We start from the raw sequence: 91938 nt of genomic DNA, 5'->3' as shown, positions 1-91938 counted from the left end.
GGCTCGCTCCCACAGTTTGATCTTCATTGGACACAGATTTTGTGTGTAACGGACATCCACTGTGGGAGCGAGCCTGCTCGCGATTGCGTTTTCAGCAACCCGACAACTGGCCGGGTCGCCCCCGATTCCGTAACATCCGCACCCTCTCTCCCTGTCGTGTTCGATCCTCCATGAAACCAAAACGTCTGCGCGCCGATGTCCTGGCCGGACTCACCACTTCTTTCGCCCTGCTCCCCGAATGCATTGCCTTCGCGTTGGTGGCCCACCTCAATCCGCTGATGGGGCTTTACGGCGCGTTCATCATTTGCACCCTGACCGCGCTTTTCGGCGGGCGGCCGGGGATGGTGTCCGGTGCGGCGGGTTCGATGGCGGTGGTGATCGTCGCGCTGGTGGTGCAACACGGCGTGCAGTATCTGCTCGCGACCGTGTTGCTCGGCGGCCTGATCATGCTGGCGTTCGGGCTGCTGAGGCTTGGCAAACTGGTGCGCATGGTGCCGCACCCGGTGATGCTTGGGTTCGTCAACGGCTTGGCGATCATCATTGCGCTGGCGCAACTCGAACACTTCAAGGATGGCGAAACCTGGCTCAGTGGCACGCCGTTGTACCTGATGACCGGGTTGGTGGTGTTGACGATGGCGATCGTTTACCTGCTGCCGCGCCTGACGCGTGCCGTGCCGCCGGCGCTGGTGGCGATCCTGAGTGTCGGGCTGGCGGTGTATCTGCTCGGCCTGCCGACGCGCACCTTGGGCGACATGGCGCACATCGCCGGCGGCTTGCCGACGTTCGCGCTGCCAGACATTCCCTGGAGCCTGGACACCCTGCGCATCATCGCCCCCTACGCGATCTTGATGGCGCTGGTCGGCCTGCTGGAAACCCTGCTGACCCTGAACCTCACCGATGAGATCACCGAAAGCCGTGGCTTCCCTGATCGCGAGTGCGTGGCGTTGGGCGCGGCCAATATGGTTTCGGGGGTTTTTGGCGGCATGGGTGGCTGCGCGATGATCGGTCAGACCGTCATCAACCTCAGTTCCGGTGGTCGTGGCCGGCTGTCCGGGGTGGTGGCCGGGGTGCTGATTCTGCTGTTCATTCTGTTTCTGTCGCCGCTGATCGAGCGCATCCCATTGGCCGCGCTGGTCGGCGTGATGTTTGTGGTGTCGCAGCAAACGTTCGCTTGGGCGTCGTTGCGGGTAGTGAACAAAGTGCCGCTGAACGATGTGTTGGTGATTGTGGCGGTCACGGTCATCACCGTGTTCACCGACCTGGCCACTGCCGTGTTGTGCGGGATCATCATCGCGGCGCTCAATTTTGCCTGGCAGCAGGCGCGCGAGCTGTATGCCGATGCTCATATCGAGAGCGATGGCAGCAAGTTGTACCACCTGCATGGCACGTTGTTCTTTGCCTCGACTACGCCGTTTCTCAATCAGTTCGACCCCGCCAACGATCCGCCTGTCGTGACCATCGACTGCCGCCACCTGAGTTTTGTCGACTATTCGGCCATCGCCGCGCTGAAGACTTTGCGTGAACGCTACGCCAAGGCCGGCAAGCATCTGCGGGTGCTGCATTTGTCCGAGCGCTGCAAGAAGCTGCTCAAACGTGCCCGCGTGAATCACGACTGAAATCAACGCAGGCGCGATGTAAATCCGCCTGCCTGATTTTCATATCCACCGACCTGGCATACCTCTGCGCGACATCCCTTACCTCTGCACGAAAATAACTTTCACCTCGTTTGAATGTCACGCCTCGAAATGATTTAAGAGTTTCACAACCCATTCGACGTGACCCTTTCGAGGAGTACCGCATGACCCTGTCCTTCGGCTATTGGCTGCTGGTGTATGCCGCCATCGCCATCATTGCCCTGATCGTTCTGATCGCCCGCTACCGACTCAATCCGTTCATCGTCATCACCTTGGTCTCCATCGGCCTCGCGCTGATGGCCGGCATGCCGGCGTCCGGGGTGGTCGGGGCCTACGAGGCCGGGGTCGGCAAGACCCTGGGGCACATTGCACTGGTGGTGGCGCTGGGCACGATGCTCGGCAAGATGATGGCCGAGTCGGGCGGCGCGGAGCAGGTGGCGCGGACCTTGATCGACCGTTTTGGCGAGAAGAACGCGCACTGGGCGATGGTCTGCATCGCCTTTCTGGTCGGGCTGCCGCTGTTCTTCGAGGTCGGTTTTGTATTGCTGGTGCCGATTGCCTTTACCGTGGCGCGGCGGGTTGGCGTGTCGATCTTGATGGTCGGTTTGCCGATGGTCGCTGGCTTGTCGGTGGTGCATGCGCTGGTGCCGCCGCACCCGGCGGCAATGCTGGCGGTGCAGGTGTATGGGGCGTCGGTCGGACAGACCTTGATGTACGCGATTCTGATCGGTATTCCGACCGCAATCATCGCCGGTCCCTTGTACGCCAAGTTCATCGTGCCGCGCATTCAACTGCCGGCGGAAAACCCGCTGGAACGCCAGTTCCTCGACCGTGAACCGCGCGACAGCCTGCCGGGGTTCGGCATCACCATGGCGACCATTCTGCTGCCGGTGGTGCTGATGCTGATCGGTGGCTGGGCCAACCTGATTTCCACGCCGGGCAGCGGTTTCAACCAGTTCCTGCTGTTCATCGGCAACTCGGTGATCGCGCTGCTGCTGGCGACGTTGCTGAGCTTCTGGACCCTCGGCATCGCCCAGGGCTTCAGCCGCGAATCGATCCTCAAGTTCACCAACGAATGCCTGGCGCCGACCGCCAGCATCACCTTGCTGGTCGGCGCCGGCGGTGGCTTGAACCGGATCCTGGTGGACGCCGGAGTCACCGATCAGATCGTCAGCCTGGCCGACGAATTTCACCTGTCGCCGCTGATCATGGGATGGCTGTTTGCGGCGTTGATGAGGATCGCCACCGGTTCCGCCACGGTGGCGATGACCACCGCCTCGGGCATCGTCGCGCCGGTGGCCATCGGTCTGGGGTATCCGCACCCCGAGTTGCTGGTGCTGGCAACCGGCGCCGGGTCGGTGATTTTTTCCCACGTCAACGACGGCGGCTTCTGGTTGATCAAGGAATACTTCAACATGACCGTTGCCCAGACCTTCAAGACCTGGACGGTGCTTGAAACCATTATTTCGGTGGTGGCTTTCGCGCTGACCGTGGGTCTTTCTTACCTGATCTAACCGGAGCCGCCTGCCATGGACATCCTCTACCAGATCCGCGCCCGCCAGGATTCCTTCAGCGCCGGTGAAGGACGCATCGCGCGGCTGATGCTCAACGACGTCGGCTTTGCCTCCGCCGCCAGCCTCGATGAGCTGGCGCAGAGGGCAGAGGTCAGCACCGCCACGCTGTCGCGGTTTGCCCGCACGGTGGGCTGTCGCGACCTGCGTGATCTGCGCCTGCAACTGGCCCAGGCCAGCGGCGTCGGCAGCCGCTTCCTTGACCCGGCGGGGACGCCGGATCAGTCGGCGTTCTATGGGCAGATCGTCGGCGATATCGAGTCGACCCTGCGTCAGCATCTGTCGGCGTTCGACGAGTCGCGGTTCGCCGATGCCGTGAAACTGCTGGGCAAGGCGCGAATGATTCATGCGTTCGGCCTGGGCGGTTGTTCAACCTTGTGCAGCGATGAGCTGCAAGTGCGGCTGGTGCGATTTGGCTACCCGATTGCGGCGTGCCACGACCCGGTGATGATGCGCGTCACCGCCGCCAGCCTTGATGCCGAACGCGCGGTCATTGCCTGCTCGCTGACCGGCATCACCCCCGAACTCATCGACGCCGTCGAACTGGCCCGTAACTACGGTGCACGGATTATCGCCATCACCCGGGCCGACTCGCCGCTGGCGCAATTGGCCGATGTGCTGCTGCCGCTGCAAGGCGTCGAAACCTCGTTTATCTACAAACCGACGGCGGCGCGCTACGGCATGCTGCTGGCCATCGACGTGCTTGCCACCGAGCTCGCGCTGGCCAACCCTGAAGACAATCAAGAACGTCTGCGGCGGATCAAACTCGCCCTGGACGATTACCGCGGCGGCGACGATCGTTTGCCGCTGGGAGACTGACATGATGTACGACACGCTGATCCGCAACGCTTTGGTCATCGATGGCAGCAACAGCCCCGGTTACCCCGCCGATGTGGCGATTCAGAACGGCCGAATCGCGCGCATCGGCGACTTGCATGAGGCGACCGCCCGCGAGGAAATCGACGCTGCCGGCCGCGTGCTGGCGCCGGGTTTTATCGACGTGCACACCCATGACGACACGGTGGTGATCCGCCAGCCGCAGATGCTGCCCAAGCTCAGCCAGGGCGTGACCACGGTGATTGTCGGCAACTGCGGGATCAGCGCGTCACCGGTGAGCCTGCGTGGCGATCCGCCCGATCCGATGAACCTGCTCGGCACCTCGGCAGCCTTCGTTTATCCGACGTTCAGCGCTTACCGCGCAGCGGTCGAAGCGGCGAACACCACGCTGAACGTCGCCGCATTGGTGGGCCACACCGCGTTGCGCAGCAACCATCTCGACGACCTGTTTCGCACCGCCACGCCTGATGAAATCAGCGCGATGCGCGAGCAGTTGCGTGAAAGTCTTGAGGCGGGCGCCTTGGGGTTATCCACCGGTCTGGCCTACGCCAGCGCGTTCTCGGCGTCCACCGACGAAGTGATGCAACTGACTGAAGAGCTGACGGCGTTCGGCGCCGTGTACACCACCCATTTGCGCAGTGAATTCGAACCGGTGCTGGAGGCGATGGACGAGGCGTTCCAGATCGGCCGGCATGCGAAATCCCCGGTGATCATTTCCCACCTCAAATGCGCGGGGGCCGGTAACTGGGGGCGCAGTCCGCAATTGCTGGCCTCGCTTGAGGAAGCGGCGAAAACTCACCCGGTGGGCTGCGATTGTTATCCCTACGCGGCGAGTTCTTCGACCCTGGACCTCAAGCAAGTTACCGACGCCCATCGCATCACCATCACCTGGTCCACGCCGCACCCGGAATTGGGCGGCCGCGACTTGATGGACATCGCCGCCGAATGGAACGTGCCGTTGCTTGACGCTGCACGCCGTCTGCAACCGGCCGGTGCGGTGTACTACGGCATGGACGAGGCCGATGTGCGAAGAATCCTCGCCCATCCCTTGTCGATGGTGGGGTCCGACGGATTGCCGGAAGATCCGTTCCCGCATCCGCGCTTGTGGGGCGCTTTCCCACGTGTGCTCGGACATTTCAGTCGCGACGTCGGCCTGTTTCCGCTGCATACCGCCGTACACAAAATGACCGGATTGTCGGCGGCGCGTTTCGGCTTGAAGCAAAGGGGTGAGATTCGTGAAGGGCATTGGGCGGACCTGGTGTTGTTCGATCCGCTGAGCATTCGCGACGTGGCGGACTTCAGTGACCCGCAACAGGCGGCCGAGGGGATTGAAGGTGTATGGGTCAACGGCGTGTTGAGTTACAGCGATGGCCAGGCGAACGGGAAACGGGAAGGGCGGTTTCTGGCGCGGGAAGGGGATTTGCGTGACGGGTTTCAGTAGTTATTCCGAGAAATACGTCACAGTGATGGCACATCGCGATTAAAGAATGTCAGCGCCAAGCCGAAGCGCTGACATCCAGCCCAACTTCAACGGGTGTCTTTTCAGTCAGGGAGCAACCCAATGAGCTTCGGCAAAACCACCTCGATCCTGCGGATTTTCGACGAGGCCAAGGCATTGGAATTCTACGTCGACTTTCTGGGGTTCACGGTCGACTGGCAGCATCGCTTCGAGCCGAATTCCCCGCTGTACCTGCAAGTCTCCCGTGGCGAATGCGTGCTGCACCTGTCCGAGCACCATGGCGACGGCACGCCGGGTTCGGCCCTGCGCATCGAGACCGATGAGCTCGAGGCCTTCCAGCAGCAACTGCTGGCGAAGGCGTATCCGTTTTCGCACCCGCAGATCCAGGCCATGCCCTGGGGAAGCCAGGACATGACCATCAGTGATCCGTTCGGCAACCGGTTGGTGTTTACCAACGCGATCTGCCTGTAAAAAGCTTCATCAGTTCCTCCAAATCAGCCGTGAGCGTTACGGACGGATAAATGCTCCGTAAAAATGACGAAGCCCTTTATTTAAAGGGCTTCTGCGGGGCTGGAGAGCGGTGGTGCTTTAAACCCTGAAGTGACTGACCATCATCTGCAACTGATTCCCCAACCGCGCCAGCTCAACACTGGACTTGGCCGTTTCATCGCTGGCGGCGGCAGTCTGTTCCGACACGTCGCGCACGTTGATGATGCTGCGGCTGATTTCTTCGGCCACGGCACTTTGTTGCTCGGCGGCGGCAGCGATCTGCTGGTTCATCGACTGGATGTTGGACACCGTGCGGGTGATGTTTTCCAGCGACGTGCCAGCCTTGCGGGTCAGGGCCACGCTGCTGTCGGTCAGGGCGCGGCTGTTGTTCATCACGGTCGACACTTGTTGGGTGCCATTCTGCAGACCGGCCACCAGGCCTTCGATTTCTTCGGTGGACTTCTGTGTGCGCTGGGCCAGGCCACGGACTTCGTCGGCCACCACCGCAAAACCACGACCGGCTTCACCGGCGCGCGCGGCTTCAATGGCGGCGTTGAGAGCCAGCAGGTTGGTCTGTTCGGCGACGGCCTTGATCACGTCCATGACGCTGCCGATCTTGTCGCTTTCCTGTTGCAGCACACTCATGGCTTCGGTGGAGCGCGCCACTTCAGTGGCCAGGCGTTCGATCTGGGCGATGGCTTCGTTGACCACTTTATCGCCTTCGCGGGCTTCACCATCAGCGGCGGCTGCGGCCAGGGAGGCTTCTTCGGCGTTGCGCGCGACTTCCTGCACGGTGGCCGTCATCTCGTGCATGGCGGTGGCCACTTGATCGGTTTCGATCTTCTGGCTGTTGACGCCGGCACTGGTTTGCTCGGTGACGGCGGACAGTTCTTCCGCGGCGCTCGCGATCTGGGTCACACCGTCGCGGATGCCGCTGATCAAGTCACGCAGGGTCACGCCCATGCGTGCGATGCCTTGCTGCAACACGCCGAGTTCATCGCGGCGCGTCACTTTGACGTCCTGGGACAGGTCGCCGCTGGCGATGCGTTCGACCACGGCCAGGGTGTCGCGTAGCGGGCCGGTGATCTGACGGGTGATGATCACGGCTGCAATGATGCCCACCAGCAATGCCAGCAATGTGCTGATCAACTGCAGTGTGCGCGCCTGGGCGCTTTCGGCGTCGCGACGGTCGAGCTGGATCTGATACAGCTGCTCGCTCAGGGTCACGATGGCGGCGCCCTGGTCGGTCATTTCCTTGCGCGCCTGCACGGCATCGCTGTTGGCGGCTTTATAGGCGATCAACGCGCTACGGTAATTGCCCAGTGCGGTTTCCAGCTGACGCAGGGCATCTTGCTGGGTCTCGGCGAAATGCACGTTCAGCGGTTTCAGGCTGGCAATTGCTGAATCCAGTTGGGTGACGGCTTTTTGCTCGGTCTCGGCATTGGTGGTGGCGGTGTAGCCGCGCACTTCGTAGCGGGCCAGGATGAACGCTTCCTTGGCGGTGGTGACGGCCTGGAATTGTTCGAAACGCTGGTCACTCAGGGGCATTTGCTGCACGCGGGTGCTGATGGCGTCGATTAGCGTGCTGGCTGTTTCAGCATTGGCGGCCATGGTGTCGCGGGCGCTGTTGCCGGTGCGGTAGGCGCTGCGCATCTTGTTCAGCGACGTCTTGTACGCGTCGATGTAAGTGCCTTGCTCTTTGAGCAGCTTGAGGTTTTCCGGGCTCTTGAACTTCGACAACAGCGATTGTTGCTGAGCGGAAAAGGCGTCAAGGGTGGTCTGTACGTTCTGAGCGGCGGTTTCGTCGCCGTTGGTCAGCATGTATTGCAGGCGAACCACACGAAGCTTGGTCAAGCCGGAGTTGAGCTGGGTGATGTCGCTCATCCAGTTGCTGCGGTCAATCAACCCGCCCAGGCTCGTCCAGCCGGTCAGGGCCAGTACGCAGGTCAGTGCCAGGACCAGGCCGAACCCCAGGCCCAGTTTCATGTTCACGCTGATGTTGCCGAACCAGCTATTCATCAAATTCCTCCAGGAACGTTGCGCTTTCGATCGTCAGTTGGCTGGAAGATTGTTGTTTTTTTAGGTGCCAGCAAGGGTGTGTAGCAGGCCTGTATCGGCAGCAATCGCGAGAGCTGAAAGGTTTTTGTCGGACTGATTCTGTAACAAGGTTTTTGTGAGCGGCTTAAGCTTTTTTTCACATGGCTTTCACCGGCTGCCGACGCGCGCCTCTCTACCCTCGCGGCATCGAATAACAATGGTGCATGCCGGCGAGGCGGCTTGATGTGGAATTGAGACTGAGTCTGTTCGGGATAAAACGCTCAATTAACCTGAGCTGTTTGACCCGCCATCGAAACACCGTAGTGGTGCTGGCCTCGGCGCTGCTGGTCATTCCATTGATCGTATGGCTGTTGCAGCCGGCCGCTGTGCCTGACCTGGCCCATGGCAATGTGGCGGGCGCACGAACGTTGGCCACCGAATGGGCCAAAGGCGACGTCATCGTGCTGGTCCGCCATGTCGAGCGCTGCGATCACTCGAAAGCCGCGTGCCTGAGTGGCAACGATGGCATTACCGATCGCTCGCGCAGCGTCGCGGTCAGTGTCGGTGCGCGGTTCGAACAGTTGGGGTTGGACAAGACCGATATCTACAACAGCCCGATGATGCGCACGTCACAGACGGCCGGCTACATGTTCAACAAGGTCGGTGTGGGCGAGGACTGGCTGGTGAGCTGCAAGGGCACGATGCTGCGCGACGCCCTGGCGCACAAAGTGGCGGGTCGCAATTTGATCCTGGTGACCCACAGCGAATGCATGGCGCAACTTGAAAAAGACCTCAAGGTGTCGACCTCCACGCTCGGTTATGGCGCTTCATTGTTTATTTCCGCCAGAAAACCTCTGACACCGAAAATGCTCGGCTTCATTGAAGCCTCTGACTGGCGTTCGGTGACCACCGAATGAATTTTTCCTCTGTATCAGGACACACGATGCTGACGTCTTCCCGCAACCACTTTTATTGGATGAACTTCGGTATCCCGTTGGCCTGCGCGGCCTTGGTTTTCCTGATGTTCGACATGACCCGGATCGACATCGCCTTCAGTAATCTTCTGTTTGATCCGGTCGCTCAGATCTTCCCGCTCGACAAGGTTCACTTCTTCGAAAAGCTCACCCACAAGTGGGCGCGCATCATTCCGAACTGGACCGCCGAGATTGCCTTGATCGGTGCGATGCTGTCGTTTGTCTGGCCGCTGATCAACACTTCAAAGCATCCTCGCCTTGGTGGTTTTCTGGAACGGAGCAAGGCGGCATCGGTGTTGCGATTTGCCAACGAACATCGTCGGGATTTTCTGTTCGTCGTCTTCGCATTTGCCATCTGCACCGGCGTGATCCATTTCCTCAAGGCGCACACCAGCGTGTACTGCCCGATCGAAACAACCCTCTACGGTGGGAAATTGCCCCACGTGGAGTGGTACAACAACTTCCAGCTGTTCAGGGAGGCCGGTGATGGCCGTTGCTGGCCGGGTGGCCATGCTTCCGGCGGTTTTACCATGCTCGCGCTGTACTTCGTGGCTCGCCGCTACCGCTGGCGCTACTCCAAGGCGCTGATGTACGGAGCGTTGCTGCTCGGTTTCGTCTATGGCACGACACGTGTCCTGCAAGGCTGGCACTACATGTCCCACACCTTTTGGGCCGGGATCTTCGTGTGGCTGGCCTGTTTGCTGACGGCGTTGCCATTTTACGGACGAGCGCTGCTGGAGATGCCGGTGCTGCAAAAGGCTGAAGCGCCGCACGCCGAGCCGCTTATTGGTTCACAAAGTAGTAAGCCTGACGCCCCACCTTCATGCTCTTGAGCACTTTCAACGGCGCGGCCGGTTCGATTTCACCAGACATGACCGCCACGTTGCTGGGTGAGGCCGCCAGAAACTCATGCAGTTGCGCCTCGGTGTTCAGGCCCTTGAGCACTTGTCGGGTGTAGAACACGCTGGCACCGCCCACCCGTTCGTTGGCCTGGAACAGGGCGATGTGTTGCCCGTTGGCCTGCATCGTCTGGATCTGTGCAGTCAACGGCAGGAAGGACAGTTTGCGGTCCGCATGGGGCAGCGCCCATTGAGCGGCGGCCAGGTAGCTGCCGATCACCAACGCGATCACGCCAATGGCTGCGCCGCGTCGATGCCGTGCGATGTGCCCCAAAAGGTTCGAGGCCCCTTCGCGCATCTTCAGCCGCTCGAACAGAACGCCCGCATACTCCGCCGCAATCACCGCCGCCGCAGGCGTCATCGACATGAGATACACCGTGCGCTTGCTCGACGCCAATGTCAGCATCACAAACTGCGCCACGATCCACAGGGTGAAAAACAGCAAGTAACGATTGGCCATCAGGCGTTTGCGAAAATGCCACAGCCCCAGGTACACCAGAATATTCCACGGCAGAAACGCCTGGGGCAGCTTGGCCAGGTAGTAGTAGTACGGTTCGTAATGCCCGGCCTCGACAAAGGATCCACTGAAGCGCCCGACACTGTTGGTCAGCAGCACTTCCCCCACGGCCTGCGCGCCACCACGCTGGTACAGCACGGCGAGCCAAATCATCAGCGGGATCAATCCAGCCAGTGTCAGTAAACCGGGACGCAACCAGTCGTGGATTTTCAGGCGCCTGTCCATCAAGGTCTCGGCCAGCAGATAGGCGAAAATCACCACGCCCGGCATCGCCAGGCCGAGGACGCCTTTGCTCAGTGTGGCGATAGCGATTCCCAAGGCGAACAGCAGCGCGTTGCCGGGCGTCGATTGACGTTGCCCCTGAAAGAACGCCAGCAACGCCAGGGTCACGCCGAGGGCGAGCAACGCGTCTTCACCGACGCCGCGCACGTTGCTCCAATAACTGGCCATGGTTGCCAGAAAGATTCCCGCCGTCCAGGCAATCGCCTTGGGCCGGCCGAACCGCCGCAGCATCGCGTACAACAGCATCACGCTGAACAGCCCGGCGAACGCCGAGGCCAGTCGCACCGCCCACGGCGTGCCGCCAAATGCACGGATGGCCCCGGCATCGAGCCACAAGCTCAAAGGTGGTTTTTCCAGAAACGGTTCGCCGAACAAACGGGGCGTTACCCAGTCGTTGTCCAGGTGCATCTGCATGGCGATTCCGGCCACCCGGGCCTCGGTGGACCCTTGCAGTTGATGATTGCCCAAGGCAAAGAAAAACAGCAGGGCGGCCAGCAGGAACAGTGAAGTGGCGGGACGCGACATAGGCTTCTGGCTACCGAGCAGGTGGACCGGGAAGCCCGAGCATACGGTGCGAATCCTTAATGAATTGTGAACGGCCGCGAAATATTACGAGAGGCGCCTGGACCAGCGCTGTTCCGGGGTTTCAAAGCGATCATTGATCAACGCGGTCAACACGTGATCCTGCCAGCGCCCGGCGATACTCAGGTAGGCCTTGGCGTAGCCTTCACGTTCAAATCCCAGACGCTCCAGCAGCCGCGCGCTGCGTTCGTTGCCGGGGATGTAATTGGCCATGATCCGGTGCAGTTTCTGCTCATCGAACATGTAGCCGATGCCTGCTTCCAGTGCTTCCTGCATCAAACCGTTGCCCTGACGGGATTCGTCGATGTGGTAACCGAGATAACACGCCTGAAACGCTCCGCGAGTGATGCCGCTGAAATTGCAGGCGCCGATCATCTGGCCGTTGTCCGGGTCCAGCAGCGCGAAATGCACCGCCAGGCCAGCCTCGAACGCACTGGCTTGGACCTCAAGGCGCGGACGAATGTTTTCAGGGCTGTGGTAGTCGGAAGGGCGAATCGGCGACCACCGGGCAAGGTGCCTTTGGTTGCGCCGGTAGAAATCGCTTTCCAGCGCCGCCTGTTCGGGGGCGAGCACCGCCAGTGTCAAGCGTTTGCAGGGCAGGGACAACAACGGCATAGGGCGCTCCGGTTCGGGGGGATCGTCGCGCAAGCATTACGCGACCAACGGAAAAACTCAAACCGCCAGGGGCAATGTCACGATAAAGGTGCTGCCTTTGCCGTCGCCGTCACTGCTGCCGATCACCGTTCCGCCATGGGCTTCCACCAGCTCGCGCACCACCGTCAGGCCAATGCCCAGGCCTGCACCGTTGAAGCCGATGGCGTGCACGTCTTGCACGAACGGCTCGAAGATAAACGGCAAGGCTTGAGCGGAAATACCGATGCCGTCATCGCGAATGCTCATCTCCAGCACATTGTCCCGGGCGGTGACCGCCAGCGTGACATGGCCCCCCGAGGGCGTGTACTTGGCCGCATTACCCAGCAGGTTGCCGAGGATTTGCGCCAGCCGCACCGGGTCGCCGTCCACCGACAGCGCGCAGGTGGGCAGTTCGACGGTGAAATGCAGTTGTCGGGTGTTCATCACCGGGCGGCACACTTCGATGGCCTCGTGGATAATCGGCACCACGTCGACGATCCGGCATTCGAGGCGCAGCTTGCCGGTGCTGGCGCGGGACACGTCAAGCAAGTCATCCACCAGCCGCGACATGTGCTGCACCTGGCCCTCGATCAACGCCTGCATGCGCGGCAATTCTTCACTGGGCACCCGCACCAGTCGGCCGGCGATCATGCTGATGGGCGTCAGCGGGTTGCGCAGTTCATGGGCGACCAGCGTGAGGATGTTGCGTTGCTGCGCCAGCGTATGTTCCGCCGAGGCTTGCAGGTTCTGCGCGCTGAGGGCGGCGATCACCAATTGCGCGTTGGCCTCGCGCATCTCCAGAAACAGCCGTTGCTCTTCTTGCGAGCGATGGGGTTTTTCCGCATCCGATTGCGCCAGCAGAATGGCCAACACCAGTTGCTGATTGGCTTCGACCAATTGTTCGATTTGCTGGGCATCCACCAGCCGGTTGTTGGTATCGCTCAATTCCTTTTTCAGCGCCGCCAGCATCGCACGTGCTTCCACGGTTTTCTGGCCGAGCAGGAACAACTCACGAGCGGCGGTGGCCATCGTTTGTGCGTTCGTGCCATTGGCCTCGGTCATGGTCCTGGTTTACACCTCGTCCTTGCTGAGCTGCCGGGTGGGCCGGCCCCCGAGTAAGCCTTCCTGATCCGGCAACATTTCGCCGATCTGCAGGCCGTTATCATCGATGCTGTACAGGCGCAATTCGTCGGAGTGGGCGCTGGCCCGAACCTTGACCACCGCCATGATGCGCAACAAGCGGCTCTGCACCTCGATGTAGCGCTGGACAATGATTGCATCGGTGAGAAACGCCGTGCCGTAAGGGCTGAAACGCAGGTCGGTGTAGCGGTCTTCCAGTTCCGAGGTCAGCAACACACTGACACCGATGCTCGTCAGTGCGGTGACCATGCGCGACAGCGATTCGCGAAAGTCTTCGCGGAAGGTCGGCGCCAGCGCCAGTTCGAAACCGGACAGCGAATCGATTACCACACGGGTGGCTTTCAGTCGGCTGATCTCGCTGAGCAGCAATTGCACGATTTCGTCGATGGACAGGTCCGGCGCACGGCTGTCCACCAGACCGACCTGACCGCTCTGAATCAGTTCCGCCAGGGTGGAGTTCTGGGAGTGATTCGGCCGTTGTTCAAACACCGCGATCACGCCGGTTTCGCCATTGCGCGCGCCTTCGGCCAGGAAGGTCGCCGCCAGAATGCTTTTGCCCGACCCCGACGGCCCCGCCACCAGCAACGAATAACCACGGGGCAGGCCGCCACCAAGCATCTTATCGAGCTGCGGTACGCCCATTTTCAGGCGCTTGATCGGCAATTCCAGTGGGGCTTCAATCAGGTTGACGGCGGCGGGTGCAAACACCTTGATCCCCGACGTAGCAATTCGGAAAGTATGCAGGCCTGGCAACGTCGGCTGCCCGCGCATCTTCATGATTTCCATCTTGCGCACCATGGAGTTGCGCTGGACGCTCTGGCGCAACCAGATCAGGCCATCGGCCACGGTGAAAATCGGGTTGGTGTCGGTTTCGGTGAAATACTCGCCAATCAGGAAGGTGGTTGCCTGCCAAGTGGTCATCAACATGCCCAGTTGCTGAACGAACTGCGGCAGATTGTTGTTGGGGTTGTCCTGGGTCTGGCTGGCCAGCACCACGGAGCGGAACGAATCGACGAACACCAGCGCCGGTGAGTGAGCCTCCACCTCGCTGACAATGCGCCGCAGCACCTCGTCCAGATTCCCCGCCAACGTGTCGGCGGCCAGGTTGATATAGCGAATCGAATGGTTGATCGCTTCGCTGTCGAAAAAATCGAATTGCTGCTGATAGCGCAGCATCTTCAGCGGCGGCTCTCCCAACACGGTAAAAAACAGCGCCGGGCGTTGAGGCGTCGCCAGGGCGAACATCATCTGATGCGCGAGGGTAGTTTTGCCGCAGCCGGGCGGACCTGCGATCAGGTTGAACGAAAACTCCGGCAAACCTCCGCCCAGCACCTCGTCCAGTCCTGGCACGCCGGTAGCCAGTCGGTTGATAGTCACTTTGGTGCTCATGGCGAATTTTCCTGCGAAGGGGTGTCGCTCAAAGAAGGTTCCCACATGCCACGAAGCAAACGTGCGGTGAGCGAGGGCCCGATCAGCGTGGTGAGTAGCTCGTAAAAGGTGGTCAGCAACACTTCACCGAAAAACAGCGCATCGACGTCGCTTTGCTCAACAATTACGGACTTGAGGGCTGTCAGGTCCATGCCGGCCGGCACTTTGTCGCGGGTGCTGGCTAAACGCGGATGATTAGAGGCGCACAGGTGAAGGCTGCGGCGATAAAGCGCGGCAACCCCTTGCTGGCCGATGATGGGCGTGAGGGCTACTTCCATATCCCGCAAGGTTGAAATGATCGCTTGGGCGATCCTTGCGATGTCAGCGTCGGGGCCAACACGGTGCGCCAGAGAAGCAACGATCTGACGGCTCTCTTCGCTTTGCGTGGACATGGCTAACTGATATCTGATGGACAGACATCGAGGGTACACCCAATTAGGTGGTTGGACGTGATTTGCGACAGTTCCAAAGAAAACACTGGGTGACACCGACCGCCGCTGGTCGATCAAAAGGCAAAAAAAAGCCCGCGGGAGGGCGGGCAAACCGTAGTTTCTTGAATGAGCGGGAGCACTGTACCGGTTGGGGGTAGGTGGTGGGGTGAAGAAAAGTTCATGTGTGGATGGACCGCGTTACCCGCTCAGGGCAAATGATCTGCCGCAAAGTCTGCCTCGGAGCGAGCTTGTAACCGGCCCTTGCGGCAGGCCTGCTGGAATCGCTCAAAGTCTTGCTCATTCTGCGTTGCATAACTTTTCGCATACTTGAACAGCGCGTCGGCCAGCGCATTGCTCTTGCCGATGTAACCGCTGATCTGCGCGGCCTGCCCGGACGATTTGGCATGCGCGCGAGCGAGGGCGCGACCACAGACGCGACCATACGCGGCGAAGGTGTCCGCATCGAACGTCTCGAGTTCGGCCGAGATTTTCATGTCGCGCAATTGCCGCACGTAGAAGTGTCGACCGCTGGGGCCGGTGGTCCAACCGAGAAACAGGTCACTGGCCGATTGCATCAATCGTTGACCCTCAACCACCCGCTGACCGTTATGCCGCACTGTTGATTTCGTCTTCACGTAATCGGCCAGCACCGAGCGCCGTGCTTCCTTGAATTGCAGGAACAGCGGGAATTCCTGATCGTCGGTCAGCAAGACCACCAGACAACGGGTGCCAACACTGCCGACACCCACCACTTTGAACGCCATGTCCTGGGCGTGAAAACGTGAAAGCAACGCCCGTCGGTCAGCCTGCAGCGTGCCGGGATACTCGCGCATGAAGGCGTCGTAGATTGGCCGCCAATCCGAGTGGCGTAGCCAGTCATCATCGGCATCCAGCAATGTGGTGTTTTTGTGCAAGTGGAAAATTTCCGGCAGGTCATCGCGAATGATCAGACGACCATGGGCGTCACGTTCGCTGATTTTCGGCATTAGCTCGGCGTGGGATCGGCCCTCGGCCTTTTCGATGGCACGCTCGATATGCTCCAGCGTTTTTTTGTTCGCCTGCTTGCGCAAGTCGTCGTAACGGATGGACTCGTACCAGGTTTCCAGCGAGCTTTGTTCGGCGCACTCGAGCATGGTTTCCTGATAAGCGCTGACCACTTCGCGGCAGACCGTCTCTTCGATCGTTTCGCCATGACGCAGATCGCGGGCGGCCACTACGATACTCGCCACCAGCCGTTTAACGTCCCACTCCCAAGGGCCGGGATGGACCTCGTCGAAGTCGTGGACGCCGAACAACAGATTGCGTTCGGGCGTGGCGAACCCGCCGAAATTCATCAGGTGGCAATCGCCGCAGATCGGTGAGGTCAGGCCCATGTTCGGCGTGGAAGCCAGGTCGTGAGCCTGCAAAAGCGCGGTGCCGCGATAAAAGCTGAAGGGGGAGACGAGCATGCGGCCGTAGCGGAGTTCGATCAGGGACTTGATTCGGCCTTCGCTTGAGGCTTTGATCAGTGGGAGCGGGTCGCGGTTAGTTTTTCCCGTGGACGCATGGGAATTGCGGGGGCAATTCTTGCGGGCGTCCTTGCCTTGCTTCAAGCGGTCTTTGAGGGTGGTCATGGGGGCTCGCTGTAGGCGGTGTGCGGATTGAGTGTAGAAGGCCATACAGAGCGCGAAATATTCGATGAAATAAAAAGCCCGATTATTAGTCGGGCTCTAAATTTTTATCTGATCAAATTTCCCGTGTGAAGGAAATTTCCACGGGACGCGGAATGCTGCGCCGCCTCTGATCAAGTTTGCTTGAGTTGTAATGGCGGGCCACCAACGCACCAAATTATGGGCCTTGTTCCAATAGGATTCGTTTCCCCAGTGTTTAGCCAAGCAAAACACGGGTAGGCCACATTCGCGAAACGCCCGTTTTTCAATATCGCCTTTTGTAAATTTATCTTGAGAGATAACGGCCCAGCCGCCTTCGTCGCTCAGTACTGAAATCCAATCAACGTCCGTGGTGTTCTGCGGAAATTTATCCTTCAGTGGCAATACCGAATGTCCGTCTGCTTTGGTCAGCTCATTTAATGCGCGGGCAAGGGCGGGGGGAAGATTGTTGTCCAGTAAGAAATTCAAGCAGCATTCCTTTGCTCAAAATTGACCGCCGCTTCAACTGCTGCAGCAGGAATCTCAAAGAGAAGTGCCACACGTTTGGTGTTTTCCCCTTCTGTCTTGTAGGCGCTAAAAATTGCCGCCGTATCGATTCCCGTGTTTGCAAGAACTGGTTTCCCAAAGTTCCGGGAGGGATCCAGAACGATCGCTTTACTGCGTTTTACCGGATACCAGCGCTGAGCGGCTTCTGATCCCGTGTAATCAATGCCTTCATACAACGAAGGTTTGATGACTTGCTCAAACGCGTACTGTCGTTTGATCAGGTCGAGAAGGGATTCATCCCCTGTTTCGCTCATGACCGTGGCGAAAATACGCCGACCATCGGTTTGAAAACGTTTGCAGGTAAATGGATAGGCTTGATTGAACATCTCTTTTGCTTGCTGCGAGGCATTGCGGATGGCTTGCAGGCTTACACCGTGCTGGCGGAAGGCATGGACGAAACGAATTTCCAGGAGGTCATGAAAGCCTAGTACGCACTCATCCAGGTCGGCCAGTTCCGAGCTCCAAAGCCCCGAATGCTGAACACCATGCGCGGTATATCCGAAAAGCCAACGGCGGATATCGGCAGCTGGAATCCCCGTGTAAAGGGAGGCTTCCGCCGGTGTGTATAAGCCAATACCGACAAGGCGGCTAGGCAGTTTGATGTTTTGCATGTTGGCCTCCTTGTCATCAGGTGATTCGGCGAGGGGATTCTGGTCGTAAGGATGAACTCAAGCAACCAGTCGGGGACGAACAGCCGTTTTGTTTGTTCAGCGTAGATTTAAAGCGTGATCATCACAATCAGCTCAGAGCCGATATGGCTTGCAGGAAATTTCCGAAGAACTTGTCCTGCAATTCGCTCTTGCGACGGATCGAGGGGCCGGGAGTCAATTGAGTCGACAGAAAGTTACAGTTTATGAAACCTTCTGTTGAGTCAAAGCCCAAAAAAGGCACCTGCGATTCTCGTCAGGTGCCTTTTTTGTTACATCGACGAAACCTGCGCCTGCAATCTTCGCCCAACGACATCCATCAAATCGCAGCCATCGCGCAGCGAAGTCACCAACACCCGCGCCAGTTCACTGTGAACCCCCTCGTTCACAGCAAAACTCTCCAGCAATTGAGTTGCCGTGCGGATGCGGTAAGCCGCAGTTTCGTGCAATACGTCCAGCGGTGCTTCGGTGTCGATCAGCAGCGACGCGATGGTGCAGTCGATGCCGGTGACAGGCATGTATCGATCCATGACAAAACCTCCATTTGGTAAAAGAGCACGACCACTCAGTGGTGGCTGGCGGACGAAACTTCCGACACGCCATTGGGTGGATCGAGGTTGTCCAGCGCTCGGTTTACCAACAGTTCGCCCAGCACCGCCAACTGCTGAATCGCCAGTGCCACGTTACGGCGCGAGCCTTCGAGGTCGCAGGCCAGGTCGGTGGTCATGACGTTGAGTGAGGCGAGGGTTTCGCAGGCGTGAGCGAGCAGGGTTGGCGTGTCGACGGCGGGGAGGAGGGTAAAGACGTGACTGATGGGATCGGGGTGGTTCGGGTTGCGCAGGCGTGCGCTGATGATGCGTTCTGTGGTTTCGGAGAGTTGGCTTAAATCGGGTGCGTCTGCTTCTGAAAGTGCGGCAGATTCGGGCGGATTTGGGGTGATCTTTTTCATGATGGAGCTCCTTGCGTTGGTGGGAGCTGCCAGTCCCCTGCTGTCAAACAGGATTGGGTGGCGGCTGTACGCGGGTTGACAGACCGGAAACGCAAGCATCCAGTGCACCCGAAGATGCCCCACGCACAGCCACCAGAACGGAACTGCACACGTGAAAGGATGCCGTTTTATCCGGAGGAGTGAAAGCTTGCGGTTCTTCAGCCTGTCAAAGCCGATCGCTGATTTGCAGCGATACCTGAAGGCTATCGATGCAGAACCGCTTCCGCCAGTTCATGAAAGCCGATACGAGTTGCGGGAAGTTTCCTAGGACGAGGACTACGTTCTTACAATAAAAGTCATTGATCAGATTTTACTGAAGCTAACGCTCCGAAATTCTCCTCTCATAGCCAACCTACGGCTGATAGAGGTAATTCCTACGCAATCTGGCGGTTGACGGTAAGGAAGGTGACGAGTCAAAGTTTGCCCATCAGCTCAGTACCGCGTGCAGTCAATTGTTAGATCTGCCCTGCAGTCCTGGGCTTTTTTTCGCCCAGAGAAAAGAGAAAAGGACGGATCTGTTTTCGGTGATCTACCCGAGCCTATTTTTTCTCAATGCTCCGTAACCCCATCCCCCCGCAAAACCCACCCAGCCTCCCCAGCCATCAACCGATACCGAACCTCGCGCATCTTCCCCGTCCTCCCGGCCCCGGCGTCCGCACTCTCATAAACCGGAAAGCGCCGCACCAGCACATTTTCCACCACCGCAAACTCATCCTCTCCCTGATAGCCCTCGGCTGCCTCGACGTCCTCACTGACCGGCGGAAGATAAATCTCGCTGAGCGATTTTTTGCGATTCGCTGAATAGGCGACGAGTTCACCCGGCAATCCGCGTCCCGGTGATCGGGCAAAGACGTAAAGCTCTGGCGAGCCATCCCGATCAAGGTCCGCCACCTCGGCCCGGACGACGTTTCCCGTCAATGGCCGTGTGAAGTCTGAATTATCGGTTTCCAGCCCTTGAGGTGAAATACGCAGCACACGGTGGTCATCGATCCCCTCCGTCGTCACATGAAACCGGATGCCCTGTAATTCAAGCGTCTGGTCAAACGGCCGAGTGCTGTCCGAGGCATCAGCGGGGCTGAGGTTCAATGAAAGGTTGTAGTTCGCCACCTCATTGCGCCGTGCGGCGTTGCGCATGAGGTACACCTGAACCGTGTACTCACCATCGGCGGGTAACGGACCCATGAAATGGTTGCCCATGATCGAGCCGTTAAACAGCGCGTAGTCCGCGCCTTTGGCGGTGATGTTGAAGTAGGCAGAGGTATTGGAAGGCTTGAGGTCGACGGTCAGTATTTGGCCCGCCTTTGCACTCACTCGGTATTGCGCGGTGAGCGGGCCCTGGATGGACTGGTTGAACTGGACAGCGTCGGCGCCTTTTTCGAAAGTGACTCGTTCGACTCGTGGCGTAACTTTAGTGGCCGCTTGTGCAGACAGGGAAACAATGGCCGCAAGCGCGGCGGCAAGCCAGATGTTCATGTTTGATTTCCTGCAAGCGCGACAACGCTCAATAGCCCGACCCAAATTGATTACAGCTCATCTGATCATATCGTGTGCTTGAAATGATGCTCCCAAGGCTTCACGCCAGCGCGCCGGTCTGATTCGCGAAGCTGAGCTGAAGCGTCGATGATGAGGAGGGCTTGAAGCCTGGCGTGAGTTCCGGCGCAGACGGAGTTTGCGGGTCAGAAGTGGCAATTGTATGACGGCCTGTAACTGATAACTGCCGTCAAATAAGTGACGATTTTAGGGGCGAATTACCGCTCGGCGATAAATTAGACAAAGTATTGACAGTGCCAATCTGATCTCCCATTATCGGCCGCGTTTTGATGGCCTTGCGCCACAAAGTTGGCGGACTTCAACCACTCGTATCCGCTCTAATGTTCAGGGAGAGATTTCATGTTTGTTGAGCGAATACTGGTGACTGGCGGTGCCGGTTTTATTGGGTCGCACCTCGTAGAAGCCTTGCTGGGCAAGGGCTACAAGGTTCGCGTGCTGGATAATTTGTCGACTGGAAAAGTCAGCAATCTGCCGATGGACAATGCCAATCTGAACCTGGTCATCGGTGATGTCGCGGACGGCGCCGTAGTGGCACAAGCCATGCGCGATTGCGGTGCTGTCGTTCACCTGGCCGCAGTGGCCTCGGTGCAAGCGTCGGTGGATGATCCGGTCAGCACCCATCAAAGCAACTTCGTCGGCACCCTCAACGTGTGCGAAAGCATGGTGAAGGCCGGGATCAAGCGCGTGGTATTCGCGTCCAGCGCCGCTATCTACGGCAACAACGGCGAAGGCACGGCGATTCACGAAGACACGCCAAAATCCCCGCTCACGCCGTATGCCAGCGACAAACTGGCCAGCGAGCAATACCTCGATTTCTATCGCCGCGAACATGGTCTGGAGCCGATGATCTTTCGGTTCTTCAACATCTTCGGCCCACGCCAGGATCCGTCATCGCCGTACTCCGGCGTGATCAGCATCTTTACCAAGCTGGCCCTGGCCGAGCAGTCGGTGGCGATTTTCGGCGACGGTTCGCAGACCCGCGACTTCGTCTATGTCCAGGACCTGGTGAGCATTCTCGTGCAGTCCCTGGAAGTCAGTGAACCGAGCCCCGGCGCGGTGAACGTTGGCCTGAGTCGTTCCACCAGCCTCAACGATCTGATCGCCGAATTGGGCACCGTCACCGGCAGCCCGTTGAAGGTGATTCATCACGCGCCACGTCAAGGCGACATTCGCCATTCGCGCGCCAACAACAGTCGCCTGCTGGAGCGTTTCAAGCTCCCGGAACCGACCGCCATCGGCAAGGGGCTGTCGCAGCTTATTCGCAGCCTGTAACCCGGCCGGTTCCACTGTCCGACATCCAAGCAGTATCGGTTCAGTCCATTCAAGAGTGAGTTATGGAAATCGTTTTTCGCAGGACGCGTGTCCGCGCGGCCGCTAAACGGCTGCTCGCCGCTTTAGCGTTGTTCGTGAGTGGGCCCGCTGTTCAGGCCGCAGCATTGCCGCAACCCGCCAGCGTGGTTTTCTGGTACGCCGATCAACCACCCATTTCCGAGTTGGCTCAGTTCGACTGGTCAGTGGTCGAGCCGGGGCATATGACCGCGGGCGACGTCAAAACCCTGCGCAAGTTGGGCAGCCAACCATTCGCCTACCTGTCGGTGGGCGAGTTTCATGGTGGCAAGGCCGAGCTCGACAAAGCCTCTCTCACCGGGGCGGTCAGCCCGGTGCGCAATGGTGCGTGGGACAGCCAGGTCATGGACCTCGCGGCACCTGCCTGGCGTGAACATTTGTTCGGCCGAGCCAAGGCGTTGCAGGCCGAAGGCTACGCCGGGTTGTTCCTCGATACCCTCGACAGCTTCCAGTTGCTGCCGGAGTCGGCACGAGAAACACAGCGTGTGGCACTCGCCGGTTTCCTGCGGGAATTGCACCAGCGCCAACCGAACCTGAAGCTGTTTTTCAACCGTGGCTTCGAAGTGCTGCCCGACCTCGATGGCGTGGCCGCCGCCGTGGCAATCGAATCGATTCATGCCGGTTGGGATGCTTCCGCCAAGCGTTATCGCCCGGTACCGGAAGCCGACCGCGAATGGCTGGAAACCCAGATCCAGCCGTTGCGCGCCAAAGGTATTCCGCTGGTAGCGATTGACTATCTGCCGCCGGAGCGCCGCGATGAAGCGCGCAAACTGGCCAAGCGTCTGCGCGATGAGGGCTTCATTCCCTATATCGGCACGCCAGAGCTGGACTCGATGGGCATCAGCAGCATCGAAATCCAGCCGCGCCGAATCGCGCTGCTTTACGACCCGCGCGAAGGCGATCTGGTGCGCAACGCCGGGCACACCTTGCTCGGCGGTTTGCTCGAATACCTCGGCTACCGGGTCGATTACCTGCCGGTCGACGGCTCGCTGCCGGAGCACCGTTTCAGCGGTTTGTACGCCGGGATCGTGACCTGGATGACCAGCGGCCCGCCGCAGGACGCATCGGCTTTCAATAGCTGGATCGGCAAACGTCTGGACGAACAGGTGCCAGTGGTGTTCTTTTCCGGCCTGCCGATTCAAGACCCGCTGCTGCTCAAGCGCCTGGGTCTGAACCGCTCGGCGCCGATCGGTACTCAGGCCTTGACCATCAGCTATCAGGACAAGGCGCTGATCGGCGCTTTCGAAGCCCCGGTGCAGCCCCGGTCCCGTGACCTGACCGCAATCTCCCTGCTGCCCAAAGGCCCGAAAGCCGCGTTGCTGCTGACCGCTGCCGACGGCCAGACATTTGCCCCGGTGGCGACGGCCGAGTGGGGCGGTGTTGCCCTTGCGCCATACATTCTCGAAACGAATAACGAGCGCAGCCGCTGGATTCTCGATCCGTTCGCTTTCCTCCAGGCCAGCTTGCGCCTGCCGGTTCAGCCACGCCCCGACACCACCACCGAAAACGGCCGCCGCATCGCCACCGTGCACATCGACGGCGATGGTTTTCCGTCGCGCGCTGAAGTGCGCGGCACGCCGTATGCCGGCAAGCAGGTGCTCGACGATTTCATCCGGCCCAACCCGTTCCTGACTTCGGTGTCGATCGTCGAAGGCGAGATTTCACCGCGCGGCATGTTCCCGTTCCTGGCGCGCGAACTGGAACCCATTGCCCGTGAGTTGTTTGCCAACCCGAAAGTCGAAGTCGCCACCCACACCTTCAGCCATCCGTTTTTCATGCAGCCGGAAGTGGCGCAGAAACGTGAGAACTTCAACCCGGAATACGGCTTGAAGATGGCCATTCCGGGCTACGACAAAATCGATTTCCGCCGCGAGATTTTTGGCTCGCGCGACTACATCAACCAGCAGCTCACCACCCCGGAAAAACCGGTGAAGCTGGTCTTCTGGCCGGGCGATGCCTTGCCCTCGGCAGCGACCTTGAAGCTGGCCTACGACGCGGGCCTGAAAAACGTCAACGGCGCCGAGACCATGCTGACCAAGGCCAACCCGTCGCTGACCGGTCTCAATCCTTTGCTGCGTCCCACCGAAGGCGGCCTGCAGTACTACGCGCCGATCATCAACGAGAACCTCTACACCAACCTGTGGAAGGGGCCGTATTACGGTTTCCGCGATGTGATCGACACCTTCGAACTCACCGACAGCCCACGGCGCTTGCGCGGCCTGCACCTGTATTACCACTTCTATTCGAGCACCAAGCAGGCCTCGATCAAGGCGATGAACGAGATCTACGGCTACATGAAGGACCAGCAACCGATGTCGCTGTGGATGAGCGACTACCTCGATCGTGTGCACGGTTTGTATCAGGCCAGTCTGGCGCGCACCGCCGAGGGTGACTGGCAGGTTCGCGGCATGGACGCGCTGCGCACCCTTCGACTCGACCCGCAAATGGGCTGGCCGGACCTGCTGCGTTCGCAAGGCGTTGCCGGTGTTCGTGACTTGCCGCAAGGCCGGTATGTGGCGTTGAGCAGCGACCAGGCGTTGCTGGTGTTGCGTCCCGACCGGGATGAACGGCCGGCGCTGGAGGAGGCCAACCTGCCGTTGGTGGACTGGAAATATGTGGATGAAAAACACGTGAGCTTTTCGTTTGCCGGTCAAGTGGACCTGAGCTTCTCCGTGCGCTCGGCGAGCAGTTGCCGGGTGGAAGTGGACGGGCAAACTTTTGCAGGCAAGGCATCCGCCGGTCTGTGGACTTTTCAATTACCAATGAAGCAGGTGAGTCATGGTCAGCTCTACTGCATCTAACGCCTCAGCAACTAAAAGCCGCCGCCTGCTCAATCCCTGGGCATTGGCGGTGGTGGCGGTGGCCGTGGGCGGCCTGTTGTGGCTGACGTTCCAGCGCGAAGAAGTGTTCCAGCCGGACGGCCGTGAGCCCGATGCGGTCTCGGCCAATTACGCCGAATTGCTGCTGGCCGCGCACCCGGATGACGATCACCTGCGCTTGCAGCTGGTCGATCTGCTGATCCGTCTCGGCGACTACCCGAAAGCGCGCCTGCACCTTGAGAACTGGCCGAAACCGGTCGTTGAGTTGCAGGCCTATTACCGGCTGGAACTCGATGCATTGGAAGCGGCGAAAGCCGATGATCCGATCGCGCAGAAAGCCTTGATCGAACGCCTGCAAAGCTTCGATCACCGCCTGTTGCCGCTGCCGCAATTGCACAACCTGGCCAAGCTGGCGTTGACCTTACAGGCGCCAGCTTTCGCTGCCAGCGTCTACGAAGAAATCGCCGATCGCGACCCGGCCCAGCGCATCGCTTCGCTCAAGTCCGCCGCGCAGTGGTACCTGGCCGGTGAGCAACCTGGTCGCGCCGCCGACATTTATCTGCTGCTCAAACAGGACAGCCAACAAGCGTCCGAGCGTCGCGAATACGCGCAACTGGCATTCAACAGTCTGTTGGCCGCCGGTCGCGGTGAACAGGCTGCGCGCGTACTGGCCGATGAACTGGATCAGCTCAAGGATCCGCAAACCGATTCGCCGTGGCTGGAGCAGGGCGTCGACGTTGCCGTTGGCAGCAAACGCTTTGATCTGGCGCAGCGCTTTCTGGATCAGTGGCGCGTGTTGCAGCCGGACAACCCACAAATCCTGCGCAAGGAATTCAGCATGCGCCTGGCCCTCGGCGATTTGGCCGGTGCGTGGGACAGTGGTCAGCAGCTGGTGGCTGAGCACCCGGATGACTTGGCATTGCTCGAGCAAATGGGGCATCTGGGCGAATGGCGTGGCGACAGTCAGGCCGCCCTCGGCTACTGGATTCGCCTGCTCAAGCTGCACGAAGACCCGCAAACCCGTGAACACGCCTGGCGTCTGGCGAGTCAGCAGTTCGACTTTGACCATGCGATTCCCTTGCTCGCCGAGATCATGGAGCAACGTGCGCTGACCGACGTCGAACTCGATGCGCTGATCTACGCTCACGAATCGCGCGGCACACCGGCCCAGGCCGAAGCCTGGTTGCACGCCTACTTGCGCAAGTACCCGGCGCATCGCCTGGCCTGGACGCGCCTGCTGCAGAACCTGGAAAACACCGGGCAGTTCGCACAGAAAACCGAGGTCTATCAGCGCTACTCGAAACGCTTCGCGCTGACGACGACCGAGCGCATCGACTGGGCCAGTACCGACCTTAAGCTGTTTGATAATCAGGCGGCGTGGGAGGTATTGCAGGTTGATAACCGCAAGATCACCGATGAGGGTTACTGGCGCTTGCGTGCTGCGCTGGCATGGGATCTGGAGCTCGATGACGAGCTGCAGTTTTCCCTGGAGAAACTCCTCGCGCTCAAGGGTTCGCTGAACAGTGGCGACGAGAGTCAGCTGATCACGATGTACCGCACCAGCGATCCGAAGCGGGCGCTGACCATGATGGTCGGCAGCTGGAAGCGCACCCGGGATCCGCAGCGTCTGGTTGAATCCTTGCAGCAAGCCCAGGAATTGCAGGATTGGCCGCAAGTGGTCGCGCTGCTCAAAGACGCCGAGCAATACCCGGAAGCCAACGAGCAAGCACAAGTGCTGGCGATTCGCGGTGCCTTGGCGGTGCAGCAGGGAAATATCGACGAGGCGCAGCGTTTGTACCTGTTGGGCCTGTCGCGTTTCCCGGATGACAACCTGTTCCGCGAGCGCCTGATGTGGCTGTACGTTGATCAAGGCAACACCGCCGCGCTCAAGCCTTTGCTGACGGAATGGAAACCCCAGGCGCGTCAGGACCGAATCCTCTGGCTGCCGTTCGCCAGTGCCAGCCAGATGCTCGGTCGCGATACCGAAGCGTTGGCCTGGTATCGGATGTACCTCAAGACCAGTCCGCAGGATTGGCTGGTGCGTGCGGCCTACGCCGATGCCCTGGAAAGCGCCGGTTATCAGGACGCGGCCCAACGGTTGCGCCTGAAGCTGCTGCGCAGCCCCGAAGGCGAAAACATTCAGCCATCGTCCCAGCGTTATGCGATCTGGTTGCGCTTGATGGCCAGCAGTTATTCGCCGGCCAAGGCACAGCAGGAGGTGGCGAAGTGGAAAGACGGCTCGCCGGCCATGCTGCAATTGTGGTTCGAGCGGTTGCTGGCACGTCTCGACGCGACGAACCAGGAATCGCAGAAAGACCAGTGGCTGGAGTGGGCGCGCAGCCAAGGCTTGAAGGTTCAGCGTTACGAAGAAATCCAGCAGGCGCTGCGCAGCCGCAACAAGGCGCAAGTCGAAACGCTGTTGGCCAGTAGCGACCTCAACCCGGCGCAACGCGCCCAGGCCTTGAGTCGTCTCGGCCGCTTCGACGAAGCCCTCGACCTCAGCCAGTCCGCGCTGGGTGACGATCAACCGGCTGCCGTGCGCGAGCAGTTGCGCCGTCAGGCTGCCGAGTTGCAGGAGTTGACGCCGCAGGGCGCGCAGCTGTCCTGGCATCAACAGGATTTCGGTGGCCTGGAATTCAACACCCCGCGCCTGCAAATCGCGCACAACCTTGGCGCTCAGTGGTACGCCAATCTTGAGTTGGAGAATGGCACCTACAACAGCGATCAGCTGATCGAATCGCGCATGGGCGATGAGCGCAACGCTGCGCTGACCCTGCAACGTTCGGTGGAAGACGGCGGCTACAAACTGTTCGCCGACACCAGCCAGCGCAAGGACGACGACCGCACTGGCCTGGGCCTGTCCCGGACTTGGCAGTTGAGCGCCAGTGACCAGATCGAGACCGGTCTGGACTGGCATCGCAAAAGCGAAGACAGCGGCCTGATGCGCGCTTTCGGCCAGCACGACAGTGTGTGGGTCGGCGGTCGTCACGGGTTCTCGGCGCGGGATCAGATCAGCTGGGAAGTGGCGCAGAAATCGTTCTCGACTCGTGCGGGCGATTCCTTGGGCAACGGCCAGGCGCTGAAGATGGAATACAACCACACGCTGGAATTCGCCGGACCTAACTGGACCGTGCGCAGCGGTGTCGATTATCAGCACAACAACGTCAAGGACCGCACGCTGGAGTACCTGTCCAGCGCCAACGACGGTCCGGTGAAAAGCGTTGATGACTCGGACGATCCCGCGATCGTGACGGCCAACGATCTGCTGCAAAGCCGTTACGGCCAACTGTATGTCGGTAGCTCATGGCGTCGCGGCTTGCCGGGCGCCCTGGTGCGTACTCGCCCGCAATACACCTGGCTGGTGGACGTGACGGCGGGCTGGCAATGGCTGGATCAAACCTTTAACTACGGCATCAACACCGGGATCGGCGTCGAAGTGCTGGGCGGTGACGAATTGGCCCTCACCGTTGGCTACCAATCCGCGCCACAAGGCGGGGACGGTCAGGCGGGCGGAACACTGGGTGTGAGCTACGGCGTGCGATTCGGACGCTGATCATGAAATGTTTACGGGAGAAAAACTGATGCAAGCAATTCGTAATCTGAGCCTGGCTCTGGCAGTCCTGTTCGTCGCCGGTTGCGCCAGCTTCACCGGCGACACCAGCCCGAACTTTGCGCGTACTGCGAAGTGGGGCACCGTGCCGATGATCAACTACTCGCAAACCCCGCAAGCCGGCGAGCGTGCCGAGCAGATCCTGCTCAGCGTGCTCAGCAGCCACGGTCTGCAACCACGGGTTTACCCGGTCAGTACTCAGGGCGAACAAGCGCTGATGGACGACAACGAACGTTTGGCCGGCGCCCTCGATTGGGCACGTGATCAGAAGCTTGATTACGTGGTCGCTGGCAGCGTTGAAGAGTGGCAGTACAAGAACGGTCTGGACGGCGAACCGGCAGTGGGCATCAGCCTGCGCGTGCTCGAAGCCAGCAGCGGTCGTGTGCTCTGGAGCAAAAGCGGCGCGCGTGCGGGCTGGTCCCGTGAAAGCCTCGCCGGCACCGCGCAAACGGTGCTCGACACACTTGTTGGCGCCCTTCGGTTCGAGTGAATGCAATGAATTCTCCTCACATGGATTACAGCCTCGCGCCGCGTGCCAGCGGCCCGGTGTCTTGGCTGGAAACGCTGTTGGTCACCGGCGCGGCGATTGGCCTGGGCTTATGGCTGACCCCGCAAGACCCGTTGCAAATGCACGCTGGTTTTCCCTGGCCGGTGCTGGCGCCGCTGCTGTTGGGTGTGCGCTACGGTTTCGTGCGCGGCTTGCTCAGCGCCAGTCTGCTGGTGATGGCGTTGTTCGCCCTGCGCTACAGTGGGCATGAAGCGTACGCCCAGCTTGATCCGTCATTCATTGTCGGCGTGCTGGTCAGCGGCATGCTGGTGGGCGAGGTTCGCGATCTGTGGGAACGGCGCTTGCAGCGTCTGCAGATGGCCAACGATTACCGCCAGTATCGACTCGACGAATTCACCCGCGCGCACCAGATTTTGCGGGTCTCCCACGACCTGCTGGAGCAGCGCGTGGCGGGCAGCGATCAAAGCTTGCGCAGTTCGTTGCTGGGCTTGCGCGACAAACTGCGGGTGATGCCGGACGAAGGCGATGCACTGGCCGCGCTGGCCGACCCGATCGTGGCCATGCTCGGTCAGTACGGTGCGCTACGCGTGGCCGGGCTGTATCGCGTCGATGAACGCGAAGAGAACGTGTTGCCCGAAGCCTTGGCGACCATCGGCGTCATGGGGCCGTTGGGCACCGAAGACGGTCTGGTCAAGCTGTGCCTGGAACGCGGTGAGCTGGTCAGCGTGCGTCAGGAACTGATTGATGCCGGCAGCTCGGCGCAATTCTCGTCATTGCAGGCCTGCATTCCGCTGATCGATGCCGAAGGTCGTTTGCTGGCGATTCTGGCGGTGCGGCAGATGCCGTTCTTCGCCTTCCAGGATCGCACGCTGAGCCTGTTGGCGTTGCTCGCCGGGCACATCGCCGACCTGCTGCGCCGCGACCCGCAAGTGCTGCAACTGGCCGACGCCGATGCGCAGCAGTTCACGCTGCAACTCAAGCGTTCGCTGGTGGATGTCGAGCAGCACAAACTGGCGGCCGGCCTTTTTGCCTTCGAATTGACCCGCCCCAACGATGAGCTGTCGCGTCTGTTCGAGCGCAGCCAGCGTGGCCTCGACCTGCAATTGCCGCTGCGTAATAACCGCGATCATCAGCTGTTGCTGGTGCTGCTGCCGTTGACCAGTCCGCAAGGCACCGAAGGTTATCTGGCGCGGATGAACCTGATGCTGCACGAGCACTTTGGCATTGAAAGCAGCCTCGACAGCCTCGGCGTGCGCGTGTTGCCGTTCAACCTGGAGCCTGGCTGTGAACGCAACGGGCTGCGTAATTTCCTGTTCAACGAGTGTGGCCTGAATGATCAGCAAGTGGCTGTTTAGCGGAGCCTTGTTGTTAGAGGCGGGCAGTTGGGCCAGCTTGTGGCTCACCGCGCCCGAGTTGCAACAATTGCTGGTGTTCACCCTCAGCCACGGCCTGGCGTGCGTGATGTTGTGCGCGGCCGTGTGGCTGTTGCTGCCGGCGCGCTACCGTTCGCCGCTGCCGTGGAGCCCGCTGTTTATCTTCAGCCTGGCGTTCTTCGTGCCGGTGCTCGGCGCGGTCGGCGTAGTGGCGGCGATCTTCCCGGCGCTGTACCTGCCGCGCAAACGCGACAAGCAAGCGTGGCAAGCGGTGGGCATCCCGAAACTGCCGTTCCGCGCGCAATTGCAACTGCACTCGCCGATCTTTGCCGATGGCGGTTTGCAGGACGTGTTGCGCCATGCCCCGGATCCGGATCAGCGTCTGGCCGCCCTCTTGGCGACTCGGCGCATGCCCGGCAAAGAAGCGGTGCCGATCCTCAAACTGGCCCTCGGTGACCCGAGTGACGATGTGCGGCTGCTGGCGTATTCGATGCTCGACAAGCAGGAAAGCGACATCAACCTGCACATCCAGATCGCGCTCGGCGAACTGGTCAACGCCAAAACGGCGGGTGCGCTGCACGGCCGGCTGGCGCGCTGGTATTGGGAGCTGGCGTATCTGGGCCTGGCGCAAGGCAGCGTGCTTGATCACGTGCTGACCCAGGCCAGCGAACATGCCGAGCAAGGCTTGAAAGCGGGCGAGGGCGGTGAGCTGTTCCTGCTGGCCGGGCGCATCGCGCTGGAGCGTGGCGATGTCGAGCGTGCCGAGGTGCTGCTGAGTCAGGCTCAAGAGAACGGCATGGGCGCGGCGCAAGTGCTGCCGTTTCGCGCCGAGCTGGCGTTCGAGGCCGGTCGTTACCACGAAATTCCCGGTTTGCTCGCCCGTCTTCCCGAGGAAACCCGTCAGCGGCCGCCGTTCGCCGCATTGGTCAGGAGCTGGACATGAGTCACAAGGAACAGGCACCGGTTGCCGACATCTGTCTGCTGCTCGAAGGCACCTGGCCTTACGTGCGTGGCGGCGTTTCCAGCTGGATTCACCAGATGATCCTCGGCCTGCCGGAACTGACCTTTTCGGTGATGTTCATCGGCGGCCAGCGTCAGGCCTATCCGACCCGGCGCTACGAAATACCGGCCAACGTGCTGCACATCGAAGAAGTGTTCCTCGAAGATGCGACCCATCCGACCAACACGCACGTAGAGCCGCGCGAGGCTGACCCGCAGCAGTTGCAGGATTTGTATCGCTTCCTGCATCACCCGGATGCGCCAGACCCGGCCCTGGGCGAACGCTTGCTCGACTGCATCGCCCAGGGCCACATGACCCTCGACGACGTGCTGCGCAGCCGTGCCAGTTGGGAGTCGCTGAGCGAAGGCTATCGCCAGCATTGCGCCGATCCGTCCTTCGTCAATTATTTCTGGACCTTGCGCGCGATGCAGTCGCCGTTGCTGATGCTCGCCGAAGCCGCGCAACGGATGCCGAAGGCGCGGGTGCTGCATTCGATTTCCACCGGGTACGCGGGCTTTCTGGGTTGCATCCTCAAGCAGCGTTGGAATTGCACCTACTTGCTCAGCGAGCACGGGATCTACACCAAGGAACGCAAGATCGACCTGGCCCAGGCCAGCTGGATCGCCGAGAGTTCCGGCCAGGCGCTGAACCGCAGCCTCGATGCCGGCTCGGGTTACATCCGAACCTTGTGGGTGCGTTTCTTCGAGCGCATTGGCCAACTGACCTACAACAGCGCCGACAACATCATCGCGCTCTACGACGGCAACCGTCAGCGCCAGATCAAGGACGGCGCCCTCGCGACCCGCACCCAGGTCATTCCGAATGGCATCGACCTGCCGATGTGGACCGCAGCGCTGGAATCCCGCGCCCACGGCATTGCGCCTGTGGTCGGTTTGATCGGCCGTGTGGTGCCGATCAAGGACGTGAAAACCTATCTGCGGGCGATGCGCGGCGTGATCAGCGCGATGCCGCAAGCCGAGGGCTGGATTGTCGGCCCGGAAGAGGAAGATCCGGAATACGTCAGCGAATGCCGCAGCCTGATGGCCAGTCTGGGCCTGGAAGGCAAGGTGCATTTCCTCGGCTTCCAGCGCATTCAGGACATCCTGCCCAAACTCGGCCTGATGGTGCTGACCTCGATCAGTGAAGCGCAGCCGCTGGTGATCCTCGAAGCCTGGGCCGCCGGTACGCCGGTGGTCAGCAGCGACGTGGGTTCGTGCCGCGAGTTGATCGAAGGCGGCAGTGCCGAAGACCGTGACCTCGGACACGCCGGCAAAGTGGTGGCGATTGCCGACCCACAAGCCACGTGCGCCGCGATCCTTGAACTGTTGCGCAGCCCGCGACGCTGGCAGGCCGCCCAGGCCAGCGGCTTGTTGCGGGTCAATCGTTATTACACCGAAGCCTTGATGCTGCAGCGTTACCGCGACCTGTATCAAGCCGCCATGGAGAACAGCTAAATGGCCGGTATTGGCTTTGAACTGCGAAAAATCCTTTCGCGTGATTCCTACACGGCGACCTTGCACGCCTACGTCTACGCCGGGCTGATCAGCTCCGGGCCGTGGGTGTTGTCGATCATCAGTGTCATGCTGGTGGGCATCATCAGCATCGGCCTGTTGCTGCCGAACATGCTGGTCGGGCAGTTCCTGGTGACGGTGACGTACCTGATGGCCACTTCGTTGATCCTGACGGGCGGCTTGCAGCTGTTCTTCACGCGCTTCGTCTCCGACCGTTTGTTCGAGCACAAGTACGATCAGATCCTGCCCAACCTCTTGGGGGTGTTGTTGCTGGTCACCCTAGGCGCCGGGTTGTTGGGGATCGTCGTGTTGGGCTTGTTGTTCGATGAACCGCTGATTTACCGCGTACTGGTGTTGGCGAACTTCGTGGTGCTGTGCAACTTGTGGCTGGTGATCATCTTCCTCTCGGGGATGAAGGCCTATAACCGCATTCTGCTGGTGATGCTGGTGGGTTACACGCTGATGGTCGCGAGCGCCTACCTGTTGAGCTTTTTGCAGATGCCGGGCTTGCTGCTGGCGCTGTTGATCGGGCACAGCACGCTGCTGTTCCTGTTCCTCTACGACATCCTGCGCGAGTACCGCGCCGAGAAACTGATCGCCTTCGATTTCCTCGATCGTCGCAACGTGTTCCTCAGCTTGCTGGCCACCGGTTTCTTCTACAACCTGGGGATCTGGATCGACAAATTCCTGTTCTGGTTCAACCCCGGCACCTCCAACGAAATCGTCGGCCCGCTGCGCGCTTCGATCCTCTACGACTTGCCGATCTTCCTCGCGTACCTGGCGATCATCCCCGGCATGGCGGTGTTTCTGGTGCGCATCGAGACCGACTTTGCCGAGTGGTACGACCGTCTGTTCCGGGCGATCCGCGAAGGTGAAACCCTGCAACACATCGGGCAACTGAAAACCGAGATGACCTTGTCGATCCGCCAGGGCCTGCTGGAAATCTGCAAGGTGCAGGGGCTGACGGCGGTGCTGTTGTTCCTGTTCGCGCCGCGCCTGCTGGAATGGCTGGGTATCTCCAGTTATTACCTGCCGCTGTTCTACATCGACCTGATCGGCGTGAGCATCCAGGTGGTGTTCATGGCGTTGCTCAACGTGTTCTTCTACCTCGACAAGCGCACCGTGGTGCTGGAGCTGTGCGTGCTGTTTGCGGTGTTGAACGCGATGCTGACGTTGTTCAGCATGTACCTGGGGCCAAGCTTCTTCGGGTATGGGTTTACGCTGTCGTTGCTGATTTGTGTATTGCTGGGTTTGCACAGGCTTTCGACGGCGCTGGAAGATCTGGAGTACGACACTTTCATGCTGTCTCGCTGACGTTACGGTTCAGGCAAAAAAGGCACTGGCGATCATCGCCAGTGCCTTTTTTTTGTCCGACTGACGTCACTTGTCAGCCGGAGTTGCGCTGCTAGGCTTGTTCAGCCGGACCTTTCCGGCATGCCCATTATCTGCTTCAGACTGTAGAACGTTGTTCGCGGGGACCACATGTTTTTCAACTGGAGGTTTTCCCATGAGACTGCAGCTATTCAATGCCGCGATCATTGTCGCCAGCATGGCGGCCACCGACCCGTCTCTCGCCGGTGAAGCATCGACCGCATCCGCTTCACAACCCGACAAGACCCCGTCCACCCACGCAGCAAAACAGGAGATCAAGCTCACCCGCCTCACCCCCGAGTATTGGCGCGTCACCTTCCACAACCCGCCGTACAACATCTACGGCCCCGAGACCATGCCGCAACTGAATGAGGTCGTCACGGCCATCGAGACCGATCCGAAAGTGGTGGTTGTGGTCTTCGACAGTGACGTTCCAGACTTCTTCCTCACCCACTACGACTTCGTCCCGCCGCTGACCGACACCACCAGCCTGCCCAACGGCCCCACCGGCCTGCCACCGCTGCCCGATATGCTGGTTCGCTTGAGCAAGGCGCCCGTGGTCTCGATAGTGTCCATTCGCGGTCGCGCCACCGGCGTCGGCAGCGAACTGGCCCTGGCCAGCGACATGCGTTTCGCCAGCCGCGAAAAAGCCATCCTCTCGCAATGGGAAATCGGCGCCGCCCTGGTGCCCGGCGGCGGTCCGATGGCGCGCCTGCCACGGTTGATGGGCCGTGGGCGCGCACTGGAAGTGCTGCTCACCGGCAATGACATCAATGGCGAGCTCGCCGAACGCTACGGCTACGTCAACCGTGCGCTGCCCGATGCCGAACTCGATGCATTCGTCGACACCATGGCCCGGCGCATCGCCCGGTTCGACAAACAGTCGATCGCCGACATCAAGCGCCTGGTCGACGCTGCCAGCCTGCCACCCAACGAAGCCATCGCCGCCGAATGGGACGGTTTCATCGGCTCGGTCAAACGCCCGGCGGCGCAGCAACGCATCACCCAACTGATGGAGCTTGGCCTGCAGAAAAAAGCCGACGTCGAAAAACGCCTGGCGCACTACACCGGCACCCTGGGCGAGGCCTCGAAATGAGCTCGCCGTCGTTCAATCCTGATCAGGAGTCACTGTCATGAGTGCTGCACTGGAAACCGTTCTCTACACCGCAAAAACCCACACAGTCGGCGGCCGCACCGGCACCGGCAAATCAAGCGACGGCGAGCTGGACGTCAAATTCAGCTCGCCCGGCTCGGGCAAGCCGGGCACCAATCCGGAGCAACTGTTTGCGCTGGGGTATTCCGCCTGCTTCATCGGCGCGATACAGGTGGCGGCGGGCAAGATGAAGATCAAATTGCCGGAAGACACGTCTGTGGATGCCGAAGTGGATCTGGGCAAAACCGGCGCTGGGGATTTTCAATTGGCGGTCAGGTTGAACGTCAACTTTCCCGGGTTGGAAGAGAGGGTGAAACGGGAACTGGCTGAGGCTGCGCACGAGATGTGCCCATATTCGCGGATGACGCGGGGGCATGTGTCGGTGGATTTGAAGGTGCTTTGAATCCCAGCGGTCCAATGGACTGCTTTTGTGGGAGTGAGCCTGCTCGCGATAGCGATTGTTCATTCAACATGGATGTCGACTGACACACCGCCATCGCGAGCAGGCTCGCTCCTACAAGGGGATTAGCTGCGTGGCGAAGATCTTGGCATTTCAACCGCGACAATCAGTAATTTGTATTTCATGGCGGCGTCCTTGCACGTAGACCGCCAGCATAGGCCCGGTTGTGTTTAACCACAGATCACCAACCCCCAGATGCAACAAAACCCGCACTTGGCGGGTTATGTCTTGCTTCATACGCCACGTCGCCTCATGAGCGCCTCGCATCCGGGTTGTCTACAGCAGGATTAGCAAAAAGGTGCTCCGCAGCAAAGTCCACGAATACGCGGATTTTCGGTGAAAGATGACGACTGGACGGCCACAACGCCCAGAACTGTCCTTGGTCTTCGGTGTGACCGTCGAGCACCGTTTCCAGGCGCCCTTGGGCGATTGCTTCGCGGGCCAGGAAGTCCGGGACAAATGCGATGCCGTGCCCGTCCACCACGGCCATCAGCATGGCTTCCATGTTGTTCAATGTCAGGGCGGTTGGCAGGCGCAACTGCGTGATCTGGGGGGATGAAGACATACTCCATTCCATTATTTTGCCCGTCGTGACAAATCGATAACGCAAGCACTCGTGATGCTCAAGGTCACTGAGCGTGACAGGCCGTCCCTTACGCTGCAAATAATCAGGCGATGCGCACAGGACAAACTTGAAGGGCCCCAGCTTGCGGGCCATCAGCTTGGAGTCGGCCTGCCCGCCGCTGCGAATGACCACGTCAAAGCCTTCATCGATCACATCCACCAGTTGGTCGTTGAAGTCCAGTTCCAGCTCGATCTCCGGGTAGGCTTTGCGGAACCGCGCCATGTGGGGCAAGAGAAAGCGATAGCCGATGGTGGGCAAGCTGACGCGTAACTTTCCGCGGGGTTCCTGTGTGGCGTGGGAAAGCATCGCCCGGGCATCTTGAAGATCGTCAAGGATCTTGCGGCAGCGCTCATAGAACAACTGCCCCTCCGCGGTCAGGCTGACTTTGCGGGTGCTGCGGTGCAATAACCGCACGTTTAGCGAAGCTTCAAGCTTGGCGACGTTTTTGCCCACGGCCGAGGCAGAAATCCCCAACGTCCTGGCGGCGCTGATGAAACTGAGCGCCTCGGCGGTTTTTACGAATGAGATCACCCTACTAAGACTGTCCATGCCTCGATTACATCCTTTCGGTTCATTATAAGTGGAATAAAAGCCCGTTTATCTTCGATTGTATCCTAACTAGAGTGGGTGAACGATCGCGTGCCTCGGCCTGGACAGCACGGATACTTCACAGATATGCAGGGATTGATTTGATGAACTCAGTGACCGAATCGCTGCCGACCCATGGTCGGCACTCCATTTTGGCTGCCATTTGCCTGGCAGCCCTGGTGTTACCCATGAGTTTTACCGGCGGGGCAGTGGCTACGCCGTTCATTGGTCAAACGTTTGATGCCCAGCCCACGGAACTGGCCTGGATCACCAATGCCTTCATGCTCAGCTTCGGCAGCTTGCTGATGGCCGCCGGTACCCTTGCTGACCTCTATGGGCGCAAGCGTCTGTTCATGTGTGGCATGGCGTTGTTTGCACTGGTGTCGACCCTGTTGGCGGTGGTGCCCGATATTCTCTGGCTGGACCTGTTGCGCGGCGTGCAGGGTATTGCCGCGGCGGCAGCCCTGTCGAGCGGGTCGGCGGCATTGGCTCAGGAGTTTGACGGGCATGCCAGGACGCGGGCGTTCAGCCTTCTGGGCACCACGTTCGGGGTTGGCCTGGCCTTCGGTCCGTTGTTGTCGGGGTTGCTGATCGAGTACATGGGGTGGCGCGCCATTTTTCTTTGCACCGCCCTGATTGCCATCCTTTCTTTGATCTTTGCCCTGCCGAAAATGCGCGAAAGCCGCGACCCGCAAGCACAACGTCTGGATACGCCTGGCGTGCTGACGTTTTCCGGCCTGTTGATCTCGTTCACCACGGCGGTGATTCTGGCGCCCGAGCAAGGCTGGGGCTCGCCGGTGATCCTCGCGCTGCTTGGAGCATCGGCGGTCTTTTTGTTGCTGTTTGTCGTAGTTGAAAATCGGGCGAAACATCCGATGCTGGAACTGGGGCTATTTCTGTTTCCTCGCTTTGTTGGTGTGCAGATCCTGCCGATCGGTACCTGCTACTGCTACATCGTCTTGATCGTATTGCTGCCGTTTCGGTTTATCGGCGTGGAAGGGGCCAGTGCCTTTGAAGCGGGGCTGATGATGCTGGCACTTTCTGCCCCGATGCTGATTGTTCCGATCATTGCTGCGTCGCTGACGCGCTGGTTGTCGGCGGGCGTACTCTGCGCCATCGGCTTCGTTATTGCAGCGACCGGGCTCTACTGGCTGAGTGCGATCCCGGTCGGCGCGCACGCGCAGATCATCGCGGCCATGCTGCTGACCGGTATCGGTACAGGTCTGCCCTGGGGCTTGATGGATGGTTTGTCGATAAGCGTGATCCCCAAGGAGCGGGCGGGGATGGCCGCCGGAATTTTCAACACAACGCGGGTGGCCAGCGAAGGTGCCGCCCTGGCCATCACGGTTGCGGTGCTGACGGCCCTGGTCGCGCACCATTTGAGCCTCAGTACCTCGGTCCAACTGTTCGCCGGTGACTATTCAACGATCGCGCAACGCCTGGTAATGGGTGACATCCAGCACGCGAGCGCCGACGCCAGTCAAATCCCGCTGACGGTACTGCGCTCGGCTTATACCGCGGGGTTCAACACCTTGTTGCAACTGCTGGCGATGTTCACGCTGTTCACTGCCGCCGTGGTCTTTCTGTTTCTTGGGCGCCAAAGCGAAGTCGGCACTCAATCCGCATCCGATGTCGTGCGTCTCTCATCGGACACCTGAAAGCCGCTTTGGAGCCATGCCTGATGTCGCCCAACACACACTTCACGCCGCTGGTTCTGGCGGGCATTGCCTTACTCTGCGGCTTGTCGGTGGCCAATGTTTACTTTAACCAGGCACTGCTGCCGGTCTTCGCCGATACCCTGCACTCCGGTGCCGGGCAAACCAGCTGGATCGCCACTGCATCGCAGATGGGCTATGCCTTGGGGATGTTGCTGATCGTTCCGCTGGGCGACAGAGTGTCGCCCTTGCGACTCTGTCGCGTACTGCTGGCGTGGACTTGCGTGCTGTTATTACTGGCAAGCCAAGCCACCCATCTTTCATTCCTGGCAGGCGCCAGCTTCTTGCTCTGCATGGGCACATGCATCCCGCAGGTGTTGCTCCCCTACCTGGCCGGGCTGGCCACGGCTGGCGAACGCAGCCGCGTCATTGCCTGGGTACAAACGGGGCTGGTCACCGGGATCCTGCTGTCCCGGGCCATTGCCGGATGGTTGGCCGATCACCTCGGCTGGCAGTCGGTCTATTGGGTGGCGGCTTCTGCCATGGTGCTGTGTGCACTGGCGCTGCCGAGCGTTCTGCCACGGCGCGATACGCCTGCGGTGTCCGTTGCCTATGGCAGATTATTGAGCTCGATGCTGCACCTGTTCTGGCACGAGCCGCTGCTGCGCCTGTCATGCGCCCTGGGTGCAGCGGTCTTCGCAGCGTTCAGTGCGTTCTGGTCGGTTATCGCGTTCAAACTGATGGCGCCGCCCTACAGCATGAACGCCGCTGATGTCGGGTTGTTCAGCTTGTGGGGCGCCCTCGCCACCCTGCTGACTCCTGCCGCCGGCAAGGTGTGTGAGCGCTATGGCACAGTCGCCATCAGCCTCGTCTCTATCTTGCTCTGCGGCCTGAGCTTCGCCTTGACCATCGCCTGGTCCAATAACTTTATTGTGTTGCTGGTGTGCGCCAATCTGCTCAGCTTCGCCCTGCAACTGGGCCAAGTTGCCAACCAGACGCGTATTTTTTCTCTGAGACCGGAAAGTCGCAGCCGCTTGAACACGGTGTACATGGTCTGCAATTTTTGTGGTGGCGCGTTCGGCAGTGCCATGGGAGGGTACCTTTGGCAGCGTTTCGGCTGGACCGGGTGCGTCTTGTTGGGATTGCTATGTGCTGTATTGGCGATGGTTGCCTTGCTGGCTATTCTCAGACCGCGTCAAAAACAACTTTCCGCCATTTAATCATTGAATGACTGAGCGGCCACGCTTGTAACTTGCTATTCCCATCCTGCACTGACTAGTTGTATTGCTTAGCCACGCCAATGCAACTACCTTCGCCTTCTGATTTCTTCCTGCGTTCAAATCCTCGACTCGTGCCCAATCCACTCATTGGTCTTTCGCTCAATGATGTATTTAGCGTTGCTGGACCTTGGACTTATAGTTCAGACAGTTCAGCCTAAAACGCTCAACCGCTTTGAAATACCCTGAAATACAATTGGCCGCAGCAAACAGATTTTTCGAAAAAAGCAGACAGACTCCAACTTGGCAGAAAGGTCAGGGTGTTCGTTAGTTCCCTGGTTTTAATTTGATCTCTCAAAAAAGGAGTCTTCGATGACTGTCATCGACTCTGAAAAAGTGTGTGTTTTCATACCCTTCGCCGGGGGCAGTGGCTTGTCCTTTGAAGCACTGCGGCGTGCCGTAGGCGATTACATGCCCGTGATTGGCGTCACTTACAATGGGCGCTATCAGAAGAATGTGACGCCGGCACCAGGCACGGTCGAAGCAATGGCGAATGAGGTCATTGCACTTATCGATAATCTGGCGGCGCGTGAGGTCATTGTTTTTGGTTATAGCCTGGGTGCCATCGTTGCTTACGAAGTTGCTCGACGCAAACATGAGTTTGGCACGCGACTGATCAGTCTGGTGGTCGCTGCCTGTCGTGCCCCACATCTTTTTAATTGCGCGCAGGTGACACTCGACGAATCTGAAGAAGTATTTGTTCAAACTGTTTCCAGGTTTGGTGCCATCCCGGATTTCATGCTTAAACACTCGGCGGCGAAGGCACGCATGCTGCCTTCGCTTATCAAGGATTTCCATGCTGCGGCCAAGTATCGCCACATTCCTGGTGAGCCTCTGGACGTTCCCATGATGGTTTTGGGTGGAAAAGAGGATCCGTTTGCACCGATTCAGGATGTTATTGCCTGGAAGGAGCATAGCCACAATTTTGTTCGTCTGGAGTTTTTTGAAGGAAGCCATTTTTTCCTCACTCAGCATATTCCTGCCATCACCCAACTGATTACCGAGTTTGTTAGCCCGGCAGCACCGCTGCCAGTTTCATCCCAATATCTGGATACATCTGCACGCATATAAAGGTGAAAAAATGGAAGAACTCAGAGTTTCAAATAGCGCTTCTTCGTGCCCGTTTTCTGGGCTTTCCTCGTTCTGCGAAACTCAGCAGGAATCGCCCAGGCATTACATTGTGGTGGGCGATCGAATCAAAAGTCAGTGCAGTGACAATATGTTCATTTCGGTGACGGCAGCAGAAGAAATAGTGACCCAGCTAGATAGAGACGAAAAGTTAACTTTGCATGTTGGTCAAGGTATTACCGATGAGCAACTCAATATTCTGTATGGCTTCAAGGAGGTTTTGTCGCCTGCCTTGAATATTGTTCCAGTTGATCGCCGTCTTCGTGCCTCCTCAACAGCTACTCATAAATTGAAGAGTCATAACATTGCCATCTCTATGCCGAGTGAAAATGGCAACGGTACTTACTCTGCCTCGCTGATGATCGATGATGCCAATGCCGAACTAAGCGATCATCTGACGGGGCAACACGTTTCCGGAATGATGGTGATCGAAGCTGCCCGGCAAATGACCATCGCCGTGGCAGAAGCCTATTACGTGACACCGGCTGCCAAAGGAAAAGTTAACTTTGTCACTAACAAGATGGACGTCACTTACATGGACTTCCTGTTGCCGATACACACGGAAATCCTCTGCGTTCCTATTGAATTACGCCGCTCTGGTGCCTCGAATTTTCGTTTTGGCTGCCGCCTTGAATTCAAGCAACAAGGCCAGTGTCTGGCGGCGCTCGGCTTTGAACTATCGGTCATCGACTCGCGCTATTTCCAACTCAAGGAAGCGCAACTTATTCACCAATTCGTCAAGCGTCTCGCCTGATCTCACGTTGAGAGGAACCCCTATGAAAGAGCAAATTCTCGGCATCATTTACAACGCTATCGAAAATGAAAACCGCAGTCTCGTCCAACCCATCAGCCTGGAAAAAGGTGAAGACACCGCCCTCTACGGTGCCGGAGGCGTCCTCGACTCGATGAGTCTGGTGTCCATCGTGATTGATGTTGAGCAGATGATCGAGGAGCAACTGGGGGTCAAAATGACGCTGGTCAACGACAGCGCCATGTCTCCCAAACGCAGCCCGTTCCAGTCGGTAAAGACCTTCGCCAACTACATTCTCGAATTGAATGCACAGGTGTCCCATGCCCGATAACACGCCTGTCACGCTGATTACGGGGACACGCAAGGGCATCGGCAGACATCTTGCCGAGTACTACCTTGCCCAAGGCCATCGTGTGATCGGCTGCAGTCGCTCATCCAGCGATCTGAGCCATCCGGGCTATGACCACTTTATTGCCGATGTGGCCGATGAACAGGCCATCAGTGAACTGATGAGGCACGTGCGCGGCACCTGCGGTCGGCTCGATCACCTGATCAACAATGCCGGGATCGCCAGCATGAACCACTCACTGCTGACGCCCTACAAAACCGCGCAAAATATTATGCAAACCAATGTTCTGGGCACATTCCTGCTCAGCCGTGAGGCAGCAAAGCTCATGCGAGCCGGGCGCCAGGGGCGCATCGTGAATTTTTCCACAGTGGCCAAGCCGTTGAAGCTGGAAGGCGAGGCACTGTACGCCGCGTCAAAAGCCGCCGTGGAAACCCTGACCTGTGTGATGGCCAAGGAGCTCGCCAGTTTTGGTATCACCGTCAATGCCGTGGGTCCTACACCGATCGATACCGATCTGACGCGGGTCATCCCCGCACAAAAGATGAAAGACCTGCTGGCGCAACAATCGCTGCAGCGCTTTGGCACTTTCGACGACGTGACCAATGTGACGGATTTTTTCCTTTCATCGCGTAGCAATTTCATTACCGGCCAAGTCGTGTATCTCGGCGGGCTCTAACTCTCGTTCTCTTGCAAAAGGATCTCACCATGAACCTGGACGCCATCAAGAAAGAACTGGCAGAATTTCTGGAACTGCGCGAATCGGAACTTCAAGTCGATGTATTGCTGCACCCCCTGAGCAATTGGGATTCATTGACCAAGGTCACGCTGCTGGGGGTGTTGAATGACCAGTTCGGTTTCGCCTTGAGCCCTTCCGTGCTCGACGAGGTTGAAACCATGGGTGAGCTGTTCGATGCCATCCAGGCCGATGCGGCTGGCGCTCGCGTCAGTGAGCCTTCATGAGCGCGTCTATCGATGGGGTGTCGATCCGCGCGCTGTCGGCCGCAGTACCCCAGGACGTGATGACCCTGGCCGATTTCGCCACGTTGTTTGGTGAAAAAGAAGTGCAGCGGATCGCCAAGAGTACCGGTATCCATCAAGTGCGGGTGGCCAACCGGCTGTCGACGGTGGATCTGTGTGCCGCGGCTGCCCGGTCGTTGTTCAACGCCGCGGATATCGATCCCGCCAGCATCGATGGCCTGGTGGTCGTCACACAAACGCCCGACAGCCTGATGCCAGCCAGCAGTGCAATCCTGGCGGATCGCCTGGGGTTGAAGAAAGGACTGGCTGCCTTCGACCTCAACTTCGGCTGTTCCGGCTACATCTATGGCCTGTTTCAGGCAGCCATGCTGATCAAGGCCGGTGGCTGCCGTCGAGTCCTGGTATGTACTGGCGATGTGATCAGCAAACTGCTCAACCCTGAAGACCGGCACGTGCGGCTGGTCTTCGGCGATGCCGCGACCTGCACCCTGTTGGAATGCGGCGATCAGACGCTCGGGTTTGCGTTCGATACCGATGGCGCCGGTGCGCAATACCTCAACACTGCGCTGGATTACACGCCCGGCAGCACCAGCCGGGTACAGGCGGCCGGATTGCATATGGACGGCGGCCAAGTGATGAACTTTGCTTTGGAAAAAGTGCCGTCGGCGATCAACGCCTTCCTGCGGGACAAAGGCATCGACCCCGACCGTGTGCCGTTCTTCCTGCTGCACCAGGCCAACAAATTCATGCTCGATTACCTGGCCAAAAAGCTCGGCGTTTCGCCGGCCAGGGTCCCCATCGAAGTCGCTGATGTGGGCAACACCGGCCCCTCGTCGATTCCGCTGATGATCTGCAAGCGGCACGACCGCGAAGACTTGCGGCAAGACAACCTGATTGCCTGTGGTTTTGGCGTCGGATTGTCGATCGGCGTGGCCCATTTGTCGCTGCGCGATGCGCTCATCGTTGACCCCGTAGAAGTACCTGCCCTCCCTAACTGATCTGACAATCAAGGAAAGATGACGATGACTATCCAAGCAATCTGGTTCGACTTCGGCGGCGTACTGTCGCCATCCATCGACGAGCTGTACCGCGTCTACCAGGAAAATACCGGCATCAGCCGCACCCAGATGGAAGCCGCCATGCATGCCGTGGCCAAGCCGCTGAACGTGCAGTTCCAGGCACCCATCGAGCTGGCAATGATGACTCAGATCGAATGGGGGCAGGGCATGAGGAAGGCATTGTCCGAGCTGTATCCGGGCATTGATTTGAGCCGCTGCGACTTTGATCATCATGGCGAGCAGTGGTTTTCCCCGCACAACGTCAACGAACACATGTTCGAGCTCTTCCATGAAGTGAAAGCGGCCGGTCTGAAGTCATGCATCCTCACCAACAACGTGGTGGAGTGGGAAACGCCTTGGCGGCGCATGGTTGGCCTGGATGATGTCGCTGACAGCATCGTCGATTCCTGCAAAGTGAAACTGCGCAAACCAGACCCGAAAATCTTTGCGCTGGCGGCCGACCAGATCGGCGTACCTGCCGACGGCTGTGTGCTGATCGATGACGTCGAAGAAAACTGCGAAGCCGCGCGAGCTGCCGGTTGGCACGCCATTCTGTTCGTGGACAGCCTCGAGACTCAGCAGGCCGTACGCGCCCTCATCGACGCTGCCCGACCTCGTGCGCAGGCAGGTGCCCGATGAACATGCGCGTCCATCCCTGCGTGCTGGATATTCCCAACCTTGATGCGGTGCCCTACTACCAAACCGTGGGTTGGGAAGGTCAACTGCCGCAAATCCGGTTGCCCAGCGGCCACGTCGCCACTCACCTGACTGGATACGCCGATTGCAAGGCGTTCCTGGCCGACCCAAGTATCAGTCGAACCCTGTGTAACGTCGAAAACGGCCCGACCTTTCTTCCCGGACCGACCCAGCCGGAGCTGTTGCTCAATCTGGATAACCCGGCCCACATGCGCTCCCGCGCGACCGTCGCGCGTGCTTTCAGCAAGCGCGGCCTGGAAAGCGTGCGCCAGCACGTGACCACGGTGACCGTCGACAGCATCGAGCTGATGCGCAAAGGCGAGACGCCGGCGGACCTGTTTGCCTCGGTGCTGGAGCGCCTGACTTCATCGACGGTGTGCCACATCCTCGGTATCCCGGAAGAGGACCGGCTGCTGTTCAGGCCCTGGAGCCAAATGATTCAATCGGCGCCGCCGGACGATATCGCCGGTATCGAAGCGGCGGTCAACGCCAGTTTCGATTACATGATGGACTTCGTGCAGGGCCGCAGGGTGGCGCATCCAGACGGTTTTATTCGCCAGTATGTCGACCAGCGCCACACCCTGGAAGACCCGCTGAACGACCGGGAGTTTGTCGGCGTGCTGCTGGGTATTCTGCTGGGGGGCGACCATAACGCCCTGAGCGTGATGACTAAAAGTCTCTATACCTTGCTGTGCGCGCCATCGCTCTGGCAGTACGTCCGGGAGAACCCCGATCGTTCGCCACAATTGATCGAGGAGCTCATTCGGCTGATTCCCATCGGCAAGTTATCGGCGTTCCCCCGAATCACCACCCAAGCCCTGCAAACTAGCCGCGGGCTGATTGCGGCGAACACTACGGTTTACGCCAACGTGTTCCTCGCCAACCGTGACCCCAGCGTGTTCAGCGCACCGCTGCTGATCAATCCCGACCGCCAGGACAAGGCCGCGCATATGCAATTCGGCCATGGCATCCACAGCTGCATGGGGCCGGCGCTGGCGCGTCTGGAAATAGCCACCGTGCTGTCGACCCTGGTACAGGCATTGCCCGATCTGGAGCTGGCGTGTGACCCGGCGTCGATCCGTTGGATCAACGGCACGGTACTGCGCCGCCCCGACGAACTGCCTGTGCGTTTCTGATGCCATTTCAATCAAGGGAACAAGCCATGATCTTTAAACCGCTGATAAACGGATTTTCGCAGTTTTCGAACCAGATCTTTCTGAATGACCCTGAACACTCCTACACCTACGCCCAGTTGAGCGATGAGATCAGGGTTCAACTGGAGTGGCTGGCCGCCAATGACGTGCCCAGGCAAGCGGTCATATTCATGAGCGGTGACTTTTCGTTCGCGGGCATCGCGCTATTCCTGGCGCTGTACCAGAACGGCCACATCATCGCCCTCAACACCGCTGAAAACCCGGCTGAAATTCAAAACAAGCAGGCGGCGGCAAACCCTGAGTTTGTGATCGATATCGAAACCCGCCAGATCCTGCCGTGCGTATGTGCCCAAGCCCCGGAAAACCTGATGATCGGCGAGCTGAAAAAACAGGGGCATGCCGGCCTGATTCTGTTCAGCAGCGGCACTACCGGCACACCCAAGGCGATGTTGCATGACCTGGACCGACTAGTGGGTGAGTTCTCCGAAAAACGATCTCGTCGCCTCGATATCTTTCTGTTTTTGCTGTTTGATCATATCGGCGGCATCAACACGCTGTTGAACATACTTTCCATCGGAGGAACAGCAACGATCGCGGCCAGCAAAACGCCGGACACCGTTGCCCGCCTGATTGAAAAACACCGCATTACCGTGTTGCCGACCTCGCCAACATTCTTGAACCTGATGTTGATCAACGAGGTGTTCGATACCTGTAACCTCAGCTGTTTGCGCATGATTACCTACGGCACGGAGCCGATGCCGGAGAGTTTGTTGCTCAAACTGCGAGAGCGTCTGCCACGGGTAAAATTCCTGCAGACCTTCGGCACCAGCGAGACGGGCATTATCACCACCAGCTCGTTGTCTTCAGACAGCCTGTATATGCGGTTCCAGGAAGGTTCGAGTGAACACAAAGTCGTCGACGGTGAGCTCTGGCTGCGCAGTGCGACACAAGTCATGGGCTACCTGAACCACTCGATGGACAGCTTCACCGACGATGGCTGGTTCAAGACCGGCGACCTGGTGGAGGTCAATGCCGACGGTTACCTGAAAATCCTCGGTCGCAGCAAAGAGATCATTAACGTCGGTGGCGAGAAGGTCTACCCCGCGGAAGTCGAATCCGTGCTGCTTCGCCATCCGCAGGTGCGTGATTGCAAGGCGTATGGCGAGGCCAATGGTTTGACCGGGCAATTCGTCGCTGCGCACATCGTCCTGGATAGCGACTATGGGGACTCGACTGCGACGGTGCTGCGCGATATCCGGCAATTTGCCCGGCGGCTGATGGATGCCTATAAGGTGCCGGTACGCTTGAAATCGGTGGAGGCTATCCAGTATTCGACGCGTTTCAAAAAGCTGCTGATCGACTGAATGTGTGGCATGCCCTGAAGGAGCGATCAACCACCTTCAGGGCTGCTCATCAGTTGCGCTTCACCGAGAAAATCAATGAATGCGCGGGTCTTGGGTGACAGCAAGCGGCTTGGCGACCAGACAATCCAAAAATCCCCCTCCAGGCTTAATTCGGGCAACACCCTGATCAATTCGTGGTTGGCCAGGTATTCCTGAATGACAAAGTCAGGCAGGTAGGCCAGGCCCATACCATTACGGCACGCCGCCAGGACCGCCTCCACGCTGTTCATGATCACCGTGGTTTCCAGGTTGATCTTGACGGTGTCGCCATGGACCTTCAGCCACCAGGGCTGGAGTTTGCCGTTCGAGGGGAACTTATAGGCGATGCCTTTGTAGTGCTGGAGATCCTCCACGCTCGTTGCTGTGCCGTAGCGTTGCAGGTAGTCGGGCGCTGCACACAAGACGAACCTGAATGTGCAGATTCTTTTCGCCGCGAGGCTGGAATCGGGCAGTTCGCCGCTTCGGATCACGGCGTCAAAGGCTTCATCGACCACATCGACCAGTCGGTCGCTGAAGTCCAGGTCCAGTTCGATGTCCGGATAGCGATGGTAAAACTCGCGCAAGATACCTGATATCAGACGGTAGCCCACTGCCGGCAAACTGATTCGCAGACGTCCTTTCGGGCGCGTCTTGGAATGGGAAAGCGCAGCCTCGGCATCCTGCAATTGCTGGAGCAAGGTCCGGCAACGACCAAAAAAATCCAGGCCTTCGCTGGTCAGGCTGATTTGCCGGGTACTGCGGTGGAACAAGCGCACGCCAATCCGCTCTTCAAGACGGCTGACACTTTTTCCTACTGCAGAAGACGAGATGCCCAGCGCTCTGCCCGCCAGGGTAAAACTTTGATTCTCCGCTGCCCGCACAAAGGCAATCAACCCGCTCAGATTATCCATATTCCGTGTCCGCCCACTTATCCATTTTGTCGGCAGCCGCAACGACAGGACGCCGTGGTGACTTGCGAAAAACCAGTAACGACAAACCTGCTACAACCCCTGCGGAGATTGACTGGATTTCAGGCACAAAAAAAGACGTCCGTGGACGTCTTTTTTCGTTGAATTGGTGGAGCCGGGGGGATTTGAACCCCCGTCCGCCAGTACTCCGCTGTCGGTACTACATGCGTAGCCGTTTCTATTAAGTTAACCCTCAGCGACCCGAAGGGCAGGGTGCTTTGGGCGAGTTGTGTAAGTTTTAGCCGCTTCGTCCACAACGTACTGCACGGCGATTCTGTTCTATATGACAATCACTTTGGGTTTACAGACATCCCCTGATGATTGCTGGACCCGAAGGTACCAGGAGGGAAGGGCTAAGGCTGCTTACGCAGCGAGAGCGTATTCCCCGTAGGTTTCGTCATTGGCAACTATAGAAAGTTGCAACAGTGGATTTACGAGTTCTGTTACCAACTCGGCATGCACCTAAAGTTTCGCAACCGGCGTCGAATCCTAAACGGCCCCGAGCCTGTTGCTCGGTGAATCAAAGTGAGCAACAAGCCTGCGCATTGTACGCCAACACGCGTGAGAAGGCCAACCCGAAGGTTGGCCGCGAGTGGTTATGGGTTGGGTTCGCTGCTCAGTTTGTCAGCGCCAATGCCTGGATGGCCTCGGTGGCGCATTTTTTGTCGTCCCCGGCGGCTTTTGAAGTTTTGGCGCTGGCCAGCAGTCTTTTGATCTCCGGTGCGTTGGTGGAGGTCGCTGGTAGCGCATTCACTTTGGCTTCGAGTTCCTGCAGTTTGCTCGTGCAAAGGTCGTTGTCCGCTGCAAATACGGGAGAGGCCAACACTGCAGCAGACATGAACAAACCCGCGAGTGCGGTACGTTTCATGGATATCTCCTTGTACTGATGGTCTCGGTGCTGCCGTATGAGCGGGCGGCTCGGGCGAGTCCGAAAAATAAGCCACGATTGATTAGGGCCTACCTAAAAGACTACGACACCGCGCAGAAATTCGGTTTTTTCAGAATGGCTATGAAAAAACTGTTTGATAGTCGATGGGGGCAGTGGCACTAAAAATGGGGGCTATTGCCTCTGTATCGCGGGTGGGGTTGTTAAGTTTTAGCTGCTTGAACCGGCGTCAAATCCTGAACGGCCCCGAGCCTGTTGCTCTGTGATTCAAAGTGAACAACACGCCCGCGCCGTGCGCGCCACCGCGGTGGATAAGGCCAACCCGAAGGTTGGCCTGGTCACACGGGATTACTTGTTGGTTGGGTTGCGCAGTTGAATTTTCTCCATCAAACCACTTGTTATTCCAATGCACCCCTTGTCGTCCCCTGCGGCTTGGGCTGCTTTTGCTTTGTCCAAGCCGGCTTGTACGTTGTCCTCGGCGTTCTCTGATACGGCGGGATCAGAATCCAGAGCCTGCTGAATAAGATTTATGTTTTGTTTGCAAAGGTCTTTATCTGCCGCAAACACCGGCGAGGCCAACAGTGCGGCGGTGATGAACAATCCAGCAATAGCAGAGTGCTTCATGGGTATCTCCTTGCGCATGAGGGCTCGGTGCTGCCGGTGAAGTAGGCTGCTGGCCGAGGTGGTTATAAGCCCGTTCACAGGGCCTAGCTAAATGACTATAGCCGCATGCTGGAGTTCGGTTTTTTTTTGAAGGAGTGTCGAGAAGATTGGCGCAACAGCAGTGCATGGAACAGGGGCGAAATCGCCCCGTTTTCACCAAAGCACCCTCAAGCCGGCCGCACTTGCGTCACACGATCCACCAAGTAAACCAGACCGTGATAGTCGATCCCGCCATGTTGGCTCAGGCCGATTTCGCAGGTGCGGCTGGTGGAAATGCCTTCTGCGCAGAACTGCACGGCGTCTTTCAAGCTGCGCAGTGAGTGAGCGTTCAGTTCGGGGGTGGTGAAGCCCTTGTCCCCTGCAAAACCACAGCAGTGAATGCCCTCTGGAATGACCACGTTTTTGCTGCATTTTCGCGCCAGATCAATCAGCGCCTGACTCTCGCCAAGGTGCTGGGTGCTGCAAGTGACGTGCACCGCGATCGGCGCTTCCTGCGGTGTGAACTCCAGGCGATCCATCAAATGCGTACGGATGAATCGCACCGGGTCGTAAAGGTCGAGTCGGACTTCGCCCAAATCCTGAACCAGCCGTAACGTGCACGGGCTGGTGTCGCAATAGATCGGATCGAGCCCGCCACGACTGGCGTGCAGCAATGCGCCGATCAGTTCCTGACGTTTGTGCTCGGCCTGTTCCGCATAACCTTTGGAGGCAAATGGCTGACCGCAGCAGAGGCTGTCCTGATTGTCGGGAAAGACGACCTGGTAACCGGCTTTTTCCAGCAGCCCACGGGTTTTGTCGTACAGCGACATCTGCTCTTTATCACCCGCCGCCGGGCCCATGACCCGCGAGACGCACGCCGCCAGATACACCACACGAGGGCGTTGGTCCGATACGACCGGGCTGAAACGAATGGCTTTTTCTGGCTGCGGCATAGCGTTGGTCCATTGCGGGACCTGACCTTTGGACAACTTGGTCAACGTCGCCGACAGCTTCGCCAGGCGCGGTGCGCCCAGCAGCATCCGCGCACCGTTAGCGACATGCAGGGTGAAACGCGCGCCTTGCAGTGCCGTGGCGAAATTGCCTTCAAGCCAGTTGGCGGTTTTCGTATGCGTCGCCTTGCGGCCGCGAAGCTTTTTCACCAGCTCGCCGGTGTTGATGCCTACAGGGCAACGTTGCGCACACAAACCGGTGGCGGCGCAGGTGTCGATGCCTTGGTATTCGTAGGCGGCTTCAAGTTCGGCGGTGTCGACGCCTGCGCGTTTCTTCGCCTGAATATCGCGCCAGATCACGATGCGCTGGCGCGGGCTCAGGGTCAGTCCTTTCGACGGGCAGACCGGTTCGCAGAAACCGCACTCGATGCACTTATCCACAATCTCGTCGGCGGCCGGCAGCGGTTTCAGGTGCTTGAGGTGGATCTGCGGATCTTCGCTGAGCACCACGTCCGGGTTGAGGATGCCATTAGGGTCGAGCAGCCGTTTGAGTTGCCACATCAGTTGATAGGCATCGCTGCCCCATTCCAGCTCGACAAAGGGCGCCATGTTGCGGCCGGTGCCGTGCTCGGCCTTCAACGATCCGCCAAACTCCACCGCCACCAACTGCGCCACGTCGTCCATGAATGCCTGGTAGCGTGCGACTTCTTCCGGGTTGTTGAAGCCTTGGGTGAAGACGAAGTGCAGATTGCCTTCCAGGGCATGGCCGAAGAGGATCGCCTCGTCGTAGTGGTGTTTGTCGAACAGCTCGATCAGGCGGTTAACGCCAATGGCCAGCTGTTCCACCGGAAACGTCACGTCTTCGATGATCACTGTGGTGCCGGTTTTGCGCACCGCACCGACGGCAGGGAAGGTGTCTTTGCGGATCGCCCAGAGTCGAGCGTTTTCCACGGGGTCCTCGGTGAAGTCGACTTGTTTTTCCACCGGGAAAGAAGTCAACGACGCCATGATCTGCGCCAGTTGTTCCTGTAGCAAAGTGGACGATGCGGCGCGGGATTCGATCAGCAAGGCGCAGGCATTGTTCGACAGCTGTTGTACGAAAGCGGGCATGCCGGGTTTGTCCTGCACCGAGCGCAGGCTGCGACGGTCCAGCAGTTCCACGGCGGACACCGGCTGGCTTTTCAGCACGGTGACGGCGTTGCAGCAGGTCTCCACATCCGGAAACACGATCAGCGCCGAAGCCTTGTTCGGGTGGTCGATGACCGTGTCGTAGGTCACCGCGCTGATGAAGCCGAGCGTGCCTTCGGAGCCCACCAGCAAATGGCTCAAGATATCCACAGGCTCGTCAAAATCCACCAGCGCATTGAGTGACAGGCCGGTGGTATTTTTCAGGCGGTACTTGTGGCGGATTCTCGCAGCCAGTTCGGCATTGGCGCGGGTTTCGCGGCCCAATGTCGCCAGACGTTCAAGCAGCGCGGCGTGGCTCTGGTGAAACGCGGTAACGCTCGCCGGATCTTCGGTATCGAGACGGCTGCCGTCGGCCAGGACCAGACGAATACCGGCCAGCGTGTGGTAGGTGTTCTGCGCGGTGCCGCAGCACATGCCGCTGGCGTTGTTGGCTACGATACCGCCAATTTTGCAGGCGTTGATCGAGGCCGGATCTGGACCAATCTTGCGCCCGAACGGTGCCAGCCAGGCGTTGGCCTGCGCGCCGATCACGCCCGGTTGCAGGCGGATTTGCGTGCCTTGGCCACGGATCTCGCGACCGTTCCAGTTATCCCCAAGCACGATCAGCACCGAATCGCTGATGGCCTGGCCGGATAGGCTGGTACCAGCCGCACGGAAGGTCACCGGGACCTGGTCACGTTGCGCCAGTTTCAGCAGCGCCACCACTTCGTCTTCGGACTCGACACGGATCACTAGTTTCGGAATCAGTCGATAAAAACTGGCGTCGGTGCCGAAGGCCAATGTCGACAATGGGTCGTCGAAGCGTCGCTCTTGGGGGACCAGTTGCTGCGCATCTCGCAGGAAAGCCGCCGGTAGAGTCATTGGTCCTCCAGAATCAAAACCACCAGGTCTTTCGGACCGTGCGCACCGTAGGCCAGGACTTGCTCGATGTCGGCCGTTTTCGACGGGCCGGACACCAGCAGCGCGTTGGTCGGCATGCCTTGCGCCCAGTTGAATTCCTGTTGGACCTGATAGAAGTTGTCGCGAATTTCACTGGCCTTCAGCAGGGCAAAATGCACGGGCGGAACCAGGCTCATCAAGCGCGGTTCCTCCCGTGTTGGCCAGAGAATCAGACTTCCGGTGGCGGCAATTGCGCCGAGGGTGGTGGTCAGGCTGGCCGGGGTGTCGTTGAACAGCTCGGCTTTCCACTCTTCAACCGGACGGTCGTAGGACTTGAGTGTAGGCAGATCAGGATTGTTCGCCCAGTGTTGAGTGACGCGTTGCCCATGAGGCGTAGTCGGCGCGATCAACAAGCTCGGCAACTGACGGTCTCGCAACAACTGTGCGAGCAGCGCCGGCCAACCTTCGCCGGACGTGAGGTGGATCTCGGTGTGCACCGCTTCCATCAGTTTGCGCAATTGCGGGATGCGTTGCTCGGCGGTGTAGGTGTAAGGCGCAGTCACCAGCTCGACGTCGAATTCGTCGGGCACGGGCGTGGTGCCTGTCAGACTTTTCCGTAGCTTGGCGAGGATGTTTTGCTTGGCGCTCATCAACGATCTCCCTGTTTGGCCAGATGCTCACGGGCCATGTCATGCAGTGAGCGGGCAGCGGGTTTCGGTGCGCTGTGGTTTTGCGTCCACGGGCCAACATTGTTCGGTGCCAGGGCACGCAGACGTGTGGCGACAAAGCCGAACAGACGATACAGCGTCGGCGAGCTGTTGAGTCTGGCCCAGGCGTTCCAGATAAAACGTTCCTTGCGCGAATATTTGCTGCCCTGACCGCGCATGACTTGATGCGCACTGTCCGGGGCTTTGACGTTCTCTTCCCGCAGGCGACGCAGCAGTGCCGGGATCGGAATTTTTACCGGGCAAACTTCACCGCAAGCACCGCAGAGCGACGATGCGCTCGGATGGTCCGGGACGTTCGCCAGGCCGACCATGTGCGGGGTGATGATTTTTCCGATTGGCCCAGGGTAAACCTCCCCATAGGCGTGACCGCCAATTCGGGTGTACACCGGGCAATGATTCATACAAGCACCGCAGCGGATGCAGTTCAGGGTCTGGCGCAATTCGCTGTCGGCGAAGGCCTGGCTGCGACCGTTGTCGAGCAGGACCAGATGCACTTCCTGCGGACCGTCGAGTTCATGTTCCTTGCGCGGGCCGGAGATCATGTTGACGTAGGTGGTGATCGGCTGGCCGAGGGCCGAGCGGGTCAACAGCGACAGCAGCGGGACCACGTCGCGCAGGTTTTCCACGACTTTTTCGATGCCGGTCACCGCGATGTGCACTGGCGGCACCGTGGTGGTCATGCGGCCGTTGCCTTCGTTTTCCACCAGCAGCAAGGTGCCGGTTTCGGCCACGGCGAAGTTGACGCCAGAAACGCCAATGTCCGCTTCGAAGAATTTCTGTCGCAAGACTTTGCGACCGATCTGAATGAGTTGGTCAACGTCCTTGGTGTATTCCACGCCAAGTTTGTCGTGGAACAAGGACGCGACCTGACCGGCATTCTTGTGGATCGCCGGCATAATAATGTGTGAAGGCTTTTCGTGATCGAGCTGGACGATGTACTCCCCCATGTCCGACTCCAGGCATTCAATGCCTTGAGCTTCGAGGACATGGTTCATCTCCATCTCTTCGCTGACCATCGATTTGCCCTTGATCACTTGCCGCCCCTCGTGAGCGCGGATGATCGAGAGGACGATGCCATTGGCCTCGTCCACCGTTTCCGCCCAGTGCACTGTCACACCGTTGCGGGTCAGGTTCTGTTCCAGCTGCTCGAGCAGGTCGGGCAACTTGGATAACGCACGGGCACGGACAGCATTGCCCAGCGCTCGTAAATGTTCTCTTTCATGGGCATCGCTGAAGGACGCTGCCCGTTTTGTCATCAGAGAATCCATCGCAGTACGAAAGTTGTTTCGCAGCTGCTTGTCACCCAATGCCTTGTGAGCCCGGGTGCGAAAGTCTTCTTCCACGGCAACCGTAGGAATAATCGCGGAAGCGTTCATAGAACACCTCCGGTTCGCTGCCAAAGGAAACTGGCCAGGTGTTGGCCGCGCAACGCTTCCTTCTGTTTCTCCAGCGAGCCGTTGATGTTCATCAGGCAACCACAATCGGCACTGAGGACCTTGTGTGCGCCGGATTCCTTCAACGACCTTGTCTTGTCAGCCACCATCGCGCCGGAAATATCTGGCATACGGACGCTGAACGTTCCACCAAAGCCACAGCATTCACTTTCGTGGCTGTGGTCGACTCGCTCCACATTGCTCAGTTGCGACAACAACTCGCGACCGTGCAAGTGGGTGTTCATTTCACGCCGTGCCGAACACGAGGTGTGCAACGCCACTTTTACCGGCTCGCCGCCGTCCTTGAGCTGCACCTTGCAGACAAACAGCAGGAACTCGGCCAGTTCGTAAGTCCGGGCCGCCAGCGCCTGAACCTGCTTCAGCGTCTGCGGCTCGTCCTTGAACAAGTCGGCGTAGTGTTCGCGCAACATCCCGGCACAGGATCCCGACGGCACCACCACCGGGTAATCCCCGGCGAACAGCGCCAGTTGCGAGCGCGCCACGGTCCTTGCCTGCTCGGTGTAACCCGAGGTGTAGGCCGGTTGTCCGCAGCAGCTCTGCCCTTGCGGGTACTCGACACGGATACCTTCGCGTTCCAGCAAGTGAATCGCGTCCATCCCGGCCTCGGGGTAGAACAAGTCCACCACGCAGGTCCCGAACAGGTAGACCCGTGACGGTTTCTCGCTGGGGTATTGCCGAGGCTCGGGCAGTGGCGGGGCGACGCGGGTCGCATTCGGCACGGCGTTGTAAAAAAGCTCGCTCATCAGGCGTGTCTCCGGGTGGACCCGGTTATCCGTCTGCTGAGGCTGCTGAATATAGAGAGGGAAACTTTCAGCAGCCTTACAGACCGGGTTGTGAATAGCTGACGCCGGAATCGTGGTCCGGCGTCGGTTTTTTCGATGTGGCTTGTAGTCCCTAGTGCACCAACATGCCAGTGAGCCAGTAGGCCTGAATGTAGGTGATCAGGCCGACGATGGTTGCAAAGAACAGGCTGTGCTTGAGGGTGAAGCGGAACAGGTCCGATTCCTTGCCCACCAGACCGGTGGCGGCGCAGGCCACGGCGATCGATTGCGGCGAGATCATCTTGCCGGTCACGCCGCCGCTGGTGTTTGCCGCCACCAACAGCACATCGCTCACGCCGATCTGGTGCGCGGTGGTTGCTTGCAACGAACTGAACAGCGCGTTGGACGAGGTATCGGACCCGGTCAGGAACACGCCCAACCAGCCGAGGAATGGCGAGAAGAACGGGAATGCCGCGCCAGTGCCTGCCAATACCAGTGCCATGGTCGAAGACATGCCCGAGTAGTTGGTGACGAAGGCGAACGCCAACACCATGCCGATCGACAGAATCGGCCAGCGCAGCTCGTAGAAGGTCTCTTTCAAAGTGGTAAGACCAGTTTTGATGTTGATCTTCAGCACCAGCATCGAGATCAGCGCGGAGAAGAAAATCGCCGTGCCGGTCGCGGAAATCGGATCGAGTTTGAACACCGCTGTAATGGCAGTCGGCGCAGTCACGATCGGTGCGACCTTGATCACCATCTGATCCAGGTGCGGGATGGCGAAGTTGAACACCCAGCTGTACATCGAACCGCCGGCGGCGAACATGGCCTTGAACGGTTTCAGGGTCCAGATGGTGACCAGCACGGTGAGGATCAGGAACGGCGACCAGGCTTTGACGATTTCGAACAGGCTGTAAGGCGACGCCACGCTGGTGCGCGGCTGGCCGAAACCACCGGCGCTGGCGGTCACAACGGAGGCCGAGACGGCACCGGCGATGTGTTGGCCGGCGGCGCGTTTTGGCTGCCAGACTTTCAGGAACAGCGTCAGGGAAATCAGGCTGGCCAGGGCCGAGGTGATGTCCGGCAACTCAGGGCCGATGAAGTTCGACGTGAAGTATTGGGTGATGGCAAAGCTCAAGCCGGCCACCAGCGCAGCAGGCCAGGTTTCCCGAACGCCGCGCAGGCCGTCCATCATGAACACCAGCCAGAACGGCACGAACAGCGACAGCAACGGCAGTTGGCGGCCGGTCATGGCGCCGATCTTGAACGCGTCAATGCCGGTCACTTGCCCGGCCACGATGATCGGAATCCCCAGGGCACCGAAAGCCACTGGCGCGGTGTTGGCGATCAGGCACAGGCCAGCGGCGTACAGTGGGTTGAAGCCCAGTCCTACAAGCAGCGCGGCGGTAATCGCTACCGGTGCACCGAAACCTGCGGCACCTTCCAGGAACGCGCCGAAGCAGAAACCGATCAGCAGCACCTGCAAACGCTGGTCGTCGGTGATCGACAATACCGAGCTGCGGATCACTTCGAACTGACCACTCTTGACCGTCAGTTTGTAGAGGAACACGGCCGCGACAATGATCCAGGCAATCGGCCACAGACCGTAGGCAAAGCCATAGCCTGCGGCGGCGAAGGCCATATCGACCGGCATCTGGAAGGCAAAGATCGCAACGGCGATGGACAACGCCAGGGTGATGCTGCCGGCCACATGGCCTTTGAGGCGGAACACCGCCAACGCCAGGAAGAAAAACACGATGGGAATAACGGCCGCGAGCGCGGAAACGCCAAGGCTGCCGAGCGGGGTATAGAGCTGTTGCCAGGTTTGCATATGGGGTGGCCCCTAATTGTTGTTGGTCAGGCACTGGTCAGCGTTCTTGGATAATTGGTAATACCAATTTACAATCGCTGTTGGCTAGGGTAAAAGCCTTGTATGCGGTGTGTCAATTTGTCGCCCTAAAACTTTTGTCGAATAAGTGCTGAATAGTGGGCGTGATCCGCTTTAACAAATGCCGTCTGGTAGGTGCTGGCACAGCGCCGATAGGCCAGAATAGAGGGCCCGGCGAGCCGTCGGGACCGTGGAGAATTGAGTTATGGGGTTTGATCAGATTCGTCAGCGCCGTTTGTCTGACGATATTGTCGAGCAACTCGAGGGGATGATCCTCGAAGGCACGTTGAAGTCTGGCGAGCGCTTGCCGGCCGAGCGCGCGTTGGCCGAGCAGTTCGGCGTGTCACGCCCCTCGTTGCGCGAGGCGATTCAGAAACTGGCGGCCAAAGGCTTGTTGGTCAGTCGCCAGGGCGGCGGCAATTATGTGGTGGAGTCGCTGGGTTCGACCTTCAGCGATCCGCTGTTGCATCTGCTGGAAAGCAACCCGGAAGCCCAGCGCGATCTGCTGGAGTTTCGCCATACGCTGGAGGCGTCCTGCGCCTATTACGCGGCACTGCGCGCCACGGATGTCGATCGCGAGCGGCTGACGGCGGCATTCAATGAATTGCAGGACTGCTACACGCGTCACGATGAGGTGAGCCGGGCGGAAGAGGGCGCGGCGGATGCGAAATTTCACTTGGCGATTGCCGAAGCCAGTCACAACGCTGTGTTGCTGCACACCATTCGCGGGCTGTTCGATCTGCTCAAGCGCAACGTGGTGACCAACATTGGCGGCATGTACAAGCAGCGCACGGAAACCCGCGACATGCTGATCACGCAACATCGGGAGCTGTACCTGGCGATTATCGAAGGGCGGGCGGAACAGGCGCGGGAAGTCTCCAGCCGACATATTTTGTATGTGCAGGAAGTGCTGGAAGAAGTGCGTCAGGAAGTGCAGCGCATGGCCCGGGCGGAGCGGCGCAAGGGGATGTAGCCATGATCGTCCCCACGCTCCGCGTGGGAACGATCATCAGACCGAAAGATTAATCTTCCTTGCCCTTGTTGCGCACCGCACGCTGCAACTCGCGACCGGCGTCGCGTTCGCGTTCGGTATCACGCTTGTCGTATTCCTTCTTGCCCTTGCCCAGAGCGATCTCGCACTTGACCATGTGCTTGCTCCAGTACCAGGACAGGCACACGCAGGCATAGCCTTTTTGCTGCACGGCGGCGGCCAGCTTTTCAAGCTCGCGGCGGTTGAGCAACAATTTGCGGGTGCGGGTCGGATCAGCGATGACGTGGGTGCTGGCGGTCATCAGCGGCGTAATGTGGCTGCCGAGCAGCCAGGCTTCGCCATCCTTGAGCAGCACGTAACTGTCAACCAGTTGCAGCTTGCTTGCCCGCAGACTTTTTACTTCCCAGCCGGCCAGGACCAGACCAGCCTCGAACTTATGCTCGATGAAGTAATCGTGTCGCGCCTTTTTGTTTTGCGCGATGGTCCCTTTTGGGTGTTTCTTCTGTTTAGCCATAGGGGCGGCATTATAGGGAGTTGCACGCGAGTCGGCTACGGTATCGCTACGTGCTTGAGCAGGTTGATTGAATCCCGGACAATGCGGCCTCTTTTTTGAACGCTTGGGCGTGATAACGATGTCGACAGACAAGGTTTCTGTCCACGGCAGTTGGGCTAGCCGCTGGGTCTTCATACTCGCCGCGACCGGTTCGGCCGTGGGCCTGGGTAGTATCTGGAAATTCCCGTACATGGTCGGCGTCTACGGCGGCGGCGCCTTCGTGCTGATGTTCCTGGCCTGTATCGCGCTGATCGGCGTGCCGGTCATGCTGGCCGAAACCCTGATCGGCCGCCGCGCGCGGCAGAGCCCGGCCAACGCCTTGAAGGTGCTGGCGGTGGAAGCAGGGCATTCGGGCAAGTGGTCCTGGGGCGCATTCGCCGGGATGATCACGGCGTTGCTGATCCTGTCTTTCTATAGTGTGGTCGGCGGCTGGTCGCTGGATTACATCATCGACATGGGCCGTGGCGACTTCCAGGGAGCAACGCCCGATCAGGTCGGCGCGTACTTTGGCAATGTGATCGCCGATCCGTGGCGCCTGACACTTTGGCACACGATTTTCATGCTGCTGTCTGCCGTCGTCATCGCCAAAGGCGTGGTCGCCGGGCTTGAACGCAGCCTGCGGATCATGATGCCGCTGCTTTTCGTGATGATTCTGGTGCTGCTGGGCTACAGCATGACCACCGGTCATTTCATGGAAGGCGTGCACTTCATGTTCGACTTCCACCCGGAAAAAGTCCTCGACGGCTTGTTGCCGGCCATGGGGCACGCGTTCTTCTCCCTGAGTGTGGGCGTTGGTTCGATCATGATTTACGGCGCTTACATGCCCAAGCATTCGTCGATCTCCGGCACCGTGGTCGGCGTGGCGCTGCTCGACACCTTCGTTTCCCTGGTGGCTGGTCTGGCATTGTTTCCGATTGTGTTCGCTGCGGGCTTGAACCCGAGCGAAGGCCCGGGCCTGATGTTTGTCAGCCTGCCGTTCGCCTTCGGTAACGTAGCGTTCGGCCAGTTGATGGGCGTAGTGTTCTTCGTACTGGTCGCGGTGGCTGCCTGGAGCTCGGCGATTTCCCTGCTCGAGCCGATGGTGGCTTACCTGGTCGAGCGTACGAAAGTCAGTCGCGCCTGGGTGACTTTCTGGCTGGCGTTTATCTGCTGGTTCGTGGGGTTGGGCACGGTGTTTTCCTTCAATATCTGGAAGGAAGCCAAATTTTTCGTGAACGAAGGCGGGATGTTCCATCTCTATCAATGGGGTGCGGCAGGTGGCCTGGACTTCTTTGGCGTGATCGATTTCTTCACGTCGCGGATCATGTTGCCACTCGGTGGTTTGTGTTTCGTGGTGTTTGCGGGCTGGGTGATGGGGCGTGAAGCGGTGCGCGACGAGTTGTCGGTCCGCAACCCTGCGCTGTTCGCCCTGTCCTTGTTCTTGATGCGCTATGTGGCGCCCATCGGCATTCTCGTAGTGTTTGCCGCACAGCTGTGGAAGTGACGCTGACATGACGACACACATTCAACGTTCGGCTCTGCTGCCTTACCCGGCGCAAGCACTGTATGACCTGGTCAACGACGTGGCGCGTTACCCGGAATTTCTGCCGTGGTGTTCCACCGCTGAAGTGCTGGAAAGCACTCCCGAGCACATGCGTGCCAGCGTGGGCGTGGCCAAGGGTGGGTTGAGTCAGCATTTTGTTACCAGAAACACTTTAGTGCCCGGCCATTCGATCGAGATGAACCTCGAGGAAGGACCTTTCACCCAGTTGCATGGCATTTGGGTGTTCAAGCCGTTGGGCGAAAAGGCCTGCAAGATCAGTCTGGACCTGTCCTTCGATTACGCCGGGCCGATTGTTCGCGCAACCTTGGGGCCGCTGTTCAATCAGGCCGCAAACACGTTGGTGGACGCGTTTTGCCAGCGCGCCAAACAAATGCATGGTTGAGTCGAAGGTTGACGTCGAGGTGGTCTACGCCGCAGTTGATCGTCAGGTGCTTCTCGCAGTGTCGGTGCCAGCAGGAACGACGGTGCGCGCGGCTTTGCTGGCGTCAGGCGTTGGCGAGACCTTCGCGGAGCTGGATCTGACCCATTGCCCGGTGGGGATCTTCGGTAAAGTAATTACGGATGCGGACACTCGTCCTGTCCAGGCGGGTGATCGCATCGAGATTTACCGGCCATTGCTGGCAGATCCGAAAGAGGTTCGTCGGCTGCGTGCCGCCAAGGCTGCTGAGGCCAAGGCCCGGAATCAGTAAGCCGCCCAAGCGCCAGACAATAAAAAACCCGGACATGCCGGGTTTTTTATTGCGTCGCAAATTATTGCGGCGACGTTTCCAGCGGTTCTGGCGTCGGGACCGGAACGGTTTCTACACCGTCTACGTCCTTCTGGATCTGGTCCAGCAACGAGCCTGGCTTGACCGGTTTTTCCGGTTTCGGCTTCTCGGCGTTTTCTGCTGGTGCAGTGACTGTTGTGCCACTGTCCTTGCCGAGAATGGCTTCGTCGCGGCTCACGCCTGGCATGAAATCACCAGAGAGGCTGACAAGTTGGTCATTTGGGTTGAAGATAACGCTAATGCGTTCCTGTTGGCGTTCACCGCCACCCGGTTGCAGGCTGTACAGATAATCCCAGCGATCGGCATGGAACGTGTCGGTCAGCAGAGGGTTGCCCATGATAAACCGTACTTGCTTACGGGTCATTCCCGGGCGTAACTGGTTTATCATGTCCTGCGTGACGACATTGCCCTGCTGGATGTCGATTTTGTAAACCCCGGGGAATGAACAACCGGCGAGTGCGAGCAGTCCCACAAAGGTGAAACTGGTTAGCAAGAGCTTGGTGTTTTGCATCGGTGGGCGACTTCCACTATCTTGGCTGGGACAACGTAAACGCCGATCATACCCGCATTAAGAGAAGCTGCGAAGCAGCATCGCGAGAAAGCTGACCATGGTTGAAAATAGCGAACTACGCAAAGCCGGCCTCAAAGTGACCCTTCCACGGGTCAAAATTCTGCAAATGCTCGATTCCGCCGAGCAACGCCACATGAGTGCCGAGGATGTTTACAAGGCGCTGATGGAGGCTGGTGAGGACGTCGGTCTGGCCACGGTTTACCGTGTACTGACTCAGTTCGAGGCAGCTGGCCTTGTGGTGCGGCACAACTTCGACGGAGGCCATGCGGTCTTCGAGCTGGATGACGGCAAGCATCACGACCATATGGTCAACGTCGAAACCAGCGAAGTGATCGAATTCTTCGACGAAGAAATCGAGCGTCTGCAGAAAGCCATCGTCGATAAGTACGGCTTCGAGATGGTTGATCACAATCTGGTGCTGTACGTGCGCAAGAAAAAGTAAGCATGTCGCGCGAATTTTACATTCGCGAAACGAGCGAAGGCGACCCAAGGGTCGCCTTCGTGCTTTCTGCCGTCCTTAAATTTTTGCGGTGACGACCATTTTTTTCGCGTGAGCCAGGGATTCCTTGGTCAGATCGATGCCACCCAGCATCCGCGCTACTTCTTCGACGCGATCATTCTTGCTCAGTTTGGAAACAGCCGTGTGGGTCGCCTCTTCGCCGCGCACCTTGTGCACGAATAGATGTTGATGGCCCTGGGCGGCCACTTGCGGCAAGTGGGTCACCGTCAGCACCTGCCCGCGTTCACCGAGGCGACGTAGCAGTTGGCCAACGATTTCGGCGGTGGGGCCTCCGATGCCCACGTCCACTTCATCGAATACAAGTGTCGGCACACGTGAGGTCTGTGCGGTGATCACCTGAATAGCCAGGCTGATCCGTGACAGTTCGCCACCCGAGGCCACTTTGGCCAAGGCTTTTAATGGCTGACCCGGGTTGGCGCTGACCAGCAGCTCGACCTGCTCCAGTCCATTAGGCAGCAGTTCGTCGCTGCTGTTAGGACGTAATTCGATAGTGAAGCGCCCGCCGGGCATGCCCAGTCGCTGGATTTCCTGTTCCACGGCGCTGGCCAGGCTGTTCGAGGCTCGATGGCGCAGGTCGCTTAGTTCTCGAGCCTTCTCCTGATAATGACGGGCATAAGAAGCCAGCTCATCGCTCAGTCGCTCGATGGATTCATCGTTGGCGTTCAGGGTTTCGATTTCATCCAGCAAGCGCTGCTGCATCTCGGCGACTTCGGTCGGCTGGATGCGGTGCTTGCGCGCCATGGTGTAGATCGCATCCAGGCGTTCTTCCAGGTATTGAAGGCGTGCCGGGTCGGCGTCGAAGTTGTCGAGAAAGCGGTTGAGCTCGCCCACGGCTTCTTCGACCTGTATCTGTGCGCTGGTCAGCAGGCTGCTGGCTTCACCCAGTGCGCCGATCGAGTTATTGACGCTCGATAGACGATTGAGGCTGGCGGTCAGCGCGTTCAGGACATTCCCGGAATCACTTTCGCTGCATTGCTCGACCACTTGCCGACAGATACCCAGCAGGGTTTCTGCGTTGGTGAGGTTCTTGTGCTCCTGTTCCAGGTGTTCCAGCTCGTTTTCGCCGAGGCCGAGGTTTTCCAGCTCTTCGAGCTGATAGCTGAGCAATTGATGGCGAGCGCGCTGCTCGTCGCCGGAATTGGAGAGGCGCTCCAGCTCCTGGCGAGTCTGGCGCCAGCGTTGGGCGGCCAGATGTACCTGGCGGGCAAGATCAGTGGCGCCGGCGTATTCGTCGAGCAAGCGGCGGTGAGTGTCGGTCTTGAGCAGGGATTGGTGTTCGTGCTGGCTGTGGATATCGATCAGCAGTTCGCCGAGGGCTTTGAGGTCGCCGAGCGGGCAGGGCGTGCCGTTGATATAGCCACGAGAGCGTCCTTCGGCGGTGATGACCCGTCGCAAGATGCACGGGCCGTCGCTTTCCAGGTCGCGCTCTGCCAGCCAGGCGCTGGCTTCCGGGATGTCGACCAGGTCGAAGGTTGCAAGGATGTCGGCCTTGTCGGCGCCGGGACGGACCACGCCGCTGTCGGCACGGTCGCCCAGGGTCAGGCCGAGGGCGTCGAGCATGATCGACTTGCCGGCACCGGTTTCCCCGGTTATCACGCTCATCCCGCGATCGAGCTCGAGATCGAGATGTTCAACGATGGCGTAGTTATGTACGGACAGGTGCACCAGCATAAAGGCCGCTCCCAGGCTTTAGGTCTGGTTATTTATACAGTGTTTTATTTGCGGCTGACAATGCCCCTGAAGTGCTCGATCGCCTCGGTCTGACGAAATGCCTGGTCGTCGAGTAATCACAATGCAGCGTTTTTTGTAGGGTTAATCGCAACCCGCCCCTTGAAGCTGATTTTTGCGGCCCCATATACCGGGACAGAAGCGCGAGTTGAGCTCGCGGACGTTATTGAAAGGAGAATTCTATGGCTGACGAACAGACAGTGGATACGCAAAATCTAGACGCCGATCAGGCTGCCCCGGATTCGGGTGATGAACTGGCGGCTCGCGTACAAGTGCTCGAGGAGCAATTGGCTGGCGCTCATGATCAAGCTTTGCGTGTAGCGGCTGATCTGCAGAACGTCCGCCGTCGAGCCGAGCAGGACGTAGAAAAAGCGCACAAATTCGCCCTGGAAAAATTTGCTGGCGATTTGTTGCCGATCATCGACAGCCTGGAGCGTGGCCTGGAGTTGTCCAACCCGGATGACGAAAGCATCCGCCCAATGCGCGAAGGCATCGAGCTGACCCTGAAAATGTTCCAGGACACCCTGAAGCGTTATCAGTTGGAAGTGATCGATCCGCATGGCGAGCCGTTCAATGCCGTTCAGCACCAGGCAATGGCCATGCAGGAAAGCGCCGACGTTGAGCCGAACAGCGTGCTCAAGGTGTTCCAGAAAGGGTATCAGCTCAACGGTCGTCTGCTGCGCCCGGCCATGGTTGTGGTGAGCAAGGCCCCTGCGCCAGTTTCGCCTTCTATTGATGAGCAGGCTTGAAATTAGCCACAAGGCCCCCATTTAGAAGTCAAGCGTTTAAGTGCTACCGCAGTTAGCCACCACTGCTGCGGCAACCAAATCCAAAAGTTTCGGGAGAATAAACATGGGCAAAATTATCGGTATCGACCTGGGGACTACCAACTCCTGCGTCTCCGTGCTTGAAAACGGCGTAGCCAAAGTTATCGAAAACGCTGAAGGCGCGCGTACCACGCCGTCGATCATCGCTTACGCCAACGACGGCGAAATCCTGGTTGGTCAGTCCGCCAAGCGTCAAGCTGTGACCAATCCGCATAACACCCTGTACGCGGTGAAGCGTCTGATCGGTCGTAAGTTTGACGAAGAAGTCGTACAGAAAGACATCAAGATGGTCCCGTACAAAATCGCCAAGGCTGACAACGGCGACGCATGGGTAGAAGTGAACGGCCAGAAAATGTCGCCGCCACAGATCTCGGCTGAAATTCTGAAGAAAATGAAGAAGACCGCCGAAGACTACCTCGGCGAGCCAGTGACCGAAGCGGTCATCACCGTTCCGGCTTACTTCAACGACAGCCAGCGTCAAGCCACCAAAGACGCCGGCCGTATTGCTGGCCTGGACGTAAAACGTATCATCAACGAACCAACCGCGGCCGCTCTGGCCTACGGTATGGACAAGGCGAAGGGCGATCACACCGTGATCGTTTACGACTTGGGCGGTGGTACCTTCGACGTTTCCGTGATCGAAATCGCTGAAGTCGATGGCGAGCACCAGTTCGAAGTATTGGCCACCAACGGTGACACTTTCCTGGGCGGTGAAGACTTTGACATTCGTCTGATCGACTACCTCGTCGACGAATTCAAGAAAGAAAGCGGCATGAACCTCAAAGGTGACCCGCTGGCCATGCAGCGCCTGAAAGAAGCCGCTGAAAAAGCCAAGATCGAACTGTCCTCGAGCATGTCGACTGATGTGAACCTGCCGTACATCACTGCAGACGCCACCGGTCCTAAGCACTTGAACGTGAAAATCTCCCGCGCCAAGCTCGAAGCGCTGGTAGAAGACCTGGTTCAGCGCACCATCGAACCTTGCCGCATCGCGCTGAAAGACTCCGGTATCGACGTTGGCGCCATCAACGACGTGATCCTGGTGGGCGGTCAGACCCGTATGCCACTGGTTCAGAAGTTGGTGACCGAGTTCTTCGGTAAAGAAGCACGTAAAGACGTGAACCCGGACGAAGCCGTTGCCATGGGTGCTGCTATCCAGGGTGCCGTACTGGCCGGTGACGTGAAAGACGTTCTGCTGCTCGACGTCAGCCCGCTGACCCTGGGTATCGAAACCATGGGTGGCGTGATGACCGCGCTGATCGAGAAAAACACCACGATTCCTACCAAGAAATCGCAAGTGTTTTCGACTGCCGACGACAACCAGGGCGCCGTGACCATTCACGTGCTGCAAGGTGAGCGTAAGCAAGCGGCACAGAACAAGTCCCTGGGCAAGTTCGACCTGGCCGAGATTCCACCAGCACCACGTGGCGTGCCACAAATTGAAGTGACCTTCGACATCGACGCCAACGGCATCCTGCACGTAGGCGCCAAAGACAAGGCCACCGGCAAGACTCAGTCGATCGTGATCAAGGCCAACTCCGGTCTGTCCGAGGAAGAGATTCAGCAGATGATTCGCGATGCTGAAGCCAACGCCGAAGAAGACAGCAAGTTCGAAGCGCTGGCCGCAGCCCGCAACCAGGGCGATGCACTGGTTCACTCGACTCGCAAAATGGTCGCTGACGCCGGCGATAAAGTGACGGCTGAAGAGAAGACTGCAATCGAAGCCGCTGTTGTTGCTCTGGAAGCCGCTGTCAAAGGCGACGACAAGGCTGCAATCGAAGCCAAGGTTGAAGAGTTGTCCAAAGTCTCCGCACCAGTGGCGCAGAAGATGTACGCCGAACAGGCCCAGCCTGCCGAAGGCGCGGCACCTAACGACGAAAAAGCCGAAAAAGCCGACGACGTTGTTGATGCTGAGTTCGAAGAAGTCAAAGACCACAAGTAAGTTGTTGGTCGCCCGGTTGACTGCCTTCTGGCGGTGACTGGTAGGATGTCGCCGCGCGGGAGCTTGCTCCCGCGTTGGCGTGTCTGGAGTTAGCGAATTTTTACAGCATGCGACAACGCTCGAATGCTGGCGGTATGGCCGGGAATGCTCCTGCTTCTCGAGCTGAAAGTACCGCATTGAATCAAAGACCAGGATCGTTGAATTGACGTGAGTTGGGTCCGGGCCTGTATTGGGGCTCAACGAGTTTGGCGAGGCTCAGGAGGGGTTTGCCGGACGTCCTTAAGAGTGCAAAGACTTATGGCAAAGCGTGACTATTACGAAATATTGGGTGTTGAGCGTGGTTCAAGCGAAGCAGACCTGAAAAAGGCCTACCGTCGCCTGGCGATGAAGCATCACCCGGACCGTAATCCCGATGACAAAGCGTCGGAAGAGATGTTCAAGGAGGCCAACGAGGCCTACGAAGTACTGTCCGATTCCAGCAAGCGCGCGGCCTACGACCAGTACGGTCATGCCGGCGTCGACCCGAGCATGGGTGGCGGCGGTGCCGGATTTGGCGGTCAGAACTTCTCCGACATCTTTGGTGATGTCTTCAGTGACTTCTTCGGTGGTGGTCGCGGCGGTGCCCGTGGCGGCGCTCAGCGTGGCAGCGACTTGCGTTATACCCTGGAGCTGAACCTGGAAGAAGCGGTGCGCGGCACGACCGTGAATATCCGCGTTCCGACACTGGTCAACTGCAAGCCCTGCGACGGCTCGGGTGCCAAGAAAGGCTCCTCGCCAGTGACCTGTCCGACATGCGGCGGTATTGGCCAGGTGCGCATGCAGCAGGGCTTCTTCTCGGTGCAGCAGACCTGCCCGCGTTGCCATGGCCAGGGCAAGATCATTTCCGACCCGTGCAACTCCTGTAACGGCGAAGGCCGTGTCGAAGAGTACAAAACCCTCTCGGTGAAAGTGCCGGCCGGTGTGGATACCGGTGATCGCATTCGTCTGTCCGGCGAAGGCGAGGCGGGTGCGCAGGGTGGACCGACGGGCGATCTGTACGTGGTGATCAATGTGCGCGAGCACGCGATCTTCCAGCGCGACGGCAAGCACCTGTTCTGCGAAGTGCCGATCAGTTTTGTTGATGCTGCACTGGGCGGCGAGCTGGAGATTCCGACCCTTGATGGTCGAGTCAAACTGAAAATCCCTGAAGGGACCCAGACCGGCAAGCAGTTCCGTGTTCGCGGCAAAGGCGTTGCGCCTGTGCGTGGCGGTGGAGCCGGTGACTTGATGTGCCGTGTGGCGGTCGAAACTCCGGTCAACCTGGGTCGTCGTCAGCGCGAATTGCTGGAAGAGTTCCGCAGCTCGCTGGCGGATGACAACAGCCATTCGCCGAAAACCACCGGTTGGTTCGAAGGCGTGAAGCGCTTCTTCGGCGATTTGTAAGGAGACAGGCATGCGACGTATTGCAGTGATGGGCGCCGCCGGGCGCATGGGCAAAACCCTGATCGAGGCCGTGCAGCAACAGCAGGGCGCGGGTCTGACGGCGGCCATTGATCGTCCGGACAGCTCGCTGGTCGGCGCAGATGCCGGCGAACTGGCTGCGTTGGGTCGTATCGGTGTGCCGCTGTCGGGTGATCTGGATCGCGTGGTCGACGAGTTCGACGTGCTGATCGACTTCACGCACCCGACGGTGACGCTGAAGAACCTCGCGTTCTGCCGCAAGCATCACAAGGCGATGATCATCGGTACCACCGGTTTCAGTGTTGAGGAGAAGCAGTTGCTGGCGGAAGCGGGCAAGGACATTCCGATTGTCTTCGCGGCCAACTTCAGCGTCGGCGTTAATCTTTGCCTGAAGCTGCTCGACACCGCCGCCCGGGTGCTGGGTGATGATGTCGATATCGAAATCACTGAAGCCCATCATCGGCATAAAGTCGATGCGCCGTCCGGTACTGCCGTGCGCATGGGTGAAGTGATTGCCGATGCGCTGGGGCGTGATCTGAAGAAGGTGGCGGTTTACGGTCGTGAAGGCCAGACCGGCGCCCGCGCTCGCGAAACCATCGGCTTCGCCACGGTGCGTGCCGGTGACATCGTCGGTGATCACACTGTGCTGTTCGCCGCTGATGGTGAACGTGTCGAGATCACGCATAAAGCGTCCAGTCGCATGACCTTTGCCAAGGGTGCAGTACGTGCCGCCTTGTGGCTGGATGGGCGCGAGCCGGGTCTTTATGACATGCAAGACGTGCTCGACCTGCGTTAAGAAGTGCCTGAAATCGGGTTCGAACACGGCGTTTGAGCCCGGTTTTACTCCGTCAAGCGACGTCCTGTCGCATTCTCCGGCCTTTAAGGCTCATTGGCGGTAGACCGAAAATGCCTTTTTCTGTAAGCTACAGCTTTAGTGTGTTCACTAAAAGCGCGCAGAATAATTCAGTGAATGAGCGGGGTGACGTGTCCATACGTCACTCCGCTTTTTTACACCTGCGATCGCCCTTTCAGGCTTTATTTACGGGAGGTCTTCTTGACTAAGCCAGCCATACTCGCCCTTGCTGATGGCAGCATTTTTCGCGGCGAAGCAATTGGAGCCGACGGTCAAACCGTTGGTGAGGTGGTATTCAACACCGCCATGACCGGCTATCAGGAAATCCTTACCGATCCTTCCTACGCCCAACAGATCGTTACCCTGACTTACCCGCACATCGGCAACACCGGCACAACGCCGGAAGACGCCGAGTCCGACCGCGTATGGTCCGCTGGCCTGGTCATCCGTGACCTGCCACTGGTTGCGAGCAACTGGCGTAACACGATGTCCCTGTCCGACTACCTGAAAGCCAACAACGTAGTGGCAATCGCCGGTATCGATACTCGCCGCCTGACACGCATTTTGCGTGAAAAAGGTGCGCAGAACGGCTGCATCATGGCAGGTGACAACATCTCCGAAGAAGCCGCCATCGCCGCCGCCCAGGGTTTCCCTGGCCTCAAAGGCATGGACCTGGCGAAAGTCGTCAGCACCAAAGAGCAATACGAGTGGCGCTCGACTGTCTGGGATCTGAAAACCGACAGCCACGCGACCATCGAAGCCTCCGAGCTGCCCTACCACGTGGTTGCCTACGACTACGGCGTCAAGCTGAACATCCTGCGCATGCTGGTCGAACGCGGTTGCCGCGTGACCGTGGTGCCGGCCCAGACTCCAGCCGCTGACGTTCTGGCGATGAAGCCGGACGGCGTGTTCCTGTCCAACGGCCCTGGTGACCCGGAGCCTTGCGACTACGCGATCCAGGCGATCAAGGACGTGCTCGAAACCGAGATTCCGGTCTTCGGCATCTGCCTCGGTCACCAGCTGCTGGCCCTAGCCTCCGGTGCCAAGACCCTGAAAATGGGCCACGGCCACCACGGTGCCAACCACCCGGTCCAGGATCTGGATACCGGTGTAGTGATGATCACCAGCCAGAACCACGGTTTTGCGGTAGACGAAGCGACCCTGCCGGCCAACGTCCGCGCGATTCACAAATCGCTGTTCGACGGTACCCTTCAAGGCATCGAGCGTACCGACAAAAGCGCCTTCAGCTTCCAGGGTCACCCTGAAGCCAGCCCTGGCCCGAACGACGTAGCGCCATTGTTCGATCGCTTCATCAACGAAATGGCCAAGCGACGCTAATCGCTCGCCTTGATGTTGCAAAGCTTGAGGGGCGGTCCCGAACATCGGCGGCCCCCTCAAGGCTTCACAGATTGAACAAGACGGCTTGCCGACTGACCTGCGGATTTGAGTGACAAACCCATGCCAAAACGTACAGACATTAAAAGCATCCTGATTCTCGGCGCTGGCCCGATCGTGATCGGCCAGGCCTGCGAATTCGACTACTCCGGCGCCCAGGCCTGCAAAGCCCTGCGCGAGGAGGGTTACCGCGTCATCCTGGTGAACTCCAACCCAGCGACCATCATGACCGACCCGGATATGGCCGACGCCACCTACATCGAGCCGATCAAATGGCAGACCGTTGCCAAGATCATCGAGAAAGAGCGTCCGGACGCGCTGCTGCCGACCATGGGTGGCCAGACTGCTCTGAACTGCGCCCTGGACCTGGAGCGCGAAGGCGTTCTGGAGAAGTTCGGCGTAGAGATGATCGGTGCCAACGCTGACACCATCGACAAGGCCGAAGACCGTTCGCGCTTCGACAAGGCGATGAAATCCATCGGCCTGGACTGCCCGCGTTCGGGTATCGCCCACAGCATGGAAGAGGCCAACGCAGTGCTCGAGAAGCTTGGCTTCCCGTGCATCATCCGTCCGTCCTTCACCATGGGCGGCACCGGTGGCGGTATCGCTTACAACCGCGAAGAGTTCGAAGAAATCTGCGCCCGCGGTCTCGACCTGTCGCCGACCAAGGAACTGCTGATCGATGAATCCCTGATCGGCTGGAAAGAGTATGAGATGGAGGTTGTCCGCGATAAGAAGGACAACTGCATCATCGTCTGCTCCATCGAAAACTTTGACCCGATGGGCGTGCACACCGGTGACTCGATCACCGTTGCTCCGGCACAAACCCTGACGGACAAGGAATACCAGATCATGCGTAACGCCTCTCTGGCGGTACTGCGCGAGATCGGCGTGGAAACCGGCGGCTCCAACGTCCAGTTCGGCATCTGCCCGGACACTGGCCGCATGGTAGTCATCGAGATGAACCCGCGTGTATCCCGCTCTTCGGCACTGGCCTCGAAAGCCACTGGTTTCCCGATTGCGCGTATCGCTGCCAAGCTGGCGATCGGCTACACCCTGGACGAACTGCAGAACGAAATCACCGGCGGCGCTACTCCTGCATCCTTCGAGCCGTCCATTGACTACGTCGTGACCAAGTTGCCACGCTTCGCCTTCGAGAAATTCCCGAAAGCCGACGCGCGCCTGACCACTCAAATGAAGTCGGTCGGTGAAGTCATGGCGATCGGCCGGACCTTCCAGGAATCCCTGCAGAAAGCTTTGCGCGGCCTGGAAGTGGGCGTTTGCGGCCTGGACGAGAAGCTCGATCTGAGCAATCCGGAAAGCATGAGCATCCTCAAGCGCGAACTGACCGTGCCGGGTGCCGAGCGTATCTGGTACGTGGCTGACGCGTTCCGCGCCGGTCTGTCGGTCGAAGACATCTTCGGCATGAACATGATCGACCCGTGGTTCCTGGTGCAGATCGAAGACCTGATCAAGGACGAAGAGAAGGTCAAGACCCTGGGTCTGGCTAGCATCGACCGCGACTTGATGTTCAAGCTCAAGCGCAAAGGCTTCTCCGACATGCGTCTGGCCAAGCTGCTGGGCGTGACCGAGAAGGCGCTGCGTCGCCACCGTCACAAGCTGGAAATCTTCCCGGTCTACAAGCGCGTCGACACCTGCGCGGCCGAGTTCGCCACCGACACCGCCTACATGTACTCGACTTACGAGGAAGAGTGCGAAGCCGCACCGACGGGCCGCGACAAGATCATGATCCTGGGCGGCGGTCCTAACCGCATCGGCCAAGGCATCGAGTTCGACTACTGCTGCGTACACGCGGCACTTGCCCTGCGCGCCGACGGTTACGAGACCATCATGGTCAATTGCAACCCGGAAACCGTTTCGACCGATTACGACACCTCCGATCGCCTGTACTTCGAGCCGGTGACCCTGGAAGACGTGCTGGAAATCTGCCGCGTCGAGAAGCCAAAAGGCGTGATCGTCCAGTACGGCGGCCAAACCCCGCTGAAACTGGCTCGCGCCCTGGAAGAAGCTGGCGTGCCAATCATCGGCACCAGCCCTGACGCCATCGACCGTGCCGAAGACCGTGAGCGCTTCCAGCAGATGGTTGAGCGCCTGAATCTGCGTCAGCCGCCAAACGCTACCGTGCGTAGCGAAGACGAAGCGATTCGTGCTGCCGCCAAGATCGGTTACCCGCTGGTGGTTCGACCGTCCTATGTTTTGGGCGGTCGTGCGATGGAAATCGTCTACGAAGAAGAAGAACTCAAGCGCTACCTGCGCGATGCGGTGAAGGTGTCCAACGACAGCCCGGTGCTGCTCGACCACTTCCTCAACTGCGCCATCGAAATGGACGTGGATGCGGTCTGCGACGGCACCGACGTGGTGATCGGCGCGATCATGCAGCATATCGAGCAGGCCGGCGTTCACTCCGGTGACTCGGCGTGCTCCCTGCCGCCGTACTCGCTGCCTGCGCACATCCAGGACGAGATGCGCGAACAGGTCAAGAAAATGGCCCTGGAACTGGGCGTTGTCGGTCTGATGAACGTGCAGTTGGCTCTGCAAGGCGAAGACATCTACGTCATCGAAGTCAACCCGCGCGCTTCCCGTACCGTACCGTTCGTGTCCAAGTGCATCGGTGTTTCCCTGGCCATGATCGCGGCACGCGTGATGGCCGGTAAAACCCTGAAAGAAATCGGCTTCACCAAAGAAATCATCCCGAACTTCTACAGCGTGAAAGAGGCGGTGTTCCCATTCGCCAAATTCCCTGGTGTGGACCCGATCCTGGGCCCTGAGATGAAGTCCACCGGTGAAGTGATGGGCGTGGGTGACACCTTCGGCGAAGCGTTCGCCAAGGCGCAAATGGGCGCCAGCGAAGTGCTGCCGACCGGCGGCACCGCGTTCATCAGCGTGCGTGACGACGATAAGCCACTGGTTGCAGGCGTGGCCCGTGATCTGATCAACTTGGGCTTCGAAGTGGTCGCCACTGCCGGTACTGCCAAGCTGATCGAAGCCGCAGGCCTGAAAGTGCGCCGTGTGAACAAGGTGACCGAAGGTCGTCCGCACGTGGTCGACATGATCAAGAATGACGAAGTCACCCTGATCATCAACACCACCGAAGGTCGTCAGTCGATTGCTGATTCGTACTCCATTCGTCGTAATGCCCTGCAGCACAAGATCTACTGCACCACGACTATTGCTGCTGGCGAAGCCATCTGCGAAGCGCTGAAGTTCGGTCCCGAGAAGACCGTACGCCGCTTGCAGGATCTACACGCAGGATTGAAGGCATGATCAAGTACCCTATGACCGTCCAGGGCGCGAAAGCCCTGGAAGAAGAACACGCTCACCTGACCAAGGTCGTCCGTCCGAAGCTCAGCCAGGACATCGGCACGGCCCGCGAGTTGGGTGACTTGAAGGAAAACGCCGAATACCACGCTGCCCGTGAGCAGCAAGGGATGGTCGAGGCGCGGATTCGTGACATCGAGGGCCGGATTCAGAATCAGGTGATCATCGACGTCACGACCATTCCTCACACCGGCAAAGTGATTTTCGGTACCACCGTTGAAATCGCCAACGTCGAGACTGATGAAAGCGTCACTTACCACATTGTGGGTGAGGATGAGGCTGACTTTAAACTCGGCAAGATTTCGGTGGGCTCACCACTGGCCCGCGCCTTGATTGCCAAGGAAGAGGGTGACGTGGTTGCCGTGAAAACGCCTGGCGGCGTTATCGAGTACGAGATTGTCGAAGTACGCCACATCTAAACGCAGGCGCCCGCTCCGTGCGGGCTCCATGCTTTGGCAGCTCACTCAGATGTTGTGGGTGGGCGGCTTGTGGCTGTTACACATCGGTCTGCTGCCGGCGCTGGGCCAGATTGGCCTGGCGCCGCTGCTGATTGACGAAATTGCAGGCATGCTTGATGCGCTGATGATGGGTTTCGCCACAGCGTGTGTGATTTTTCAGGCTTTGGTGCTGATTCAGGCCGAGGGCCTTGTCAGTCTATGGCGCGATATTCGTGGGCAACTGCTGCTGATGGCGCTGTATGCGTGCGGTATGTTCTTCGCGGTGCGCGTCGGTTGGCCGGATGCCGTGCGCTGGCAGGTTTTCAGTTACCTTGTTCTGGGCTTTTCCGGGGTGGTGCTGGTGTTGCAGCCGGTACCCGGATGGAGTGGCAGGGTGCGCGAAGCACACCCTTGACCCTTGCCATCACTTGAAGCGATGAACGTTCGACAGCTGCTTGTTGACGCTGAAGTTCTTGCGGTAAATCAGTGCCATCTTGCCGATGACCTGAACCAGGTCCGCTTTGCCGACCTTGCACAGTTCTGCAATGTTCGCCAGGCGCGACTCGCGATCGAGGATGTTGAGCTTGATTTTAATCAACTCGTGATCCGCCAAAGCGCGTTCAAGTTCGGCTAACACACCTTCAGTCAAACCGTTGTCAGCCACAATCAAAACTGGTTTCAGATGATGGCCAATGGATTTGTACTGTTTCTTCTGCTCTTGAGTGAGCGGCATAATCTGACCCCTGCGTCTGATCTTGTAAAAAGCGGCGGCCAGTTTACCCGAGCGAGTCCGGGACCGCCCAGTTAATCACGACCCGTTTTATTTTCGAGGTGGCCCGTGGCCCGTTCCAAGACAAGCCTTAAATGGCTGCAAAGACATGTCAATGATCCCTATGTGAAGCAGGCGCAGAAGGATGGTTATCGCTCGCGTGCGAGTTACAAGCTTCTGGAGGTCCAGGAGAAATACAAACTGATCCGTCCGGGTATGAGCGTTGTCGACCTGGGAGCGGCGCCCGGCGGCTGGTCGCAGGTCACCAGTCGGCTGATCGGTGGTCAGGGGCGACTGATCGCCTCGGACATCCTGGAAATGGACAGCATTCCGGACGTGACTTTCATCCAGGGTGACTTCACCCAGGACGAAGTGCTCGCTCAGATCCTCGAAGCCGTGGGTAATTCGCAGGTGGACCTTGTGATTTCCGATATGGCCCCCAATATGAGTGGTACGCCTGAGGTGGATATGCCCAAAGCCATGTTTCTATGTGAGCTGGCTCTTGATCTGGCGGCTCGGATACTCAAGCCGGGTGGTAATTTCGTGATCAAGGTGTTTCAGGGCGAAGGGTTTGATGCTTACGTGAAGGACGCTCGTCAGAAATTCGACAAGGTCCAGATGATCAAGCCGGATTCTTCCCGCGGCAGTTCCCGCGAGCAATACATGCTGGCTTGGGGCTATCGTGGCCGTAGCGAGTAAATCGAGGTTTTTTTGCGGGTCGATAGGATTTTCGTATTTCGCCCCGTGAGCATTAGCGAATATTGTGTAGAAAGTGTTTCACAAAGGGTTACAGACGGCGCCTGCCAGAGTCGTAGGTAATGTAGTAAGTTAGGCCGGTGAATATCATGCGAAGCGCGCGCCATTAGCGGAGCTTGCTTCAGAGGGTAGTTAATTGAACGATATGGCAAAGAATCTGATCCTGTGGTTGATCATCGCGGCTGTCCTGGTGACGGTGATGAACAACTTCTCCAGCCCTAACGAGCCGCAGACCCTCAACTATTCCGACTTCATCCAGCAGGTCAAGGATGGCAAGGTCGAGCGCGTAGCAGTTGACGGCTATGTGATTACCGGTAAGCGCACCGATGGCGATAGCTTCAAGACCATTCGTCCTGCCATTCAGGACAACGGTCTGATCGGCGATCTCGTGGATAACCACGTCGTGGTCGAAGGCAAGCAGCCTGAGCAGCAAAGCATCTGGACTCAACTCCTGGTCGCCAGCTTCCCGATCCTGGTGATCATCGCCGTGTTCATGTTTTTCATGCGGCAGATGCAGGGCGGTGCGGGCGGCAAGGGCGGGCCGATGAGCTTCGGCAAGAGCAAGGCACGCCTGCTCTCCGAAGATCAGGTGAAAACCACCTTGGGTGACGTTGCCGGTTGCGACGAAGCCAAGGAAGAGGTCGGTGAACTGGTCGAGTTCCTGCGTGATCCGGGCAAGTTCCAGCGACTGGGCGGCCGCATTCCACGCGGCGTGCTGATGGTGGGTCCTCCGGGTACCGGTAAAACCTTGCTGGCCAAGGCGATTGCCGGCGAAGCCAAAGTACCGTTCTTCACCATTTCCGGTTCCGATTTCGTCGAGATGTTCGTCGGTGTCGGTGCCAGCCGTGTTCGCGATATGTTCGAGCAGGCCAAGAAACACGCACCCTGCATCATCTTTATCGATGAAATCGATGCTGTCGGTCGTCACCGTGGCGCCGGCATGGGTGGCGGTCATGACGAACGCGAGCAGACACTCAACCAATTGCTGGTTGAGATGGATGGCTTTGAAATGAATGACGGCATCATCGTCATTGCTGCAACCAACCGTCCCGACGTACTGGATCCTGCGTTGCTGCGTCCGGGCCGTTTCGACCGTCAGGTTGTGGTCGGTCTGCCGGATATTCGTGGTCGTGAGCAGATTCTCAAGGTTCACATGCGCAAAGTGCCAATGGGTGACGACGTCGCTCCTGCGGTGATTGCACGTGGTACGCCTGGTTTCTCTGGTGCCGACCTGGCTAACCTGGTGAACGAGGCCTCGTTGTTCGCTGCCCGTACCGGCAAGCGCATCGTCGAAATGAAAGAGTTTGAACTGGCGAAAGACAAGATCATGATGGGCGCCGAGCGCAAATCCATGGTCATGTCGGAGAAAGAGAAGCAGAACACCGCTTATCACGAAGCGGGTCACGCCATCGTCGGTCGTGTCGTGCCAGAGCACGATCCGGTCTACAAGGTGTCGATCATCCCGCGCGGTCGTGCGCTGGGTGTGACGATGTTCCTGCCGGAAGAAGATCGCTATAGCCTGTCCAAGCGTGCGCTGATCAGCCAGATCTGCTCGCTGTACGGTGGCCGTATCGCTGAAGAAATGACCCTGGGCTTTGACGGTGTTACCACCGGCGCGTCCAACGACATCATGCGTGCCAGCCAGATTGCGCGGAACATGGTGACCAAGTGGGGTCTTTCGGAAAAACTCGGTCCGTTGATGTATGCCGAAGAAGAGGGCGAAGTATTCCTTGGTCGCGGCGGCGGTGGTCAGGGTGCGAGCTTCTCTGGTGAGACAGCCAAGCTGATTGACTCCGAAGTGCGCAGCATCATTGACCAGTGCTACGGCACGGCCAAGCAGATCCTCACGGATAACCGTGACAAGCTCGACGCCATGGCGGATGCCTTGATGAAGTACGAGACGATCGATGCCGATCAGATCGATGACATCATGGCCGGACGTACCCCTCGCGAACCACGCGACTGGTCGGGTGGCGGCACCGGTACTTCCGGGACACCTCCGGTGGTCCAGGATGAGCGTCCGCAAACACCGATCGGCGGTCCGGCTGCTGACGTCTAAGGTTTGAAATGACTTCTGTTCAGTCCTCGACCCGGTTGCCTTGCGGCAACCGGGTTCTTGATTTGGCCCAGACGCATGTCATGGGTATTCTCAATGTCACTCCCGATTCCTTTTCTGATGGCGGCCGATACAGCCAGCTCGACGCGGCCCTGCGCCACGCCGAGGCGATGGTGGCGGCGGGCGCCACGCTGATCGATGTCGGTGGCGAATCGACCCGGCCCGGTGCAAGGGCGGTTTCGCCACTTGAAGAGTTGGAGCGCGTGGCGCCTATCGTTGAGCTCATCAATCGCGAACTGGATGTGATTATTTCGGTTGATACCTCCACTCCGGCGGTCATGCGCGAAACCGCACGGCTCGGAGCGGGCTTGATCAATGATGTGCGCTCGCTGCGCCGAGACGGTGCCCTGGATGCGGCAGCCGCCACCGGATTGCCGGTGTGTCTGATGCATATGCTCGGTGAGCCGGGCGATATGCAGGACAATCCGAGCTACGGGGACGTGACCAGGGAGGTTGGCGAGTTTCTCGCTGAGCGCGTGGCCCAGTGTGCGTTGGTGGGAATCCCTGCTGAGCGGATTATTCTTGATCCGGGGTTTGGGTTCGCGAAAACCTTGCAGCACAATCTAAGCTTGTTCAAGCATATGGAAGACCTGCATGCCTTGGGGCGGCCCCTGTTGGTTGGGGTTTCGCGAAAGAGCATGATAGGTCAGGCCTTGAATCGCCCGGTTGGAGAACGCCTGTTTGGTGGTCTGGCGCTCGCGGCGCTGGCTTCGGCCAAGGGTGCGCGTATATTGCGCGTCCATGATGTAGCCGAAACAGTGGACGTGGTGCGGATGATCGCCGCAGTGGAATCAGCCGAATAAGAATGATGGAGCACTTATGAGCAAAAAATACTTTGGCACCGACGGTATCCGTGGTCGGGTCGGTGAATACCCGATAACTCCTGATTTCATGCTCAAGCTCGGTTGGGCTGCAGGCATGGCGTTCCGCAAAATGGGCGCCTGCAAGGTGCTGGTTGGCAAGGACACCCGAATCTCCGGTTACATGTTTGAGTCCGCGCTCGAGGCTGGTCTGACGTCGGCAGGTGCTGACGTGATGCTGTTGGGCCCGATGCCGACGCCGGCGATCGCTTACCTGACGCGTACCTTTCATGCTGAAGCCGGTATTGTGATCAGTGCCTCGCACAATCCTCATGATGACAACGGCATCAAGTTCTTCTCCGGAAAGGGCACCAAGCTGCCGGATGAAGTCGAACTGATGATCGAAGAGTTGCTCGACACCCCGATGACCGTGGTTGAGTCGAGCAAGATCGGCAAAGTGTCGCGCATCAACGACGCCTCTGGCCGCTATATCGAATTCTGCAAGAGCAGCGTGCCGACCGGTACCAACTTCGCCGGCCTGAAAATCGTGATCGACTGCGCTCACGGCGCGACCTACAAGGTTGCACCTAGCGTGTTCCGCGAGCTGGGTGCCGAAGTCGTTGTGCTTTCTGCTCAGCCAAACGGCTTGAACATCAATGACAATTGCGGTTCGACCCATATGGGGCAGTTGCAGGCTGCGGTATTGGCCGAACACGCCGATCTGGGTATTGCCTTTGACGGTGACGGTGATCGCGTCTTGATGGTCGACCACACAGGCGCCATCGTAGATGGTGACGAGTTGCTGTACATCATCGCCCGCGATCTGCATGAGCGCGACAAGCTGCAAGGCGGCGTGGTTGGTACATTGATGAGTAACCTTGGGCTCGAATTGGCCCTGGCGGATCTGTCGATTCCTTTCGTGCGTGCCAACGTTGGCGACCGTTATGTGATCGCTGACTTGCTGGAGCGTAACTGGTTGGTAGGCGGTGAGAACTCGGGTCATATCGTCTGCTTCAATCACACCACCACAGGTGATGCGATCATCGCGGCGTTGCAGGTGCTGATGGCGCTGAAAACGCGCTCGGAAGGACTTGCTCAGGCCCGTCAGGCGCTGCGCAAGTGCCCTCAGGTGCTGATCAATGTCCGGTTCGGCGGGGGCGCGAGTCCGCTCGACCATCCGGCGGTCAAGGAAGCCAGCGACCGTGTTACCCAGGCTATGGCCGGCCGCGGGCGCGTGTTGTTGCGCAAGTCCGGGACGGAGCCGTTGGTGCGCGTGATGGTTGAAGGCGAGGACGAAACACAGGTCCGTGGCTACGCCGAAGAGCTGGCAAAACTGGTTACTGAAGTTTCTGCCTGAATTCGGCTTGCCAGCCATGATTGTGTTGGGTAACATCTGCGCCCACTTTGACCGACGAGGTACAGCATGCGTCGCCCTATGGTAGCTGGTAACTGGAAGATGCACGGTACCCGCGCCAGCGTCGCTGAGCTGATCAATGGCCTTCGTCATCTGGCCTTGCCGAGCGGTGTTGATGTAGCGGTATTCCCGCCTTACTTGCATATCAATCAAGTGATTGATGGCTTGAACGGCAAGTCGATTTCGGTCGGCGCGCAGAACTCTGCGGTGGAAGCCATGCAAGGTGCACTGACCGGTGAAATCGCGCCGAGTCAATTGGTGGATGCAGGTTGTTCCCTGGTTCTTGTCGGGCATTCCGAGCGCCGCCAGATTATGGGCGAGCAGGACGGTGTGCTGATTCGCAAGTTCGCAGCGGCGCAGGCATGTGGCTTGATCCCGGTGTTGTGCATAGGGGAAACCCTTGAGCAGCGCGAAGCCGGTAAAACTCTAGAGGTTGTCGGGCGTCAGCTAGGCAGTATCATAGAGGAGCTGGGTGTAGGTGCCTTTGCAAATGCAGTAATTGCTTACGAGCCAGTCTGGGCCATTGGCACTGGGCTGACTGCTTCGCCGCAACAAGCGCAGGATGTGCATGCAGCCATTCGCGCTCAGTTGGCGGCAGAGAATTCTGAGGTCGCACAAGGTGTGCGGCTTCTATACGGCGGCAGCGTGAAGGCGGCCAATGCGGTCGAACTGTTCGGCATGCCGGATATCGATGGGGGGCTCATTGGTGGAGCTTCCCTGAATGCAGATGAGTTCGGTGCGATTTGTCGCGCCGCGGGAAACTGAAAAAATGCTGGAAACAGTCGTAGTCGTTTTTCATCTGCTGGGTGCATTGGGCGTAGTTGCTCTGGTATTGCTGCAGCAGGGTAAAGGTGCGGATGCTGGCGCGTCTTTCGGAGCAGGTGCTTCAAATACTGTGTTCGGAAGCCAAGGTTCCTCTACCTTTCTTAGTAAGTTTACTGCTATACTTGCCGCCGGTTTCTTCATAACCAGCTTAGGGTTAGGTTACTTTGCTAAAGAGAAAGCTCAGCAGCTGACTCAAGTAGGTTTGCCAAACCCGGCAGTGTTGGAAGTTCCAAAGCAACAACCGGCTTCTGATGATGTACCGGTGCTTCAAGAGCAAAAGTCGGCTAATCCAGCGACTGACGTGCCTCCAGCTCAAGAGCAAAAGTAAGAAGGGTTTCAAACGTAGTATTGCCGAGGTGGTGGAATTGGTAGACACGCAACCTTGAGGTGGTTGTGCCCATAGGGTGTAGGGGTTCGAGTCCCCTTCTCGGTACCAATTATCAGGAGAGCCCGCTGTTGCGGGCTTTCTTGTAGGTGGAAGGTTACATTGACCCTGTCAGGGATCGGTCGTATACTTCCGCCCCAGCTTTGTCGCGGGGTGGAGCAGTCTGGTAGCTCGTCGGGCTCATAACCCGAAGGTCGTCGGTTCAAATCCGGCCCCCGCAACCAGTTTAAGGAGCCCCTTTTAAGGGGCTTTTTGTTAGCTGGACACTTTCTACGCCGCTGTTCGACGGCGTTTCAAGGATGGGCGTTTCGCCCATTTTTTTATTTTGCATAGCATGCACATACATGCACGAGGGGGTTCAGGTGTCGAGCAAGCTAGAAGAGTTGCAGGCCTTGTTGGCCCCGGTGGTCGTGGCCCTGGGCTATGAATGCTGGGGTATTGAGTTTTCGGCTCAAGGTCGCCACTCAATGTTGCGCGTTTATATTGATAAAGAGGGCGGTGTGCTGGTGGACGATTGTGCCATCGTCAGCCGTCAGATCAGCGGTGTCCTGGATGTTGAAGATCCAATCGCCGTTGAATACACCCTTGAAGTTTCCTCGCCTGGCATGGAACGCCCACTGTTCACTATTGAGCAGTTTGCAAAATTTGCCGGTGAACAAGTGAAGATCAAGCTGCGCTCGCCTTTTGAAGGACGACGCAACTTTCAGGGCCTTCTGCGCGGTGTAGAAGAGCAGGACGTCGTGGTGCAGGTAGAAGACCATGAGTTCCTGTTGCCGATCGATATGATCGACAAGGCCAACATTATTCCCAGTTTTGACTGAGACGCGGATCCCGCGGATCCAATGGCTTGCGAAAGGCGAGGCGTACGATGAGCAAAGAAGTACTGCTGGTTGTTGAGTCGGTATCCAATGAAAAGGGCGTACCGGCAAACGTAATTTTTGAAGCGCTGGAGCTGGCCCTGGCCACTGCTACCAAAAAGCGTTTCGAGGACGAAGTCGATCTGCGTGTGGAAATCAATCGCCACACCGGTGCTTACGAGACATTCCGTCGCTGGACGGTCGTCGAAGAAGCAGACCTGGATGATCCGGCCATCGAAACCTGGCCGAGCAAGGTTGCCGAAACGCACCCGGGCGCCCAGGTGGGTGATGTAGTCGAAGAGAAAATCGAATCCATCGAGTTCGGCCGCATTGCTGCACAGACTGCCAAGCAAGTCATCGTGCAGAAAGTTCGCGAAGCCGAGCGCGCTCAAGTCGTTGACGCTTATCGCGAGCGCCTGGGGGAAATCATCTCCGGCACCGTGAAGAAAGTGACCCGCGACAACGTGATCGTCGACCTGGGCAACAACGCTGAAGCGTTGCTGGCTCGTGAAGACATCATCTCTCGCGAAACCTTCCGGGTTGGCGTGCGCTTGCGTGCGTTGCTCAAGGAAATCCGCACCGAGAACCGCGGCCCGCAGCTGATCCTGTCGCGTACCGCGCCGGAAATGCTGATCGAGTTGTTCCGCATCGAAGTGCCGGAAATCGCTGAAGGCCTGATCGAAGTAATGGCAGCCTCCCGTGACCCGGGTTCGCGTGCCAAGATCGCGGTCCGCTCGAAAGACAAACGCATCGACCCGCAAGGCGCTTGCATCGGTATGCGCGGTTCGCGCGTCCAGGCAGTGTCGGGTGAGTTGGGCGGTGAGCGTGTGGATATCGTCCTGTGGGATGACAACCCGGCTCAGTTCGTAATCAACGCCATGTCCCCGGCTGAGGTTGCGGCAATTATCGTTGACGAAGATGCCCATGCAATGGACATCGCCGTTGGCGCAGACAATCTGGCTCAGGCCATCGGTCGCGGTGGTCAGAACGTGCGTCTGGCTAGCCAGTTGACTGGCTGGACCCTGAACGTGATGACCGAATCGGACATCCAGGCTAAGCAGCAAGCAGAAACCGGCGACATCCTGCGCAACTTCATCGACGAGCTGGAAGTCGACGAAGACCTTGCACAGGTGCTGGTAGATGAAGGCTTCACCAGCCTGGAAGAGATTGCCTACGTACCGTTGGAAGAAATGCTCAACATCGAAGGCTTTGACGAAGAAACCGTCAACGAGCTTCGCGCTCGCGCCAAGGATCGTTTGTTGACCAAAGCCATCGCTACTGAGGAAAAGCTGGCAGACGCCCATCCGGCCGAAGACCTGCTCTCGCTTGAGGGTATGGACAAGGATCTGGCGATGGAACTGGCGGTGCGCGGCGTAATTACCCGCGAAGACCTGGCCGAGCAGTCTATTGACGACCTGCTCGACATCGACGGCATTGACGATGATCGTGCCGGCAAGTTGATCATGGCCGCCCGAGCCCACTGGTTCGAGTAATTAGGCGCGGCCTGAGGAGAGAAGTGCATGACGCAAGTCACGGTGAAACAACTGGCCGATGAGGTCAAAACACCGGTAGAGCGCCTGTTGCAGCAGATGCGTGAGGCAGGTCTGCCGCACACCGCCGCCGATGAAGGTGTGAGCGATAGTGAGAAGCAGTCTTTGCTGACTCACTTGAAGAGCAGCCACAAGGCGAAAGTGGAAGAACCGCGCAAGATCACACTGCAGCGCAAAACCACCAGCACCCTGCGTGTTGCTGGCAGCAAAAGCATCAGCGTTGAAGTACGCAAGAAGAAAGTCTTCGTACAGCGCAGCCCGGAAGAAATTGAAGCCGAGCGCAAACGCGAACTGGAAGAACGTCGCGCAGTAGAAAATGCTGCTCGTCAGAAGGCTGAAGAAGAAGCCAAGCGTCGCGCCGAAGAAGAAGCGCGTCGCCAGCCTGCTGCTGCGCAATCCGCTACTAACGACGCCGTTGCAGCCCCTGCTGCAGTTGCCGAGCCAGTACGCGAAAGCGCGCCGGTTGTAGCCGCTGCTCCAGCACCGTCTGCTGACGTTCGCAACAAGCAGAACGAACAGCGCCGTCCGGACAAACCACGCGCCGACGATAACAATCGTCGTGGCAGTGGCGATGGTGAGCGCAAAAACGCTCCGCATCGTGCTTCGGTTAAAGAGAAAGCGCCTGCTCCACGCGTAGCCCCACGTACTACCGACGAAGAAAGCGATGGCTTCCGTCGTGGTGGTCGCGGCAAGGCCAAGCTGAAGAAACGCAACGCCCACGGTTTCCAGAGCCCAACCGGCCCTGTCGTGCGTGATGTGCAGATCGGCGAGACCATCACTGTTGGCGATCTCGCCAATCAGATGTCGGTCAAGGCTGCTGAAATCATCAAGTTCATGTTCAAACTGGGTACGCCAGCGACCATCAACCAGGTGCTTGATCAGGAAACTGCTCAACTGGTAGCCGAAGAACTGGGCCACAAAGTGACCCTGGTCAGCGACACCGCCCTGGAAGATTCCCTGGCCGAGTCCCTGAAGTTTGAAGGTGAGACGTTCTCCCGTGCGCCAGTCGTGACCGTAATGGGCCACGTTGACCACGGTAAGACGTCGCTGCTCGACTATATCCGTCGTGCCAAGGTAGCTGCAGGCGAAGCCGGCGGTATCACCCAGCACATCGGTGCGTACCACGTTGAAACTGATCGCGGCATGGTCACTTTCCTCGATACCCCGGGTCACGCCGCGTTTACCGCAATGCGTGCCCGTGGTGCCAAGGCGACTGACATCGTGATCCTGGTGGTTGCGGCGGACGACGGCGTAATGCCGCAGACCATTGAAGCGGTCCAGCACGCCAAGGCTGCCGGTGTTCCACTGGTTGTTGCAGTGAACAAAATCGACAAGCCGGGCGCTGATCTCGATCGCATCCGTAGCGAGCTGTCGGTTCACGGCGTGACCTCGGAAGAGTGGGGCGGCGACACCCCGTTCGTATCGGTTTCGGCGAAAGTCGGTACTGGCGTGGACGAGTTGCTCGAAGCTGTTCTGCTGCAAGCCGAAGTTCTGGAACTGAAAGCGACGCCTTCGGCTCCTGGCCGTGGTGTGGTGGTTGAATCGCGTCTCGACAAAGGTCGTGGCCCGGTTGCAACCGTTCTGGTTCAAGACGGTACCCTGCGCCAAGGCGACATGGTCCTGGTCGGTTCGAACTATGGCCGTGTACGCGCCATGCTCGACGAGAACGGCAAGCCGATCAAAGAAGCCGGTCCTTCCATCCCTGTCGAGATCCTCGGCCTGGACGGTACCCCGGACGCTGGCGATGAGATGAGCGTGCTGTCGGACGAGAAGAAAGCCCGTGAAGTGGCTCTGTTCCGTCAAGGCAAGTTCCGCGAAGTCAAACTGGCTCGCGCTCACGCCGGCAAGCTGGAAAACATCTTCGAAAACATGGGTCAGGCAGAGAAGAAGACGCTCAACATCGTCCTCAAATCCGACGTCCGTGGTTCGCTGGAAGCGTTGAACGGTGCCTTGAACGGCCTGGGTAACGACGAAGTGCAAGTGCGTGTTGTCGGTGGCGGCGTCGGTGGTATCACCGAGTCCGACGCTAACCTGGCACTGGCCTCCAACGCTGTACTGTTTGGCTTCAACGTGCGTGCCGATGCTGGCGCTCGCAAGATCGTCGAGCAGGAAGGTCTGGATATGCGTTACTACAACGTGATCTACGACATCATCGAAGACGTCAAGAAAGCCCTCACCGGTATGCTGGGCAGCGATGTTCGCGAGAACATCCTGGGTACCGCTGAAGTGCGTGACGTGTTCCGTTCGCCGAAGTTTGGCGCGATCGCCGGTTGCATGGTTATCGAAGGTGTTGTTCACCGTAACCGTCCAATCCGTGTACTGCGTGAAGACATCGTTATCTTCGAAGGCGAGCTGGAATCCCTGCGCCGCTTCAAGGATGACGCTTCCGAAGTACGTGCCGGCATGGAATGCGGTATCGGCGTGAAGAGCTACAACGACGTCAAAGTCGGTGACAAGATCGAAGTCTTCGAGAAGGTTCAGGTTGCTCGCAGCCTCTAACTCGCGCACTTCAAGGGCCACGCCAAGCCGCCGCATGCAAATGCGCGGCACCGCGTCAGGACTCTAAACGCAACGCCCGGTCTGGCTTTTGTCAGGCCGGGCGTTTGCCGCTTTCAGACCCCTCGGGTTTCACCGTGGGGCAGTAACAGGTAACAAGACATGGCAAAAGAATACAGCCGTACCCAACGTATCGGCGATCAGATGCAGCGTGAGCTGGCACAGCTGATCCGTCGTGAAGTCAAAGACCCGCGCGTCGGTCTGGTCACCATTACCGCTGTTGAAGTCAGCCGTGACGTCGGTCACGCCAAGATCTTCATTACCGTGATGGGCCAGGACAACGCCGAAGACATCGCGCAAAGCATCAAGGTGCTCAACTCAGCCGCCGGTTTCCTGCGCATGCAGTTGGCTCGTGAAATGAAGTTGCGCAGCGTTCCGCAGTTGCACTTCCACTACGACGAAAGCGTCGTGCGTGGCGCGCACCTGTCGGCCCTGATCGAGCGTGCGGTGGCTGAAGACAATCAGCACCCGGTAGCGGCTGAACCCGAAGACGCCAAGGAGTAATCGGTGGCTCAGGTCAAACGTATCCGTCGTAACGTCAGCGGTATCATTCTGCTCGACAAGCCGTTGGGGTTCACCTCCAACGCCGCGTTGCAGAAGGTTCGCTGGCTGCTGAACGCCGAGAAAGCCGGTCACACCGGCAGTCTCGATCCGCTGGCCACCGGCGTGTTGCCGTTGTGCTTCGGTGAGGCCACCAAGTTCTCGCAGTACCTGCTCGATTCCGACAAGGGTTACGAAACCCTGGCGCAACTGGGCAAGACCACCACCACGGCCGATGCCGAGGGTGAAGTTTTGCAGGAGCGTCCGGTGACCGTTGGTCGCGCAGATGTCGAAGCTGTTCTGCCGAATTTTCGCGGGCAAATCAGTCAGATACCGCCGATGTACTCGGCGCTCAAGCGTGATGGCCAGCCGCTGTACAAGCTGGCCCGTGCAGGCGAAGTAGTGGAGCGTGAACCGCGTTCTGTTACTATTGCGCGCTTGGAATTGCTGGCCTTTGAAGGTGATACTGCGCGGCTTGCGGTGGATTGCAGCAAAGGCACCTATATTCGCACCCTGGTGGAGGATATCGGTGAGCAACTCGGTTGTGGCGCTTACGTGGCTGAATTGCGACGTACCCAGGCCGGGCCTTTCACGCTGGCGCAGACGGTCACGCTTGAAGAGTTGGAAGCGGTACATGCCGAAGGCGGCAACGAAGCGGTCGACCGCTTCCTGATGCCATCGGACAGCGGCCTTCTGGATTGGCCACTGTTGCAGTTCTCGGAGCACAGTTCGTTCTACTGGCTTAACGGCCAACCGGTACGAGCCCCGGATGCACCGAAGTTCGGCATGGTACGGGTACAGGATCACAACGGTCGCTTCATCGGTATCGGTGAAGTGAGCGAAGACGGGCGCATCGCGCCACGTCGACTGATTCGGTCAGAATGACCGGACGAGGGTGGCTGTTAACAGGCACGGTCACTACTCATTTTTAGATACAGGGATTTGTCCCTGGCCTGTTGAAGCTGTTTCTTTGAAACAGTTTCCTGATAAAAGGATTGCCTCATGGCTCTCGACGTTCAAGAAAAAGCTCAAATCGTAGCTGACTACCAGCAAGCTGTTGGTGACACTGGTTCGCCAGAAGTGCAAGTTGCACTGCTGACCCACAACATCAACAAGCTGCAAGGTCACTTCAAGGCCAACGGTAAAGATCACCACTCCCGTCGTGGTCTGATCCGCATGGTTAACCAGCGTCGTAAGCTGCTGGACTACCTGAAAGGCAAGGATCTGGGTCGTTATCAGGCTCTGATCGGTCGCCTGGGTCTGCGTCGCTAATAAGCGATTGCGCTAGAGGTTGGTTGTCTGTCGTGCGCCAGTGGGTTTCCCGCTGGCACATGGCAGGCTCCCAGCCTCAAGTTTTATCTGGATAGTCGTTTTACCCTGGACAGGCGTTGGGCCGATTCCCGACATTGCCCAAGAATTTCGCAAGAAGACAAGTTCCCCAAGAGCCACAAAAGAAGGTAGGACACCGTGAACCCGGTAATCAAAAAATTCCAGTTCGGTCAGTCGACCGTTACCCTCGAGACTGGCCGTATCGCCCGTCAGGCCTCCGGCGCAGTATTGGTCACCGTTGACGACGACGTCAGCGTGTTGGTGACTGTGGTCGGCGCCAAGCAAGCCGATCCAGGCAAGGGCTTCTTCCCTCTGTCTGTTCACTACCAGGAAAAGACTTACGCTGCCGGTAAGATCCCTGGCGGTTTCTTCAAGCGTGAAGGCCGTCCTTCCGAGAAAGAAACCCTGACTTCCCGACTGATCGACCGTCCGATCCGTCCGCTGTTCCCAGAAGGCTTCATGAACGAAGTGCAGGTTGTCTGCACCGTCGTTTCCACCAGCAAGAAAACCGATCCGGACATCGCTGCGATGATCGGTACCTCGGCTGCGTTGGCTATCTCCGGTATTCCTTTCGATGGCCCGATCGGCGCTGCCCGCGTTGCGTTCCACGAAAGCACAGGCTACCTGCTGAACCCGACTTACGAACAACAGAAAGCTTCGAGCCTGGACATGGTCGTTGCCGGTACTTCGGAAGCCGTGTTGATGGTTGAATCGGAAGCCAAAGAGCTGACCGAAGACCAGATGCTGGGCGCGGTACTGTTTGCTCACGACGAGTTCCAGGTGGTGATCAACGCCGTCAAGGAACTGGCCGCCGAAGCTGCCAAGCCGACCTGGACCTGGGCTCCACAGCCAGAAGCCACTGCTCTGCTGGGCGCTATCCGTGCCGAGTTCGGCGACGCGATCTCCCAGGCTTACACCATCACCATCAAGGCCGATCGTTACGCTCGCCTGGGTGAGCTGAAAGACCAGGTGGTTGCCAAGCTGTCCGGTGAAGAAGGCCAGCCTTCGTCCAGCGAAGTCAAAGCCGCTTTCGGCGAAATCGAATACCGCACCGTTCGCGAAAACATCGTAAACGGCAAGCCACGTATCGACGGTCGCGACACCAAGACTGTACGTCCTTTGAACATCGAAGTCGGTGTTCTGCCAAAGACTCACGGTTCGGCTCTGTTCACCCGTGGCGAAACCCAGGCGCTGGTTGTTGCAACACTGGGCACCGCCCGTGACGCACAGCTGCTGGACACCCTGGAAGGCGAGAAAAAAGACCCGTTCATGCTGCACTACAACTTCCCTCCGTTCTCGGTAGGTGAGTGTGGTCGCATGGGTGGCGCTGGCCGTCGCGAAATCGGTCACGGCCGTCTGGCCCGTCGTTCGATTGCAGCCATGCTGCCTGCTGCCGATGTGTTCCCATACACCATTCGTGTTGTGTCGGAAATCACCGAATCCAACGGTTCGAGCTCGATGGCTTCCGTTTGCGGCGCTTCCCTGGCTCTGATGGACGCCGGCGTTCCGATGAAGGCACCGGTTGCCGGTATCGCGATGGGTCTGGTTAAAGAAGGCGAGAAGTTCGCCGTCCTGACCGACATCCTGGGTGACGAAGACCACCTGGGCGACATGGACTTCAAAGTAGCCGGTACCGCCAAAGGTGTTACCGCGCTGCAGATGGACATCAAGATCAAAGGCATCACCGAAGAAATCATGGAAATCGCTCTGGGCCAAGCCCTGGAAGCGCGCCTGAACATCCTCGGTCAGATGAACCAGATCATTGGTCAGTCCCGCACCGAACTGTCGGAAAATGCTCCGACCATGATCGCGATGAAAATCGACACCGACAAAATCCGTGATGTCATCGGTAAAGGCGGCGCGACCATTCGTGCGATCTGTGAAGAGACCAAGGCTTCGATCGACATCGAAGACGACGGCTCGATCAAGATCTTCGGCGAAACCAAGGAAGCGGCTGAAGCAGCACGTCAGCGCGTTCTGGGCATCACCGCAGAAGCTGAAATCGGCAAGATCTACGTTGGTAAGGTTGAGCGCATCGTCGACTTCGGCGCATTCGTCAACATCCTGCCTGGCAAGGACGGTCTGGTACACATCTCGATGCTGAGCGACGCTCGCGTTGAGAAAGTGACCGACATCCTGAAAGAAGGCCAGGAAGTGGAAGTACTGGTACTGGACGTGGACAACCGCGGCCGTATCAAACTGTCCATCAAAGACGTAGCAGCGGCCAAGGCGTCGGGCGTTTAATCACCCCCGCTTGATTGCTTCAACGTTATAAAAAATGCCCCGCAGTGAAAGCTGCGGGGCATTTTTTTGTCTGTGAAACAGGGTGTGAAGTTGCTGGCTTTCGAACCCGGTGCTAGGTTTAGCCCACCGCCCGTGTAGCTCAGCCGGTAGAGCAGCGCACTCGTAACGCGAAGGTCGCAGGTTCGATTCCTGTCTCGGGCACCATTCCCCCTGTTATTTCACCTTTCTGCTCAAATCTTCCACGGTGCGTTTCAGCTGATCCAGTTGGTTGTCCTGATCGCTGACTTCCCGCTTAAGGCTGGACAGGTCGCTGGAGCTCGAGCTGGAACTCGATCCGGCGCTGCGCTTGAGGTCTTCCACCTGGCTGGCAAGCCTTTTCAAGTCGTTTTCCTGTTCATTGACGGTACGCTTGAGGTCGTTCACTTCGCTGGAGCTTGAACTGGAGTTCGAGCCGCCGCTGCTGCGCTTCAGATCGTCCATCTGACTGGCGAGCTTTTTCAGACCGTTGTCCTGTTCGCTGACCGCGCGTTTCAGATCACTCACTTCGCTGGAGCTTGAGCTTGAGCTGGAATTCGAGCTGCTGCTGCGCTTGAGGTCGTCCATCTGGCTGGCGAGCTTTTTAAGTCCGTTGTCCTGTTCGCTGACCGTACGCTTGAGGTCGCTGACTTCGCTGGAACTGGAGCTGGAATTCGAGCTGCTATTGCGTTTGAGTTCGTCCACCGCCTTGGCAAGGTTTACCAAACCGGTGTTCTGTTCGCTGACCGTGCGTTTCAGGTCGTTCACTCCGCTGGCGCTGGAACTGGCGCTCGAACCACTGTTGCGTTTGAACTCGTCCATGGCCTTGGCGAGGTTCTTCAGCGCCGTTTCCTGATCACTGACGGTGCGCTTGAGTTTATCCACTTCGCTGGCAGTCGAGCTCGAACCGGACACCGTGTTCTTTTTCAACTCTTCGATGAGCCGCGCCTGTGCAGTAACGGTTTTCTTCAGCTCTTCCAGATCAGCCGTACTGGTTTTAACAACTCTTTGTAATGTTTCCACCTCCTCGATACTGACGTCGGATCTGACCATCACGTTTGTACCGTAATAGTTGTGGAAAACGAGGAATTTATCGGAGGAATTAGCGCTGTCAGGTTTGTACTCCAGACCGGCTTGAGCGGTATTGGGCAGTGCCAGGCTGCCGAGAAGAAGGGCAGCCATGCCGGTTGCAAACAGGGTAGATGGAAGCTTGGGAAAATTGCGCATCACCGGTTCCTTGTGAAGTGCCTAGCTGGCACATCGCTATGACTTTACCTTTTGAACGTTGTTCCTGGGTAGCGAAGGAAAATTTTCAGAAAGGCCGATCAACGGTTTTTTTGTAGATTTGATGTAAAAGTCCATATAAATCGTCGACCAAACGTCCTATATTCGGACGTTGCACACGTACCACTTTGCAGTTTTCAGATGATCCCCGAATGGTTCTGAAG

General features: G+C 58.7%; 80 protein-coding genes, 3 tRNA genes and 1 other RNA gene. 57 read left to right on the top strand and 27 right to left on the bottom strand.

Annotation, left to right across the window (positions count from 1 at the left end):
* Window positions 1-170: 170 nt before the first annotated feature.
* From QMX98_RS02875 to QMX98_RS02855, 5 genes are all read left to right on the top strand, one after another.
* Complete coding sequence (locus QMX98_RS02875; protein ID WP_282410227.1) at window positions 171-1616, top strand: SulP family inorganic anion transporter; 1446 nt, start codon at window positions 171-173, stop codon at window positions 1614-1616.
* A gap of 182 nt (window positions 1617-1798) precedes the next feature.
* A complete protein-coding gene (locus QMX98_RS02870; protein ID WP_282410226.1) occupies window positions 1799-3148 on the top strand; it encodes a gluconate:H+ symporter in 1350 nt (449 codons plus the stop codon).
* Window positions 3149-3163: 15 nt separating this feature from the next.
* Window positions 3164-4024 carry a MurR/RpiR family transcriptional regulator gene (locus QMX98_RS02865; protein WP_077747344.1) on the top strand — a complete coding sequence of 287 codons (861 nt, stop codon included), beginning with the start codon at window positions 3164-3166 and terminating at the stop codon, window positions 4022-4024.
* A gap of 1 nt (window position 4025) precedes the next feature.
* On the top strand, window positions 4026-5483 hold the full coding sequence (locus QMX98_RS02860; protein ID WP_077747345.1) for a D-aminoacylase: 1458 nt from the start codon (window positions 4026-4028) through the stop codon (window positions 5481-5483).
* Between the two features lie 120 nt (window positions 5484-5603).
* The gene (locus QMX98_RS02855; RefSeq protein ID WP_010463700.1) at window positions 5604-5972 is read left to right on the top strand and encodes a glyoxalase superfamily protein; all 369 of its coding nucleotides are present in this window, start codon (window positions 5604-5606) and stop codon (window positions 5970-5972) included.
* Between the two features lie 117 nt (window positions 5973-6089).
* Here the strand turns inward: QMX98_RS02855 and QMX98_RS02850 are convergent, their stop codons facing one another.
* Entirely contained in the window at window positions 6090-8009 is a 1920-nt protein-coding gene (locus QMX98_RS02850; protein WP_282410225.1) for a methyl-accepting chemotaxis protein, read from the bottom strand.
* 263 nt (window positions 8010-8272) lie between these two features.
* On the opposite strand from QMX98_RS02850, the gene QMX98_RS02845 reads away from it, so the two are divergent.
* Window positions 8273-8944 carry a histidine phosphatase family protein gene (locus tag QMX98_RS02845; RefSeq protein WP_042932398.1) on the top strand — a complete coding sequence of 224 codons (672 nt, stop codon included), beginning with the start codon at window positions 8273-8275 and terminating at the stop codon, window positions 8942-8944.
* Between the two features lie 26 nt (window positions 8945-8970).
* Entirely contained in the window at window positions 8971-9834 is an 864-nt protein-coding gene (locus QMX98_RS02840; protein WP_282410224.1) for a phosphatase PAP2 family protein, read from the top strand.
* Here QMX98_RS02840 and QMX98_RS02835 read toward each other — a convergent pair.
* From QMX98_RS02835 to QMX98_RS02785, 11 genes are all read right to left on the bottom strand, one after another.
* Entirely contained in the window at window positions 9785-11224 is a 1440-nt protein-coding gene (locus QMX98_RS02835) for a glycosyltransferase family 39 protein (RefSeq protein ID WP_282410223.1), read from the bottom strand. The genes QMX98_RS02840 and QMX98_RS02835 overlap by 50 nt on opposite strands.
* Before the next feature lie 84 nt (window positions 11225-11308).
* A complete protein-coding gene (rimJ, locus tag QMX98_RS02830; protein ID WP_282410222.1) occupies window positions 11309-11896 on the bottom strand; it encodes a ribosomal protein S5-alanine N-acetyltransferase in 588 nt (195 codons plus the stop codon).
* A 57-nt stretch (window positions 11897-11953) separates the two neighbouring features.
* On the bottom strand, window positions 11954-12976 hold the full coding sequence (locus QMX98_RS02825) for a HAMP domain-containing sensor histidine kinase (RefSeq protein ID WP_282410221.1): 1023 nt from the start codon (window positions 12974-12976) through the stop codon (window positions 11954-11956).
* 9 nt (window positions 12977-12985) lie between these two features.
* The gene (locus QMX98_RS02820; protein ID WP_154502998.1) at window positions 12986-14443 is read right to left on the bottom strand and encodes an ATPase domain-containing protein; all 1458 of its coding nucleotides are present in this window, start codon (window positions 14441-14443) and stop codon (window positions 12986-12988) included.
* Window positions 14440-14874 (bottom strand): hypothetical protein, encoded by a 435-nt coding sequence (locus tag QMX98_RS02815; protein WP_245006803.1) that lies wholly within the window; start codon window positions 14872-14874, stop codon window positions 14440-14442. Before QMX98_RS02815 ends, QMX98_RS02820 begins: the two co-directional genes overlap by 4 nt.
* Window positions 14875-15119: 245 nt before the next feature.
* Window positions 15120-16526, bottom strand: coding sequence for a DUF2252 domain-containing protein (locus QMX98_RS02810; RefSeq protein ID WP_282410220.1), 1407 nt, complete (start codon window positions 16524-16526; stop codon window positions 15120-15122).
* A gap of 96 nt (window positions 16527-16622) precedes the next feature.
* A complete protein-coding gene (locus QMX98_RS02805) occupies window positions 16623-17030 on the bottom strand; it encodes a hypothetical protein (protein WP_077747352.1) in 408 nt (135 codons plus the stop codon).
* On the bottom strand, window positions 17027-17719 hold the full coding sequence (locus QMX98_RS02800; RefSeq protein WP_282410219.1) for a DUF433 domain-containing protein: 693 nt from the start codon (window positions 17717-17719) through the stop codon (window positions 17027-17029). The genes QMX98_RS02805 and QMX98_RS02800 overlap by 4 nt, the downstream gene beginning before the upstream one ends.
* 308 nt (window positions 17720-18027) lie before the next feature.
* Window positions 18028-18285 (bottom strand): hypothetical protein, encoded by a 258-nt coding sequence (locus QMX98_RS02795; RefSeq protein ID WP_077747354.1) that lies wholly within the window; start codon window positions 18283-18285, stop codon window positions 18028-18030.
* 35 nt (window positions 18286-18320) lie between these two features.
* Window positions 18321-18704, bottom strand: a complete 384-nt coding sequence (locus QMX98_RS02790) for a DUF6124 family protein (RefSeq protein WP_077747355.1) — start codon at window positions 18702-18704, stop codon at window positions 18321-18323.
* Between the two features lie 588 nt (window positions 18705-19292).
* Entirely contained in the window at window positions 19293-20216 is a 924-nt protein-coding gene (locus tag QMX98_RS02785) for a hypothetical protein (RefSeq protein WP_282410218.1), read from the bottom strand.
* A gap of 417 nt (window positions 20217-20633) precedes the next feature.
* On the opposite strand from QMX98_RS02785, the gene QMX98_RS02780 reads away from it, so the two are divergent.
* The 10 genes from QMX98_RS02780 (at window position 20634) to QMX98_RS02735 (ending at window position 35389) form a co-directional block, all read left to right on the top strand.
* Entirely contained in the window at window positions 20634-21566 is a 933-nt protein-coding gene (locus tag QMX98_RS02780) for an NAD-dependent epimerase/dehydratase family protein (RefSeq protein ID WP_010463668.1), read from the top strand.
* Window positions 21567-21628: 62 nt separating this feature from the next.
* Complete coding sequence (locus QMX98_RS02775) at window positions 21629-24442, top strand: bifunctional glycoside hydrolase 114/ polysaccharide deacetylase family protein (protein WP_282410217.1); 2814 nt, start codon at window positions 21629-21631, stop codon at window positions 24440-24442.
* On the top strand, window positions 24420-28013 hold the full coding sequence (locus QMX98_RS02770; protein ID WP_282410216.1) for a tetratricopeptide repeat protein: 3594 nt from the start codon (window positions 24420-24422) through the stop codon (window positions 28011-28013). The genes QMX98_RS02775 and QMX98_RS02770 overlap by 23 nt, the downstream gene beginning before the upstream one ends.
* A 28-nt stretch (window positions 28014-28041) precedes the next feature.
* A complete protein-coding gene (locus QMX98_RS02765; protein ID WP_010463662.1) occupies window positions 28042-28560 on the top strand; it encodes a hypothetical protein in 519 nt (172 codons plus the stop codon).
* Window positions 28561-28565: 5 nt separating this feature from the next.
* Window positions 28566-29933 (top strand): PelD GGDEF domain-containing protein, encoded by a 1368-nt coding sequence (locus tag QMX98_RS02760; RefSeq protein ID WP_154503019.1) that lies wholly within the window; start codon window positions 28566-28568, stop codon window positions 29931-29933.
* Window positions 29911-30894, top strand: coding sequence for a HEAT repeat domain-containing protein (locus QMX98_RS02755; RefSeq protein ID WP_282410215.1), 984 nt, complete (start codon window positions 29911-29913; stop codon window positions 30892-30894). The genes QMX98_RS02760 and QMX98_RS02755 overlap by 23 nt, the downstream gene beginning before the upstream one ends.
* Entirely contained in the window at window positions 30891-32405 is a 1515-nt protein-coding gene (gene pelF / locus QMX98_RS02750; protein WP_010463656.1) for a GT4 family glycosyltransferase PelF, read from the top strand. Before QMX98_RS02755 ends, pelF begins: the two co-directional genes overlap by 4 nt.
* Window positions 32406-33776 carry an exopolysaccharide Pel transporter PelG gene (gene pelG, locus QMX98_RS02745; protein ID WP_010463655.1) on the top strand — a complete coding sequence of 457 codons (1371 nt, stop codon included), beginning with the start codon at window positions 32406-32408 and terminating at the stop codon, window positions 33774-33776. It begins immediately after the preceding gene.
* Between the two features lie 193 nt (window positions 33777-33969).
* Window positions 33970-34929, top strand: a complete 960-nt coding sequence (locus QMX98_RS02740; protein ID WP_010463653.1) for an enoyl-CoA hydratase/isomerase family protein — start codon at window positions 33970-33972, stop codon at window positions 34927-34929.
* 37 nt (window positions 34930-34966) lie between these two features.
* Entirely contained in the window at window positions 34967-35389 is a 423-nt protein-coding gene (locus QMX98_RS02735; RefSeq protein ID WP_010463651.1) for an organic hydroperoxide resistance protein, read from the top strand.
* A gap of 307 nt (window positions 35390-35696) precedes the next feature.
* Here QMX98_RS02735 and QMX98_RS02730 read toward each other — a convergent pair whose 3' ends face one another.
* On the bottom strand, window positions 35697-36620 hold the full coding sequence (locus tag QMX98_RS02730; RefSeq protein ID WP_282410214.1) for a LysR family transcriptional regulator: 924 nt from the start codon (window positions 36618-36620) through the stop codon (window positions 35697-35699).
* A 143-nt stretch (window positions 36621-36763) separates the two neighbouring features.
* On the opposite strand from QMX98_RS02730, the gene QMX98_RS02725 reads away from it, so the two are divergent.
* The 11 genes from QMX98_RS02725 to QMX98_RS02675 all read left to right on the top strand — a co-directional run bounded on the left by QMX98_RS02725 (window position 36764) and on the right by QMX98_RS02675 (window position 47069).
* Window positions 36764-38317 (top strand): MFS transporter, encoded by a 1554-nt coding sequence (locus tag QMX98_RS02725; protein ID WP_282410213.1) that lies wholly within the window; start codon window positions 36764-36766, stop codon window positions 38315-38317.
* 23 nt (window positions 38318-38340) lie between these two features.
* Window positions 38341-39534 (top strand): MFS transporter, encoded by a 1194-nt coding sequence (locus tag QMX98_RS02720; protein WP_282410212.1) that lies wholly within the window; start codon window positions 38341-38343, stop codon window positions 39532-39534.
* Between the two features lie 369 nt (window positions 39535-39903).
* Window positions 39904-40662, top strand: coding sequence for an alpha/beta fold hydrolase (locus tag QMX98_RS02715; protein WP_154503024.1), 759 nt, complete (start codon window positions 39904-39906; stop codon window positions 40660-40662).
* 10 nt (window positions 40663-40672) lie between these two features.
* The gene (locus QMX98_RS02710; RefSeq protein WP_102593590.1) at window positions 40673-41473 is read left to right on the top strand and encodes an AfsA-related hotdog domain-containing protein; all 801 of its coding nucleotides are present in this window, start codon (window positions 40673-40675) and stop codon (window positions 41471-41473) included.
* Window positions 41474-41495: 22 nt separating this feature from the next.
* The gene (locus tag QMX98_RS02705) at window positions 41496-41801 is read left to right on the top strand and encodes a hypothetical protein (protein WP_083375077.1); all 306 of its coding nucleotides are present in this window, start codon (window positions 41496-41498) and stop codon (window positions 41799-41801) included.
* Window positions 41791-42495, top strand: coding sequence for an SDR family oxidoreductase (locus QMX98_RS02700; protein ID WP_282410211.1), 705 nt, complete (start codon window positions 41791-41793; stop codon window positions 42493-42495). The genes QMX98_RS02705 and QMX98_RS02700 overlap by 11 nt, the downstream gene beginning before the upstream one ends.
* Before the next feature lie 29 nt (window positions 42496-42524).
* Window positions 42525-42779: an acyl carrier protein gene (locus QMX98_RS02695; protein WP_282410210.1), complete on the top strand. Its 255-nt coding sequence runs from the start codon at window positions 42525-42527 to the stop codon at window positions 42777-42779.
* Complete coding sequence (locus QMX98_RS02690) at window positions 42776-43795, top strand: ketoacyl-ACP synthase III (RefSeq protein WP_083375074.1); 1020 nt, start codon at window positions 42776-42778, stop codon at window positions 43793-43795. The genes QMX98_RS02695 and QMX98_RS02690 overlap by 4 nt, the downstream gene beginning before the upstream one ends.
* A 24-nt stretch (window positions 43796-43819) precedes the next feature.
* Window positions 43820-44494, top strand: a complete 675-nt coding sequence (locus tag QMX98_RS02685) for an HAD family phosphatase (RefSeq protein WP_083375073.1) — start codon at window positions 43820-43822, stop codon at window positions 44492-44494.
* A gap of 2 nt (window positions 44495-44496) precedes the next feature.
* Window positions 44497-45687 (top strand): cytochrome P450, encoded by a 1191-nt coding sequence (locus tag QMX98_RS02680; RefSeq protein WP_282410209.1) that lies wholly within the window; start codon window positions 44497-44499, stop codon window positions 45685-45687.
* A 26-nt stretch (window positions 45688-45713) separates the two neighbouring features.
* Window positions 45714-47069 carry a fatty acid--CoA ligase family protein gene (locus tag QMX98_RS02675; protein WP_282410208.1) on the top strand — a complete coding sequence of 452 codons (1356 nt, stop codon included), beginning with the start codon at window positions 45714-45716 and terminating at the stop codon, window positions 47067-47069.
* A 26-nt stretch (window positions 47070-47095) separates the two neighbouring features.
* Here the strand turns inward: QMX98_RS02675 and QMX98_RS02670 are convergent, their stop codons facing one another.
* From QMX98_RS02670 to QMX98_RS02630, 9 genes are all read right to left on the bottom strand, one after another.
* Entirely contained in the window at window positions 47096-47998 is a 903-nt protein-coding gene (locus QMX98_RS02670) for a LysR family transcriptional regulator (protein ID WP_083375070.1), read from the bottom strand.
* Window positions 47999-48162: 164 nt separating this feature from the next.
* Window positions 48163-48556, bottom strand: a transfer-messenger RNA (tmRNA) gene (ssrA, locus tag QMX98_RS02665).
* A gap of 115 nt (window positions 48557-48671) precedes the next feature.
* A complete protein-coding gene (locus QMX98_RS02660; RefSeq protein ID WP_010463560.1) occupies window positions 48672-48923 on the bottom strand; it encodes a hypothetical protein in 252 nt (83 codons plus the stop codon).
* A 366-nt stretch (window positions 48924-49289) separates the two neighbouring features.
* A complete protein-coding gene (locus QMX98_RS02655) occupies window positions 49290-49565 on the bottom strand; it encodes a hypothetical protein (RefSeq protein ID WP_221108250.1) in 276 nt (91 codons plus the stop codon).
* Between the two features lie 206 nt (window positions 49566-49771).
* Window positions 49772-52582, bottom strand: a complete 2811-nt coding sequence (locus QMX98_RS02650) for an FAD-binding and (Fe-S)-binding domain-containing protein (RefSeq protein WP_282410207.1) — start codon at window positions 52580-52582, stop codon at window positions 49772-49774.
* Window positions 52579-53250 (bottom strand): lactate utilization protein C, encoded by a 672-nt coding sequence (locus QMX98_RS02645; protein WP_077747379.1) that lies wholly within the window; start codon window positions 53248-53250, stop codon window positions 52579-52581. Before QMX98_RS02645 ends, QMX98_RS02650 begins: the two co-directional genes overlap by 4 nt.
* Window positions 53250-54704 carry a LutB/LldF family L-lactate oxidation iron-sulfur protein gene (locus QMX98_RS02640; protein ID WP_010463552.1) on the bottom strand — a complete coding sequence of 485 codons (1455 nt, stop codon included), beginning with the start codon at window positions 54702-54704 and terminating at the stop codon, window positions 53250-53252. The genes QMX98_RS02645 and QMX98_RS02640 overlap by 1 nt, the downstream gene beginning before the upstream one ends.
* Window positions 54701-55525 (bottom strand): (Fe-S)-binding protein, encoded by an 825-nt coding sequence (locus tag QMX98_RS02635; RefSeq protein WP_010463550.1) that lies wholly within the window; start codon window positions 55523-55525, stop codon window positions 54701-54703. The genes QMX98_RS02640 and QMX98_RS02635 overlap by 4 nt, the downstream gene beginning before the upstream one ends.
* Before the next feature lie 151 nt (window positions 55526-55676).
* Window positions 55677-57371 carry a lactate permease LctP family transporter gene (locus QMX98_RS02630; RefSeq protein ID WP_077747381.1) on the bottom strand — a complete coding sequence of 565 codons (1695 nt, stop codon included), beginning with the start codon at window positions 57369-57371 and terminating at the stop codon, window positions 55677-55679.
* 262 nt (window positions 57372-57633) lie between these two features.
* Here QMX98_RS02630 and QMX98_RS02625 point away from each other — a divergent pair, with 262 nt between their 5' ends.
* A complete protein-coding gene (locus tag QMX98_RS02625; RefSeq protein WP_010463546.1) occupies window positions 57634-58401 on the top strand; it encodes a GntR family transcriptional regulator in 768 nt (255 codons plus the stop codon).
* A 49-nt stretch (window positions 58402-58450) separates the two neighbouring features.
* On the opposite strand, the gene smpB is transcribed toward QMX98_RS02625, so the two are convergent.
* On the bottom strand, window positions 58451-58933 hold the full coding sequence (gene smpB / locus QMX98_RS02620; RefSeq protein ID WP_282410206.1) for an SsrA-binding protein SmpB: 483 nt from the start codon (window positions 58931-58933) through the stop codon (window positions 58451-58453).
* Window positions 58934-59051: 118 nt separating this feature from the next.
* Between smpB and QMX98_RS02615 the strand changes: the two genes are divergently transcribed.
* From QMX98_RS02615 to QMX98_RS02605, 3 genes are read left to right on the top strand one after another with little or no spacing between them, the layout of a single operon-like run.
* Window positions 59052-60455, top strand: coding sequence for a sodium-dependent transporter (locus QMX98_RS02615; RefSeq protein ID WP_010463541.1), 1404 nt, complete (start codon window positions 59052-59054; stop codon window positions 60453-60455).
* A 7-nt stretch (window positions 60456-60462) separates the two neighbouring features.
* Window positions 60463-60897, top strand: a complete 435-nt coding sequence (locus QMX98_RS02610) for a type II toxin-antitoxin system RatA family toxin (RefSeq protein WP_010463538.1) — start codon at window positions 60463-60465, stop codon at window positions 60895-60897.
* Window positions 60890-61204 (top strand): RnfH family protein, encoded by a 315-nt coding sequence (locus QMX98_RS02605; RefSeq protein ID WP_102593595.1) that lies wholly within the window; start codon window positions 60890-60892, stop codon window positions 61202-61204. The genes QMX98_RS02610 and QMX98_RS02605 overlap by 8 nt, the downstream gene beginning before the upstream one ends.
* Before the next feature lie 61 nt (window positions 61205-61265).
* On the opposite strand, the gene QMX98_RS02600 is transcribed toward QMX98_RS02605, so the two are convergent.
* The gene (locus QMX98_RS02600; RefSeq protein WP_010463534.1) at window positions 61266-61793 is read right to left on the bottom strand and encodes an outer membrane protein assembly factor BamE; all 528 of its coding nucleotides are present in this window, start codon (window positions 61791-61793) and stop codon (window positions 61266-61268) included.
* Between the two features lie 97 nt (window positions 61794-61890).
* Between QMX98_RS02600 and fur the strand changes: the two genes are divergently transcribed.
* On the top strand, window positions 61891-62295 hold the full coding sequence (gene fur, locus QMX98_RS02595; RefSeq protein WP_003197684.1) for a ferric iron uptake transcriptional regulator: 405 nt from the start codon (window positions 61891-61893) through the stop codon (window positions 62293-62295).
* A 75-nt stretch (window positions 62296-62370) separates the two neighbouring features.
* Here fur and recN read toward each other — a convergent pair whose 3' ends face one another.
* The gene (recN, locus tag QMX98_RS02590) at window positions 62371-64044 is read right to left on the bottom strand and encodes a DNA repair protein RecN (protein ID WP_282410205.1); all 1674 of its coding nucleotides are present in this window, start codon (window positions 64042-64044) and stop codon (window positions 62371-62373) included.
* 239 nt (window positions 64045-64283) lie between these two features.
* On the opposite strand from recN, the gene grpE reads away from it, so the two are divergent.
* The 8 genes from grpE (at window position 64284) to QMX98_RS02550 (ending at window position 74749) form a co-directional block, all read left to right on the top strand.
* Window positions 64284-64850 carry a nucleotide exchange factor GrpE gene (grpE, locus tag QMX98_RS02585; RefSeq protein WP_077747384.1) on the top strand — a complete coding sequence of 189 codons (567 nt, stop codon included), beginning with the start codon at window positions 64284-64286 and terminating at the stop codon, window positions 64848-64850.
* A gap of 103 nt (window positions 64851-64953) precedes the next feature.
* On the top strand, window positions 64954-66870 hold the full coding sequence (gene dnaK / locus QMX98_RS02580) for a molecular chaperone DnaK (RefSeq protein ID WP_077747385.1): 1917 nt from the start codon (window positions 64954-64956) through the stop codon (window positions 66868-66870).
* Between the two features lie 297 nt (window positions 66871-67167).
* A complete protein-coding gene (dnaJ, locus tag QMX98_RS02575) occupies window positions 67168-68292 on the top strand; it encodes a molecular chaperone DnaJ (protein WP_010463516.1) in 1125 nt (374 codons plus the stop codon).
* Between the two features lie 10 nt (window positions 68293-68302).
* A complete protein-coding gene (dapB, locus tag QMX98_RS02570) occupies window positions 68303-69106 on the top strand; it encodes a 4-hydroxy-tetrahydrodipicolinate reductase (protein ID WP_010463514.1) in 804 nt (267 codons plus the stop codon).
* 258 nt (window positions 69107-69364) lie between these two features.
* Window positions 69365-70501 (top strand): glutamine-hydrolyzing carbamoyl-phosphate synthase small subunit, encoded by a 1137-nt coding sequence (carA, locus tag QMX98_RS02565; RefSeq protein WP_010463512.1) that lies wholly within the window; start codon window positions 69365-69367, stop codon window positions 70499-70501.
* A gap of 120 nt (window positions 70502-70621) precedes the next feature.
* Window positions 70622-73843: a carbamoyl-phosphate synthase large subunit gene (carB, locus tag QMX98_RS02560; protein ID WP_010463509.1), complete on the top strand. Its 3222-nt coding sequence runs from the start codon at window positions 70622-70624 to the stop codon at window positions 73841-73843.
* A complete protein-coding gene (gene greA, locus QMX98_RS02555; RefSeq protein WP_010463507.1) occupies window positions 73840-74316 on the top strand; it encodes a transcription elongation factor GreA in 477 nt (158 codons plus the stop codon). The genes carB and greA overlap by 4 nt, the downstream gene beginning before the upstream one ends.
* Window positions 74317-74344: 28 nt before the next feature.
* Complete coding sequence (locus QMX98_RS02550) at window positions 74345-74749, top strand: MFS transporter (RefSeq protein WP_282410204.1); 405 nt, start codon at window positions 74345-74347, stop codon at window positions 74747-74749.
* 9 nt (window positions 74750-74758) lie between these two features.
* On the opposite strand, the gene QMX98_RS02545 is transcribed toward QMX98_RS02550, so the two are convergent.
* Window positions 74759-75067 carry a YhbY family RNA-binding protein gene (locus QMX98_RS02545; protein WP_008057408.1) on the bottom strand — a complete coding sequence of 103 codons (309 nt, stop codon included), beginning with the start codon at window positions 75065-75067 and terminating at the stop codon, window positions 74759-74761.
* Between the two features lie 105 nt (window positions 75068-75172).
* Between QMX98_RS02545 and rlmE the strand changes: the two genes are divergently transcribed.
* From rlmE to QMX98_RS02465, 16 genes are all read left to right on the top strand, one after another.
* A complete protein-coding gene (gene rlmE, locus QMX98_RS02540; RefSeq protein WP_008005470.1) occupies window positions 75173-75802 on the top strand; it encodes a 23S rRNA (uridine(2552)-2'-O)-methyltransferase RlmE in 630 nt (209 codons plus the stop codon).
* A gap of 202 nt (window positions 75803-76004) precedes the next feature.
* Window positions 76005-77918, top strand: coding sequence for an ATP-dependent zinc metalloprotease FtsH (gene ftsH, locus QMX98_RS02535; RefSeq protein ID WP_010463496.1), 1914 nt, complete (start codon window positions 76005-76007; stop codon window positions 77916-77918).
* Window positions 77919-77926: 8 nt separating this feature from the next.
* Window positions 77927-78778 (top strand): dihydropteroate synthase, encoded by an 852-nt coding sequence (folP, locus tag QMX98_RS02530; protein WP_102593597.1) that lies wholly within the window; start codon window positions 77927-77929, stop codon window positions 78776-78778.
* 16 nt (window positions 78779-78794) lie between these two features.
* On the top strand, window positions 78795-80132 hold the full coding sequence (glmM, locus tag QMX98_RS02525; protein WP_010463493.1) for a phosphoglucosamine mutase: 1338 nt from the start codon (window positions 78795-78797) through the stop codon (window positions 80130-80132).
* Window positions 80133-80198: 66 nt separating this feature from the next.
* On the top strand, window positions 80199-80954 hold the full coding sequence (gene tpiA / locus QMX98_RS02520; RefSeq protein WP_010463491.1) for a triose-phosphate isomerase: 756 nt from the start codon (window positions 80199-80201) through the stop codon (window positions 80952-80954).
* Window positions 80955-80958: 4 nt separating this feature from the next.
* The gene (secG, locus tag QMX98_RS02515) at window positions 80959-81342 is read left to right on the top strand and encodes a preprotein translocase subunit SecG (protein ID WP_282410203.1); all 384 of its coding nucleotides are present in this window, start codon (window positions 80959-80961) and stop codon (window positions 81340-81342) included.
* 22 nt (window positions 81343-81364) lie between these two features.
* Window positions 81365-81450: transfer RNA gene (locus QMX98_RS02510), tRNA-Leu, on the top strand.
* Window positions 81451-81546: 96 nt separating this feature from the next.
* Window positions 81547-81623, top strand: a tRNA-Met gene (locus QMX98_RS02505).
* Window positions 81624-81761: 138 nt separating this feature from the next.
* Window positions 81762-82220 carry a ribosome maturation factor RimP gene (gene rimP, locus QMX98_RS02500; protein WP_010463487.1) on the top strand — a complete coding sequence of 153 codons (459 nt, stop codon included), beginning with the start codon at window positions 81762-81764 and terminating at the stop codon, window positions 82218-82220.
* Window positions 82221-82267: 47 nt separating this feature from the next.
* Window positions 82268-83749: a transcription termination factor NusA gene (nusA, locus tag QMX98_RS02495; protein ID WP_010463485.1), complete on the top strand. Its 1482-nt coding sequence runs from the start codon at window positions 82268-82270 to the stop codon at window positions 83747-83749.
* A gap of 27 nt (window positions 83750-83776) precedes the next feature.
* Window positions 83777-86305 carry a translation initiation factor IF-2 gene (infB, locus tag QMX98_RS02490; protein WP_010463483.1) on the top strand — a complete coding sequence of 843 codons (2529 nt, stop codon included), beginning with the start codon at window positions 83777-83779 and terminating at the stop codon, window positions 86303-86305.
* Between the two features lie 159 nt (window positions 86306-86464).
* Window positions 86465-86866 carry a 30S ribosome-binding factor RbfA gene (gene rbfA, locus QMX98_RS02485; protein ID WP_007942872.1) on the top strand — a complete coding sequence of 134 codons (402 nt, stop codon included), beginning with the start codon at window positions 86465-86467 and terminating at the stop codon, window positions 86864-86866.
* Between the two features lie 3 nt (window positions 86867-86869).
* Window positions 86870-87787, top strand: coding sequence for a tRNA pseudouridine(55) synthase TruB (gene truB / locus QMX98_RS02480; protein ID WP_010463480.1), 918 nt, complete (start codon window positions 86870-86872; stop codon window positions 87785-87787).
* Between the two features lie 117 nt (window positions 87788-87904).
* On the top strand, window positions 87905-88174 hold the full coding sequence (gene rpsO / locus QMX98_RS02475) for a 30S ribosomal protein S15 (RefSeq protein ID WP_003176135.1): 270 nt from the start codon (window positions 87905-87907) through the stop codon (window positions 88172-88174).
* Window positions 88175-88369: 195 nt separating this feature from the next.
* Window positions 88370-90475: a polyribonucleotide nucleotidyltransferase gene (pnp, locus tag QMX98_RS02470; RefSeq protein WP_010463478.1), complete on the top strand. Its 2106-nt coding sequence runs from the start codon at window positions 88370-88372 to the stop codon at window positions 90473-90475.
* Window positions 90476-90603: 128 nt separating this feature from the next.
* Window positions 90604-90679 (top strand) — tRNA-Thr (locus tag QMX98_RS02465).
* A 9-nt stretch (window positions 90680-90688) separates the two neighbouring features.
* Here the strand turns inward: QMX98_RS02465 and QMX98_RS02460 are convergent.
* Window positions 90689-91717 carry a hypothetical protein gene (locus QMX98_RS02460; protein ID WP_282410202.1) on the bottom strand — a complete coding sequence of 343 codons (1029 nt, stop codon included), beginning with the start codon at window positions 91715-91717 and terminating at the stop codon, window positions 90689-90691.
* Between the last annotated feature and the right edge of the window lie 221 nt (window positions 91718-91938).

The organism is Pseudomonas sp. PS02303, assembly GCF_029959925.1.
Classification (GTDB): domain Bacteria; phylum Pseudomonadota; class Gammaproteobacteria; order Pseudomonadales; family Pseudomonadaceae; genus Aquipseudomonas; species Aquipseudomonas mandelii.
The sequence above is the reverse complement of the archived record's forward strand: the minus strand, read 5'-3'. Positions and strand labels throughout refer to the sequence as shown.

Excerpts from the sequence above, each read along its gene's own strand:
- QMX98_RS02875 (WP_282410227.1), top strand. The coding sequence starts at position 171 with ATGAAACCAAAACGTCTGCGCGCCGATGTCCTGGCCGGACTCACCACT.
- QMX98_RS02870 (WP_282410226.1), top strand. The coding sequence starts at position 1,799 with ATGACCCTGTCCTTCGGCTATTGGCTGCTGGTGTATGCCGCCATCGCC.
- QMX98_RS02865 (WP_077747344.1), top strand. The coding sequence starts at position 3,164 with ATGGACATCCTCTACCAGATCCGCGCCCGCCAGGATTCCTTCAGCGCC.
- QMX98_RS02860 (WP_077747345.1), top strand. The coding sequence starts at position 4,026 with ATGATGTACGACACGCTGATCCGCAACGCTTTGGTCATCGATGGCAGC.
- QMX98_RS02855 (WP_010463700.1), top strand. The coding sequence starts at position 5,604 with ATGAGCTTCGGCAAAACCACCTCGATCCTGCGGATTTTCGACGAGGCC.
- QMX98_RS02850 (WP_282410225.1), bottom strand. The coding sequence starts at position 8,009 with ATGAATAGCTGGTTCGGCAACATCAGCGTGAACATGAAACTGGGCCTG.
- QMX98_RS02840 (WP_282410224.1), top strand. The coding sequence starts at position 8,971 with ATGCTGACGTCTTCCCGCAACCACTTTTATTGGATGAACTTCGGTATC.
- QMX98_RS02835 (WP_282410223.1), bottom strand. The coding sequence starts at position 11,224 with ATGTCGCGTCCCGCCACTTCACTGTTCCTGCTGGCCGCCCTGCTGTTT.
- rimJ (WP_282410222.1), bottom strand. The coding sequence starts at position 11,896 with ATGCCGTTGTTGTCCCTGCCCTGCAAACGCTTGACACTGGCGGTGCTC.
- QMX98_RS02825 (WP_282410221.1), bottom strand. The coding sequence starts at position 12,976 with ATGACCGAGGCCAATGGCACGAACGCACAAACGATGGCCACCGCCGCT.
- QMX98_RS02820 (WP_154502998.1), bottom strand. The coding sequence starts at position 14,443 with ATGAGCACCAAAGTGACTATCAACCGACTGGCTACCGGCGTGCCAGGA.
- QMX98_RS02815 (WP_245006803.1), bottom strand. The coding sequence starts at position 14,874 with ATGTCCACGCAAAGCGAAGAGAGCCGTCAGATCGTTGCTTCTCTGGCG.
- QMX98_RS02810 (WP_282410220.1), bottom strand. The coding sequence starts at position 16,526 with ATGACCACCCTCAAAGACCGCTTGAAGCAAGGCAAGGACGCCCGCAAG.
- QMX98_RS02800 (WP_282410219.1), bottom strand. The coding sequence starts at position 17,719 with ATGCAAAACATCAAACTGCCTAGCCGCCTTGTCGGTATTGGCTTATAC.
- QMX98_RS02795 (WP_077747354.1), bottom strand. The coding sequence starts at position 18,285 with ATGGATCGATACATGCCTGTCACCGGCATCGACTGCACCATCGCGTCG.
- QMX98_RS02790 (WP_077747355.1), bottom strand. The coding sequence starts at position 18,704 with ATGAAAAAGATCACCCCAAATCCGCCCGAATCTGCCGCACTTTCAGAA.
- QMX98_RS02785 (WP_282410218.1), bottom strand. The coding sequence starts at position 20,216 with ATGAACATCTGGCTTGCCGCCGCGCTTGCGGCCATTGTTTCCCTGTCT.
- QMX98_RS02780 (WP_010463668.1), top strand. The coding sequence starts at position 20,634 with ATGTTTGTTGAGCGAATACTGGTGACTGGCGGTGCCGGTTTTATTGGG.
- QMX98_RS02775 (WP_282410217.1), top strand. The coding sequence starts at position 21,629 with ATGGAAATCGTTTTTCGCAGGACGCGTGTCCGCGCGGCCGCTAAACGG.
- QMX98_RS02770 (WP_282410216.1), top strand. The coding sequence starts at position 24,420 with ATGGTCAGCTCTACTGCATCTAACGCCTCAGCAACTAAAAGCCGCCGC.
- QMX98_RS02765 (WP_010463662.1), top strand. The coding sequence starts at position 28,042 with ATGCAAGCAATTCGTAATCTGAGCCTGGCTCTGGCAGTCCTGTTCGTC.
- QMX98_RS02760 (WP_154503019.1), top strand. The coding sequence starts at position 28,566 with ATGAATTCTCCTCACATGGATTACAGCCTCGCGCCGCGTGCCAGCGGC.
- QMX98_RS02755 (WP_282410215.1), top strand. The coding sequence starts at position 29,911 with ATGATCAGCAAGTGGCTGTTTAGCGGAGCCTTGTTGTTAGAGGCGGGC.
- pelF (WP_010463656.1), top strand. The coding sequence starts at position 30,891 with ATGAGTCACAAGGAACAGGCACCGGTTGCCGACATCTGTCTGCTGCTC.
- pelG (WP_010463655.1), top strand. The coding sequence starts at position 32,406 with ATGGCCGGTATTGGCTTTGAACTGCGAAAAATCCTTTCGCGTGATTCC.
- QMX98_RS02740 (WP_010463653.1), top strand. The coding sequence starts at position 33,970 with ATGAGACTGCAGCTATTCAATGCCGCGATCATTGTCGCCAGCATGGCG.
- QMX98_RS02735 (WP_010463651.1), top strand. The coding sequence starts at position 34,967 with ATGAGTGCTGCACTGGAAACCGTTCTCTACACCGCAAAAACCCACACA.
- QMX98_RS02730 (WP_282410214.1), bottom strand. The coding sequence starts at position 36,620 with ATGGACAGTCTTAGTAGGGTGATCTCATTCGTAAAAACCGCCGAGGCG.
- QMX98_RS02725 (WP_282410213.1), top strand. The coding sequence starts at position 36,764 with ATGAACTCAGTGACCGAATCGCTGCCGACCCATGGTCGGCACTCCATT.
- QMX98_RS02720 (WP_282410212.1), top strand. The coding sequence starts at position 38,341 with ATGTCGCCCAACACACACTTCACGCCGCTGGTTCTGGCGGGCATTGCC.
- QMX98_RS02715 (WP_154503024.1), top strand. The coding sequence starts at position 39,904 with ATGACTGTCATCGACTCTGAAAAAGTGTGTGTTTTCATACCCTTCGCC.
- QMX98_RS02710 (WP_102593590.1), top strand. The coding sequence starts at position 40,673 with ATGGAAGAACTCAGAGTTTCAAATAGCGCTTCTTCGTGCCCGTTTTCT.
- QMX98_RS02705 (WP_083375077.1), top strand. The coding sequence starts at position 41,496 with ATGAAAGAGCAAATTCTCGGCATCATTTACAACGCTATCGAAAATGAA.
- QMX98_RS02700 (WP_282410211.1), top strand. The coding sequence starts at position 41,791 with ATGCCCGATAACACGCCTGTCACGCTGATTACGGGGACACGCAAGGGC.
- QMX98_RS02695 (WP_282410210.1), top strand. The coding sequence starts at position 42,525 with ATGAACCTGGACGCCATCAAGAAAGAACTGGCAGAATTTCTGGAACTG.
- QMX98_RS02690 (WP_083375074.1), top strand. The coding sequence starts at position 42,776 with ATGAGCGCGTCTATCGATGGGGTGTCGATCCGCGCGCTGTCGGCCGCA.
- QMX98_RS02685 (WP_083375073.1), top strand. The coding sequence starts at position 43,820 with ATGACTATCCAAGCAATCTGGTTCGACTTCGGCGGCGTACTGTCGCCA.
- QMX98_RS02680 (WP_282410209.1), top strand. The coding sequence starts at position 44,497 with ATGCGCGTCCATCCCTGCGTGCTGGATATTCCCAACCTTGATGCGGTG.
- QMX98_RS02675 (WP_282410208.1), top strand. The coding sequence starts at position 45,714 with ATGATCTTTAAACCGCTGATAAACGGATTTTCGCAGTTTTCGAACCAG.
- QMX98_RS02670 (WP_083375070.1), bottom strand. The coding sequence starts at position 47,998 with ATGGATAATCTGAGCGGGTTGATTGCCTTTGTGCGGGCAGCGGAGAAT.
- QMX98_RS02660 (WP_010463560.1), bottom strand. The coding sequence starts at position 48,923 with ATGAAACGTACCGCACTCGCGGGTTTGTTCATGTCTGCTGCAGTGTTG.
- QMX98_RS02655 (WP_221108250.1), bottom strand. The coding sequence starts at position 49,565 with ATGAAGCACTCTGCTATTGCTGGATTGTTCATCACCGCCGCACTGTTG.
- QMX98_RS02650 (WP_282410207.1), bottom strand. The coding sequence starts at position 52,582 with ATGACTCTACCGGCGGCTTTCCTGCGAGATGCGCAGCAACTGGTCCCC.
- QMX98_RS02645 (WP_077747379.1), bottom strand. The coding sequence starts at position 53,250 with ATGAGCGCCAAGCAAAACATCCTCGCCAAGCTACGGAAAAGTCTGACA.
- QMX98_RS02640 (WP_010463552.1), bottom strand. The coding sequence starts at position 54,704 with ATGAACGCTTCCGCGATTATTCCTACGGTTGCCGTGGAAGAAGACTTT.
- QMX98_RS02635 (WP_010463550.1), bottom strand. The coding sequence starts at position 55,525 with ATGAGCGAGCTTTTTTACAACGCCGTGCCGAATGCGACCCGCGTCGCC.
- QMX98_RS02630 (WP_077747381.1), bottom strand. The coding sequence starts at position 57,371 with ATGCAAACCTGGCAACAGCTCTATACCCCGCTCGGCAGCCTTGGCGTT.
- QMX98_RS02625 (WP_010463546.1), top strand. The coding sequence starts at position 57,634 with ATGGGGTTTGATCAGATTCGTCAGCGCCGTTTGTCTGACGATATTGTC.
- smpB (WP_282410206.1), bottom strand. The coding sequence starts at position 58,933 with ATGGCTAAACAGAAGAAACACCCAAAAGGGACCATCGCGCAAAACAAA.
- QMX98_RS02615 (WP_010463541.1), top strand. The coding sequence starts at position 59,052 with ATGTCGACAGACAAGGTTTCTGTCCACGGCAGTTGGGCTAGCCGCTGG.
- QMX98_RS02610 (WP_010463538.1), top strand. The coding sequence starts at position 60,463 with ATGACGACACACATTCAACGTTCGGCTCTGCTGCCTTACCCGGCGCAA.
- QMX98_RS02605 (WP_102593595.1), top strand. The coding sequence starts at position 60,890 with ATGGTTGAGTCGAAGGTTGACGTCGAGGTGGTCTACGCCGCAGTTGAT.
- QMX98_RS02600 (WP_010463534.1), bottom strand. The coding sequence starts at position 61,793 with ATGCAAAACACCAAGCTCTTGCTAACCAGTTTCACCTTTGTGGGACTG.
- fur (WP_003197684.1), top strand. The coding sequence starts at position 61,891 with ATGGTTGAAAATAGCGAACTACGCAAAGCCGGCCTCAAAGTGACCCTT.
- recN (WP_282410205.1), bottom strand. The coding sequence starts at position 64,044 with ATGCTGGTGCACCTGTCCGTACATAACTACGCCATCGTTGAACATCTC.
- grpE (WP_077747384.1), top strand. The coding sequence starts at position 64,284 with ATGGCTGACGAACAGACAGTGGATACGCAAAATCTAGACGCCGATCAG.
- dnaK (WP_077747385.1), top strand. The coding sequence starts at position 64,954 with ATGGGCAAAATTATCGGTATCGACCTGGGGACTACCAACTCCTGCGTC.
- dnaJ (WP_010463516.1), top strand. The coding sequence starts at position 67,168 with ATGGCAAAGCGTGACTATTACGAAATATTGGGTGTTGAGCGTGGTTCA.
- dapB (WP_010463514.1), top strand. The coding sequence starts at position 68,303 with ATGCGACGTATTGCAGTGATGGGCGCCGCCGGGCGCATGGGCAAAACC.
- carB (WP_010463509.1), top strand. The coding sequence starts at position 70,622 with ATGCCAAAACGTACAGACATTAAAAGCATCCTGATTCTCGGCGCTGGC.
- greA (WP_010463507.1), top strand. The coding sequence starts at position 73,840 with ATGATCAAGTACCCTATGACCGTCCAGGGCGCGAAAGCCCTGGAAGAA.
- QMX98_RS02550 (WP_282410204.1), top strand. The coding sequence starts at position 74,345 with ATGCTTTGGCAGCTCACTCAGATGTTGTGGGTGGGCGGCTTGTGGCTG.
- QMX98_RS02545 (WP_008057408.1), bottom strand. The coding sequence starts at position 75,067 with ATGCCGCTCACTCAAGAGCAGAAGAAACAGTACAAATCCATTGGCCAT.
- ftsH (WP_010463496.1), top strand. The coding sequence starts at position 76,005 with ATGGCAAAGAATCTGATCCTGTGGTTGATCATCGCGGCTGTCCTGGTG.
- folP (WP_102593597.1), top strand. The coding sequence starts at position 77,927 with ATGACTTCTGTTCAGTCCTCGACCCGGTTGCCTTGCGGCAACCGGGTT.
- glmM (WP_010463493.1), top strand. The coding sequence starts at position 78,795 with ATGAGCAAAAAATACTTTGGCACCGACGGTATCCGTGGTCGGGTCGGT.
- tpiA (WP_010463491.1), top strand. The coding sequence starts at position 80,199 with ATGCGTCGCCCTATGGTAGCTGGTAACTGGAAGATGCACGGTACCCGC.
- secG (WP_282410203.1), top strand. The coding sequence starts at position 80,959 with ATGCTGGAAACAGTCGTAGTCGTTTTTCATCTGCTGGGTGCATTGGGC.
- nusA (WP_010463485.1), top strand. The coding sequence starts at position 82,268 with ATGAGCAAAGAAGTACTGCTGGTTGTTGAGTCGGTATCCAATGAAAAG.
- infB (WP_010463483.1), top strand. The coding sequence starts at position 83,777 with ATGACGCAAGTCACGGTGAAACAACTGGCCGATGAGGTCAAAACACCG.
- rbfA (WP_007942872.1), top strand. The coding sequence starts at position 86,465 with ATGGCAAAAGAATACAGCCGTACCCAACGTATCGGCGATCAGATGCAG.
- rpsO (WP_003176135.1), top strand. The coding sequence starts at position 87,905 with ATGGCTCTCGACGTTCAAGAAAAAGCTCAAATCGTAGCTGACTACCAG.
- QMX98_RS02460 (WP_282410202.1), bottom strand. The coding sequence starts at position 91,717 with ATGCGCAATTTTCCCAAGCTTCCATCTACCCTGTTTGCAACCGGCATG.